This window comes from Flavobacterium sp. GCM10022190 (assembly GCF_042656445.1).
Taxonomy (GTDB): domain Bacteria; phylum Bacteroidota; class Bacteroidia; order Flavobacteriales; family Flavobacteriaceae; genus Flavobacterium; species Flavobacterium nitratireducens.
Genome location: NZ_JBHSOQ010000005.1, coordinates 1 through 115,343, shown reverse-complemented (window position 1 = coordinate 115,343; position 115,343 = coordinate 1). Strand labels below are relative to the sequence as shown.

General features: G+C 33.3%; 121 protein-coding genes, 2 tRNA genes and 1 rRNA gene (1 of these 124 running past the window's edge). 36 read left to right on the top strand and 88 right to left on the bottom strand.

Annotated elements, in window-relative coordinates; all coding sequences use genetic code 11:
• The 23 genes from ACFPTQ_RS14750 to recR all read right to left on the bottom strand — a co-directional run.
• Window positions 1–14: the 5' portion of a glycoside hydrolase family 88 protein gene (locus tag ACFPTQ_RS14750; protein WP_379778453.1), read on the bottom strand. It extends 1,156 nt beyond the left edge of the window; the window shows 14 of its 1,170 coding nt (coding positions 1–14); its start codon is at window positions 12–14; its stop codon lies beyond the left edge, outside the window.
• Window positions 4–564, bottom strand: coding sequence for an acyltransferase (locus tag ACFPTQ_RS14745; RefSeq protein WP_379778451.1), 561 nt, complete (start codon window positions 562–564; stop codon window positions 4–6). Before ACFPTQ_RS14745 ends, ACFPTQ_RS14750 begins: the two co-directional genes overlap by 11 nt.
• Window positions 545–1,609 (bottom strand): acyltransferase family protein, encoded by a 1,065-nt coding sequence (locus ACFPTQ_RS14740; RefSeq protein WP_379778449.1) that lies wholly within the window; start codon window positions 1,607–1,609, stop codon window positions 545–547. Before ACFPTQ_RS14740 ends, ACFPTQ_RS14745 begins: the two co-directional genes overlap by 20 nt.
• A gap of 82 nt (window positions 1,610–1,691) precedes the next feature.
• Window positions 1,692–2,582: a glycosyltransferase family 2 protein gene (locus ACFPTQ_RS14735; RefSeq protein ID WP_379778447.1), complete on the bottom strand. Its 891-nt coding sequence runs from the start codon at window positions 2,580–2,582 to the stop codon at window positions 1,692–1,694.
• Between the two features lies 1 nt (window position 2,583).
• Window positions 2,584–3,786, bottom strand: a complete 1,203-nt coding sequence (locus ACFPTQ_RS14730; protein WP_379778445.1) for a glycosyltransferase — start codon at window positions 3,784–3,786, stop codon at window positions 2,584–2,586.
• On the bottom strand, window positions 3,779–4,978 hold the full coding sequence (locus ACFPTQ_RS14725; RefSeq protein ID WP_379778443.1) for a glycosyltransferase: 1,200 nt from the start codon (window positions 4,976–4,978) through the stop codon (window positions 3,779–3,781). The genes ACFPTQ_RS14730 and ACFPTQ_RS14725 overlap by 8 nt, the downstream gene beginning before the upstream one ends.
• 6 nt (window positions 4,979–4,984) lie before the next feature.
• Entirely contained in the window at window positions 4,985–6,139 is a 1,155-nt protein-coding gene (locus ACFPTQ_RS14720; RefSeq protein WP_379778441.1) for a polysaccharide pyruvyl transferase family protein, read from the bottom strand.
• Window positions 6,140–6,231: 92 nt separating this feature from the next.
• Window positions 6,232–7,230: a glycosyltransferase family 2 protein gene (locus ACFPTQ_RS14715; protein WP_379778439.1), complete on the bottom strand. Its 999-nt coding sequence runs from the start codon at window positions 7,228–7,230 to the stop codon at window positions 6,232–6,234.
• Between the two features lie 20 nt (window positions 7,231–7,250).
• Entirely contained in the window at window positions 7,251–8,243 is a 993-nt protein-coding gene (locus tag ACFPTQ_RS14710) for a glycosyltransferase family 2 protein (protein ID WP_379778437.1), read from the bottom strand.
• 37 nt (window positions 8,244–8,280) lie between these two features.
• Window positions 8,281–9,084: an SP_1767 family glycosyltransferase gene (locus ACFPTQ_RS14705; protein WP_379778435.1), complete on the bottom strand. Its 804-nt coding sequence runs from the start codon at window positions 9,082–9,084 to the stop codon at window positions 8,281–8,283.
• Window positions 9,085–9,164: 80 nt separating this feature from the next.
• Window positions 9,165–10,109: a glycosyltransferase family 2 protein gene (locus tag ACFPTQ_RS14700; RefSeq protein ID WP_379778433.1), complete on the bottom strand. Its 945-nt coding sequence runs from the start codon at window positions 10,107–10,109 to the stop codon at window positions 9,165–9,167.
• Between the two features lie 3 nt (window positions 10,110–10,112).
• The gene (locus ACFPTQ_RS14695) at window positions 10,113–11,168 is read right to left on the bottom strand and encodes an acyltransferase family protein (RefSeq protein WP_379778431.1); all 1,056 of its coding nucleotides are present in this window, start codon (window positions 11,166–11,168) and stop codon (window positions 10,113–10,115) included.
• Between the two features lie 14 nt (window positions 11,169–11,182).
• Complete coding sequence (locus ACFPTQ_RS14690; protein WP_379778429.1) at window positions 11,183–11,791, bottom strand: acyltransferase; 609 nt, start codon at window positions 11,789–11,791, stop codon at window positions 11,183–11,185.
• Window positions 11,792–13,030, bottom strand: a complete 1,239-nt coding sequence (locus ACFPTQ_RS14685) for a polysaccharide ABC transporter ATP-binding protein (RefSeq protein ID WP_379778427.1) — start codon at window positions 13,028–13,030, stop codon at window positions 11,792–11,794.
• Between the two features lie 68 nt (window positions 13,031–13,098).
• A complete protein-coding gene (locus tag ACFPTQ_RS14680; RefSeq protein ID WP_379778425.1) occupies window positions 13,099–13,947 on the bottom strand; it encodes an ABC transporter permease in 849 nt (282 codons plus the stop codon).
• A gap of 17 nt (window positions 13,948–13,964) precedes the next feature.
• A complete protein-coding gene (locus tag ACFPTQ_RS14675; RefSeq protein ID WP_379778423.1) occupies window positions 13,965–14,972 on the bottom strand; it encodes a mannose-1-phosphate guanylyltransferase in 1,008 nt (335 codons plus the stop codon).
• 65 nt (window positions 14,973–15,037) lie between these two features.
• A complete protein-coding gene (locus ACFPTQ_RS14670) occupies window positions 15,038–16,348 on the bottom strand; it encodes a nucleotide sugar dehydrogenase (protein ID WP_379778421.1) in 1,311 nt (436 codons plus the stop codon).
• Window positions 16,349–16,606: 258 nt separating this feature from the next.
• Window positions 16,607–17,071, bottom strand: a complete 465-nt coding sequence (locus ACFPTQ_RS14665; protein ID WP_379778419.1) for a UpxY family transcription antiterminator — start codon at window positions 17,069–17,071, stop codon at window positions 16,607–16,609.
• A 188-nt stretch (window positions 17,072–17,259) separates the two neighbouring features.
• Entirely contained in the window at window positions 17,260–18,651 is a 1,392-nt protein-coding gene (locus tag ACFPTQ_RS14660) for a UDP-glucose 6-dehydrogenase (protein ID WP_379778417.1), read from the bottom strand.
• A gap of 97 nt (window positions 18,652–18,748) precedes the next feature.
• Window positions 18,749–19,732 (bottom strand): SDR family oxidoreductase, encoded by a 984-nt coding sequence (locus ACFPTQ_RS14655; protein ID WP_379778415.1) that lies wholly within the window; start codon window positions 19,730–19,732, stop codon window positions 18,749–18,751.
• Between the two features lie 21 nt (window positions 19,733–19,753).
• On the bottom strand, window positions 19,754–22,207 hold the full coding sequence (locus tag ACFPTQ_RS14650) for a polysaccharide biosynthesis tyrosine autokinase (RefSeq protein WP_379778413.1): 2,454 nt from the start codon (window positions 22,205–22,207) through the stop codon (window positions 19,754–19,756).
• Between the two features lie 16 nt (window positions 22,208–22,223).
• The gene (locus ACFPTQ_RS14645) at window positions 22,224–23,012 is read right to left on the bottom strand and encodes a polysaccharide biosynthesis/export family protein (RefSeq protein ID WP_379778411.1); all 789 of its coding nucleotides are present in this window, start codon (window positions 23,010–23,012) and stop codon (window positions 22,224–22,226) included.
• Between the two features lie 65 nt (window positions 23,013–23,077).
• Window positions 23,078–23,698, bottom strand: a complete 621-nt coding sequence (recR, locus tag ACFPTQ_RS14640) for a recombination mediator RecR (protein WP_278036347.1) — start codon at window positions 23,696–23,698, stop codon at window positions 23,078–23,080.
• 143 nt (window positions 23,699–23,841) lie between these two features.
• Between recR and ACFPTQ_RS14635 the strand changes: the two genes are divergently transcribed.
• On the top strand, window positions 23,842–25,347 hold the full coding sequence (locus ACFPTQ_RS14635) for a sodium:solute symporter (protein ID WP_379778409.1): 1,506 nt from the start codon (window positions 23,842–23,844) through the stop codon (window positions 25,345–25,347).
• Between the two features lie 52 nt (window positions 25,348–25,399).
• Here the strand turns inward: ACFPTQ_RS14635 and ACFPTQ_RS14630 are convergent, their stop codons facing one another.
• The 38 genes from ACFPTQ_RS14630 to rpsL all read right to left on the bottom strand — a co-directional run bounded on the left by ACFPTQ_RS14630 (window position 25,400) and on the right by rpsL (window position 49,178).
• On the bottom strand, window positions 25,400–25,765 hold the full coding sequence (locus ACFPTQ_RS14630) for a CoA-binding protein (RefSeq protein WP_379778407.1): 366 nt from the start codon (window positions 25,763–25,765) through the stop codon (window positions 25,400–25,402).
• 57 nt (window positions 25,766–25,822) lie between these two features.
• Entirely contained in the window at window positions 25,823–26,755 is a 933-nt protein-coding gene (gene ctlX / locus ACFPTQ_RS14625; protein WP_379778405.1) for a citrulline utilization hydrolase CtlX, read from the bottom strand.
• A 22-nt stretch (window positions 26,756–26,777) separates the two neighbouring features.
• Entirely contained in the window at window positions 26,778–27,692 is a 915-nt protein-coding gene (locus ACFPTQ_RS14620; RefSeq protein ID WP_379778403.1) for a dimethylarginine dimethylaminohydrolase family protein, read from the bottom strand.
• Window positions 27,693–27,767: 75 nt separating this feature from the next.
• A complete protein-coding gene (locus ACFPTQ_RS14615; protein ID WP_278036352.1) occupies window positions 27,768–29,045 on the bottom strand; it encodes a citrate synthase in 1,278 nt (425 codons plus the stop codon).
• Between the two features lie 151 nt (window positions 29,046–29,196).
• Window positions 29,197–30,489, bottom strand: a complete 1,293-nt coding sequence (eno, locus tag ACFPTQ_RS14610; RefSeq protein WP_379778401.1) for a phosphopyruvate hydratase — start codon at window positions 30,487–30,489, stop codon at window positions 29,197–29,199.
• Window positions 30,490–30,703: 214 nt separating this feature from the next.
• Window positions 30,704–31,804: a glutamine-hydrolyzing carbamoyl-phosphate synthase small subunit gene (gene carA / locus ACFPTQ_RS14605; RefSeq protein ID WP_379778399.1), complete on the bottom strand. Its 1,101-nt coding sequence runs from the start codon at window positions 31,802–31,804 to the stop codon at window positions 30,704–30,706.
• Window positions 31,805–31,987: 183 nt separating this feature from the next.
• Window positions 31,988–32,482 carry a 50S ribosomal protein L17 gene (rplQ, locus tag ACFPTQ_RS14600; RefSeq protein ID WP_278036355.1) on the bottom strand — a complete coding sequence of 165 codons (495 nt, stop codon included), beginning with the start codon at window positions 32,480–32,482 and terminating at the stop codon, window positions 31,988–31,990.
• Between the two features lie 61 nt (window positions 32,483–32,543).
• The gene (locus tag ACFPTQ_RS14595; protein ID WP_278036356.1) at window positions 32,544–33,536 is read right to left on the bottom strand and encodes a DNA-directed RNA polymerase subunit alpha; all 993 of its coding nucleotides are present in this window, start codon (window positions 33,534–33,536) and stop codon (window positions 32,544–32,546) included.
• 21 nt (window positions 33,537–33,557) lie between these two features.
• Window positions 33,558–34,163: a 30S ribosomal protein S4 gene (gene rpsD, locus ACFPTQ_RS14590; RefSeq protein ID WP_026714628.1), complete on the bottom strand. Its 606-nt coding sequence runs from the start codon at window positions 34,161–34,163 to the stop codon at window positions 33,558–33,560.
• 91 nt (window positions 34,164–34,254) lie between these two features.
• Window positions 34,255–34,638, bottom strand: a complete 384-nt coding sequence (rpsK, locus tag ACFPTQ_RS14585) for a 30S ribosomal protein S11 (protein WP_026714629.1) — start codon at window positions 34,636–34,638, stop codon at window positions 34,255–34,257.
• A gap of 8 nt (window positions 34,639–34,646) precedes the next feature.
• Complete coding sequence (gene rpsM / locus ACFPTQ_RS14580; protein ID WP_278036357.1) at window positions 34,647–35,021, bottom strand: 30S ribosomal protein S13; 375 nt, start codon at window positions 35,019–35,021, stop codon at window positions 34,647–34,649.
• Between the two features lie 2 nt (window positions 35,022–35,023).
• A complete protein-coding gene (ykgO, locus tag ACFPTQ_RS14575; RefSeq protein WP_002987490.1) occupies window positions 35,024–35,140 on the bottom strand; it encodes a type B 50S ribosomal protein L36 in 117 nt (38 codons plus the stop codon).
• A gap of 11 nt (window positions 35,141–35,151) precedes the next feature.
• Window positions 35,152–35,367, bottom strand: a complete 216-nt coding sequence (gene infA, locus ACFPTQ_RS14570; RefSeq protein ID WP_026714631.1) for a translation initiation factor IF-1 — start codon at window positions 35,365–35,367, stop codon at window positions 35,152–35,154.
• Between the two features lie 4 nt (window positions 35,368–35,371).
• A complete protein-coding gene (secY, locus tag ACFPTQ_RS14565) occupies window positions 35,372–36,718 on the bottom strand; it encodes a preprotein translocase subunit SecY (protein ID WP_278036358.1) in 1,347 nt (448 codons plus the stop codon).
• A gap of 13 nt (window positions 36,719–36,731) precedes the next feature.
• A complete protein-coding gene (gene rplO / locus ACFPTQ_RS14560; RefSeq protein ID WP_379778395.1) occupies window positions 36,732–37,184 on the bottom strand; it encodes a 50S ribosomal protein L15 in 453 nt (150 codons plus the stop codon).
• 12 nt (window positions 37,185–37,196) lie between these two features.
• Window positions 37,197–37,379 (bottom strand): 50S ribosomal protein L30, encoded by a 183-nt coding sequence (rpmD, locus tag ACFPTQ_RS14555; RefSeq protein WP_026707002.1) that lies wholly within the window; start codon window positions 37,377–37,379, stop codon window positions 37,197–37,199.
• An 11-nt stretch (window positions 37,380–37,390) separates the two neighbouring features.
• Entirely contained in the window at window positions 37,391–37,915 is a 525-nt protein-coding gene (rpsE, locus tag ACFPTQ_RS14550) for a 30S ribosomal protein S5 (protein WP_085949269.1), read from the bottom strand.
• 3 nt (window positions 37,916–37,918) lie between these two features.
• On the bottom strand, window positions 37,919–38,269 hold the full coding sequence (rplR, locus tag ACFPTQ_RS14545) for a 50S ribosomal protein L18 (protein ID WP_278036360.1): 351 nt from the start codon (window positions 38,267–38,269) through the stop codon (window positions 37,919–37,921).
• Window positions 38,270–38,280: 11 nt separating this feature from the next.
• Window positions 38,281–38,823 (bottom strand): 50S ribosomal protein L6, encoded by a 543-nt coding sequence (rplF, locus tag ACFPTQ_RS14540; RefSeq protein ID WP_278036361.1) that lies wholly within the window; start codon window positions 38,821–38,823, stop codon window positions 38,281–38,283.
• A gap of 19 nt (window positions 38,824–38,842) precedes the next feature.
• Window positions 38,843–39,241, bottom strand: a complete 399-nt coding sequence (rpsH, locus tag ACFPTQ_RS14535) for a 30S ribosomal protein S8 (RefSeq protein ID WP_278036362.1) — start codon at window positions 39,239–39,241, stop codon at window positions 38,843–38,845.
• 73 nt (window positions 39,242–39,314) lie between these two features.
• The gene (rpsN, locus tag ACFPTQ_RS14530) at window positions 39,315–39,584 is read right to left on the bottom strand and encodes a 30S ribosomal protein S14 (protein WP_278036363.1); all 270 of its coding nucleotides are present in this window, start codon (window positions 39,582–39,584) and stop codon (window positions 39,315–39,317) included.
• 3 nt (window positions 39,585–39,587) lie between these two features.
• Window positions 39,588–40,139 carry a 50S ribosomal protein L5 gene (gene rplE / locus ACFPTQ_RS14525; RefSeq protein ID WP_066329356.1) on the bottom strand — a complete coding sequence of 184 codons (552 nt, stop codon included), beginning with the start codon at window positions 40,137–40,139 and terminating at the stop codon, window positions 39,588–39,590.
• Between the two features lie 2 nt (window positions 40,140–40,141).
• Window positions 40,142–40,456, bottom strand: coding sequence for a 50S ribosomal protein L24 (gene rplX / locus ACFPTQ_RS14520; RefSeq protein ID WP_278036364.1), 315 nt, complete (start codon window positions 40,454–40,456; stop codon window positions 40,142–40,144).
• Window positions 40,457–40,467: 11 nt separating this feature from the next.
• A complete protein-coding gene (gene rplN, locus ACFPTQ_RS14515; RefSeq protein WP_026714640.1) occupies window positions 40,468–40,836 on the bottom strand; it encodes a 50S ribosomal protein L14 in 369 nt (122 codons plus the stop codon).
• 2 nt (window positions 40,837–40,838) lie between these two features.
• Window positions 40,839–41,096, bottom strand: a complete 258-nt coding sequence (gene rpsQ, locus ACFPTQ_RS14510) for a 30S ribosomal protein S17 (RefSeq protein WP_024981515.1) — start codon at window positions 41,094–41,096, stop codon at window positions 40,839–40,841.
• 16 nt (window positions 41,097–41,112) lie between these two features.
• Complete coding sequence (gene rpmC, locus ACFPTQ_RS14505) at window positions 41,113–41,304, bottom strand: 50S ribosomal protein L29 (RefSeq protein WP_066329359.1); 192 nt, start codon at window positions 41,302–41,304, stop codon at window positions 41,113–41,115.
• A gap of 12 nt (window positions 41,305–41,316) precedes the next feature.
• Window positions 41,317–41,742, bottom strand: coding sequence for a 50S ribosomal protein L16 (rplP, locus tag ACFPTQ_RS14500; protein ID WP_008464295.1), 426 nt, complete (start codon window positions 41,740–41,742; stop codon window positions 41,317–41,319).
• Window positions 41,743–41,760: 18 nt separating this feature from the next.
• On the bottom strand, window positions 41,761–42,510 hold the full coding sequence (rpsC, locus tag ACFPTQ_RS14495; protein ID WP_278036365.1) for a 30S ribosomal protein S3: 750 nt from the start codon (window positions 42,508–42,510) through the stop codon (window positions 41,761–41,763).
• Between the two features lie 7 nt (window positions 42,511–42,517).
• Window positions 42,518–42,928: a 50S ribosomal protein L22 gene (gene rplV / locus ACFPTQ_RS14490; protein ID WP_278036366.1), complete on the bottom strand. Its 411-nt coding sequence runs from the start codon at window positions 42,926–42,928 to the stop codon at window positions 42,518–42,520.
• 8 nt (window positions 42,929–42,936) lie between these two features.
• Window positions 42,937–43,215: a 30S ribosomal protein S19 gene (rpsS, locus tag ACFPTQ_RS14485; RefSeq protein ID WP_024981511.1), complete on the bottom strand. Its 279-nt coding sequence runs from the start codon at window positions 43,213–43,215 to the stop codon at window positions 42,937–42,939.
• Between the two features lie 7 nt (window positions 43,216–43,222).
• Entirely contained in the window at window positions 43,223–44,047 is an 825-nt protein-coding gene (rplB, locus tag ACFPTQ_RS14480; RefSeq protein ID WP_278036367.1) for a 50S ribosomal protein L2, read from the bottom strand.
• 20 nt (window positions 44,048–44,067) lie between these two features.
• Complete coding sequence (gene rplW / locus ACFPTQ_RS14475; RefSeq protein ID WP_278036368.1) at window positions 44,068–44,358, bottom strand: 50S ribosomal protein L23; 291 nt, start codon at window positions 44,356–44,358, stop codon at window positions 44,068–44,070.
• Window positions 44,359–44,364: 6 nt separating this feature from the next.
• Window positions 44,365–44,994: a 50S ribosomal protein L4 gene (rplD, locus tag ACFPTQ_RS14470; RefSeq protein ID WP_278036369.1), complete on the bottom strand. Its 630-nt coding sequence runs from the start codon at window positions 44,992–44,994 to the stop codon at window positions 44,365–44,367.
• A complete protein-coding gene (rplC, locus tag ACFPTQ_RS14465) occupies window positions 44,994–45,611 on the bottom strand; it encodes a 50S ribosomal protein L3 (RefSeq protein WP_379778388.1) in 618 nt (205 codons plus the stop codon). The genes rplD and rplC overlap by 1 nt, the downstream gene beginning before the upstream one ends.
• 154 nt (window positions 45,612–45,765) lie before the next feature.
• On the bottom strand, window positions 45,766–46,071 hold the full coding sequence (gene rpsJ / locus ACFPTQ_RS14460) for a 30S ribosomal protein S10 (RefSeq protein WP_007803605.1): 306 nt from the start codon (window positions 46,069–46,071) through the stop codon (window positions 45,766–45,768).
• Between the two features lie 11 nt (window positions 46,072–46,082).
• Entirely contained in the window at window positions 46,083–48,239 is a 2,157-nt protein-coding gene (gene fusA / locus ACFPTQ_RS14455; protein ID WP_278036371.1) for an elongation factor G, read from the bottom strand.
• Between the two features lie 11 nt (window positions 48,240–48,250).
• Window positions 48,251–48,727, bottom strand: a complete 477-nt coding sequence (gene rpsG, locus ACFPTQ_RS14450) for a 30S ribosomal protein S7 (RefSeq protein ID WP_026714651.1) — start codon at window positions 48,725–48,727, stop codon at window positions 48,251–48,253.
• Window positions 48,728–48,794: 67 nt separating this feature from the next.
• A complete protein-coding gene (gene rpsL / locus ACFPTQ_RS14445; protein WP_007136570.1) occupies window positions 48,795–49,178 on the bottom strand; it encodes a 30S ribosomal protein S12 in 384 nt (127 codons plus the stop codon).
• A gap of 390 nt (window positions 49,179–49,568) precedes the next feature.
• Between rpsL and ACFPTQ_RS14440 the strand changes: the two genes are divergently transcribed.
• The 3 genes from ACFPTQ_RS14440 to rlmB all read left to right on the top strand — a co-directional run bounded on the left by ACFPTQ_RS14440 (window position 49,569) and on the right by rlmB (window position 54,828).
• Window positions 49,569–52,631: a SusC/RagA family TonB-linked outer membrane protein gene (locus ACFPTQ_RS14440; RefSeq protein ID WP_379778385.1), complete on the top strand. Its 3,063-nt coding sequence runs from the start codon at window positions 49,569–49,571 to the stop codon at window positions 52,629–52,631.
• Window positions 52,632–52,648: 17 nt separating this feature from the next.
• Window positions 52,649–54,028: a SusD/RagB family nutrient-binding outer membrane lipoprotein gene (locus tag ACFPTQ_RS14435; RefSeq protein WP_379778383.1), complete on the top strand. Its 1,380-nt coding sequence runs from the start codon at window positions 52,649–52,651 to the stop codon at window positions 54,026–54,028.
• A 65-nt stretch (window positions 54,029–54,093) separates the two neighbouring features.
• Entirely contained in the window at window positions 54,094–54,828 is a 735-nt protein-coding gene (rlmB, locus tag ACFPTQ_RS14430; RefSeq protein ID WP_379778381.1) for a 23S rRNA (guanosine(2251)-2'-O)-methyltransferase RlmB, read from the top strand.
• A 44-nt stretch (window positions 54,829–54,872) separates the two neighbouring features.
• On the opposite strand, the gene ACFPTQ_RS14425 is transcribed toward rlmB, so the two are convergent.
• Window positions 54,873–55,634 (bottom strand): rhomboid family intramembrane serine protease, encoded by a 762-nt coding sequence (locus ACFPTQ_RS14425; RefSeq protein ID WP_379778379.1) that lies wholly within the window; start codon window positions 55,632–55,634, stop codon window positions 54,873–54,875.
• A 198-nt stretch (window positions 55,635–55,832) separates the two neighbouring features.
• On the opposite strand from ACFPTQ_RS14425, the gene ACFPTQ_RS14420 reads away from it, so the two are divergent.
• Complete coding sequence (locus ACFPTQ_RS14420) at window positions 55,833–57,110, top strand: replication-associated recombination protein A (RefSeq protein WP_379778377.1); 1,278 nt, start codon at window positions 55,833–55,835, stop codon at window positions 57,108–57,110.
• 107 nt (window positions 57,111–57,217) lie between these two features.
• On the opposite strand, the gene ACFPTQ_RS14415 is transcribed toward ACFPTQ_RS14420, so the two are convergent.
• Window positions 57,218–57,970 carry a hypothetical protein gene (locus ACFPTQ_RS14415; protein ID WP_379778375.1) on the bottom strand — a complete coding sequence of 251 codons (753 nt, stop codon included), beginning with the start codon at window positions 57,968–57,970 and terminating at the stop codon, window positions 57,218–57,220.
• A gap of 89 nt (window positions 57,971–58,059) precedes the next feature.
• Complete coding sequence (locus ACFPTQ_RS14410) at window positions 58,060–58,746, bottom strand: YjjG family noncanonical pyrimidine nucleotidase (RefSeq protein ID WP_379778604.1); 687 nt, start codon at window positions 58,744–58,746, stop codon at window positions 58,060–58,062.
• A gap of 266 nt (window positions 58,747–59,012) precedes the next feature.
• On the opposite strand from ACFPTQ_RS14410, the gene pxpB reads away from it, so the two are divergent.
• Genes pxpB through ACFPTQ_RS14390 form a run of 4 tightly spaced genes read left to right on the top strand, consistent with a single transcriptional unit; the run spans window position 59,013 to window position 62,630 of the window.
• Window positions 59,013–59,732, top strand: a complete 720-nt coding sequence (pxpB, locus tag ACFPTQ_RS14405) for a 5-oxoprolinase subunit PxpB (RefSeq protein ID WP_379778373.1) — start codon at window positions 59,013–59,015, stop codon at window positions 59,730–59,732.
• Complete coding sequence (locus ACFPTQ_RS14400) at window positions 59,729–60,706, top strand: biotin-dependent carboxyltransferase family protein (RefSeq protein ID WP_379778371.1); 978 nt, start codon at window positions 59,729–59,731, stop codon at window positions 60,704–60,706. Before pxpB ends, ACFPTQ_RS14400 begins: the two co-directional genes overlap by 4 nt.
• A complete protein-coding gene (locus ACFPTQ_RS14395; protein WP_379778369.1) occupies window positions 60,703–61,449 on the top strand; it encodes a 5-oxoprolinase subunit PxpA in 747 nt (248 codons plus the stop codon). Before ACFPTQ_RS14400 ends, ACFPTQ_RS14395 begins: the two co-directional genes overlap by 4 nt.
• A 2-nt stretch (window positions 61,450–61,451) precedes the next feature.
• On the top strand, window positions 61,452–62,630 hold the full coding sequence (locus ACFPTQ_RS14390; RefSeq protein ID WP_379778367.1) for an NRAMP family divalent metal transporter: 1,179 nt from the start codon (window positions 61,452–61,454) through the stop codon (window positions 62,628–62,630).
• 40 nt (window positions 62,631–62,670) lie between these two features.
• Here the strand turns inward: ACFPTQ_RS14390 and radC are convergent, their stop codons facing one another.
• The 5 genes from radC to ACFPTQ_RS14365 form a co-directional block, all read right to left on the bottom strand.
• Window positions 62,671–63,363 carry a RadC family protein gene (gene radC, locus ACFPTQ_RS14385; RefSeq protein ID WP_379778365.1) on the bottom strand — a complete coding sequence of 231 codons (693 nt, stop codon included), beginning with the start codon at window positions 63,361–63,363 and terminating at the stop codon, window positions 62,671–62,673.
• An 83-nt stretch (window positions 63,364–63,446) separates the two neighbouring features.
• Window positions 63,447–63,761: a GIY-YIG nuclease family protein gene (locus tag ACFPTQ_RS14380; RefSeq protein ID WP_379778363.1), complete on the bottom strand. Its 315-nt coding sequence runs from the start codon at window positions 63,759–63,761 to the stop codon at window positions 63,447–63,449.
• A gap of 149 nt (window positions 63,762–63,910) precedes the next feature.
• Window positions 63,911–65,266 (bottom strand): UDP-N-acetylmuramate--L-alanine ligase, encoded by a 1,356-nt coding sequence (locus ACFPTQ_RS14375; RefSeq protein ID WP_379778361.1) that lies wholly within the window; start codon window positions 65,264–65,266, stop codon window positions 63,911–63,913.
• Window positions 65,267–65,310: 44 nt separating this feature from the next.
• Window positions 65,311–66,009, bottom strand: a complete 699-nt coding sequence (locus ACFPTQ_RS14370; protein ID WP_379778359.1) for a tetratricopeptide repeat protein — start codon at window positions 66,007–66,009, stop codon at window positions 65,311–65,313.
• Window positions 66,010–66,128: 119 nt separating this feature from the next.
• Complete coding sequence (locus ACFPTQ_RS14365) at window positions 66,129–68,273, bottom strand: S46 family peptidase (protein ID WP_379778357.1); 2,145 nt, start codon at window positions 68,271–68,273, stop codon at window positions 66,129–66,131.
• 397 nt (window positions 68,274–68,670) lie between these two features.
• On the opposite strand from ACFPTQ_RS14365, the gene ACFPTQ_RS14360 reads away from it, so the two are divergent.
• Window positions 68,671–69,660, top strand: coding sequence for a glycosyltransferase family protein (locus ACFPTQ_RS14360; protein WP_379778355.1), 990 nt, complete (start codon window positions 68,671–68,673; stop codon window positions 69,658–69,660).
• Window positions 69,661–69,738: 78 nt separating this feature from the next.
• On the opposite strand, the gene obgE is transcribed toward ACFPTQ_RS14360, so the two are convergent.
• The 4 genes from obgE to hpt all read right to left on the bottom strand — a co-directional run bounded on the left by obgE (window position 69,739) and on the right by hpt (window position 73,376).
• A complete protein-coding gene (obgE, locus tag ACFPTQ_RS14355) occupies window positions 69,739–70,740 on the bottom strand; it encodes a GTPase ObgE (protein WP_278036389.1) in 1,002 nt (333 codons plus the stop codon).
• Window positions 70,741–70,893: 153 nt separating this feature from the next.
• Window positions 70,894–72,165: a hemolysin family protein gene (locus ACFPTQ_RS14350; protein ID WP_379778353.1), complete on the bottom strand. Its 1,272-nt coding sequence runs from the start codon at window positions 72,163–72,165 to the stop codon at window positions 70,894–70,896.
• 89 nt (window positions 72,166–72,254) lie between these two features.
• Window positions 72,255–72,827, bottom strand: coding sequence for an adenylate kinase (locus ACFPTQ_RS14345; RefSeq protein ID WP_379778351.1), 573 nt, complete (start codon window positions 72,825–72,827; stop codon window positions 72,255–72,257).
• An 18-nt stretch (window positions 72,828–72,845) separates the two neighbouring features.
• A complete protein-coding gene (hpt, locus tag ACFPTQ_RS14340; protein ID WP_379778349.1) occupies window positions 72,846–73,376 on the bottom strand; it encodes a hypoxanthine phosphoribosyltransferase in 531 nt (176 codons plus the stop codon).
• 101 nt (window positions 73,377–73,477) lie between these two features.
• On the opposite strand from hpt, the gene ACFPTQ_RS14335 reads away from it, so the two are divergent.
• The 10 genes from ACFPTQ_RS14335 to ACFPTQ_RS14290 all read left to right on the top strand — a co-directional run bounded on the left by ACFPTQ_RS14335 (window position 73,478) and on the right by ACFPTQ_RS14290 (window position 81,028).
• Window positions 73,478–74,026: a hypothetical protein gene (locus ACFPTQ_RS14335; RefSeq protein ID WP_379778347.1), complete on the top strand. Its 549-nt coding sequence runs from the start codon at window positions 73,478–73,480 to the stop codon at window positions 74,024–74,026.
• A gap of 55 nt (window positions 74,027–74,081) precedes the next feature.
• The gene (locus tag ACFPTQ_RS14330) at window positions 74,082–75,242 is read left to right on the top strand and encodes a 5-(carboxyamino)imidazole ribonucleotide synthase (RefSeq protein ID WP_379778345.1); all 1,161 of its coding nucleotides are present in this window, start codon (window positions 74,082–74,084) and stop codon (window positions 75,240–75,242) included.
• An 84-nt stretch (window positions 75,243–75,326) separates the two neighbouring features.
• Complete coding sequence (gene purE / locus ACFPTQ_RS14325) at window positions 75,327–75,806, top strand: 5-(carboxyamino)imidazole ribonucleotide mutase (RefSeq protein WP_379778343.1); 480 nt, start codon at window positions 75,327–75,329, stop codon at window positions 75,804–75,806.
• Between the two features lie 86 nt (window positions 75,807–75,892).
• Window positions 75,893–77,920 carry a M3 family metallopeptidase gene (locus ACFPTQ_RS14320; protein ID WP_379778341.1) on the top strand — a complete coding sequence of 676 codons (2,028 nt, stop codon included), beginning with the start codon at window positions 75,893–75,895 and terminating at the stop codon, window positions 77,918–77,920.
• A gap of 133 nt (window positions 77,921–78,053) precedes the next feature.
• A complete protein-coding gene (locus ACFPTQ_RS14315; RefSeq protein ID WP_379778339.1) occupies window positions 78,054–78,557 on the top strand; it encodes a GbsR/MarR family transcriptional regulator in 504 nt (167 codons plus the stop codon).
• 56 nt (window positions 78,558–78,613) lie between these two features.
• Window positions 78,614–78,877, top strand: a complete 264-nt coding sequence (locus tag ACFPTQ_RS14310) for a hypothetical protein (RefSeq protein WP_379778337.1) — start codon at window positions 78,614–78,616, stop codon at window positions 78,875–78,877.
• An 88-nt stretch (window positions 78,878–78,965) separates the two neighbouring features.
• Window positions 78,966–79,313 carry a hypothetical protein gene (locus ACFPTQ_RS14305; RefSeq protein ID WP_379778335.1) on the top strand — a complete coding sequence of 116 codons (348 nt, stop codon included), beginning with the start codon at window positions 78,966–78,968 and terminating at the stop codon, window positions 79,311–79,313.
• 17 nt (window positions 79,314–79,330) lie between these two features.
• A complete protein-coding gene (locus ACFPTQ_RS14300) occupies window positions 79,331–79,690 on the top strand; it encodes a hypothetical protein (RefSeq protein WP_379778333.1) in 360 nt (119 codons plus the stop codon).
• A 31-nt stretch (window positions 79,691–79,721) separates the two neighbouring features.
• The gene (locus ACFPTQ_RS14295) at window positions 79,722–80,627 is read left to right on the top strand and encodes a TIGR01777 family oxidoreductase (protein WP_379778331.1); all 906 of its coding nucleotides are present in this window, start codon (window positions 79,722–79,724) and stop codon (window positions 80,625–80,627) included.
• 2 nt (window positions 80,628–80,629) lie between these two features.
• Window positions 80,630–81,028 carry a hypothetical protein gene (locus ACFPTQ_RS14290; RefSeq protein WP_379778329.1) on the top strand — a complete coding sequence of 133 codons (399 nt, stop codon included), beginning with the start codon at window positions 80,630–80,632 and terminating at the stop codon, window positions 81,026–81,028.
• Between the two features lie 10 nt (window positions 81,029–81,038).
• Here ACFPTQ_RS14290 and ACFPTQ_RS14285 read toward each other — a convergent pair whose 3' ends face one another.
• Entirely contained in the window at window positions 81,039–81,851 is an 813-nt protein-coding gene (locus ACFPTQ_RS14285) for a hypothetical protein (RefSeq protein WP_379778328.1), read from the bottom strand.
• A gap of 129 nt (window positions 81,852–81,980) precedes the next feature.
• Here ACFPTQ_RS14285 and gcvP point away from each other — a divergent pair, with 129 nt between their 5' ends.
• A complete protein-coding gene (gcvP, locus tag ACFPTQ_RS14280; protein WP_379778602.1) occupies window positions 81,981–84,830 on the top strand; it encodes an aminomethyl-transferring glycine dehydrogenase in 2,850 nt (949 codons plus the stop codon).
• Window positions 84,831–85,069: 239 nt separating this feature from the next.
• Window positions 85,070–86,128 carry a 3-oxoacyl-ACP synthase III family protein gene (locus tag ACFPTQ_RS14275; RefSeq protein WP_379778326.1) on the top strand — a complete coding sequence of 353 codons (1,059 nt, stop codon included), beginning with the start codon at window positions 85,070–85,072 and terminating at the stop codon, window positions 86,126–86,128.
• Between the two features lie 79 nt (window positions 86,129–86,207).
• Here ACFPTQ_RS14275 and ACFPTQ_RS14270 read toward each other — a convergent pair whose 3' ends face one another.
• Both ACFPTQ_RS14270 and ACFPTQ_RS14265 read right to left on the bottom strand, forming a co-directional pair.
• Window positions 86,208–87,677, bottom strand: a complete 1,470-nt coding sequence (locus tag ACFPTQ_RS14270) for a polysaccharide biosynthesis C-terminal domain-containing protein (RefSeq protein ID WP_379778324.1) — start codon at window positions 87,675–87,677, stop codon at window positions 86,208–86,210.
• Window positions 87,667–88,581 (bottom strand): glycosyltransferase family 2 protein, encoded by a 915-nt coding sequence (locus ACFPTQ_RS14265; RefSeq protein ID WP_379778322.1) that lies wholly within the window; start codon window positions 88,579–88,581, stop codon window positions 87,667–87,669. The genes ACFPTQ_RS14270 and ACFPTQ_RS14265 overlap by 11 nt, the downstream gene beginning before the upstream one ends.
• Window positions 88,582–88,643: 62 nt before the next feature.
• Here ACFPTQ_RS14265 and ACFPTQ_RS14260 point away from each other — a divergent pair, with 62 nt between their 5' ends.
• From ACFPTQ_RS14260 to ACFPTQ_RS14250, 3 genes are all read left to right on the top strand, one after another.
• The gene (locus ACFPTQ_RS14260) at window positions 88,644–89,495 is read left to right on the top strand and encodes a glycosyltransferase (protein ID WP_379778320.1); all 852 of its coding nucleotides are present in this window, start codon (window positions 88,644–88,646) and stop codon (window positions 89,493–89,495) included.
• A gap of 77 nt (window positions 89,496–89,572) precedes the next feature.
• On the top strand, window positions 89,573–90,322 hold the full coding sequence (locus ACFPTQ_RS14255; RefSeq protein ID WP_278036405.1) for an MlaE family ABC transporter permease: 750 nt from the start codon (window positions 89,573–89,575) through the stop codon (window positions 90,320–90,322).
• The gene (locus ACFPTQ_RS14250) at window positions 90,319–91,083 is read left to right on the top strand and encodes an ABC transporter ATP-binding protein (RefSeq protein ID WP_379778318.1); all 765 of its coding nucleotides are present in this window, start codon (window positions 90,319–90,321) and stop codon (window positions 91,081–91,083) included. The genes ACFPTQ_RS14255 and ACFPTQ_RS14250 overlap by 4 nt, the downstream gene beginning before the upstream one ends.
• Before the next feature lie 72 nt (window positions 91,084–91,155).
• On the opposite strand, the gene ACFPTQ_RS14245 is transcribed toward ACFPTQ_RS14250, so the two are convergent.
• The 3 genes from ACFPTQ_RS14245 to ACFPTQ_RS14235 all read right to left on the bottom strand — a co-directional run bounded on the left by ACFPTQ_RS14245 (window position 91,156) and on the right by ACFPTQ_RS14235 (window position 93,750).
• A complete protein-coding gene (locus ACFPTQ_RS14245; protein WP_379778316.1) occupies window positions 91,156–91,755 on the bottom strand; it encodes a SprT-like domain-containing protein in 600 nt (199 codons plus the stop codon).
• 110 nt (window positions 91,756–91,865) lie between these two features.
• Entirely contained in the window at window positions 91,866–92,543 is a 678-nt protein-coding gene (locus ACFPTQ_RS14240) for an SDR family NAD(P)-dependent oxidoreductase (RefSeq protein WP_379778314.1), read from the bottom strand.
• Between the two features lie 64 nt (window positions 92,544–92,607).
• Window positions 92,608–93,750, bottom strand: coding sequence for an acyl-CoA dehydrogenase (locus ACFPTQ_RS14235; protein ID WP_379778312.1), 1,143 nt, complete (start codon window positions 93,748–93,750; stop codon window positions 92,608–92,610).
• Window positions 93,751–93,935: 185 nt separating this feature from the next.
• Here ACFPTQ_RS14235 and ACFPTQ_RS14230 point away from each other — a divergent pair, with 185 nt between their 5' ends.
• Window positions 93,936–95,003, top strand: coding sequence for an anhydro-N-acetylmuramic acid kinase (locus tag ACFPTQ_RS14230; protein ID WP_379778310.1), 1,068 nt, complete (start codon window positions 93,936–93,938; stop codon window positions 95,001–95,003).
• Window positions 95,004–95,126: 123 nt separating this feature from the next.
• Window positions 95,127–96,032, top strand: coding sequence for an energy transducer TonB (locus tag ACFPTQ_RS14225; protein WP_379778308.1), 906 nt, complete (start codon window positions 95,127–95,129; stop codon window positions 96,030–96,032).
• A gap of 81 nt (window positions 96,033–96,113) precedes the next feature.
• Here the strand turns inward: ACFPTQ_RS14225 and ACFPTQ_RS14220 are convergent, their stop codons facing one another.
• Both ACFPTQ_RS14220 and ACFPTQ_RS14215 read right to left on the bottom strand, forming a co-directional pair.
• Window positions 96,114–96,509, bottom strand: coding sequence for an ExbD/TolR family protein (locus ACFPTQ_RS14220; RefSeq protein WP_379778306.1), 396 nt, complete (start codon window positions 96,507–96,509; stop codon window positions 96,114–96,116).
• Between the two features lie 3 nt (window positions 96,510–96,512).
• Entirely contained in the window at window positions 96,513–97,208 is a 696-nt protein-coding gene (locus ACFPTQ_RS14215; RefSeq protein ID WP_379778304.1) for a MotA/TolQ/ExbB proton channel family protein, read from the bottom strand.
• 133 nt (window positions 97,209–97,341) lie between these two features.
• Here ACFPTQ_RS14215 and ACFPTQ_RS14210 point away from each other — a divergent pair, with 133 nt between their 5' ends.
• On the top strand, window positions 97,342–98,565 hold the full coding sequence (locus ACFPTQ_RS14210) for a bifunctional folylpolyglutamate synthase/dihydrofolate synthase (protein ID WP_379778302.1): 1,224 nt from the start codon (window positions 97,342–97,344) through the stop codon (window positions 98,563–98,565).
• Window positions 98,566–98,911: 346 nt separating this feature from the next.
• Window positions 98,912–98,986 (top strand) — tRNA-Val (locus ACFPTQ_RS14205).
• Between the two features lie 259 nt (window positions 98,987–99,245).
• Here ACFPTQ_RS14205 and ACFPTQ_RS14200 read toward each other — a convergent pair.
• The 4 genes from ACFPTQ_RS14200 to gldJ all read right to left on the bottom strand — a co-directional run bounded on the left by ACFPTQ_RS14200 (window position 99,246) and on the right by gldJ (window position 104,179).
• A tRNA-Ser gene (locus ACFPTQ_RS14200) sits at window positions 99,246–99,330 on the bottom strand.
• Between the two features lie 166 nt (window positions 99,331–99,496).
• Window positions 99,497–101,050: a glycerol-3-phosphate dehydrogenase/oxidase gene (locus ACFPTQ_RS14195; protein WP_379778300.1), complete on the bottom strand. Its 1,554-nt coding sequence runs from the start codon at window positions 101,048–101,050 to the stop codon at window positions 99,497–99,499.
• Window positions 101,051–101,165: 115 nt separating this feature from the next.
• Window positions 101,166–102,452 carry a UDP-N-acetylmuramoyl-tripeptide--D-alanyl-D-alanine ligase gene (locus ACFPTQ_RS14190; protein WP_379778298.1) on the bottom strand — a complete coding sequence of 429 codons (1,287 nt, stop codon included), beginning with the start codon at window positions 102,450–102,452 and terminating at the stop codon, window positions 101,166–101,168.
• Between the two features lie 62 nt (window positions 102,453–102,514).
• Complete coding sequence (gene gldJ, locus ACFPTQ_RS14185) at window positions 102,515–104,179, bottom strand: gliding motility lipoprotein GldJ (protein ID WP_379778296.1); 1,665 nt, start codon at window positions 104,177–104,179, stop codon at window positions 102,515–102,517.
• Between the two features lie 433 nt (window positions 104,180–104,612).
• Between gldJ and porV the strand changes: the two genes are divergently transcribed.
• The 4 genes from porV to ACFPTQ_RS14165 all read left to right on the top strand — a co-directional run bounded on the left by porV (window position 104,613) and on the right by ACFPTQ_RS14165 (window position 109,130).
• The gene (gene porV / locus ACFPTQ_RS14180) at window positions 104,613–105,782 is read left to right on the top strand and encodes a type IX secretion system outer membrane channel protein PorV (protein WP_379778294.1); all 1,170 of its coding nucleotides are present in this window, start codon (window positions 104,613–104,615) and stop codon (window positions 105,780–105,782) included.
• Between the two features lie 75 nt (window positions 105,783–105,857).
• Complete coding sequence (gene cdd / locus ACFPTQ_RS14175; protein ID WP_379778292.1) at window positions 105,858–106,340, top strand: cytidine deaminase; 483 nt, start codon at window positions 105,858–105,860, stop codon at window positions 106,338–106,340.
• A 143-nt stretch (window positions 106,341–106,483) separates the two neighbouring features.
• Window positions 106,484–107,482, top strand: a complete 999-nt coding sequence (pdhA, locus tag ACFPTQ_RS14170; protein WP_278034943.1) for a pyruvate dehydrogenase (acetyl-transferring) E1 component subunit alpha — start codon at window positions 106,484–106,486, stop codon at window positions 107,480–107,482.
• A gap of 7 nt (window positions 107,483–107,489) precedes the next feature.
• Complete coding sequence (locus ACFPTQ_RS14165; RefSeq protein ID WP_379778290.1) at window positions 107,490–109,130, top strand: 2-oxo acid dehydrogenase subunit E2; 1,641 nt, start codon at window positions 107,490–107,492, stop codon at window positions 109,128–109,130.
• 212 nt (window positions 109,131–109,342) lie between these two features.
• Here ACFPTQ_RS14165 and ACFPTQ_RS14160 read toward each other — a convergent pair whose 3' ends face one another.
• Window positions 109,343–109,765: a hypothetical protein gene (locus ACFPTQ_RS14160; protein WP_379778289.1), complete on the bottom strand. Its 423-nt coding sequence runs from the start codon at window positions 109,763–109,765 to the stop codon at window positions 109,343–109,345.
• A gap of 87 nt (window positions 109,766–109,852) precedes the next feature.
• Complete coding sequence (locus ACFPTQ_RS14155; RefSeq protein WP_379778287.1) at window positions 109,853–111,097, bottom strand: glycosyltransferase; 1,245 nt, start codon at window positions 111,095–111,097, stop codon at window positions 109,853–109,855.
• A 108-nt stretch (window positions 111,098–111,205) separates the two neighbouring features.
• Here ACFPTQ_RS14155 and ACFPTQ_RS14150 point away from each other — a divergent pair, with 108 nt between their 5' ends.
• The 3 genes from ACFPTQ_RS14150 (at window position 111,206) to ACFPTQ_RS14140 (ending at window position 114,947) form a co-directional block, all read left to right on the top strand.
• Complete coding sequence (locus ACFPTQ_RS14150) at window positions 111,206–111,787, top strand: tRNA-(ms[2]io[6]A)-hydroxylase (RefSeq protein WP_379778285.1); 582 nt, start codon at window positions 111,206–111,208, stop codon at window positions 111,785–111,787.
• A gap of 45 nt (window positions 111,788–111,832) precedes the next feature.
• Window positions 111,833–114,577: an AsmA-like C-terminal region-containing protein gene (locus ACFPTQ_RS14145; protein ID WP_379778283.1), complete on the top strand. Its 2,745-nt coding sequence runs from the start codon at window positions 111,833–111,835 to the stop codon at window positions 114,575–114,577.
• A 172-nt stretch (window positions 114,578–114,749) separates the two neighbouring features.
• Window positions 114,750–114,947, top strand: a complete 198-nt coding sequence (locus ACFPTQ_RS14140) for a hypothetical protein (protein ID WP_379778281.1) — start codon at window positions 114,750–114,752, stop codon at window positions 114,945–114,947.
• 283 nt (window positions 114,948–115,230) lie between these two features.
• On the opposite strand, the gene rrf is transcribed toward ACFPTQ_RS14140, so the two are convergent.
• Window positions 115,231–115,339: ribosomal RNA gene (gene rrf / locus ACFPTQ_RS14135) — 5S ribosomal RNA — on the bottom strand.
• Window positions 115,340–115,343: the final 4 nt, after the last annotated feature.

Below are 115,343 nucleotides of genomic sequence, written 5' to 3'. Positions count from 1 at the left end.
GTACTAAATGACATAACCCGCCTGATTTTCTAATTCATTAATCATCTGATTCTTCTTTTCATCCGTAATACCGCCTCCCAAAGTATAACTGTAATCGTATTGAGGGGCATTCTCAAAATTATTTTTCAACTTTTCTTCATACTCTGATATGGTTGCTATTACTTTAGCAGGATTCCCTGCTGCCACTACATTGGCAGGAATCGATTTTACCACAACACTGCCTGCCCCAATAATAGAATTTTCACCTATGGTTACCCCTGGCATAATCAAAACTCTGGCTCCAATAAAACAGTTTTTTTCTATTTTAATTTTAGCAATTCTGGTATAACCCAAACTTCTTTTTGTACTGGTATCGTGAGCTAATAAATAAACCTGCGGAGCAAAAATGACCTCATCACCAATTTCTATCAGCCAACAATGTCCATAATCAATCGTACAATTAATTAGACCATAACAGTTTTTCCCTACTTTCAAACCTGCTTTTAGGTTGGCTTCAAGTGTTAACTGTTCGTTAGTTATTCCCCTTAATCTTCTGTTTATTGCTTTAACTAATCTTAAAATCATTCTCTAATAATATTACTTTAGAAAGGTTTCTATATTTTTTCACAAGTGGTTGCTCTATGTAAATTGTAATAAAATAAGATAAGAGCAGTGTAATTGATAAACTAAAAAAACTTGCATACCAAAAGTGCAAGTTTAAAAATTTCATAAAACCTGGAATTAATATTGAAATACCTATAAACTGATGAATTAAATATAAACTATATGAAATTTTACCTATTTTTAAAGTGATTGAATTCACTATAAAGGAAAGCTTATCATATAAAAATAAAAGGAACAATCCATAAACTGCTATTAAAACAATAATATATTCATTAATACCAAAATAATGATTGTTGGGATAACAATTTTCAAAAAGAAGACATTGCACAACCAATGTTAGTAAATACAATAAAAGCCTGAAAACTGTAATTTTATCATATTTCATTTTGTAAATTAAGATCCCTGCAAAAAACAAAGAAAAAAATCTAATAATTGGAAATAACTTTAAAATAAATCGAAAAAAATCATTATTATATATTGATTTAAAACAATACAAAGAGCAAAAAAGCACTAAAACACTTCCTATTTTCTCAATCAATTTAACTTTTCTCTTAACCAAGATAAAAGCAATCAAAATATAAAAAAACAATTCAATATTTAAAGTCCAATAAGGTCCATCAATATTAGAAATCCCCATATAATACTGAAACATAGTTAAGTTGGCAACATATCTTAATAAAAATGATAATGACAGTACATCATTTGTATTCTCTTTAAAAACAAAATAATTTGTAAAAAAAATAGCTATCGTTGTTAATGAAACACAAAACCAATACACAGGATATAATCTTATAAATCTATGCCATAAAAAAACCTTCCAATTATTCGTTTGCTCAATAGACATAAAAATTACAAATCCACTAATTATAAAAAACATATCTACCCCTATACATCCTAAATTGTAACCTAACTCTGCTTGCGATCTTCCCATCGTATAATGAAAAAAAACAACTACTAATGCAGCTATACCTCTAAGAGCATCAAGTTCTAATAATCTAGTTCTCAAAATATAATCTATATTTTTTTTTGAATAAATTAATTAAATACAAGCATTATAATGAATAAAAAAATATTATTCTCAAAATAAATTATATAATAATTTTATTTCTCATTCTCAAAAATGAAAAATAAGCTCTAGGGTAAAAGAACAAATAAATTGCTTTTTTTTGAAATCCCTTAAGTTGCCAAAAATAATTTTCTTTAGTTAACAAAGAGTTTATTGCCAAACAAATGAAATTCCAAATAAATTTATTTGGATACTTTAAAAAAGGGTAAGTGTTATTATCTATTAGGTTATAAAATGAAAATGCCATCGATTTGAGATACCAAAGCTTATAAGAACTATCTGTAATACCATCTTCCAAATACTCTTTCAACTGAATAACTTTATTAAGACATAAAACATCATACTTTTTTGACATTTCATGCCAAACTACAGCTTCAAAAACATACCTTACCCCTTCCTTTTCAGGAAAAGGATACTGTTTCATTATTTCTGTCTTAAAAGCCACAGATTTATCACCATTAAACTTGTACTTTAAATAATAATCAACAAATGGAATTTGCCAATTTTCTTTAAGAAAGGCATCGCCTACTAAATTCCCATTTGTAAATTGAGAAAGTCCAATAATACCTGCAATTTTATCATTATCTTTTATTTTCTGCCAAGCTTCGTATTTTAAAAAAACGGCATTCTCAGTCAAAAAATCATCAGAATCTACAATAAAAAATAAACCACCAACAGCTTTTTGAACACCATAATTAATAGCTGTATGTTTGCCTCCATTAGGTTTATAAAAATACCTTATTGATATTTTTTCCTGATTAATAAATTCCTGAACAATCGTTTTAGTATTATCAGTACTTCCATCATCAACAATAAGCCATTCAAAATCAACATCTTTCTGAATCAACAAACTTTCGTATAACTGTTTCAATAAATATCCACGATTATAGGTTGGTGTAAAAACTGTAATCATATTAACACTTTTCATCATTAATTAAATCATAAAACTTAGAAACTTCCTCTTCAGTACCTTTAACACTATTCTTTAAACTTTCTATTAGTCCCTTTCGTAAATCAATATCATCTATAAGCTGCTCTAATTTAACTGCAATTGAAGCCGGATTCATATCTGCGATTAAACCTGTATAGCCATCTTCTATCTGATCTTTAGCCGAACTAAAATTAGTAACCACAATCGGTTTTGACAATATTTTAGCCTCTTCTAACGAAATTGATTTTCCTTCATAATAAGAAGGCAATAAAAAACAATCAGCTTTTGAAACATAAGGGTGAGGATTGTTCCTTAATCCTAAAAAGAAAATATTTTCTAAAATATCTTTATCAGATGCCTCCTCTAAGAGTTCCTCTTTTTTATTGCCTTCTCCTATTAGATACCATCTTACTTTGCAGCCTTTTTTTATAAGTATATTTAATGCTTCTAATCCTAAAAAAAGTCCTTTTTCCTGAGCTATTCTCCCAACATAAATAATGTTAAAATAATTGGAATCAAAATTCAAGCTTATTTGTTCACTTGCCAATTCAAAAATAACTTTAGAAGATATGATATTTTCAATAGTACAAATTTTATTAGAAAATTGAGGTGTTTTTATTCTTAATCTTTCAGTCAATCCATCAGAAACGGTGACAATATTATCCAATGCATTAAAATAATATTCCTCATTTTTAAAATCAATTTGTAATTTCTCTAAATCAGTATGAATCCATCCCATTTTTCTTTTTGCTTTAACCTTATCAACACAAAAGTAAATTGGATTTTTTTCCTGAAAACCAATGGCAACATCATATTTTTTTCTAATAGACTTAAAACAAAATTGATAATATTTCCAAAAATACTGTTCCGCAATACTTCCGTTTTTATGTCTTTTATAAACATAAACATGCATCATCTTAGCAAAAAAAACTTTAAAATTAAGTTGTCTTATTGCTAAAAATAAAGCCCTTATCGAACTTTGATCAAAAAAACGAGTATTGGTTGGCTCTGGTAAAAGTTTAACTTCTTTTGGAATATCAGCAAAAAAATCTCCTTCATGCTTGAAGAGAAAAAGGTCAACATTATATTTACTGTAATTAATAGATTGTAAAAGAGAAATCAATGCTTTTTCTGCTCCCCCACAGTACAAAGAGGCTGATATAAATAAAAGATTTTTTTTAGGCATTAATCATCAAACAATATAACTTATTAATTTCCTCTTCAGTGCCTAATTTCTCCAGACTTAAATTGGAAACAAAATCCTCTACAACATTTTTATTTTCAATCAGATATTCAACCGCCTTAGCTACTGCCTCAGGATTCATTTCTGTAATTAATCCATTTAGTCCTGAATTGATCTGATCTTTGGCTGTTGTAAAATTGGTTAGAATTATTGGTTTCCCTAAAATCTTAGCCTCATCTACCGCAATGGATTTTCCTTCGTATCTTGAGGGTTGCACGTAAATATCACATTGCTTTAAATAGGGATATGGATTTTCTTTTAATCCCAAAAGAAAAAAAGAATCTTCCAATTCAGATTCTTTAATTTTTTGTTCTAATTGTATTCTTTCTGTTCCTTCACCAATAACAAACCATTTTAAATTTGGATATCTTTTTACTAATTCAAATGTAGTTTCTACTGCCAAATCAATCCCTTTTTCTGGGCTTAATCGTCCGATAGTAAGAAGATTTATATTTTTATCTTCTAATACGTTATCTTTGTCAACTGTGGCCAAATTATTTATTATTTTAGGTGAAATTATATTTTCAATTACTTTAATACGATTTGATAAAGTTGAAAAAAAATGTCTTAATGAAGCAGCACACTCATCTGAAACAGTTACTAAATGATTCAATTTATCAAAATAATAAGTATCGAATTCAGAATCCATCCCAGAAGTCGCATAATTAGTATGTACCCAACCTATCTTGTTTTTAGATTTGACTATATCTATCACAAAGTAAACAGACGATTTTTCTAAAAAACCAATGGCGGCATCATACTCTTTTTCCAAATTAGGAATCGATTTACTAAAATACTTCCAAGATTGCTGTTCGGCAACGGCATTATTTTTATAGCATCTGTTTTTTATAAAAAATTGGAATCTGGAAATAAACAAACCAATTTTTCCCCTACTAAGAAAATACGAGCAAGCATCTATTAAGCCTGAATTAAATTTTTCAAAGGTTTCAGAATGACTAAGAATATTGACTTCTAAAGGCAAAGATTTCATAAACAAGCCTCCTTTCTTAAACAGAAATAAATCGACCTCGTAAGAATCAAAGTCAATTTGATTTAACAAATTGACCAGACTTTTCTCTGCGCCACCGGCATCTAAGCCCGGGATTACAAAAAGTATTTTTTTCTTTACCCTCATTAAATTTTACAAATACGCATTAGCAGACATGGATAATGACTTAATTTCAGGCAACACTTCTTTCAAATGTTCTTTAATCGCATCCTTATCTTTTTGCAATTCATCAAATTTCTGAATCAATAAATCAACATTACATAATTCTGATTTATCAAGAACCAGACGAGGATAACCAAATAAATCTTTAGCTATTCCCAAGGATTTAATACTATATCCCAATACCATTACCGGAACAGCAGTTGAATAGGCCGCAATAGTCGCGTGGGTACGCGCCCCAATAAACATTTCCATTCTGGAAATATAGCCTTTGTATTGGGCAGCAGTTAAATTATCTGGTAATAAAAAAACTCTATTGTGAGCGATAGTACCTAAATCATTAATGAGTCGTTGCATGCACTCATGGTCATCATTTCCGGGCTGTATGACATGGGGGGTAAAAGCAATGGTATAATTGGTCACCGAAAGAATGTGTTGTAATAATTGAATCACTGAAGCCCTGCTTTCGGGTATTTTTTGCTCTACCAATGGACTGTAATTGAAACCTATTGTATTCCCTACCTGCCATTGTTGCGGCAAGGCTAACAATTCTTTATCTAATAAAAATGCGCCATCAGCTACCAAGACCGTATTAGTAAGTCCTGCTGCTTTCAACTGAGATTCAGAAGCCGATTCTCTGAGAATTAAATGGTCAAAGTTTTTTAAATCTTGAATTTTTTCCAGATTCAAATCTTCCTGACCTAAAGAAGCACCCCACAACATTAATTTTTTCCCTTTTGACTTGATTAATCTGTTCAATTCATAATAGTCAGGAATATTACCATAGCAATAATTATCACCACCAATAGAGAGGAAAATATCAAAGTCCTCAATTCTATCAATAATATCCTTGTGAGTCAAACGATAAGATACTGACTGGCTTTTAAGCAACTTTACATTCCAATAATTTTTAAAAAACAAAGGAGAAAATGCTTTAATTTTCCTGTTCTGATTATGAAAAATTATTTCGTCTAAATCATTTATATGGTTATCTGTATCAGGTTTTCCAGAAGCTAAAGCAACATATGCCTTGGGATATTTTTGTTTAATAACCTTGATTGCTGAAACCACTATCGCTTCACAACCTCTGTTTCCACTTCCTCCATGGAAATACATTAATACTTTCATCAGTTTAAATTTTATTATTTTTTTATAAGACAGCCGTCTTTTACTAATCAATATTTCAGCTAGAATCAACTTGCTGTTATGTTTATTAGCTATTATTTAATACCGTTTCTAAAATGACTATAGGTATAAGCCATTTTTAATTTCCAGAATTGTTGTTTAATTAATGCTGCCTGTACAAATTCTTCAAAACGGCTAAGTGTCCTATGCCAAAACATGTTATGAGCAGTTTGCTTATAAATAGTAGAAAACTCTATCATCGATTTTTCAATGAATTGATTTCGTTGTGACTTATCCAAAACTGTATTCGCTCTAAAATATAAAGACAAAGCAGCCATATAAGTTTTCCAAAGCTTCTGCAATTTTGCATCTAGTATTTCAGTTGCTGTTAAGGGGATATTATATTGTTTTTGATGATCCATTTTAAATTCAGAAAACACCCTGTCAAAAACACTATAATCCTTTACAGGTGATTTAGTTGCACTTTCTTGATTTTCCCTATAAAAATAACCTTGATAATCGGAAATTAATGCTACGGTTGTAGTATATTGTAAAAAGTCCATTATGAAATGAGCATCCTCCCCTAAACGTACTCCAACAGGAAATGTCACGCCATTTTTGACAATTATATCTCGTTTAAAAATTTTAAAGCAAACCGAATTGAAGGAATCACTGGCAAGCATGTGTTGATAAAGATGAGTTCTGTTTATGAGCAGCTCGTTCTTACTATTATAAACTATTGAATTTATGGCTATCAAATCCGAACCGGCAAGCTCCAGAAAGCGTTCAAAATAATTCGGATTTATATAATCATCTGCATCTACAAAACCGATATATTCTCCTTGTGCCATTAAAACCCCAGTATTTCGAGCTACACTTACTCCCTGATTTTCCTGATTAATTAGTTTTATTCTGGAATCTTGGATTTGATAGCTTTCAAGAATCGACTGACTTGAATCTACAGAACCATCATTTACAAAAATAAATTCACAAACTGAAAGTGTCTGAGTTAATAATGAATCAATACATTTTTCAAGATACAATTCAGCATTATATACTGGTATGATTATACTAACTTTTGGTGAATTTAACATTAAATAAATTACTGATAATTTTAATTAATAAATCTTCTTTTGACTTTACTTAGTTGCCCGAGTATTTCGAAATATTTTTTAGATGTACTCTGATATAAATAAAATAAAAAATAAGATTTATCGAAAAACTGAAAATCTTTTGCAAGAGACACTTCTAAATATGATAATTGTTGTTTTCTTAGTAATGCTTTCAATTCTAAGAATTTATTTTTATCTAAGTTGGGTAATATATTAAGTTGTAAAATTCTTGTAACAAAAATTGAAATGATGTTATCAAAATATTTTTTTTGCAATTCATTATAATTCGGATAATTAGTATTTCTATAATTTACTAATACCGAAATTGCGTTTAAGAAGCCTAAATAAGCTTTTTCTGAACGACCTTGCTTACTTAACGAATTTAATCTAAAAGTATATTTATAATATGGTATAGATAAATAGCTGCATTTTTGGGCTTTTGCTTGTACCATTGCATTGAAAACCGAGTCTGGTCCTATCAAAATATTACTAGGAAATTGAATCCCATCCATCAGTTCTCTTAAATACAATGTGGCAGGATAAGGTCTTCGCTCATGTTCAAAACCATTTAAAATTATTGATTCAGAACCTAAGTTGGGTAATTCTTCTAACCAATTCTCGCTCTCATCATATAAGTTCATTTTTAGATACAGCATATCTAAAGTGTCAATTTCTGCCCTTTTTATAATAGTTTTTAAAGTGTTTGGCTCAATAGCATCATCAGAATCAACAAATGTAATGTACTTACCACAAGCTATTTGCAAGGCTCTATTACGTGTTGCAGCTTCTCCTTCGTTTTCTTGTGACAGTACTATTAAATTTTCATACCTACTCTCAAAATCTTTAAGTATTTCTAAAGAACCATCTGTAGATCCATCATTTATAGCAATAACTTCATAATCTTTTAAAGCTAAATCTTGACTAAAAACACTCTCTAAGCACCGCTCTAAGTAAGTTTCGGTATTATAAACAGGTATTATTATACTTAATTTCATAATATGAATTATTCCTATTTTTCTTAAATTGAAAATGCTATTGGATAGTATAAATTATACTGTCTAAATAAGCTTGTTTCTCTTCTTGAGGAAGTTCAAAGTCTTTCCCCTCACTTGCTTCTGCAACATACCTGCCTTTTATAGCAATTTTATTTTGTGCTTTTTGAATCATCCACATGTATTCGACATCCACATGACCAATATCAATAGCCCAATGGTTCAATTTTGCTAAATCATAGGCTAAAATAGTGGCTGTTGGTCCCAAAGCAATTAAAATCAATTTATCTTTACCATACTTTTGAGACAGTTCTACTATTTCTTCATACTTTGAATAAGCATCTTTTGATGGACAAATAATTCGCTCTATACTCAATGCATTATTAAATAAATCATTTCCAACTCCCAACCTTGAATACTCTCCTTCTACTATCAAAATATGTTGATTACTCCAAATCTTTTTTAGTTCATTTACAACTTTAGCTGAGTCTTTTTTGCTCAAATAATCAATATAAAATCTTGAAATAAAAGCATTCCCAAAAACATGATTTTTATCGACGATACATTTTGCGATTTTATTACCATAGAGGTTAATAAAATTGAGCCAATGAATTTTTGCATCTCTTTTAAATTCAGTAACTCTAACAAAACTAGAGGGAATAGCTACTAAATGATTGGATAATTTAGAATTTAAAACCTCATTTAATCTGACAGCAATACTATCTGATAAGTTCTGAAAAACGATATCTCGCTCTTTAATAACTAATCGGAACTCCCCATCACCAAAACGACTCAATGACTTTTTATATGTTACAATTTCATCAATTGTTTCATTAATTGACATGATATTGTATTTTGGAAAATGCTTACGTAATTTTTTGCTACGAATAAGCCAATAATAATAGTAAAGCTGCTTTATCATTTTTACAAACTACTCTCTACAAAATTATTTTTTCTAATTAATTTAAAGAATAATGATTTTATCTGTTTATTCGTATAATTAAAACCAAAATAGCGAATAGATAAATAAATTAAATAACTTATATGATTCCATTTAAAATCCTTGTATCTGTATATTAAATTTTCATACAATCCTATAAAAAGTTTTATTTGAGCTTTACTCATCTTTGATTGATAATCGAAAATCAAATCCTTAGTTCCCTCAAGGCGTCCACTTATCTTTTCCTGAATATTGTCTTTTCCTCCTGATATATTCAAATCAGACATTCTTACATATACAATCGAATCAATTGAAAAAACAGATTTGCCATCTGCAAAATCTATTATTGCTCTGTCATCACTACTCCAAGCCATTTTGTAATCTTTAAACTTATATTTTTTATAAGAATCCATTCTAAAAATATGCTCGGATAGGGAACTTCTACTGTCTCCTTTTAACTTTCTACAATAAGAATCTATAGCTTCTTCATTGATTGGATGATAATAGGTTTTTGAAATGACTTCATTCTTTTCATTAATTAAAACACTTGCATTTCTTATGACATTTGATTTATCTCCAAAAGTTGCAATAGCATTATAAAATTTAGCTACCACATCTTCACCCAAATAATCATCATCTCCTAAAATCATAAACCATTCCTCATTATTTGACAATTCAATACAACGCTCCCACTGCTTCGTTAATGATTGCCCTCCTAAATTTGTTTCAAAACGATAATAAATAAAATCAAGTTTGCCATTGTAATTTTCTAAAAGACCAGAACAATTCTCTGGACTGGCATCATCTCCTATATAAACTCTAAATCGCTTATCGGTTTGATTTGCTAACGATTCTAATGTGGTCTCAAAAAAAGTGAGCTTATAGAAAGGTATAACTATTGCTAATTTAATTGATTTTTCGGCTATCATTAATCAATCACTAAAAATTAAATTTCTTTTGAATTTAACTGATTTAATTTTGACTCTCATTGGTTGTTCTACATATAAGTATACCAAACAAGAGATACTAATATGTAGCAATAATTTCATAAAAAAAGTTATTGTTGGATTTACAAAATACAATTCCTTTGAATAATAAAATAAAGGTAACTGTAGTATATAAATACCATAGCTTACTTCACCAAGAAAAACTAAAAATTTATTTTTAAAAATTGTTGTTATCATACCCGTGTTAAACGACAATAATAAAATCAACGGTACAAATAATAAAACCAAAACACCATTATGATAATTTAATCCAATAGGATACTTTAAAACGAAAATTAATAAGGTGAAAATGGCTATTATAAGTAAATCATAATTTTTATTAAATTTATCTTTATTCTTCAAAAAGAATAACCCAGCTAAATTACCAACTAAAAACTCATTAAGATGCATTAGCGGAAAATAAAACAATAATTGGTGACTAACGATATTAGTACTTTGATAAAACCCATTATGAAGAAAATAATGTAGCACAAACTGCGAAAATAACCATACAATAAAAATCAGAACAACAGTAATTTTAAATTTTCTTTTGAATCTATATCCATAATTATAAACAAGGGGAAAAATCATATAAAAAAACATTTCTACTGATAAAGACCATCCCGGAAAATTATATAACATCGCTTTTCCTGGTATCCAAGCTTGAACCATTATAAGAGAATAAAACAAATCGAAGATGTTCACATCTAAAACAAGAAGTGGTTTAATAATCATTGCCAATATTCCTATAAGATATAAAGGATAAATTCGAGCAAATCTATTTTTAATATACTCTAAGTAATCTATATTCTCCTTATTCCCATATGAAATAATCATAATAAACCCAGATAAAATAAAGAAATAACTAACACCAAAATTAGCCTGCAATACAAGGAAATTAATACTTTCATGATAAAAAGGAAAAACCTCCTTTCCAAAATGAAAAATCACAATTGAAATAGCCGCTAAAAATCGTGTAAATGTTAACTGTTCTAATCGCATTAATTTTTTTTACTTCATTGAATTTTTTTAATAACTCTGGCAGGAACACCTGCTACAACAGAATTTGGAGGTACATCTTTAGTAACAACAGCATTGGCTCCAACTATACTATTCTCGCCAATGGTAACGTTAGACATTATTGATACCCCCTCACCAACCCACACATTATTCTTAATAATTACTGGCCCTTTTGAAATTAAAGGTCTTTTGGCTGGTACTATTTGTAACATTTCAGACTCAGTGTCACCATGATAATGATCGGTTATAAAAATCCTACTCGCTAACAAACAATTATCCCATATTTCAACTTTATCTATACAAGCAATATGCACATCTGTTCCAATATTAACCCCTTTTCCTATTTTGATTTCGGGGGTAAATATCTGTTCATTATATGAATCTATGGCTTCTATACGAAATCTGCTTGCTGCTGAAAAATCCTCTCCTATACTGATATATCTTGGATTCTTAATATTGCAGTCTTTACCTAACCAAAAATTTTTACCAGATGCTATAAAATCTTCCTTTATTAATTGAATTTCTTCGAGCTGTTCCTCCTGAAGTTTTGTTCGAATAACAAAGTATATATAGTTAATTAGCTTTTTTTTTAGTTTTGCTATCATCTAAACTAATTTATTATTCCACTTAATACTCTTATTATATACTTTACCTACATTAAAAGTTTCTAAATGTGCAAACTCAGCATTGTTATTTAAAATTGTAAAATCACAACATCTATCCACAACATCATAAGGAGCAATGCCTGGCTTATAGATATAAATACTGAGATGATAAAAACCTTTTACCAGAAATTCTTTTGAAATAGAAAATTTTAATTTCTCAGAAAAATTATTTAATAAACATTGCGATGAAAAAATTGGTTGCTCATCAGCATCCATAATTCTAACTAAGAAATAAACATTTTCCAGATTTAAAATTGAATTTTGTATTTCGAAACTAAAGTTTATATCTTCATTACTATAAAATTCAGTTGATTCATCAATAATTTTAGCTTCCCTTAAATAAATATCTTTATCTTTCAACACAGTATATACATCGCTAACTTCAGTTCCTGATAATCTATATTTTTCAACTACATCATCTATTTCTCCTGAGATTTTAAGTTGACCATTGGCCAATAAAATCCCTTTATTACATAATGCTTTTATAGCTCCCATATTATGACTCACAAAAAGCACCGTTCTACCTTCTCCTTTAGAAACATCCCCCATTTTTCCGAGGCATTTCTTTTGAAACTCAGCATCTCCTACTGCCAACACCTCATCTACAATTAGAATTTCAGATTCTAAATGAGCCGCTACCGCAAAAGCCAAACGTACATACATTCCTGAAGAATAACGCTTTACAGGTGTATCAATATAACGCTCTACTCCGGCAAAGTCCACAATTTCATCAAATTTACGGGTAATTTCGGCACGCCGCATCCCTAAAATGGCACCGTTCAAGTAAATATTTTCACGTCCTGTCATTTCAGGATTAAACCCTGTTCCTACTTCCAAAAGCGAGGCAATGCGTCCGTTAACTTTAAAACTTCCTGTTGTCGGTTTGGTTACCTTACTCAATAATTTGAATAAAGTACTTTTTCCGGCACCATTACGACCAATAATTCCTACTGCATCGCCTTGTTCTATTTCAAAATTGATATCTCGTAGTGACCAAACATAATCACTATCTCCTTTACTGGTTCGGTCATTCGATTCCCCAATTTTTAAATAAGGATCTTCGTTACCTCTTATTTTATGCCAAAATCGGTTCAAATCATGACTAATTGTCCCCGTACCAACCTCACCTAATCGGTATTGTTTAGATATATTTTCAGCTTTTATTGCTAGTTGCTTCATTATTTTTTTAGTCATTAGTACTTAGTACCTAGTCCTTAGATTTTTGTTCTTAACTTAAAATTTCTATTCTACACCGTATCCATAAAACTTTTTTCTACCTTATTGAAAATGACTGTACCTATTATCAATAAAACTGCTATAAACACTGTACTAAACAGCAAACTCATTGGTTGGAAATTTCCTGCTCCCAGATAGCCATATCTAAAACATTCGAAAATCCCCGTCAATGGATTAATTTCAACTAACCATTGGTATTTTTCAGGCATAGCCGACACTGGATACACCACAGGAGTTGCATACATATACAATTGGATTCCAAAAGTTAACAAAAAAGTAAGGTCTTTATATTTTGTAGTCATTGCAGAAAAAATCATTCCTAAGCCTAAGGCAAAAGCAGCCATTAATACGATAAGAAAAGGTGTCGCTAGCACCCAAACATTGGGATGAATTGATTCTTGAACAAAAGTATAATACAATACTATAGCAATAAAAAGCCCAAATTGAATGGCAAACTTTAACAATCCCGAAAAAACAATTGAAAGCGGCATTATTAACCTAGGAAAATACACTTTTCCAAAAATAGAAGCGTTAGTTTGAAAAACCGATGACGTTTTTGTCAAGGAATCTGAAAAATAGTTCCAAATTGTAATTCCTGATAAATAAAAGGCTAATTGAGGTAACCCATCGGTTGATAATTTGGCTACCTGACCAAACAAAACCACGTAAATTAAAGAAGTCAAAATGGGTTGTACAAAAAACCAAATAGGCCCTAAAATCGTTTGCTTATAAAAAGTAATAAAGTCCCTTTTTAATAACATTAAAAGCAAATCGCGGTAATGCCATAATTCTTTAAAATTAATCGAAAAAAGAGAATCTTGGGATTTTATCTCTTCTGTCCATTGTTGTTCTGTTCGCATTGTGTAATTTATCAAAATTATTGTAACAACTCAGGCTTTTCAACCTCTAGTTCGTTATATAAATCTTTCACATCTTGTGAAAACTCTTTTTGAAGTACCAGATTAGCATTCTCTGTAGCTACTAAAATCGTATTTTTCATCCCGATAAAAGCAGTAAAATTTTGAACTCCTATGACCATATTCCCATTTTCGTCCACGGGATGACCTTTAGACAATAAATAATCGTAAACCGATTCAAAAGAACCTAAATCCGACCACAAAAATTGGGACGGAACCACTTTTATTTTTTTTGAACGTTCCATCACCGCATAATCTACACTAATGGAAGGAATATCCAACGAAAGTTCTAAATCTAATTTACCATTATTATTATGTTCCCAAACTTTTTTTGCTTTTTTATATACCTTTGGTTCGAATGTTTTTAATTCTTCTAACAAAACTCCAGCTTTGAAGCAAAACATCCCACTATTCCACAAGAAATTCTTTTTAGCAATGAATTGTTTGGCCGTTACTAAATTAGGTTTTTCTCTAAAAGACAATACATTTTCACCTTTTGCTTCAATATAGCCATAACCCGTTTCCGGTTTGGTAGGATGAATTCCAAAAGTAACAATGTTTCCGTTAGCTGCTTTTTCAATAGCTTCAGTAACTGCCAGATCATACAGCTCTTTCTTTTCTATGATATGATCCATAGGTGTTACAATCAAAATGTCTTCTGGGTCTGCAGCAAAAGCAGCAAAGGCAATTGCAGCAGCTGTATTGCGTGGTGTAGACTCCACAATATCCAAATAAGGAATATTCATCTTGTCTAAAATAACCTTACTCAACTGGCAATTATCGACATTCCCTACAACAATTACTTTATCTGCAATTTCTCTATTTCTTTCAACGGTTAACTCAAATAAAGATTTACCATCAAAAATTTCTAAATATTGTTTAGGACGACTTTTACGTGACAAAGGCCACAAACGACTTCCTATACCTCCAGTAAGGATGACGTGTATGATATTTTGTTTTTTATTCATCTCAGTTATGAGTTATGAGTTATGAGTTGTGGGTTGTGGGTTGTGGGTTAGAATGTTAACAATAATCAAAGTCTACCGTCAACTACTGTACCCAAAACACCTTTTACATCATAAATAATACTATTATCAGATTGGTAATTTGATAAATTCATTCTTAGAAATTCTGCGTGTGCTACTCCTAGAACTATTGCATCAAATTTAATCTCGTTGGTTAATTGTGATTGACAAATCAATCCATATTCTTTCATCACTTCTTCAGGATTTGCGAGCGGATCATATACTGTAACACTTATGCCGTACTCTTTCAAGGCCTTTATTACGTCAATTATTTTAGTATTTCGCACATCTGGACAATTCTCTTTAAACGTAATTCCCAACATTAACAATGAGGCACCATTAACGGAAATTCCTTTTTTAATCATCAATTTGACCACTTGAGCAGCGACATATTCCCCCATACTATCATTCAATCGTCTGCCTGCTAAAATAATTTCTGGATGGTAACCTAATTCCTGTGCTTTTTGTGCCAAATAATAGGGATCAACCCCTATACAATGTCCTCCTACTAAACCCGGTTTAAAAGGAAGAAAATTCCATTTTGTTCCGGCTGCTTCTAATACCGCTTGCGTATCAATATTCATTAAACTAAAAATTTTAGCTAATTCATTTACGAAAGCAATATTGATATCTCTTTGTGAATTTTCAATGACTTTTGCCGCTTCGGCCACTTTGATGGAAGGTGCCAGATGGGTTCCAGCGGTAATAACCGATTGATAAAGAGCATCTACTTTTTGACCTATTCCCGGTGTAGAGCCTGAAGTTACTTTTAAAATTTTATCAACGGTATGCAGTTTATCTCCAGGATTAATTCTTTCAGGGGAATAACCCGCAAAAAAGTCAACATTAAATTGTAAGCCCGAAATGCGTTCTAAAACTGGCACACATTCCTCCTCAGTTACTCCTGGATAAACGGTCGATTCATAAATAATAATATCTCCTTTTTTCAAAACCTTTGCAACAGTCTCACTAGCCTTATACAAAGGGGTTAAATCAGGACGATTATTCTTATCTACGGGTGTAGGAACTGTTACAATATAATAATTACAATCGGCTATATCTTCCAATTGATTGGTACAATAAAGTCCATTTTTTTCTTCTGTCTCGACACCGCTCGACACCAAGGCTGTTTTTCTTAAAACCGCTTTCAAAACAGTTTCTTCAACTTCAAAAGTACTATCGATTCCTAGACGAAGTTCTTCTATTCTCTTTGTATTAATATCAAAACCAACAACACTGTATTTAGTTGCAAATAAACGTGCTAATGGCAAGCCAACATACCCCAGACCAATAACTGCTATTTTACAACTATAATCCATTGATTTTTATATCTATACCTCGTATTTCTTTCATTTTTCCCAACGCTTCGCGGTTCCAACTCACACCAAAGGAGTCAGAATTCAGCATTTTTCGTTCGCAAATATAAACGAGATTAAGCTGAATTCCTATTGATTTTCATTAATTTGAAATAGAATTAACTAACTAAAATAATAAAAAATTGACTAAGAAAAGCTAAACATCAGCCACACAAGCCTATAAGAACTTTCTTTATAATGAAAATAAAACACAAGAGTGTATTAGGCTTTTTTCATTCGCAACACACAACCTATCGATTCTAAAACCAACACACAGCTGTTTTTATTTACGGACTGAACCACGGCCTGCTGCGATTTGAATGGTCCTGATTCTAAAGTTATCTTATCTCCTACCTGAATTGAAGTAACAGAAATTTCATATTGATTCGGAGTGCTTAACCATTTTTTTATGGTATTAATTTCTTCATCACGTACAACAGCTGGTTTTCCTAACCAAAAAAGATAACGAACAGCTCCTGAAGACTGAAACACCAAATTGCGATCATGTTCTGCCAAACGTACAAAAACGTAGGAATTAAATAAAGGAATCTCTACTTTTTTCTTTCGATCCGACCATTGGCGTACTTGAGTGATTAGAGGACAATAACACTCAATCCCTTTTTGAATTAACTGTTCTGCCACTTTTTTTTCCCATTTTGGCTTGGTGTACACTACATACCAATTCATTCTTTTATTTTTTAATGTAATTACTTACATATATTTATTGTTTCGACAAAGGAGAAATCAAACAACTCAATCAACCAGTGAGATTCCTCCTTTGTCGGAATGACAAAATATGAGGCATTTTTTCTCAAATGATATTATAATTCTGGACAGCCTGATAGCAGAAAACTCACAACCCATAACCGACAAGCCTAAGACCCAATCGCCTGATACACAAAACCAATTTTTTCCAACACCGCTTTATCCAATATATTCCTTCCATCGAATACAAAAGCTGGTTTTTGCATGTCATCATAAATTTTTTGCCAATCATAACTAATAAACTCATCCCATTCGGTAAGAATAGCTATTGCGTGAGCTCCCACACAAGCCTCATAGGGATTTTCATATGACAAAATACTTTCGGCGTTTTTAATTGCTGTTCGAGATTGTAAATAATCCAAATCCGCTAAAACTTTTTTTCGTGAAACCTTTGGATCATAAACCGCTAAAGTAGCATTTTCGCTAATTAAATCATCAGCTACATAAATCGCTGCCGATTCTCTGGTATCATTCGTATCTTTTTTGAATGCCCAGCCTAAAAAAGCAATCTTTTTACCAGAAACAGTATTATAAAGTGTTTTTACAATTTTATCAGAAAATCGTCTTTTTTGATGATCATTCATTATAATAACTTGTTCCCAATAATCAGCTACTTCATTCAAGCCATACGATTTAGCGATATAAACCAAATTCAAAATATCTTTTTGAAAACAAGATCCACCAAAACCTACGGAAGCCTTTAAAAATTTAGGTCCTATTCGGCTATCCATTCCTATCGCCCTAGCCAATTCATTAACATCAGCACCTGTTTTTTCACAAAGTTCTGACATGGCATTTATAGAAGAAATTCGTTGCGCCAAAAAAGCATTAGCCGTTAATTTTGACAATTCAGACGACCAAACATTGGTTGTTAAAATCTTATCTACCTCTACCCAATTTGCATACACATCTACCAAGGCCTGAATGGCTTTTTGCCCCTCTTCATTAGTATCTCCCCCAATTAATATTCGATCAGGAAACAACAAATCCTGAACAGCTGTTCCTTCTGCTAAAAATTCAGGGTTGGAAAGAATTTGAAATTTCACTCCATTTCCAGTATTATCTAAAATGCTTTTAATTGCCTCGGCAGTGCGCACCGGCAAAGTCGATTTTTCAACTACAATTTTATTACTTTTAGATACTTTAGCAATTTGTCTGGCACATAATTCAATGTATTTTAAATCGGCCGCCATGCCTTTTCCTTTACCATAGGTTTTTGTTGGCGTATTCACTGAAATAAAAATCATTTCTGCTTCGTCTATAGCTTTATCAACCTCCGTGGAAAAGAATAAATTTCGCCCTCTAGCTTCTTTTACAATTTCAGAAAGTCCTGGTTCATAAATTGGAATTTTATTGACATCTTCATCATTCCAAGCTACAATTCTTTCGATATTCAAATCCACTACAGTCACTTGAATATGTGGGCATTTCTGAGCAATAATTGCCATGGTAGGTCCACCTACATAGCCTGCACCAATGCAACAAATTTTTGTAATTTTCATTTATTTTGTAATATGTTATGTGTTTTGGGTTATTGGTAAAACTATAATCTAAATAAATAACTTCTACCTTCTAACTTCTAATTTCTAACTTCTTTCTTTATTTCAAATTATTCCAGTACCAATCAACCGCTATTTTTAATCCTTCTTGTAAAGAGTATTTTGGATTATAGTCCAATAATTCTTTTGCTTTATCAATACTAGCCAAAGAATGAGGAATATCTCCTAATCGATTAGGACCATGTATCACAGTAACATTAGCAATTGCTGGATCATAAACCTTTAAATAGTCTTTTAAATAAGCCACTAAATCATTTAATGTATTTCTATCTCCAAAGGCGGTATTGTAAACGGTATTCACAGCAGTTAAATTATCAGTAGCCATTGCTAATTCATTCATTTGAACTACATTATCAATATAGGTAAAATCGCGTGAGTAATTTCCATCTCCATTTATCGTTATGCTTTCATGTTTCATCAACTGCATAACAAATTTTGGAATTACCGCTGCATAAGCTCCATTAGGATCTTGTTTTCGACCAAAAACATTAAAATAGCGCAATCCAATGGTTTCTATTCCGTAGGTTTTACTAAAAATTTCCGCGTACAATTCGTTCACATATTTTGTAATTGCATAGGGTGAAAGCGGTTTTCCTATCACCTCTTCTACCTTTGGCAAGCCAACTGAATCTCCATAAGTTGAAGAACTAGCTGCATATACAAATCGCTTCACTTTGGCTTCTGTTGCTGCTTGAAGCATATTTAAAAAACCAGAAACATTGACGTCATTAGTCGTAATTGGATCTTTAATCGAACGAGGTACTGAACCTAAGGCTGCTTGATGCAACACATAATCAACTCCTTGAAGGGCTTTTTGACAATCTTCATAATTTCTGATATCACCTTCAATCAAAGTAAAATTAGAACTAGAGAAACAATCTTTTAAATTATGACGGTGACCTGTAGCAAAATTATCTAAACAGATTACTCGATTCCCTTTGGATAAAAAATATTCACAAAGATTAGAACCAATAAAACCTGCTCCTCCCGTAATTAAAATGGTATAATTTGTTATTTCCTTCATTTACTTAATTCCAATTATCAACTAGCTTTTTCTTATTCTATTTCGTAATTTTTGAAAAAATCCCTTTGGTTTCTCATCTTCATGGTACCCATTAGAATATTCTCCATATCCATAGCCATATCCGTATCCATAAGACGAGCCATATTTAGCTTTATTTTCAAAACCATTCAAGATAATACTTACGTTATGCATCTCTCCTCGTTTGACTCTATTATTCAACAACGGAATCATTTCTTTTTTGGTAATATTTTGTCTAATAATGTACAATGTTACATCTGCATATTGACCTAATTCTAAAGAATCGGAAACCAAACCTACCGGTGGTGTATCCAAAATAATATAATCGTACTCTTTTTTCAATTCGGCTATAAAATCAATCATAGATTCCCCCATAATTAATTCGGAAGGATTAGGCGGAACTGGTCCTGAAAGAATTACATCAAGGAATGGTATTTGAGTATGATTTACAATTTCTTTCAGACTTTTTTGTTTTATCAAATAATTCACAACACCCACATCATTACGAAGATTAAATTCTTCAAATAATTTTGGCTTTCGCAAATCTAGACCCACAATTACTGTTTTCTTTTCGCTTAAAGCAAAAACAGTTGCAATATTTATAGAACAAAACGTTTTGCCCTCTCCACTTATTGAAGAAGTTATCATTAAGGTTTTACCGCCTTCAACCTTTTGCTTTTTGTACAAAAACTGCAACGAAGAACGTATCGCTCGGAAAGATTCAGACATCGCTGATTTCGGTTTTTCAAAAACAGCTAACTCGCCTTTTTCCTTATAAACACCTACTACACCTAACAAAGGAATTTTAGTTCGACCCGTCACATCCTCTGCTTTTTGAATAGAATTATTAATCAAAAAGAGAATAAATATAAATACTAATGGAATTGTAATACCTACAAAAACCGCCAAAACATAGTTTACAGATGTTTTAGGCCCAATCAAACCGCCACCCACATCTTTTGCAGGGTCAATAAAATGAATATCGGATAAATTAGCGGCTTTAACAATATCTGCTTCGCTTCTTTTTTGGAGAAATGTACTGTAAATATTATCGCTTAAATCATACTTCCTCTTTATTTTAATCAACTCTTGTTGGTCATCCGGCAATTGTCTGATATTTCCCTCGGCTTGATTAATTTTACTATTTACCAACCCTAAATCAAATTGCAAAGACGATTTTGCCGAAGCTATATTTTCCAACAAAACATTTTTAATAGCTTCCATCTGACTATCAAACTCCCTGAAAATTTTATCGCTTTTTACTGCATAAGCCATTTCAGAACGTTCTGTAGAAAGTGCTATCAACTTTGAAACATTAGCCACAACATTAGGATCATCTATTCCGGCCACCGATGGAGCAGGTAACTTTGAATAATCTACACTGTTTTTTAAATAGGCTTTTAATGAATTGTAATACGAAATCTTTCTAGCTATAGCATCTTTTTCAACATCATATTGCGAGATTTTTTCCGAAAATTTAGCACCTCCATCTTCTAAATTAACAACATCTTTTCCTTTTTTAAAAGACTTTAATTCATCTCCAGCGGTTTTCAATTGTGATTCCATTGCTACTAGGGTACTATCAATAAAATTAATCGTATTGGTAGCAAATTGATTCTTACTATCTAACTGCCTTTTGATAAGCATATTTACAGTTGCATTAAGATACTCAACTAACCTTGCTTTATTAGTACCTTGCAAACGTAGTGTAAGAAGTGAAGCTCCTTTTTCATCTAATCGTACTCCAACTCCTTTGTATCGGGAAACAGTTCCATTAAAATCATTAAAACGAACAAAATATTCTTTGCCTTTGTAAAATCCTGGATTTTCGCTTATGTACAATTTCCAATGTAAAAAAGGCAAAGAAACCTCTTCACCAACTTTATATTTCCTAATAAAATCGCCAATTACAACATTTGTTGAACCATAAGAATTATCCGCATATTTAATTAATGAAACGGAATTCGTTGTAAAAGGTATTTTAATTTGATATTCGTTTTCTGTTAAAAAAGTAATACTGATTAAATTCCCTGCCAACTGTCCTTTATTTTTATCAATACTTACATGAAAAGGCACAGCTCCATAGGCATCAACCATATTGTACTTTTCTTGTTGCAAATAATCTATGTAAAACTGCAATTTATCAACCACTAATTCGTTATGCGAACGCGATTGTAAAGTGGTAGAAATAGTTTGCATTTGATCAGATACGCCGCCCCAATTAAAAGTCAAACTGGTATTTGAAGTAAACAATGGATTTCTTTCTTCCTTAACCGAAATAAGGGTCTCCATCTCATAAATTTTTTCCTTACGAATATTTACTTGATAGGCAATAGTTAAGGCAATGGTTAAGCTCAATAAAAACCATTTCCAATAGCTTAGAATTTTAAACAACAAGCCTTTAAAATCAAAACTTACATGATTTTCAAATATGGAAAAGTCTTTTATATCTAACATTTTTCGAAATGTATTTTTATCGCTTCAATAATAATAAAACCGTTGTACCCAGCGATAACAATGAAAATATAGTTCCTAGTGATTCTATACCCGTTTTTCCTGTTCCCCAAGTTTTTTGTTTCAAAGGTTTTACGTATATGTAATCGTTAGGTTGCAAATAATAATAAGGTGAATTGACAACATTTCTGTCTGTCAAGTCAATATCATGCATTTCATTACCTGTAGGTGTTTTTCTAATTATAGTAACCGCTTTTCTATTTCCTAAAAGAGTAATATCGCCTGAATTAGCAATTGCTTCCAAAACGTTAACATGCTCTTGAAACAAAGTTTTTGTTCCTGAACTTCCAACTTCGCCAAGGATAGTATAACGAAAACCTGTTAATTTAACGATTACAAAAATATTGGCCTCTTTTTTAAAATATTCTGCCAATAATTGTTTTTCAATACGTTGTCTTACTTCATCAAGGGTGTACCCAATAACATTCAATTCTCCTAAAACAGGAATTCGGATATTACCATGATCGTCTACTGTAAAACCACTAAAATACAAGGCCGATTCCGACTTAGCAGCACCTCCTTCAGTAGTTGTATTAAACATTTCTACTAATTTGGAATCATTTGCCTTAATATTAATACTTAAAACATCATTGATTTGTAAGCGATAAGGTTTAGCTTGAACTGCCGATATAGAAGTTTCAGTAGCAGTTTCATTTTTATTTTGCAAATAAACTAAGTCACGTGTTGAAATACAAGAAGTAAACAACACACTACAACTTAGCAATAAACCCAATAGATATTTACCCATTTTTCTATTTTAGATAACAAATATAGCTTTTCATTTTGATAATAAAAGCATTGTTCAATAACCAATTAATTATTTTTAATTGCCTTTTCAAATGGCAAACGTTGCAAAATACTTCTGCCAAGCGTTACTTCATCTGCATATTCCAATTCGTCCCCTACGGCAATTCCTCTGGCAATTGTTGAAATCAAAATACCAGAATCGGCTATTTGCTTATAAATATAAAAATTAGTAGTATCGCCTTCCATAGTAGAACTCAACGCAAATATAACTTCAGTTAATTTTCCAGTTTTCACTTTTTCGACTAATGTTGCAATTTTTAACTGACTAGGCCCAACTCCGTCAATAGGTGAAATTTTCCCTCCCAGAACATGATACACGCCTTTAAATTGAGCCGTATTTTCAATAGCCATCACATCACGAATATCTTCAACCACACATACTATTTGATGGTTCCTATTTGGATTGCTACAAATTTCACAAATAGCAGTATCCGAAATATTATGACAACTTTCACAAAACTTAATTTCTTCACGCATAGCCACTAGCGCTTGTGTTAAAAATGAAGTTTGTTCTTTGGGCTGTTTTAACAAATGCAAAACCAATCGCAAGGCTGTTCTCTTACCAATTCCAGGCAATTGCGAAATCTCATTTACTGCTTTTTCTAATAATTTTGAAGAAAATTCCATAGTTGCAAATGTAACAATTTGTTTATTGAAATAATGAATAAATCCAACCAGCCTTCGAAAATTATATTCTGTTTCAATTCAAATGACTAGCCTATAAATTGTTGCCTTAAAAATCGTATTTTGGCAATACTAAAATTATCAAAATGACTCCGGCTGCAATACTTTCTCTTATGGTTATTTACTTTGCAATTTTATTTGCAATTGCCTATTTCACAAGTAAAAACAATAACGGAAATGAAGCGTTCTTTTCGGCTAATAAAAATGCTAAATGGTATTTGGTTGCTTTTGGAATGATTGGAACTGCTTTATCTGGAGTCACCTTCATTTCTGTTCCAGGTGAAGTAGGATCCCCTAATGGAGAACAATTCAAATATTTTCAATTTGTCATAGGCAATGCAATAGGCTTTATCTTAGTGGCAAAAGTTCTACTTCCACTGTATTATCGGATGAATTTGACATCAATTTACACTTACATCGAAAATCGATTAGGTTACTACTCCTACAAAACTGCGGCATCTATTTTCTTAATTAGTAGAACCATTGGCTCATCATTCAGATTGTATTTGGTTGTTATTGTTCTACAACGCTTTGTATTCGATTTTTATCAAATACCTTTTACCGTTACAGTACTTATTGCTTTAGCTTTAATATTCTCTTATACGTATCGTGGAGGACTAAAAACCATAATCATAACCGATACTTTACAAACTTTCTTTTTAGTAAGCGCAGTAGTCTTGACTATTTATTTTATTTGCCAAAGCTTAAATCTTAATTTTATTGAAGCATTCGAAACAATAAAAAAGAGTCAATATTCACAAATTTTCTTTTTTAATGATTTCCAAAACTCTAGATTTCATTTTATCAAACAAATTCTCGGTGGAATTTTTGTAACTATTGCAATGGTAGGACTTGACCAAGATTTGATGCAAAAAAACCTGAGTTGTGCCACTATTGGTGAAGCCCAAAAAAACATGTTTACTTTCACTGGAATTTTCGTAATTATCAATCTATTCTTTTTAAGTGTTGGTGCTTTACTTTATATCTATGCCAACAAAAAAGGCATTGAAATTCCAAAAGATTTAATCACCGGCAAACCAAGAACCGATTTATTATTTCCCGAAATTGCCTTTCATCACCTAAGCTTCATTCCTTCCCTAGTGTTCTTATTGGGCATTACGGCAGCCACTTTTGCCACAACAGATTCTGCTTTAACAGCATTAACCACTTCGTTTTGCGTTGATTTTTTAGATATGAAAAAAAAGAAAAGTTCAAATAATGAAGTGCTTATAAAAACCCGACACTTAATTCATTTAGGCTTTTCATTTTTAATGTTTATCACTATTCTTATTTTTAACACTATCAATGATAACTCAGTTGTAGGCATGATTTTCAGAGTTGCTTCATATACCTATGGACCACTTTTAGGATTGTATTGCTTTGGGTTATTTTGGAAATCAAAAACTGTTAAAGATAAGTTTGTACCCTTTGTATGCCTAACCTCACCCGTAATGAGTTACTTTATAAGCGAAAACTCTACGAATTTATTTGGTTATACTTTCGACAATGAACTCATCATTGTAAACGGTTTACTTACCCTACTAGGATTAGTATTAATTTCCAAGAACACGACTAAACCTGTAAATTATTAAACTAAAAAAGTTATTTCTGCAGAAAATGACTTTTGTAATTATGTCTAATCCACTAAAACTGATTCGTAGACAATAAAACTAAAGTACACGCAACTTCAAATTGTATATCATTTAATTTCAATAATTGATAAAATTCAGGATTCTCAGTTCCAGGATTAAAAACCACCCTTCTGGGTTGTGATTCAATAATATAATTGTAATATTCTCGCTGATTTATTGGATTTAAATACAAACTAACGGTATCGATATTTTTTAAGGGAATGGCTTTTTTATGAATTTTAACCCCAGCAACTTCTCCTGCATCATGACCTATAGCGATTACCGAATGTCCCTTTTGAACTAATGACTTTATAGCCATATTTGAATAACGTTGGGGTTTTATGGAGGCTCCAAGAACCAATGTTTTTTTATTTTTCATCTTTTATTTATAATCAAATAATACCATTACCATTTGAATTCGAGTTCCTATTATAAGTTAGTATTCAAAAAAAATCTCTGCCATCATACAACGAGCACTTCCTCCTCCACAAGTTTCAATAGTATGTAAATCTACATTTAAAATCGTTCCGTATTTCTCTAATTGCTTTTTTTGATTTGCATTTAAAGACTCTAAAGCCGCATTACTCATCACGATAAATCTTTTATCATCGGCACTTGAAACTTCTAATAAATTCCCCGCAAACTGATTCACTTGTTTCTCATTAATTAAAATAATTTCCTTACCATCTGCACGAAGATTATCCAAAACCATTTTACGTTCTTTTTTATCTTCAATCATATCTGCACAAATAACAGCAAAGTGTTCACCAATACTCATCATCACATTGGTGTGATATACTAATTCCTTCTTACCATCAACAGTGTGATAAGCTTCAAATATTACAGGAGCACAATCAAAATCTTCACAAAATTCTATAAAAAGTTCTTCATTAGCTCTTGGCGATAAAGCACAATACGCTTTGGCATTAGCTCTGTCCAAAATCATACTTCCTGTTCCTTCCAGAAACATATTTTCTTCTTCTGCCGAAGTAAAATCAACAATATTCTCGATTACAAAACCTTTCTGCTCTATAATATCTAAAACATCCTCACGACGTTCGGCTCTTCGATTTTCGGCAAACATTGGATACAAAACCACATCACCATTTTCATGAAAGGAAACCCAATTATTTGGAAAAATGCTGTCTGGTGTATCCGTTTCCAAAAGATCATCAACAACCACAACATTTACACCAACAGCTCGAAGTTTCTCAACAAATGCATCAAACTCTTGTTGGGCTTTCGCATTTACTGCAGAAGGAAGCATTTCTCTCAACTCCTTTTGAAAATGATTATTCACTATCGTTTGCTCATTCATTCGGAATGCTACAGGACGAATCATTAAAATCGAATTGGCAACTTGTTTCATTTTCTATTTTTATTTTAAGGAATTAATCTCTAATTAATGGCAAAGTGGAGCAACGCAACAATCCTTCCTGTTTAGCGATTTCCGCATAGGGAATCTCTTCTACCACAAACCCATGAGATCGCAACCATTGATTTAATCTTTTGAATTTTCTTTCCGAAACAACAACATTAGTATCAATCGAAAAAACATTAGAATTCATATTATACATCTCCTGTCTTTTAATATGAAATAAATTTTCTTTACCAAATAAATCAACAAGGTATCTATAATCCGCTTCTTCGCGAAATCCTCTTTTATAGATTATCCCTTTATCTTTTCCAACTGGCTGAAAACAACAATCCAAATGCAAAGCATTATCACGAGCCTCCATTTTTGACTTTATCAAATCAAATTCTTTGACTATTTTATTTGGAAACAAATCCTTTATGAACTGTACCCCTACCATATTCGTTCGGGCAGTAATATAATCTTTATAATCACTCCCTTTATAAGTTCCAATAAAAATATGATCATTCCAAAGCATCACATCTCCCCCTTCAATATGTACTTCTTCTGGAGGACGAACCACTTTACTTGGATCAATAGCGTCAATTATATATTGAATTGCGTCCAATTCACCCTCTCTATCCGGTAAAATATTTGATTTTATAAATATATCATTTATTACAAAACCAATATCTCTTGTGAAAATTTGATTGTAATTTTCAATCAATCTCGGTCTATAGACCTTCACATCGTACTTTAAAAGTACTTTTTCAAAAGCATCCATTTCGGCAACCATATCTTCTTCAATGGGATAGGTTCCTGCTAAAATATGTTCTAAAGATTTAGGATCATAGGCTTCTTCAACCGTTGGTGTTGGACCATTACTATTAGCTATCCCCAATACTACTGTCCTTAATCTAGAAGTTTCATTATTTATTTTTAAAGATATCATTTGGTGCATTTATATACATACAAAGATAAAAAAAGCTTCACGGTTAGGTGAAGCTTCTCTGATTTATCATCTTTATTATTCAGGTCTTTTGAATTCTCTCAACGGAGAACCAGTGTAAATTTGTCTTGGTCTACCAATTGGCTCTTTATTTTCACGCATTTCTTTCCATTGCGCAATCCAACCCGGTAATCTTCCAATTGCAAACATTACTGTAAACATGTCAGTTGGAATACCTAAAGCTCTATATATAATTCCAGAATAGAAATCTACGTTAGGATAAAGATTTCTTGCTTTGAAATACTCATCTTCTAAAGCAGCTGCTTCTAATCTTTTTGCGATATCCAAAATAGGATCATCAACACCTAAAGTTGCTAAAACTTCATTAGCTGCTTTTTTGATAATCTTAGCACGTGGATCGAAATTTTTGTAAACTCTATGTCCGAATCCCATTAATCTAAAAGGATCGTTTTTATCTTTAGCTTTCGCTAAATACTTCTCTGTATCACCACCATTTTGATGAATTTCTTCTAACATTTCTAATACCGCTTGGTTAGCTCCTCCATGTAAAGGTCCCCACAAAGCAGAAACACCAGCAGAAATAGAAGCGAATAAACCAGCATGAGATGAACCAACCATTCTTACTGTAGAAGTAGAACAGTTTTGTTCGTGATCAGCGTGTAAAATAAATAATTTATCAAGTGCCTCAGTAACAACTGGGCTTAATTTGTAAGGCTCTGTAGGCAACTCAAACATTAAACGCATAAAGTTCTCCACATATCCTTTTGTATTATCATAATAATTCAATGGATACCCCATACTTTTTCTGTAAGTCCATGTTGCAATTACCAAGAATTTACCCATTGTTTTACAAACAGCTTGGTATAAATCTTTTTCATTATCAACATTAACTGATTTTGGATTGAAAGCTGTCAAAGCACTTGTTAAAGCAGCTAAAACCCCCATTGGATGAGCTGTTCTTGGAAAGCCATCAATGATTCCTTTCATCTCTTCGTTTACTAAAGAGTGTTTTCTGATATCATTTTCAAATTGTTCTAATTGTGCAGCCGTAGGTAGTTCTCCAAAAATTAAAAGATAAGATACTTCTAAAAAATTAGCTTTATCAGCTAACTCTTCAATTGCGTATCCTCGGTAACGTAAAATTCCTAATTCGCCATCTAAGAATGTAATTCCACTAGTGCAAGAACCTGAATTTTTATAACCTGGATCAATGGTGATTGCCCCTGTTAAATCTCTTAATTTGTTAATATTGATAGCTTCTTCGTTTTCGCTCCCTACAAAAATAGGAAACTCATACTTCTTTCCATCAATTTCTAATATTGCTGTTTTTGACATAATAATTTGAAATAAATCTTTACACTTAATAATTTACCAAATCTAAGGATAATAACGGTAATTAAAAAGAGAAAAAACTAAGGATATTGTTAAATTTAAAAAAAAAGCCATTCATAAAATGAATGGCTTTGCATATAATTAAGTTTAAAACTTATTTTACTTTGAACGCTTTTTTTCCAGGGAAATAAGCAGTAGATCCTAATTCTTCTTCAATTCTAATCAATTGATTGTATTTAGCCATACGATCTGAACGAGAAGCAGAACCTGTTTTAATTTGACCGCAGTTTAAAGCTACAGCTAAATCAGCAATAGTATTATCTTCAGTCTCTCCTGAACGGTGAGACATTACAGAAGTATAACCTGCATTCTTAGCCATATTTACAGCTGCGATAGTTTCTGTCAAAGTTCCAATTTGGTTAACTTTAATAAGGATTGAATTAGCGATACCTTTTTCAATTCCTGTAGATAAACGCTCTACATTAGTAACAAATAAATCATCACCTACTAATTGAACTTTATCTCCAATTTTTTCAGTTAATAATTTCCAACCTTCCCAGTCGTTTTCATCCATACCGTCTTCGATAGAGATAATTGGGTATTTAGAAACTAATTCTGCTAAATATTCTGCTTGTTCAGCTGAAGTTCTTACTTTTCCAGTTTCACCTTCAAATTTAGAATAGTCATATTTACCATCAATATAGAATTCTGCAGAAGCACAATCTAATGCAATCATAATTTCGTCACCGAAAGAATAACCCGCTTTTTCAACAGCTAATTTGATAGTATCTAATGCATCTTCAGTACCACCAGCTAAGTTAGGAGCAAAACCCCCTTCATCACCTACTGCAGTAGAAAGACCTCTATCGTGTAATACTTTTTTCAAGTTATGAAAAATCTCTGTCCCCATTTGCATAGAATGAGAAAAAGAAGTTGCTTTAACTGGGAAAATCATAAACTCTTGGAATGCGATAGGTGCATCAGAGTGAGAACCTCCGTTGATGATATTCATCATAGGAACTGGAAGAGTATTTGCAGAAACACCACCTACATATCGGTATAAAGGCATACTTAATTCATTAGCAGCAGCTTTGGCAACAGCTAAAGAAACACCTAAAATAGCATTAGCTCCTAATTTAGATTTGTTAGGAGTACCATCTAAATCTATCATCATTTGATCGATAAGATTTTGCTCAAAAACAGAAGTTCCTACAAGAGCTTCAGCAATTACAGTATTAACATTGTTCACAGCGTTTAAAACTCCTTTTCCTAAAAAAGCTTTTCCTCCATCACGTAATTCAACAGCTTCATGTTCTCCAGTTGATGCACCAGATGGAACTGCTGCTCTACCTAAAACACCATTGTCTGTAATTACATCCACTTCTACCGTAGGATTACCTCTTGAATCAAGAATTTGTCTTGCATGAATTTTGATAATAATACTCATATTACTTTAGTTTTTAATTTTTAGATTACAAATATATTCTAAGTTTTTTAAACATCGTACTATTTTTTTTAATCTTATCAACGAAAACGTTATAAATTACATTTTTTAAACATAATTTAAAACAAAATTTACAAAATAAAAAAAGGAAAAAAATGGAGTAAAAAAAAGGCTAAACACAAAATGTTTAGCCTAAGATTATGATAATAATGAAATCTTATTTCTTTAAGTTTTCTACAAATTGATCAAACAAATAAGATGAATCATGTGGTCCAGGACTAGCTTCTGGATGGTATTGAACAGAGAAACAGTTCTTGTTTTTCATTCTCATACCGGCCACAGTTCCATCGTTAAGATGTAAGTGCGTAATTTCCATTTCAGGATTAGCTTCCAATTCTTCTCTGTTTACAGCAAAACCATGATTCTGAGAAGTAATCTCCCCTTTACCAGTAATAATATTACTTACTGGATGGTTAATTCCGCGGTGTCCATTAAACATTTTATAAGTAGATATTCCATTTGCTAAACCAATCACTTGGTGCCCTAAACATATTCCAAATAAAGGCTTATCGTTTGCTAAAATTTCTTTTGCCACTTGAATTGCTCCGTCTAATGGTTCTGGATCTCCAGGTCCGTTAGACAAAAAGAAACCATCTGGATTAAAAGATGTTAAATCTGCATAAGTAGAATCATAAGGAAACACCTTAATATAACAATCTCTCTTAGCAAAATTGCGAAGGATATTGGTTTTGATTCCTAAATCTAAAGCTGAGATTTTATAAGTTGCATTTTCATCTCCAAAGAAATAAGGTTCTTTTGTAGATACTTTAGAGGCTAATTCCAAACCTTTCATATCAGGAACCTTGGCTAAAGCCGCTTTTAATTCTTCAACAGGAGTCCCATCTGTACAAATAACAGAATTCATGGCTCCATTTTCTCTAATATAACTTACTAAAGCACGAGTATCTACATCAGAAATACAAATTAAATTATGCTTAATAAAATAATCTTCTAAACTTCCTGAAGCTCCTTCTCTAGAATAGTTGAAACTAAAATTTTTACAAACCAAACCAGCAATTTTAATTCCGTTTGATTCAACTTCCTCGTCATTAACACCATAATTTCCAATATGGGGATTTGTAGCCACCATGATTTGTCCATAATAAGACGGATCAGTAAAAATTTCTTGATAACCGGTCATTCCCGTATTAAAACAAACCTCACCAAAAGTGGTTCCGCTGATTCCGATAGATTTTCCGTGGAATATAGTCCCATCACTTAATAATAGGATGGCGCTTTTTCTTGTTGTGTATTTCATTTGTAGATAAATATGGTGCAAATTTAATTCATTAAAGCAGTGAAAGCAACAATTTTAAAAATTATTTTAAAAGAGCACTAACTACACTTTCACTCCTCCATTTTATGTAATAAAAAAACAAAAAAAAAGGATAAACTAAAAAAATAGCTTATCCTTGATTTTATTGAATGATTATATTCATAATTATTCAGTAGCTTCAGCAGTAGTGTCAGTTTCAGCAGCTGGAGCTTCAGTAGCTGGAGCTTCTTCAGCTTTCTTAGCTTTACCACCACGACGGCTTTTTGCCTTTTTAACTTCTTTTTTACCTCCGTTGTAAAGTTCGTTAAAATCTACTAATTCGATCATTGCCATATCAGCATTATCTCCTAAACGATTTCCAACTTTAATGATACGAGTGTATCCTCCTGGACGGTCACCAACTTTAGCAGCTACATCTCTGAATAAATCAGTAACAGCATACTTGCTTCTTAAGTTAGCAAAAACAATACGACGATTGTGAGTCGTATCATTTTTAGATTTTGTTATAAGCGGCTCAACAAATTGTTTAAGTGCTTTAGCTTTAGCAACAGTTGTATTGATACGTTTGTGCTCAATTAGAGAACAAGCCATATTAGCTAACATAGCTTTTCTATGAGCTGTCTGTCTGCTTAAGTGATTGATTTTCTTTCCGTGTCTCATGACGTTGTTTTTTAATCTTCATCTTGCTCAATCCACTTTGGAGAGCAAACTATGAAGTAATTTATTCTTTATCTAATTTGTATTTCGTTAAATCCATCCCGAAAGTCAAATTTTTAACAGCTACAAGTTCATCTAGCTCAGTTAAAGATTTTTTACCGAAGTTACGGAACTTCATTAAGTCATTTTTATTGAATGATACTAAATCACCAAGAGTATCAACTTCAGCCGCTTTCAAACAATTTAAGGCTCTTACAGATAAGTCCATATCAACAAGCTTAGTTTTAAGCAATTGTCTCATATGTAATGATTCTTCATCATATGACTCTGTTTGTGCAATTTCATCAGCCTCAAGTGTAATTCTTTCATCAGAGAACAACATGAAATGGTGGATTAGAACCTTAGCAGCTTCAGTTAGCGCATCTTTTGGATTAATAGAACCATCAGTTTTAATTTCAAAAACTAATTTTTCATAATCTGTTTTTTGCTCAACACGGAAGTTTTCAATAGCATATTTTACATTCTTTACTGGTGTAAAGATAGAATCTGTAAAAATGGTTCCAATTGCAGCATTTTGTTTTTTGTTCTCTTCAGCAGGAACATATCCTCTACCTTTCTCGATTGTCAAATCAAAGTTTAATTTGATTTTTGAATCTAAATTACAGATAACCAATTCTGGATTCAAAACTTGGAAACCTGAAATAAATTTTTGGAAGTCACCAGCTGTTAATTGATCTTTTCCTGAAACAGAAATTGAAACTGACTCATTGTCAATATCTTCAATTTGACGTTTAAAACGTACTTGTTTAAGATTAAGGATAATCTCGGTAACATCCTCAACAACTCCTGAAATAGTAGAAAACTCATGATCTACACCTTCTATGCGAACAGATGTAATTGCATAACCTTCCAATGCTGAAAGCAAAACTCTTCTAAGTGCATTACCAACAGTCAATCCATAACCAGGTTCTAAAGGTCTAAATTCGAATTTACCTTCAAAATCGGTTGAATCGATCATGATAACTTTATCGGGCTTTTGAAAATTAAATATTGCCATAAATTTCGACTAAGTCAATTATTATTTGTTGTACAACTCTACGATTAATTGTTCTTTAATGTTTTCTGGAATTTGAATTCTAGCAGGTACAGCTACGAAAGTACCTTCTTTAGTATCATTGTTCCAAGTAATCCATTCATAAACTTGACTTGAATTAGATAAAGAACGTTCGATAGCTTCTAATGATTTAGATTTTTCACGAACTGCAACTTTATCACCAGGCTTTAGGTGGTAAGAAGGAATATTTACAACTTCACCATTAACAGTAATGTGTCTGTGAGAAACTAATTGTCTAGCACCTCTTCTAGATGGAGCAATTCCCATTCTGAACACAACGTTATCTAATCTTGCTTCACATAATTGTAAAAGAACCTCACCAGTAACACCTTTAGTAGCTGATGCTTTTTTGAATAAACCTCTGAATTGTTTTTCTAAAATTCCATAAGAATATTTAGCTTTTTGCTTCTCCATTAATTGGATAGCGTACTCAGATTTTTTACCTCTTTTTTTAGCCATCCCGTGTTGCCCAGGAGGGTAATTTCTTTTTTCGAAAGCTCTATCGTCTCCGAAAATCGCTTCACCAAATTTACGAGCGATTCTAGTTTTAGGACCAGTATATCTTGCCATTTCTAAATGAATTAATTAAGGTAGAGATTATGAATTCAGGTCAAATCCTTCGATAATCTATTTTCTACCTAGTTATACTTAAATTAAATTATTAAACTCTACGTCTCTTTGGAGGACGACATCCGTTGTGTGGCATTGGAGTAACGTCGATAATTTCAGTTACTTCGATTCCACCGTTATGAATAGAACGGATAGCAGACTCACGTCCGTTACCTGGTCCTTTTACATAAACCTTAACTTTTTTCAATCCAGCTTCAAGAGCTACTTTACTACAATCTTCTGCGGCCATTTGAGCTGCGTATGGAGTGTTCTTTTTAGAACCTCTAAAACCCATTTTACCAGCTGAAGACCAAGAAATAACTTCACCTTTTTTGTTAGTCAAAGAAATGATGATGTTATTGAAGGTAGCAGAAATATGAGCTTCTCCCGTTGATTCAACGATAACTTTACGTTTTTTTGTAGTTGCTTTAGCCATATTACTTATTATTTAGTTGCTTTTTTCTTGTTAGCAACAGTTTTTCTTTTACCTTTTCTAGTTCTAGAGTTATTCTTAGTTCTTTGTCCTCTTAATGGAAGACCAGATCTATGACGGATACCTCTATAACATCCAATATCCATTAAACGTTTGATGTTCAAAGAAATTTCTGAACGCAATTCACCTTCAATTTTGAAAGCTGAAACAGCCTCACGGATTGCTCCAATCTCGTCGTCATTCCAATCTTGAACTTTCTTGTCTTGGCTAACTTGAGCTTTCTCTAAAATCTCTATAGCTCTACTTTTTCCTAATCCGAAGATGTAGGTAAGTGCAATAACACCTCTCTTGTTTTTTGGGATATCTACCCCTGCTATTCTTGCCATAATTATCCTTGTCTTTGTTTAAATCTAGGATTCTTTTTGTTTATTACGTATAATCTTCCTTTTCTACGTACGATAATGCACTCGGCACTTCTCTTTTTTACTGATGCTCTTACTTTCATTGTGAATATCTTTAATATCTATAAGTAATTCTTGCTTTTGACAAATCGTAAGGACTCATTTCTAATTTCACTTTATCACCAGGTAATAATTTGATGTAATGCATACGCATTTTTCCAGAAATATGAGCAATTACAACGTGTCCATTCTCTAATTCTACACGGAACATTGCATTAGATAATGCTTCAATGATTGATCCGTCTTGTTCTATTGCTGATTGTTTTGCCATAATATTAAGCTACTGCTTTTCTATTTTTTCCGCTTTTCATTAAACCATCATAATGTTTATTCAACAAGTATGAATTGATTTGTTGAATTGTGTCAATTGCAACACCTACCATAATAATTAATGAGGTACCTCCAAAAAACATTGCCCAAGATTGTTGAACATCCATAAGACTTACAACTATGGCTGGGAACACAGCTATTAGAGCAAGAAATAAAGAACCTGGAAAAGTTATCAAAGACATCACTTTGTCAAGAAAATCAGAAGTTTCAGCTCCTGGTCTTACACCCGGAATAAAACCACCACTTCTTTTAAGATCATCTGACATCTTATTAGTAGGAACTGTAATTGCAGTATAAAAGTAAGTAAACACAATAATTAATAAAGCGAATACAAAATTATACCAAAAACCGAACATATTACTAAAAGCACCTACAATAGATTGTGAAGCATCGGATTTTGACAATCCTGCCAAAGCAGCAGGTATAAACATAATTGCTTGTGCAAAAATGATAGGCATAACCCCAGAAGCATTAAGCTTTAAAGGAATCCATTGTCTATTTCCACCTAACATATCTTGTTCAAAATCACCAGAAGCAGTACGACGAGCATACTGAACTGGTATTTTTCGAATAGCCATAGTTAGCAATACACATGCAATGATAACTAAAAGCCAAATAATTATTTCAAGTACTAACAACATTGGACCTCCATTGTTGTTTGTAACTCTAGTTGTAAATTCTTGAATAAACGCCTGAGGAAATCTTGCCAAGATACCCACCATAATTAAAAGTGAGATACCATTTCCGATTCCTTTATCAGTTATTTTTTCTCCCAACCACATGGCAAAAATTGTACCTGTAACTAAGATAATTACTGAAGAAAATAAGAATTCAAAAGAATTAAAACCTAATAAAAATGCACTTCCTGGTAGCGTTCTGTAAAGATTATATATATACGTAGGTCCTTGAACTAAAGTAATTACAATAGTCAACCAACGTGTAATTTGGTTAATCTTTTTTCTACCACTTTCTCCATCACTTTGTAATTTTTGCAAATAAGGAATAGCAATTCCCATAAGCTGTACAACGATAGATGCAGAAATATAAGGCATAATCCCTAAAGCAAAAACTGACGCTTTAGAAAAAGCTCCTCCAGTAAACATATCTAAAATAGACCCAATACCTTTTTCGGTTTGGCCAGCTAAACTGTTTAATTGTGTAGCGTCAATTCCTGGAAGAGTAACGTGTGCTCCAAAACGATAAACTAATAAAAGACCTAATGTAATAAGGATTCTATTTTTTAGTTCCTCGATTTTCCAAACATTACTTAATGATTCAAAAAATTTCTTCATACTAATTGAAAAATTATAGTGTTACAGCTTCTCCACCAACAGCTTCGATAGCCGCTTTTGCAGTAGCAGTAAATTTGTGAGCAGATACTTTTAATTTAGCTTTCAATTCTCCTCTTCCTAAAATCTTTACAATCTCGTTTTTAGTAGCCAAACGGTTTTCAACATAAACTGCCATATCAACAGTATCTGTAACAATTCCATTATCAACTAATAATTGAAGCGTATCAAGATTTACACCTTCGTATTCTTTACGATTGATGTTTTTAAAACCAAACTTAGGTACACGTCTTTGAAGAGGCATTTGACCTCCTTCAAAACCAATCTTTTTAGAATATCCAGAACGAGATTTAGCTCCTTTGTGTCCACGTGCAGCAGTACCACCTTTTCCAGAACCTTCTCCTCTACCAACTCTCTTATTTTGATTGTGTGTTGACCCTTCAGCTGGTTGTAAGTTACTTAAATTCATAACAGTTATTTGTTATTTAGCTTCTTCTACAGAAACTAAGTGTTTAACTTTGTTTATCATCCCAAGGATTGCAGGGTTTGAGTCATGCTCTACAACTTGACCCATTTTACGTAGACCTAAAGCCTCTAATCCTCTTTTTTGATCAAGTGGACAGTTGATTTTACTTCTAACTTGTTTTACTAATAATTTAGCCATAATTTCCTTGATTAACCTTTAAAAACTTTTTCTAAAGATACTCCTCTTTGTTTTGCAACGGTGTGAGCACTTCTCATTTGTAATAAAGCATCAAAAGTTGCTTTCACTACGTTGTGAGGATTTGACGATCCTTGAGATTTTGACAATACATCGTGAATACCTACTGATTCAAGAACTGAACGAACAGCTCCACCAGCAATAACTCCTGTACCATGAGAAGCAGGAATTAAAAATACACGTGCACCACCAAATTTACCTTTTTGTTCGTGAGGAACTGATTGACCATTCAAAGGAATTCTAACTAAGTTTTTCTTAGCATCTTCTACTGCTTTCGCAATTGCTTCAGAAACGTCTTTAGATTTTCCTAATCCGTGACCAACTACTCCGTTTTCATCACCTACAACTACAATAGCAGAAAAACCAAAAGCTCTACCTCCTTTTGTAACTTTAGTAACACGATTTACACTTACCAGACGATCTTTAAGTTCAAGACCACTTGGTTTTACTAATTCTACATTTTTGTATTTAGACATAATATATTAGAATTTAAGTCCAGCGGCTCTTGCGCCTTCTGCTAATGATTTTATACGACCGTGGTATAAGTATCCTCCTCTATCGAATTTCACTGTATCTACCCCAGCTTTTAACGCTTTTTCAGCAACCAATTTTCCAACTGCAGCTGCAACTTCAACGTTAGTACCTTTTCCTATTTCTTTCTCTCTTGAAGAAGCAGATAATAATGTAACTCCGTTTACGTCATCAATTAATTGAGCATAAATTTCTTTGTTACTTCTAAATACAGATAATCTTGGGCTAGTAGCAGTACCACTTACCGTTTTTCTGATTCTGAATCTGATTCTCTGTCTTCTTTCAGGTTTTGTTAATGACATAATCTTATTTTTTAAGCTGATTTACCTGCTTTTCTTCTTAATACTTCACCTACAAATTTAACACCTTTTCCTTTATATGGCTCTGGTCTACGGAATCCTCTGATTTTCGCAGCTACAGCTCCTAAAAGTTGTTTATCATAAGATGTTAATTTTACGATTGGGTTCTTACCTTTTTCAGATATAGTTTCAACAATTACTTCTGGAGCAACTTCTAAAACAATATTGTGAGAAAATCCAAGAGCTAAATCTAATTTTTGTCCTTGGTTAGAAGCTCTATAACCTACTCCAACCAATTCTAAAGATTTAGTAAATCCATCAGTTACACCAACAATCATGTTATTGATTAAAGATCTGTACAAACCATGTTTTGCTCTTTGATCTTTGTGATCAGATGATCTTTCTACTAAAACTTGATCACCTTCAACTTTTACAGTTACATCCGAAAACTCCTGTGTTAGTTGACCATTTTTTCCTTTTACTGTAATAATACCGTCTTTAACTTCTACAGTTACTCCAGCAGGGATTACAATTGGGCTTTTTCCTATTCTTGACATCTTAATAAGTCTTTTTAAATTAGTATACGTAGCAAATTACTTCACCACCTACATTTAATTGCTTAGCTTTCTTTCCAGTCATCAAACCTTTTGATGTAGAAACAATAGCAATACCCAATCCGTTAAGGATTCTAGGAATGTTTGCAGAACTTGAATATTTACGCAAACCTGGCTTACTAATTCTTTGGATATCTTTAATAACTGGCTCTTTAGTATCTTTATCGTACTTCAAAGCAATCTTGATAGAACCTTGTACTGTGTTCTGCTCAAATTTGTAACTTAAGATATAACCTTGATCAAATAAAATCTTAGTTATCTCTTTTTTTAGATTAGATGCCGGAATTTCAACAACTTTGTGGTTTGCAGCCACAGCGTTTCTAACTCGCGTTAAATAATCTGCAATAGGATCTGTATTCATATTTATTAATTTGCGGTTATGGTTTTCTCCGAGTCTCTCTCATCGAACCTTTAACCAATTAAAACTCAATTTGTTACCAGCTTGCTTTTTTAACTCCTGGTATCAATCCATTATTAGCCATTTCACGGAAAGTTACACGTGAAATACCGAATTGACGCATGTACCCTCTTGGTCTTCCTGTTAATTTACAACGATTGTGTAAACGAACTGGTGAAGCATTTTTTGGTAATTTTTGCAAACCTACGAAATCCCCAGCTTCTAACAAAGCTTTTCTTTTCTCAGCATACTTTTCTACCGTTTTTTGTCTCTTAACCTCGCGGGCTTTCATTGATTCTTTAGCCATGTCTTAATTCTTTTTAAAAGGTAAACCTAATTCAGCCAATAATGACTTTGCTTCTTTGTCTGTTTGAGCAGTAGTAACAAAAGTGATATCCATTCCTGAAATCTTGTTCACTTTGTCAATATCAATTTCTGGGAAAATGATTTGCTCTAATACTCCAAGATTGTAGTTTCCTCTTCCATCAAAACCTGTAGCTTTGATTCCGTTAAAATCTCTTACACGTGGTAAAGCTGAAGTAATCAATCTATCTAAGAATTCATACATTCTTTCTCCACGCAAAGTAACTTTTGCTCCAATAGGCATTCCTTTTCTCAATTTGAAAGACGCAACGTCTTTCTTAGAGATTGTAGAAACTGCTTTTTGTCCAGTGATCTTTGTTAATTCCTCAACAGCATAGTCGATTAATTTTTTATCAGATACAGCTGCACCAACTCCACGGCTCAAAACGATTTTTTCCAATTTAGGAACTTGCATTACGTTTTTGTAACCGAATTCTTCAGTAAGAGCAGAGATTACTCTACTCTTATATTCTTCTTTTAATCTAGGTATATAAGCCATTACTATAGTACTTGATTAGATTTTTTTGAAAATCTTACTTTCTTATCTCCTTCAACTCTTATACCTACTCTAGTTGTTTCCTTTGTTTTAGGATCAATTAAAGAGATATTAGAAATTTGAATTGGAGCTTCCTTTTTAACGATTCCTCCTTGAGGATTTTTTGCACTTGGTTTAGTGTGTTTAGACACCAAGTTTACACCTTCAACAATCGCTTTGTTTTTCTCACGGTCAACACGTAATACTTTACCTTCAGCACCTTTGTGATCTCCAGCAATTACTCTTACAATGTCACCTGATTTTATTTTTAGCTTTATCATCTTATAACGAATTAAAGCACTTCTGGTGCTAATGATACAATTTTCATGAATTGTTTTTCACGAAGTTCTCTTGCTACCGGACCAAAAACACGAGTTCCTCTCATTTCTCCTGCTGCATTTAATAAAACACAAGCATTGTCATCGAAACGAATGTAAGAACCATCAGCTCTTCTCACTTCTTTTTTGGTACGTACAACAACTGCAGTTGATACAGCTCCTTTTTTCACGTTTCCGTTTGGAGTTGAATCTTTGATAGATACTACAATCTTATCACCAACAGAGGCATATCTTCTTTTAGTACCTCCTAAAACACGGATAGTTAAAACTTCTTTAGCTCCTGTGTTATCTGCTACTTTTAGTCTTGATTCTTGTTGTACCATAATTATTTAGCTCTTTCTAGGATTTCAACTAATCTCCAACATTTTGATTTACTTAAAGGACGCGTTTCGCTAATTCTTACAGTATCTCCAATGTTACAGTCGTTTGTTTCGTCATGTGCAACAAATTTCTTTGTTTTCAATACGAACTTACCGTATAATGGGTGTTTTACTTTAGTTACTTGTGCAACAACAATAGATTTATCCATTTTGTTTGAAGTAACAACCCCGATTCTTTCTTTTCTTAAATTTCTTTTTTCCATCTTTCGCAGATTACAATTATTGCACCTCTCTTTTAGTAAGCTCAGTAGCCAATCTCGCAACTGTTCTTCTTAAACTTCTAATTTGAAGTGGATTTTCAATTGGAGATATTGCGTGAGCCATTTTTAGGTCAGCATATCTTTTCTTAGCTTGGCTAAGATTTTCTTGCAACTGTGCTGCAGAAAGATCTTTTATTTCTGATTGTTTCATAATAATATAAGATTATGCTTCGAAATCTCTAGCAACAACGAATTTAGTTTTAACTGGTAGTTTTTGTGCTGCAAGACGTAAAGCCTCTTTTGCAACTGACAATGGAACACCACCAACTTCAAACATAATTCTTCCAGGTTTAACAACGGCAGCCCAGTATTCTACTGCTCCTTTTCCTTTACCCATACGTACCTCTAGAGGTTTCTTAGTAATTGGCTTGTCTGGAAATATTTTAATCCATAATTGTCCCTCTCTTTTCATGTAACGAGTTGCAGCAATACGCGCAGCTTCGATTTGACGAGAAGTTAAGAACATACCATCTTCATGAACAGATTTAATACCAAACATTCCGTTAGAAAGTTCATGCCCTCTTTGAGAGTTACCTTTCATTCTACCTTTTTGTACCTTACGGTATTTTGTTCTTTTAGGCTGTAACATTTTTCTTTAATTTAAAAATTACTTTCTTTTACGAGCGTCTGATTTTCCACCTTTAGAAAAGTTAGATTTTCCACGAGGAGCATCACCACCTTTACCACTAGATTGTTTTTTGTCCATTCCAGCAAGTGGAGATAATTCTCTCTTTCCGTAAACCTCACCTTTCATGATCCACACTTTAATACCCATTCTACCGTAAGTAGTATGTGCCTCAGCAAGTGCATAATCAATATCAGCTCTGAAAGTTGACAAAGGAATTCTTCCTTCTTTGAAACCTTCTGAACGTGCCATCTCAGCTCCATTCAAACGACCAGAAATCAAAACTTTGATACCTTCAGCGTTCATACGCATAGAAGCAGCAATAGCCATTTTGATTGCACGTCTGTAAGAAATACGGCTTTCGATTTGACGAGCGATGCTTGTTGCAACTAAATAAGCATCTAACTCAGGTCTTTTAATTTCAAAGATGTTGATTTGAACCTCTTTGTCAGTAACTTTCTTAAGTTCTTCTTTCAACTTGTCTACCTCTTGACCTCCTTTACCAATGATGATACCTGGACGAGCCGTAGTGATAGTAACGGTTACAAGTTTTAAAGTTCTCTCGATAATTACTTTAGATACACTAGCTTTTGATAAGCGAGCATGTACATACTTTCTGATTTTGTGATCTTCAGCGATTTTATCACCATAATCATTTCCACCATACCAGTTTGAGTCCCATCCTCTGATGATACCAAGTCTATTTCCAATTGGATTTGTCTTTTGTCCCATCTTGTTATTAATTTGCTTGTGTGTTATTAATAGCTCCTAACACGATTGTTACGTGATTAGAACGTTTTCTAATTCTGTGTGCACGACCTTGCGGAGCTGGACGAAGTCTTTTCAACATCATTCCACCATCTACTCTGATCTCTTTAACAAATAATCCAGCTTCTTCTAAACTAGCTTCACTATTTTTTTGCTCCCAGTTGTTGATTGCAGATAATAATAGTTTTTCTAATTTTCTTGACGCTTCTTTAGAACTGAATCTCAAGATGTTAAGTGCTCTTTCTACCTTCTGACCTCTTACCAAGTCCGCTACTAAGCGCATTTTTCTAGGTGAAGTAGGGCAGTTATTCAATTTTGCGAAAGCAATAGACTTATTAGCCTCTTTTCTCGCATCTGCTGTTTCTCTTTTACGAACTCCCATTGCTTCTTTTATTTTTTACCTTTATTTTTTGCTCCAGCATGACCTCTAAAAGATCTAGTTGGTGAAAATTCTCCTAATTTATGTCCTACCATATTCTCAGTTACGTAAACAGGTACAAATTGACGACCGTTGTGAACTGCGATAGTTTGTCCAACAAAGTCAGGAGTAATCATAGAAGCTCTAGACCAAGTCTTAACCACTCCTTTATTTCCACCTGCGATGTTTTCTTCAACTTTCTTCTCTAATTTATAATGAACGAAAGGTCCTTTTTTTAATGAACGTGCCATATCTTAATTATTTCTTTCTACGTTCTACGATATACTTATTACTCGGATTTTTCGGAGAACGAGTTCTATAACCTTTAGCTGGTACTCCATTTCTTGAACGTGGATGTCCTCCAGAAGAACGACCTTCACCACCTCCCATTGGGTGATCAACAGGGTTCATCGCTACTGGTCTTGTTCTTGGTCTTCTTCCTAACCATCTAGTTCTACCTGCTTTTCCAGATACCACTAATTGATGATCTGAGTTAGAAACTGCTCCAATTGTAGCTGAACAAGTTAACAAGATCAATCTTGTTTCTCCAGAAGGCATTTTAATTGTAGCATATTTTCCATCTCTTGCCATTAATTGAGCAAATGTTCCAGCTGAACGAGCAATTACAGCTCCTTGACCTGGACGTAACTCAATACAAGAGATTACAGTTCCCAAAGGAATTTTACTCAATGGTAAAGTATTACCAATTTCTGGTTGAGCCTCAGCACCAGAAACTAATTTCTGACCAACTTTCAAACCATTTTGAGCAATTACATACGTTTTTTCTCCATCAGCATAAGCTAACAAAGCAATAAAAGCAGTACGATTTGGATCGTATTCAATTGATTTCACTGTAGCTGGAATTCCATCTTTAGTTCTTTTGAAATCAATAATACGGTATCTCTGCTTGTGACCACCACCCGTATAACGCATGGTCATCTTTCCTTGACTATTTCTACCTCCAGAGTTTTTTATCGGCGCTATCAAAGAGCGTTCCGGCTTATCAGTTGTAATGGCGTCATAACCATTCACAACTCTAAATCGCTGACCTGCGGTAATAGGTTTTAATTTTCTTACTGACATTTTTATATCTTATTAATATCTTAGATATTGTTGTAAAAATCAATTGTTTCTCCTTCTTGTACTTGAACAAGTGCTTTTTTGTAAGCATTTGACTTTCCACTGATTAAACCACTTTTAGTGTATTTTGTAGTTCTATCCGGCCTTACGTTGATTGTGTTAACACTAACAACAGTTACTCCATAAGCAGCCTCAACAGCTTTCTTAATTTCAACTTTGTTTGCTTTTTTGTCAACTACAAATCCAAAACGGTTTAAAACTTCACTTTCTTTGGTTACTTTTTCCGTTACTATAGGTTTAATTATGATACTCATATCCTATTATTTACTTAAATTTTCTTCAATTACTCCCAAAGAACTCTCTAAAAGCACTAAATTATTAGCATTCAAAATAGCGTAAGTGCTTAATTCTGAGTTACTTACAACATTAGACGCCTTTAAATTACGTGACGACAAATATACATTTTTATTGGTATCACCCAATACAAATAATGATTTTTTATTTTCTAACTCTAAAGCTTTCAAAACGTTAATGAAATTTTTAGTGCTTGGAGTTTCAAAATTAAAGTCTTCAAGAACGATAATGTTCGATTCTTTAGCTTTTATCGAGAACGCTGATTTTCTAGCTAAACGTTTCAAGTTTTTATTCAATTTGAATGAATAACTTCTTGGTCTAGGTCCAAAAATAGTTCCTCCACCTTTAAATACAGGTGACTTAGCAGATCCTGCACGAGCAGTACCTGTACCTTTTTGCTTTTTAATCTTACGTGTACTACCAGCAACTTCAGCTCTTTCTTTAGCTTTATGAGTTCCTTGTCTTTGATTAGCAAGATATTGCTTCACATCAAGATACACAGCGTGATTATTTGGCTCAATTGCGAATACTGAATCAGAAAGTTGAACTTTTCTTCCAGTATCTTTTCCGTTGAAATCTAATACTTTTACTTCCATTACTTCTGAATGATTACATAAGAGTTATTATGTCCAGGAACACATCCTTTAATAACAAGTAGGTTCTTATCAGCCACTACTTTTAAAACTCTAAGGTTTTGAACTTTTACATTTTCTCCTCCTGTTCTTCCAGCCATACGCATTCCTTTGAATACTCTAGATGGATAAGAAGAAGCTCCTACAGAACCTGGCGCTCTCAAACGGTTATGTTGACCATGTGTAGCTTGTCCAACCCCACCAAATCCGTGACGTTTCACAACACCTTGAAAACCTTTACCTTTAGACACACCTTGTACATCCACAAATTCTCCTTCTTCAAAAATAGAAACATCTATAAGATCTCCTAATTTTTGTTCAGTTGCAAATTCTTTGAATTCAACGACTTTTTTCTTAGCAACAGTTCCAGCCTTTTTAAAGTGACCTAAAGCCGCTTTTGTGGAATGTTTCTCGTTTTTGTCATCGAAACCAAGTTGCAACGCTTCATACCCGTCAACCTCTTTGGTTCTGACTTGGGTAACAACACATGGACCTGCCTCAATAACAGTACAAGGAATATTCTTCCCGTTCTCATCAAAAAGACTAGTCATGCCGATTTTTCTACCAATTAACCCAGACATAAATATTAATTATTAATTATTAAATATAAAAACAGAACACAATCGTTTAAGTGAGCTGTTTTTAAAAGTGGTGCAAAAGTATAACTTATTTACACACAATCCAAAAAAACTTTTCACTTAAACGAAGTGCTCTAATTTACTCTTGAAAAAAAACTTAAACTTTGATTTCTACTTCAACTCCACTAGGTAACTCTAATTTCATCAAAGCATCGATAGTTTTAGATGAAGATGAATAAATATCAATTAATCTCTTATATGACATTACTTCAAATTGCTCTCTAGCTTTTTTATTTACGTGCGGAGAACGCAATACTGTAAATAATTTTTTGTGAGTTGGCAAAGGAATTGGCCCTGTTACCACTGCTCCGGTAGTCTTAACCGTTTTTACAATCTTTTCAGCAGACTTGTCTACCAACATATGATCGTAAGATTTTAATTTTATTCTGATTTTTTGACTCATTTTCTTAAAGATTAAGCGTTTCCTTTTGCTTTTTTAATTACTGCTTCTGAAATATTAGCAGGTGTTTCTGAATAGTGAGAGAATTCCATTGTAGAAGTTGCTCTACCAGAAGACAATGTTCTTAATGTAGTAACATAACCAAACATTTCTGATAACGGCACATCTGCTTTAATAGTTTTTGCTCCATTTCTATCACCCATGTCATTAACCTGACCTCTACGACGGTTAATATCACCAACGATATCTCCCATGTTTTCTTCTGGAGTAATTACTTCCATTTTCATAATTGGCTCAAGAATTACAGCTCCAGCAGCTTTAGCCACCTCTCTATAACCCATTCTAGCAGCTAATTCGAAAGAAAGTGCATCCGAATCCACCGGGTGGAAAGATCCGTCTAACAATGTTACTTTCAAACTATCAACTTGATAACCAGCCAAAGGACCTGTTTTCATAGCTTCTCTGAAACCTTTTTCAACAGCAGGAATATATTCTTTAGGAACGTTACCACCTTTTACTTCATTAACAAACTGTAATCCAACAAATGGTTTACCATCAACTTCATCAGCAGGCTCTACTCTAAATACGATATCACCGAATTTACCACGACCTCCAGATTGTTTCTTATAAACCTCTCTATGTTGAGCAGATTTTGTAAACGCTTCTTTATATTCTACTTGAGGCTCACCTTGGTTTACTTCAACTTTAAATTCACGTTTCATACGATCCACTAAGATATCTAAGTGAAGCTCACCCATACCAGAGATAATTGTCTGACCAGAAGCCTCATCAGTTCTAACTGTAAATGTTGGATCTTCTTCAGCTAATTTAGCTAAAGCCATACCCATTTTATCTACGTCAGCCTTAGTTTTAGGCTCAATAGCAATACCAATTACCGGCGCAGGGAATTTCATAGACTCAAGAATAATTGGGTGTTTTTCATCACACAATGTATCTCCAGTTTTAATATCTTTAAATCCAACAGCCGCTCCAATATCTCCAGCCTCAATATATTCGATTGGATTTTGTTTATTAGCGTGCATTTGATAGATACGAGAAATTCTTTCTTTGTTTCCTGAACGAGTGTTCAAAACATAAGAACCAGCATCTAATCTTCCTGAGTAAGCACGGAAGAAAGCTAAACGACCTACGAATGGGTCAGTAGCAATTTTAAACGCTAAAGCAGCAAAAGGCTCTTTAACATCTGGCTTACGCAAAATTTGAGTTTGATCTTCTTCTAATAATTCAGCATCATCTGGATGAATTCCTTTAATACCTTCTTTATCTAATGGAGATGGCAAGTATTTACATACTGCATCTAACATGAATTGAACCCCTTTGTTTTTGAAAGAAGAACCAGCAATCATAGGAATGATAGCCATATCCATAACAGCAGCTCTTAATGCAGTGTTAATTTCTTCTTCAGTAATAGAGTTCTCATCTTCCATATACTTATCTAAAAGATTCTCGTCATAAGTAGCGATTTCTTCGATAAGGATAGAACGATAATGCTTCACATCATCAATCATATCAGCAGGAATATCAACAATATCAAAAGTAGCCCCTTGAGTAGCATCATGCCATACAATAGCTTGATTTTTCACTAAATCAACAACTCCTTTGAAATCATTTTCTTCTCCGATTGGTAAAGTAATTGCAACAGCATTAGACTTCAACATATCTTTTACTTGTTGACATACAGCCAAAAAGTTAGATCCTTGACGGTCCATTTTGTTCACAAACCCCATACGAGGCACTTTATACTGATCAGCTAATCTCCAGTTAGTTTCTGATTGAGGCTCAACACCATCAACAGCAGAAAACAAGAAAACTAACCCATCTAATACACGTAAAGAACGGTTTACCTCTACAGTAAAGTCAACGTGCCCAGGAGTATCGATAATATTAAAGTGATAAGGCTTAGACTCTGGCAAAATTTTCCCTTGTTCAGTTGGGAAATTCCACTCACAAGTTGTAGCAGCAGAAGTAATTGTAATACCTCTTTCTTGCTCTTGCGCCATCCAGTCCATTGTTGCAGCACCATCGTGCACCTCACCAATTTTATGTGATTTACCTGTATAAAAAAGAATACGCTCAGTTGTTGTTGTTTTACCAGCATCAATGTGAGCCGCAATTCCAATATTTCTTGTATATTTTAAGTCTCTAGCCATTTCTCTATGAATTAAAATCTAAAGTGAGAGAAAGCTTTATTAGCTTCTGCCATTTTGTGAGTATCCATTCTTTTCTTAACAGCTGCTCCTTCTTCTTTAGCCGCAGCCAAACACTCAGAAGCCAATCTTTGAGCCATAGACTTTTCATTCCTTCTTCTAGCATAAAGGATTAACCATTTCATTGCCATAGAAATTTTTCTGTCTGGGCGAATTTGCATTGGAATTTGGAATGTAGCTCCACCAACTCTACGACTACGCACTTCTACGTGAGGCATAACGTTTGTTAAAGCATCTTTCCAGATTTCTAATGAAGTTTTCTCGTCATTTTGCTTTTTTGTTTCAATGATATCAATTGCATCATAAAACACTTTAAAAGCTGTAGATTTTTTACCATCCCACATTAAGTTGTTCACAAAACGTGTTACCAATTGATCATTAAATCTTGGATCTGGTAAAAGAGGTCTTTTTTTAGCCTGTCTTTTTCTCATGTCTTTTTTTTAATAAAACATTAAACACTTATAAGTCATTAGACTTATAAAAGATTAATTTTTTAAATTACTTTTTTGCTTCTTTTGGGCGTTTAGCACCGTACTTAGATCTTCTTTGCGTTCTTCCAGCAACACCTGATGTATCAAGTGCACCACGAACGATGTGATATCTAACTCCTGGTAAATCTTTTACCCTTCCACCCCTAACTAATACTATCGAGTGCTCTTGTAGATTGTGTCCTTCTCCAGGGATGTAAGCATTCACTTCATTACCATTTGTCAAACGCACACGCGCAACTTTACGCATAGCTGAGTTTGGTTTTTTTGGTGTAGTAGTGTAAACACGCGTACAAACCCCTCTTCTTTGAGGACAAGAATCTAAAGCAACCGATTTACTCTTCTTAGTTATCTGGGTTCTTCCAGTTCTTACTAATTGTTGAATTGTTGGCATAATTAATACTAAAAATTATTATGTAAATTGAATTCCCGCTTTTTACGGGGTTGCAAATGTATAAATTATTTTTTACTCTACAAATCTTAATTGATTAATTTTCAACAACATTAATTCCTACCTAAAAACAAAGAAAAGATTAGATTAACAGTGAATTAACTAAAAATTAAAGACAAGAAAAAAATCTAAAGCATTCACAAACAAGGATAATCTGATAAATTTTTAGAGATTTCAAAAAAAAGACCGTAATTTTATTATTTATATAACAATACGATTAAAAATTGTTATAATGTTAAATTTTGTATGCATGCATAAAAAAAACGTAATTTGATTTTGATTATTAACAAATTATTATGAATTTTGAAAATTGTAAACCATAAATCAATAAACATGAAATTAAAGTTCAATGGACTATTAATGCTAACCTTAGCATTGGTTACGCAAGTACTATTTGCGCAAGAAAGAATAGTTTCTGGTACAATTTCCGACAAAGCGGGGCTTCCACTACCAGGAGTAAGTGTACTGGTGAAAGGTACACAAAACGGCACTCAAACCGATTTTGACGGAAAATTCAAAATTAAAGCTTCTGAATCTCAAACACTAGTTTTTAGCTTTATTGGAATGAAAACTCAAGAAAGATCAGCCAGTTCTACAACAATCAATATCACACTTCAGGATGATGCAGTTGAACTAGAAGGTGTTGTTGTTACAGCGTTAGGAATAAAAAGATCTGAAAAATCACTTGGCTATGCCGTTTCAAAAGTTACTTCGGATGAATTAACTAAATCCGGAGAACAAAACGTCATTCAAGCTTTAGCAGGTAAAGCAGCAGGGGTTCAAATTATCGGATCAGGTGGTACACCTGGAACTTCTAGTAAGATAATTATTAGAGGTGTTAACACAATAACTAGAAGTTCAGACCCATTAATTGTTATTGATGGAGTTCCAATAGACAATTCAACTACCCAAACAGAAGCCGGAGACAACCCATTCAACGCTAATCTTTCAGGAATCAACAACTCCAACAGAGCCCTAGATATAAATCCTGAAGACATCGAAAGTGTTTCTGTATTAAAAGGACCAGCCGCTGCAGCCCTATATGGAGAGAGAGCTGGAAATGGAGTTATCATGTATACTACAAAAAAAGGGAAAGCTGGAAAAGGTTTAGGAATAGATATTTCAAATTCATTATCTATTGACAAAGTAAGTCAACTTCCTGAAAAACAATTAAAATACGTTCAAGGAACAAGTGCCACTGCAACGACAGTAAACCAAGGCACCCCTCAAAGCTGGGGACCAACTGCTGCAGCACTAGATATTCCAATGTACGACAACGTTAAAAACTTTTTTAAAGAAGGTATAACGTACTCAAACAATATATCTTTTTATGGAGGAAATGAAAACGCAACATATCGCGCATCATATGGTAATGTAACTCAAACAGGTATGATACCGAACACCAAACTAAACAGAAATACTTTAAGAATTACTGGTGACTTAAAAATGAGTAAGCATTGGAAAACAGGAGGAAGTTTACAGTACACTCACACAACAAACACACTTGTTGTAAATGGAAGTAATACTTCCGGAGTTATGCTATCTTTAATGAGAGCACCCGGAAATTATGATTTGCGAGATTATATAACTGCTGACGGAAAAAATAAAAATTATTTTTCAAGTTACGACAACCCTTACTATACAGTAAAAGAAAATCCTTCAACAAGTGATGTAAATCGAGTATTTGGTAATATGTTCTTAACATATACGCCTGTAGAATGGTTATCCTTAACTACTAAAGGAGGGATAGACACTTATTCAGATTATCGAAAACAAATTTTGGCAATATCTTCAAACAATGCTCCAAGTAAAGCGGGAGAAATTGCCTTAAACAACATAACCAACAAAGAATTCTATGCAGATTTCATAGCTAATGGTTATATACCACTAAATACTGATTGGTTCAAAATTAATTACACCACAGGTTTAAACTTACGTTCAAAACACAATACAGATGTGTATTCAAGAGGAAGATCACTATCTGTACCATTTGTATATAATTTGTCAAATGCTACAGATTTATACACTTCAAATTACGAAGAAAATATTATGTCTCGAGCTTTGTTTGGACAATTAGAGTTTGACATAAAAGACCAATTATTTATAACAGGTTCAGTCCGTAAAGAATGGTCTTCTACATATGGAACTTTTGCAAATAGCGCAACATTTCCAGCAGCTTCAGCTTCATGGATTACAAGCAATACTTTTAAAATGCCAGACGTTATTAATTTCTTAAAATTAACTTATGCATATGGCGAAGTAGGTATCGCCCCAAGCCCATATAGAACCATAAGTACTTATACTCAACCATTCATGACTGATGGATTTACTGATGGACTAAGTTTCCCTTATGATGGAGTTAACGGAATGACAGTATCTGGTTCATTAGGTAATCAAAACTTAAAACCCGAAATCGTTGTTGGACACGAAGTAGGACTAAGCACCAAATTATTAAATAACAGAATTACTTTAGATGCTAATGCATATTACAAAACTTCAAAAGACCTTTTAATCAATCTACCACTTCCTACATCTAGTGGTTTTGAACAGGTTTATCAAAATGCTGCAGAATTAGTAAATAAGGGATTGGAATTAGAATTAGGCGTAGATGTTTTTTCAAAAGAACAACCATTTCAATGGAACATCAATGCAAACTGGTCAAAAAACGAAAACGAAGTCACTGACATTTCTGGAAATTTAAGCGAAATTGAAATCGAAGCTGCTTTTGGTTCTATAGGTTACTATGCCGTAAAAGGGCAGCCGTTAGGGAGTTTTTATGGAACTAAATGGGCGAGAGATGAAAATGGAAATAAAATAATCGGTAGCGATGGAATTCCAATTTTAGCAGATGAAATTGGAAATCTAGGAACTTCTGCACCTAAATGGACAGCTGGTTTAAGAAACGCATTTACATATAAAAGAATAACATTATCTGGATTATTAGATTTTAGATATGGTGGCTCTGTATATAATGGAACACTTGCTAGATTGCACAACTTTGGTGTTTCTGCTGCTTCAGCTGACCGAGAACGTACTTATGTAATTGAAGGTGTAACTGAAGACGGTACTACAAATACTCAAGAAGTTTCTGCAAAAGATTATTACAGATTTTATCTAGGTGATGCAGGAGGAGCTGCTGAACAATTTGTAACTAAGGTAAACTGGGTTAGACTACGCGACATAACACTTAGTTATGATTTTAACGTCAAGAGATTTTCTTCCATCAATTCTGCCCAAATTTCATTTACTGGAAGAAACCTTTGGTTAAACACAAACTACAAAGGGGTAGATCCAGAAACAAGTTTAACTGGTGCGGGATCTAGAATAAATGGTCTTGATTATTTTAACAACCCAGGAAGTAAATCGTTTATAATGACCCTTAAAGTTGGCTTTTAATTTTAAACATGACTAAAATGAGAAAATATATAAAAAATATAATCCTGTCAATATTCAGCATTAGTATGCTAATTAGTTGTCAGAATGAATTGGATACCTTTAATGAGAATCCTAATGACCCTATTACAACAACTCCTTCACTACTTCTTGCAAGTATGCAAGTTTCTACATTTTCAAATCACACCACTGGGTTAGTTAGAACAGCAAATATACTTGATCAGCATTTAGCCGGAACTCTAGTAGGGCAACTTGGAGAAACACAACGTTATATTATTACTGAACAAGATGCCAATAACGAATGGAACACCATATATGGAACAACATTAATGAGCGGCTATTTACTAAACCGTGACTTTGCAACTAAATATCCGTATTACAATGGAATAGGAAAAATTTTAACCGCTTTGAATCTTGCATATGCTTCCGACATGTGGGGAGATGTTCCTTACGATGAAGCTTTTAAAGCTGAAGAAGGCATCAAAGCGCCTAAATACAATACACAGGAAGAAATCTACACAAGATTACAAACTATCCTTGATGAAGCAATCATCGAACTAAAAAAACCATTATCGGCTAATGTTTCTGTTCCTAGTTCTGATGACTTTATCTTTGGAGGAAAGACTGAAAAATGGATTAAAATTGCATACGTACTTAAGGCTCGATATGCATTAAGACTTTCACAGGTTGATACAGGTGCTGCACAAAAAGCACTTGATTACATTACATTGTCTGGCATATCTTCAAATAGTGATGATGCAAACACCTATTTCCCTGGTACATCAAACGGATTAAACCAATGGTATGCTTACGACGTAGATAGAGGAAATTACATGAAAATGGGTGCGTTTTTTGTAGATTACTTAGTTAACACCTCTGACCCAAGACTTGAGTTTTCAGTTGCAGAAAACAGTACAGGAGGTTATTCAGGAAACACTCCTGAAGATATAAATACAACAACTTCTTCTTACATAGGCCCTGCATATGCTAGCCCAACATCTCCAGTTGGCATAGTAACATATGCTGAAGCTAAATTCATTGAAGCTGAAGCTAAATTTAGGCTTGGACAAAATGGAGGTGCTCAAACAGCTTTAGAACAAGCTATTGCTGCTTCAGTATTAAAAATTACAGGAACAGCAGCAACCCCTACTTTCTTAGCACAAGCTACAGCAGGAATTAATTTAAATAAAATTATTACTCAAAAATATTTAGCTTTATTTTTAACACTTGAGCCTTATAATGATTTTAGAAGAACAGGCTTCCCAACATTAGTTGCAAATCAATTATCTTCTACAAAAATAATCCCTGTTCGTCTTCCAACACCTTCGGATGAAAGAAATTACAACCCAAATGCTACAGTAATTAGCAATACATCTACTCCTCTATGGTGGGATAAATAATAAAAAGAAATTGACATCCAATAACCGCTAGCTGACGCTAGCGGTTTTTTTTATATATTTGCGCCATGGAAAAAGAACATCAAATATTCGGGATAAGAGCCATTATTGAAGCAATTCAAGCTGGGACAACAATTGACAAAGTGTACATTCAAAAAGAAGCTTCAGGGGACTTGATGAAAGACTTAATGAAGGTAATGAAACGTGCCAATGTCAATTTCTCTTATGTTCCGGTTGAAAAACTAAATAAATTAACACCAAATAATCACCAAGGTGCAGTTGCTACCATCTCTCCTATTTCATTTTTCGATTTGGAAAATTTGATTGAAACAATAATTGAAAATGGTAAAAAACCACTTTTTTTAGTGTTAGACCAAATTTCAGATGCACGTAATTTTGGAGCCATTATCCGAACTGCCGAATGTACGGGAGTAAACGGAATTATCATTCAAAAATCAGGTTCAGCTCCTGTAAACGGAGATACTGTTAAAACATCAGCGGGTGCCGTTTTTAATATTCCTATTTGTAAAGTAGAACACATTAAAGATGCTATTTTCCTTTTGCAAGCTAATGGAATCAAAACTGTTGCGGCAACTGAAAAAACCGACAATACTATTTACAATATTGATTTTAGTGAATCAGTCGCAATTATTATGGGATCGGAAGACAGAGGAGTAAATCCGTCTGTTTTGAAAATTGTAGATGAAAAAGCTAAACTTCCCATGTTTGGAACAATAGGTTCTTTAAATGTATCGGTTGCTTGTGGTGCCTTTTTATATGAAGTCGTAAGACAGAGAAGCTAAGACATAAGATTATAGAATTTAGATAAAAGAAAAGCGAATTAGATTTAAGAATCTGATTCGTTTTTTCCTTTTTCAATGAAATCGTAATTCACATCATAATTGGATGAAAAGTAAGCACTAATGTCTTCTTCTGGATCTTCTTTTGGTGGATTTACAAAATTACCATTTTCATCAAATCGTTGCATAAATTTATCTTCAGCCGGATTATAATCGGGCATTTCCCATTCGTATTTTGGGACTTTTTTAAATTCGGGAGTTCCATAATACAACGCTAATCCCAAACCCGTAATAAGTCCCGACAAATGCCCCTCCCATGAAATGGTATCATCTACCGCCGGAAAAACATACCAAATCATTCCGCCATACATCATAATAACAGCCAGGGATAATGCTACCAAGCGATAATATTTGGTAAAAATCCCTTTGAAAAAGATAAAAGCAAATAACACATAAATGAGACCGCTGGCACCAATATGATAACTTTCTCTTCCAATACACCATGTTAAAAATCCTGAAAACAAAATTCCATAAACAATCACTCTTAATGATAAATTGGAATAAAAAAACTGTAATGCAGCCAACAATACTAAAAGCGGAATAGAATTATTGTATAGATGCATTAAATCGGCATGAATGAAAGGGCTAAAAATCACACCTTGTAAACCAGAGAAAGAACGAGGATAAATACCATTTTCTACAAAATCAAAGTCAAAACGGATTTGCAGCCAATAGACAAACCAGAGGGAAAACACAAAAAAAAGTGGAAGACCTATAACGACGTTTGTAAATTTAAAATGCTTATCCATTATTTGTTTTTTAAAAAATAAATCAATTATGAAACCAAAAACAATATAATGCTATTTTGTCATAAAGTTAATTCGGTTAAATAAATATTTGTTGATTTGCTTATTCTAATGTCATAAATTTGAATCTTCAAAATCTGATTTCAAAAATATTCTGATTGGTGATTGAAGATTAACGAATTTAGATTTCAGATCAAAAAAATGGAAGCACCTTTAGCAGAACGCATACGCCCGCAAAAATTAGACGAATACATCAGTCAATTACACTTGGTTGGTCCGAATGGCTCTTTGACCCAACAAATTGCCAAAGGAATTATCCCATCCTTAATTTTCTGGGGACCTCCGGGAACGGGAAAAACCACGTTGGCACAAATTATTGCTCAAGAATCGAAACGCCCTTTTTTTGTATTAAGCGCTATTAATTCGGGGGTAAAAGACATTCGTGAAGTGATTGACAAAGCCAAACAAAGTGGCGGACTTTTCACTGCTAAAAACCCTATTTTGTTTATTGATGAGATTCATCGTTTCAGTAAATCGCAACAAGATTCTTTGCTAGCTGCCGTTGAAAAAGGATGGATTACACTCGTAGGTGCAACAACCGAAAACCCAAGTTTTGAGGTAATCCCTGCTCTTCTATCCCGTTGTCAGGTTTATGTTTTAAATGCATTTACAAAAGCCGATTTGATTTCGCTTTTGGAGCGCGCTATGAAAACGGATATATATTTAAAAAACAAAAACATCCAACTCAAAGAAACTGAAGCTTTATTACGTCTTTCAGGAGGTGATGGCCGTAAACTATTAAATATATTCGAATTAGTAGTTAACGCTTCTGCAGGAGATGAAATCATCATAACAAATAATCGCGTTTTAGAATTAGTTCAACAAAATACGGTACTTTATGACAAAACGGGCGAACAACATTATGACATTATTTCGGCTTTCATTAAATCCATACGTGGCAGCGACCCTAATGGAGCCGTTTATTGGTTAGCTCGAATGATTGAAGGTGGCGAAGATGTAAAATTCATTGCCAGACGATTATTGATTTCGGCCAGTGAAGATATTGGGAATGCCAATCCTACAGCTTTAATTATGGCGAATAATACTTTTCAGGCAGTTACCACAATTGGTTACCCAGAAAGTAGAATCTTATTGAGTCAATGTGCTATTTATTTAGCCACTTCACCTAAAAGTAATGCTTCTTATATGGCTATCAATACAGCGCAGCAAATTGTTAAACAAACAGGGGATTTATCAGTACCTATCCATTTACGAAATGCACCTACTAGACTGATGAAAGAATTAGGTTATGGAGAAGAGTACAAATACTCCCATGATTATGCTAATAATTTTGCCGAACAGGAATACTTACCTGAAGAAATAAAAAACACCCCTATTTATGTCCCTGGAGAAAATGCCAGAGAAAAAACAACCAGAGAATTTCTTAAAAATCGCTGGAAAGACAAATATGGATATTAGAAGTTAGAAATTAGAAGTAGATATATAACAAAAACAGATTTCAGATTAGATGATTAACATTCTTAATCTGAAATCTGAAATCTGAAATCTGAAATCTGAAATCTGGACTAAAACTTAACGTTTACTTTTTCAGAAACTAATTGATCATTTTGATAATATTCAAAAAACCATTGGTTGTCTTTTTTAACTAAAACACCTTGCTGATTTCCTTTTTGAGCTAAAAATGAATTAGCATCAGAAGTTTTATAAATTTTCATTATCACTGATGGTTTACTATCAATCAACTGATAATTTCCTCCTGCTAATGGTTGAGCAAAAAGTACTTCATTTGGATCCAATACAACTTTTGTCTCAACATTAGACTGAACAGTATTTTCAATCTTAACAGCTGCAGGCTCTTTTACCATTTCGCTTTTTTGTTCTGTTGCAACGTTTGCACCTCCGTTATATTTATATTCTAGCGCATAAACGGACTCAAAAGCTTTATTCAATGCCTCATGATAGGCTACCTGATATTCTTTTTCTCTACTTGATCCTATTTCAGATTGATAAACAATTTTACCGTAACAATCTTTGAAAGTCAAGAACAATTTTGTAACTAAAAAACCATTTTGTTTTTCAATATTATAATTTAATACTGCACATCTATTGATTTGCTGTGGAATTATTTCGTTTGAATAATAAACTTCAAAACCTACTTTTTCCAAATTAAATTTTGACAAAGTAGACAATCGATATTGGTTTTCTGATTTCAAGAAATCAAATTTCAAAGGAACAACTACTGTTTTATAATCGTTTATAGACTGTGCTATTCCGAAACTAGATACTAGTAATAAAAGTAATAAAAACTGTTTTTTCATATTAATTTAATTTGAATATATTGGTTGTATTATAGAGTGTGATTTCTAAAAAAGTTGCTTGTAAAGCTAGTTTAAAAATTTTTATTTTTTTACAAATACTTTTTAAGTTCTAATAAATGATTTACTTGTTTGATGTTGCTGTTTACAGCTTCCTTATTTTCATTGAAATATATCGCATCAATCCCGGCATCCAAAGCTCCAAATACATCTGCTTCTATAGAATCCCCTATCATAATACTGGATTCTTTTTTGGCTTTCGCCAAATTAAGAGCGTATTCAAAAATAATAGGATTAGGCTTTTTAACCCCTGCCATTTCCGAATTAGTAATAGTAGAAAAATAGCAGCTCAAATTAGCGTTTTTGAGCTTTTTTTGTTGAACATGTGCAAAACCATTAGTTATGACATGAAGCTTATATTTCCCATTTAAATAATCCAAAATTTCATACGCACCATCAAAAAGATGGTTATTATCGGTCAACAAATCAATATATTCCTGAGAAATCAACTCTATATCATTGTCTGAAATTGAATAACCAATTGCATCAAAAGACAATTTCAATCGATCATAGCGCAATTGTTGATGCGTTATTTTATCGTATTGATACAGTTTCCAGCAGGATTGATTAATTGGAATGTATTGTTTTATAAAATCTTCAATTTGTACTTCCGGATGATTCCTGCTAAAAATAGTTTCAAAAGTAATTTTTGAATTTTTATCAAAATCCCAAAGCGTATGATCTAAATCAAAAAACACATCTTTAATATCCAAATTTATCATGTTTTACTCCCAATAAAATCTATTTTAACCATTTTTTCACTCTAAATAACTTCCTTGTATTAATTTATAAGCAAAAAACACCACTTCTTTTCAGTTCATCAATTTTTTTAACTTATTAAAACTCGTTCTTAGACTTCATCATAGCAATAAGTAATCAAATATAACAAATCCAAATCCGTACACAATATTGTGAAGGTAAATTAACAATTCACGAAATGAAGTATTTTTAAAAAACTTATATTTGTTGAAAACCTATTTGCATTTTGAATCAGGAATTTCAAATTTATTCATTGGGAGAGCAATCCCTAACTATTGAGTTAGGAAAAAAGATTGACTTAAATATTTATCAAAAAGTAACTGCTTTACAAGGGCTGATTAAATCCTTAGCTATACAAGGAATCACAGAAATGGTTCCCAGCTATTGTACGCTAACCATTCATTACGATCCTTATACAGTAAAAAACTATCTTCCTATTTCACCGGAAAGTATTTCACAACGCTTTAGCAATTATCTTCAACAAATTATAGGCAATTGGAATCCTGAAATTCTGGAAAACACAACTTCAGACTTGATTGAAATTCCGGTGTGCTATGACCCAAAATACGGTTTAGATTTGGAAGAAATGGCTTTATACCACAATACAACTGTTTCTAAAATAATAGAACTACACACGGCAACAATTTACAGCGTGTTTATGGTTGGATTTTTACCCGGTTTTCCATACTTGGGAATCCTTCCGGAATCGTTAGCTACTCCTAGAAAAAAACAACCGCGACTGAAAATGCCAGCAGGTGCGGTTGCTATTGGTGGAAATCAAACCGGAATTTACCCGATAGAAAGTCCAGGTGGCTGGAATATTATTGGACAGACTCCATTAAAAATTTTTGATAAAAAACGTTCAAATCCTTTCCTATTACAAGCTGGAAATCAAGTAAAGTTCGTTCCCATTAGTGTAGAAGAATTTGAAAATTACAAGCCATGATACAAGTATTACAATCCGGTATCCAAACCAGCATTCAGGATTTAGGTCGTTGGGGCTTTCAGTCTTTCGGGATTGCTGTGGGGGGAAGTTTGTGTCAATATTCTACTTCCATCGCTAATGTTTTGGTAGGAAATGAAACTGGGACTCCTGTTTTAGAAATCGTCCAATCACCACACCAATTTTTATTTGAAAAAGAAGCTTTAATTAGTTTTTCGGGTGGCGGACTAATTCCAAAAGTGAATGGAAACGAAATTCCATTGAACCAACCCTATTACATCAAATCTGGTTCTTTACTTGAAATTAAAAAGCCAAGTGATGGTTTCCGTCTTTATATGGCAATAGCCGGTGGATTTCAAGCCGATGAATTCCTAAACAGTTATGCGACTCATTTCGCAACAAAAAAAGGAGGTTTTCAGGGACGTGCTATTCAAAAAGGAGACAATCTGAGTATTTTGAAAGAACCAAGTCCAATTGCTCAAAATATTATACAAAGTTTAAAACAAGGAGCGTATTTCAAAATTAACGGAGCGGCTTTTGCCTTGCCCATTTCAAATGAAATTAGAGTTACAACAGGAGTTGATTTTGATTTACTTACCAATAAATCACAACAAACTTTAATTAAGAAACCATTCTCCATTTCTAATAATTCCAATCGAATGGGTTATCGCCTTGACGGAACAGCTTTAGAAACAAAAGAAAATATTGAGATGATTTCTTCGGCTGTAGCCAAAGGAACCATTCAATTACTTCCCGATGGTCAATTGATTGCTTTGATGCCTGATTGTCAAACCGTAGGAGGTTATCCAAAAATTGCACATATTATCACAACTGATATTTCTAAATGTGCCCAATTAAAACCTAGTGAATCTATTTTCTTTTCGATTGTTTCTTTGGCGGAAGCCGAAAAATTACTAGAAAAACAAAACCAACAAATTAAACTTTTAGAAACCCTTATTCTGCAACATTTTTCATGAAAAAATTTATAGACATCAATTGTGATTTAGGGGAAGGAATTGGTAACGAAAAAGAGCTCCTTCCTTTTATCAGTTCTGCCAATATTGCCTGCGGTTACCATGCCGGTGATGAAGATACTATGAAAAAAACTATTGAACTTTGCTTGGAATATGGTATTGCGATTGGCGCGCATCCTTCTTTTCCCGACAGAGCCAATTTTGGAAGAACTAATATGAATCTTCCTGCCGAAGAGCTACACAAAATAATGCTGGATCAAATTCATACTATCTCTAATATTGCAGCCAGTTTTGGAACAAAGTTACAACATGTAAAACCTCATGGGGCTTTGTATAATATGGCCGCAAAAGATTTTGAACTAGCTTACACGCTTACCCAATCTGTAAAAGAAATAGATACTCAATTAAGTTTTTTTGGTTTACCAAATTCTGAAATGGAAAAAGCAAGTAACAAATCGGGGATTCAATTTATCGGAGAAGCATTTGCCGACCGAACTTACCAAAACGACGGAACTCTGACACCAAGAACTAATTCTAATGCACTAATAGAATCGGAAACGGAAGCTATCGAGCAAGTACTTCAAATAATACAAACCGGAACTGTAACTAGTGTTTTAGGCAACAAAATTCCTTTGCGAGCCGAAACCATTTGCATACATGGCGATGGAAAACATGCGGTGCTTTTTGCCGAATCACTTTATAAGAAACTCAATCAAAACCATATTCAAATTAAACCATTACGATAAGCATGAAAAAAACATTTGATAAAAAAGCATTACTAGGTGCGGCTTTCCTAATGGCTACATCAGCGATTGGTCCGGGCTTTTTAACACAAACCACTAATTATACCAAAGAATTTTTAGCTAGTTGCGGGGCTATTATTTTGATTTCTGTACTCATTGATATTTTCACTCAATTAAACATTTGGAGAATCATTACTGTTAGTGGTAAAAAAGCATCCGAAATTGCTAATGAAATGCAATCAGGAATGGGGCATTTCCTGACGGTTTTAGTGGTTCTGGGAGGATTAGCCTTTAACATAGGAAACATTGCCGGAGCAGGATTAGGACTGAATGTTCTTTTTGGCATTAGCGTGCAACAAGGAGCTGCCATAAGTGCTTTAATAGCTGTTTTTATTTTCCTGATGAAAGAAGCTTCAAAAGCTATGGATTGGTTCGTAAAAATCCTCGGAATTACCATGATTGGAATTACTTGCTACATTGCCTTCATTACAAATCCTCCTATCAAAGAAGTCATCATTCGTTCGGTTTTACCTGAAAAATTAAGCTGGACTGCCATTGTAACCCTCGTGGGTGGTACGGTGGGTGGTTATATTACTTTTGCGGGAGCGCACCGATTATTAGATTCAGGGATTACAGGCATTGACAATCAAAAAGAAGTAAGCAGAAGTTCAGTAACCGCTATTTTATTAGCATCGGTAATGCGTGTAATGCTTTTCCTTGCTGCATTAGGTGTAATTATAAAAGGAGCTACGCTTAGCGCTGATAATCCTGCCGCTTCGGTATATGAATTTGCAGCCGGAAAAATAGGCTATAAAATTTTCGGATTGGTTATTTGGGCGGCATCAATTACATCAGTTGTAGGTTCAGCGTATACTTCTATTTCTTTTTTCAAAACCTTAAAACCTTCATTGGAAAAGAAAAGTAATATTCATATTGTGGTGTTCATTTTGATTTCTACCTTCATTTTTGTGTTGTGGGGTAAACCGATTGTTATCTTAATTTGGGCAGGAACTATTAATGGATTTATTCTCCCAATTTCATTAGGATTAATGCTTTTAGCAGTGAAAAAGAAAAGCATTTTTGGAGAATACAAACACCCTTTGTGGCTAACCATTACAGGCTGGTTTGTAGTAGCTATTATGAGCTATATGAGTGTAACCACTTTGATAGAACAATTAGCATAAAAATAAAAAACGCTCAACTAATCCATGATTATTTGGGCGTTTAAAATATTCCTTCATCTACAAAACTATAGTATTTTGTTTCAGTTACAATCAAATGATCCAATACTTTTATTTCTAAACTATCACCAGCCATTTTTAACTTCTTAGTAATTTGTTTATCGGCATCACTAGGAATTAAAGTTCCTGATGGATGATTATGGCATAATATCAAAGCGGTAGCTCCTTTTTCGAGAGCCATTTTAAAAACCAATCGTACATCCACTAAAGTACCCGTGATTCCGCCAACACTCAACTGCACTTTTGAAATTACTTTATTGGAATTATTCAAATATAAAATCCAAAATTCTTCGTGTGGCAATTCGCCAATTATAGGCTGCATCATTTCAAATACTGATTTGCTGGAAGTAATTTTAGTCAATTCGACGGCTTCCTCTGCCCTTCTTCTTCTTCCGAGTTCCATAGCAGCCATAATCGAAATAGCTTTGGCTTCGCCTATTCCTTTGAAATTCATCAACTGAGACATCGATAATTTTCCTAACGCATTCAAATTATTGGCTACACTGGATAAAATCCTTTTGCTTAAATCCACAGCCGATTCGTTCCTGCTTCCTGAGCCAATCAAAATCGCAATTAATTCGGCATCACTTAGTGCGCTTTTGCCTTTGAGCATTAATTTTTCTCTCGGCTTATCGTCTTCCGACCAATTTCTAATGGGGAAATGACTGTTTTCCATAGTAAAAGATTTAGTTTATATAATCTTAATTTGTAAATATAATACTAAAACCTTTACGCACAATCTTGTCATTCCGTAGGAATCTATAATCCAAAATGATTATTCCAAAACTCTAAGTTTGGATTTATTTCTTTAATCAAATTTAATTTCTTTTCTCTGGAAAGATTCTTTATTTCTTTTTCTCGCCCAATAGCTAATTGAATCCAACTGAATTTTTCAAAATAAATTAAAAAATGAACATTGTATTTAGCTGTAAAACTATTTGGATTTAACTTAGTTTCATGTTGCTGAAGTCTTAATTTTAAATTATTAGTAACACCAGTATATAAAACTGTTCTGTTTTTATTAGTTAAAATATAAACGTAATAAGTATAAATTCCTTCGGTGTACTCAATCATAACATTCAACTATTAAAATAAAAAAAGAGATTCCTACGGAATGACAAGATTGTGGATGTTTTTTTTTACACAAACTATAACCGTCCAGTTTGTCATTCCGTAGGAATCTCTGCTTAAAAATGAGTATTCCAAAAAAACAATCGAAAGGCTTATTGAATCAATCCTTTCACCTCATCAAAATTCAAACCTCCGTAATTTCCGGAACTCATCAATAACAAAGCCGAATTGTCTAAATTCATACTGAATAAATAATCTTTAAATTCTTTTGGATTCGTATAAATTATTAAATCCTGACGATTGAATGCTTTAGCGATTTGGTCATAAGTCACTTCTTCCAATTGCTTAATTTTTACTGCATCTGGCGAATAGAAAACCACAGCCACATCGGCATTATCCAAAGCCCCTTCATATTCTTTTAAAAACTCAGCATTCAAGCTACTGTAAGTATGCAATTCTAAACATGCTACTAAAGTCCTGTTTGGATATTGCTCTTTTACTGCTTTAGTTGTTGCTGCCACTTTACTTGGTGAATGGGCAAAATCTTTATAGGCAACTTTCCCTTTTCCTTCGGCAATTTTTTCTAAACGTTTAGAAGCCCCTTTAAAACTTGCTATAGCTTCATAAAAATCGGCTTCATCAACCCCCATATTTTGGCAAATCCATTTGGCACCAGCCAAATTATTCAAATTATGCGCTCCAAAAACTTCAATAGGCATTGCTCCTTCTGGTGTTTCCAATAGAGTTACACCATCGCTTACACTGTATTCAGGCGTATGATAGGCTAATTTTCGAATAGGACTTGTCGCTGCTTCTGCCACACGCTTTACTTCTGGATCATTTTCATTGTACACTAAAATTCCACCATTGGTAATTTTGCTTATAAAAATCTCAAACTGTTCTACATAGTTTTCATAAGTAGGGAATACATTGATATGATCCCAGGCAATTCCCGAAATCAAAGCAATATTTGGTTGGTACAAATGAAACTTTGGTCTTCTGTCAATTGGCGAGGACAAGTACTCGTCTCCTTCCAAAACCATAAAATCATTTTCTTCGGTGAGATGAACCATCGTATCAAAACCTTCCAATTGTGCACCCACCATATAATCTACTTCAATTCCATGATAATGCATTACGTGTAAAATCATGGAAGTAATTGTTGTTTTTCCGTGTGAACCTCCAATTACTACGCGGGTTTTATTTTTAGATTGTTCGTATAAAAATTCTGGATACGAATAGATTTTCAAACCCAATTCCTGTGCTTTCAACAATTCAGGATTATCCGCTTTAGCATGCATCCCTAAAATGATTGCATCAATATCCGCAGTAATTTTTTCTGGAAACCACCCTAGTTCGGCTGGCAGAATTCCTTTTTTTTCCAAACGTGATTTAGACGGCTCAAAGATAGCATCATCACTACCTGTAACCTGATATCCTTTATTATGTAAGGCTAAGGCCAAATTGTGCATAGCACTTCCACCAATAGCTATAAAATGTGTTTTCATATGAATAATTGATATTCGCTTAAGCGTAAATTGTATTTTTAAATTTAATTATCGTATCTCTTTTTATATTCTTCCAAAATCGATTTTGCCTTATCAGGAGATTTCATTTTATTGGCATATAAATTAGCCAGTTTTTGATAAGTCTTTTTTGAATTCCCTATTGAAATGGCTTTTTTGTATTGTTGTTCTGCCTTAGAATATCGATTAAAATGTTCCTCAATATGACCTCTTGACAAATAACCATCAACAGGAGAAATTTGCATTAATTCATTGGAATATTGAAGTGCTTTTTTTTCGCTTCCACCCAAAATACCTGGCAACTTTAAGTTTAATTCTATTAATGCCCACCTAGCTTCAATGTGTTTGGGATTTAGTTGTATCGCCTTTTCAAAATTAGACCGAACCTCATCAATCATCCCCAAGGCTTTGAATTTATTAACTTCGAGCGCCTTCATTCCTAAAGCACCACCGTATTTAAAACAATAATCAGCATCATTGGGCTTTATTCGTTTTAACTTACCATAATACTGTAAGGCGTCGTCCCATGATTTTTGATATCCAGCAATATCCCCTAAATATTCCAAAACCTTAACATTAGAAGGATTGGTTTGTACTATTTTTTCAAAAAGAACTTTAGAAGGCTCCCATTTTCCTTCTTTAAACAATTGTTGAGCTCTCTCAAAATCAGATTGAGAAAAAACCATAAGAGGAACCACCAAAAAAAGTAACCAAATTCTTTTCATGTTTCAAAAATAAGGAAATATAAATGGCAATTAACTTTTTAAAACTAAATTTATTTAAAACAAAAAAGAAACCCGACAAACTTATAACTTGTCGGGTTCCATTTAAATATGACCATCAATTATTTAGTGATCGTTAACTCATCAATGATGTTTTTGGCACCAGCGTATTTGTCTATAATCCAAAGTACATAACGAATATCTACACAAATAGTACGTTGTAAATTTTTGTCAAATATTACATCTCCTGCCATAGCTTCGATATTTCCGTCAAACGCAACTCCTACTAATTCTCCTTTTCCATTCATTACAGGAGAACCCGAATTTCCACCAGTTATGTCATTATCGGTCAAAAAGTTTACCGGCATATAACCCGCTTTATCTGCATATTGACCAAAATCTTTAGCTTTATTTAATTCTAATAAACGAGAAGGCAAATCAAATTCTGCATCAGCTGCTTTGTATTTTTTAACCATACTAGTCATATCCGTATAGTTGTTAATCGTAGCATCGTTTCGAGGGTCTTTTGGTAAAGCACGTACTTTTCCGTAAGTCAAACGTAAAGTAGAATTAGCATCCGGGTATTTCACAGTATTTAATCCTGAAACTCTCAACCCTTCAACTAATTTACGATACGCTTTTTCGAATGCATCCTCGGCTAAAATTTGCTTTTCTGATTTCTCTCTGTATTTAGTTAGTAAATCATTTGAAATCATAAACAAAGGATCATTTGCAATTTTAGAAGCATCAGGATTATTCATAAATGCTTCGATAGATGCCTTTGAAGTAAAAATACTTGAAGCAACCGCCTTAGCGACATCATTTGTAAAATCGCCATTATTGGCTTTACTCATATTAGCAATTACTGGCGATAATCCGTATTCAGAAGCTTTGGCAGCGTATAAATTCAATTGAGCCGTTAACACTTCCTTTTCTAGGGCTTCATTGATCGTTCCGTAAGTTGATTCTATAAAAGCTTTTAACTTTGGTAACATTTCTGTTCGTTTCGCCTCATTTTCTTTGTAATATTGAATTAATCCTGCACCAATATTTGCCGTTGCAGCAGCATATGTAGACGTACGAAGTGTTTGCATTAAATAACTATCATGACGCGCTTTCAAATTAGTCGCAGCATAAAAATCATTAATTACTGAAATTACATTTCCGTAAGTTTCTTTGTTCGCCTTTTTATTAGCCCATTTGTCAAATTTATCTTCTTGGATCGCTTTTATTTTAGCAGTTTGAGCTTTCGTCAGCGATTCAATCATTCCCTGACGGTTTTTCCAGTAATTAGCTGTTGATGCATATTTCCCAGCATAAGCTAAACGAACCGACACATCCTTATCCATGTATTTCTTCATTTGATCCATGCCCGTTTTAGCTCCTTCAACCCAAGCAGGATAAGCATACTTTACATTTTGCTCAATTCCACCAGCAGGCATCCATCTATTAGTACGTCCAGGATAGCCCAAAATCATTGCAAAATCATTTTCCTGAACTCCTTTTAAACTAATTGGCAAATGGTGTTTCGGTTGCAAAGGCACATTCTCTTTAGAATATTCTGCTGGATTTCCATTTTTATCAGCATAAATACGGAACATCGAAAAATCGCCAGTTTGTCGAGGCCACTCCCAATTGTCAGTATCTCCTCCAAATTTACCAACACTTTCCGGTGGAGTACCCACTAAACGAACGTCGGTATAATCTTGGTATACAAAATAATAGTATTCATTCCCTTGAAAGAAAGGACGAACAGAAACGACATATTTACCATTTTCATTATTTTCACGCTCAATCAAACTCATTTCTTTTTGAATGATGACATTGCGTTCCGCTTCGGTCATTTTATCATTTACTTTTGATAAAATACGTTTGGTACAATCGTCCATTCTTACAAAAAAACGAACATATAAGGATTTCGGTTTCATTTCTTGGCTACGATCTTTAGCCCAGAATCCATCACGTAAATAGTTTTGTTCTTGTGAAGAAAGTTCGGCAATGACATTATAACCACAGTGGTGATTAGTAAGCAACAAACCTGTATTCGATACAATTTCGGCTGTACAACCTCCGTTGAACTGAACAATCGCATCTTTCAAACTATGATGATTAATACTATAGATTTCTTCGGCTGTTAGCTGCAAACCCATTTTTTCCATATCTCTATGGTTCAATCTTTCAATAAACATTAAGAACCACATTCCTTCATCGGCTCTAACAGGTAAAGCCAAGAGGCAAGTCGTTAAGAATAAGATAATTTTTTTCATTTTATAATTGAATTTATAATGCGAATATAACTGATTTTCAATAGCAAAATCAATGCTTCAAATGAATAAAGAAAGCCAAAATTTAACTGTTAAATAAAAACGAAATACCTTCTTTTTTTAGATTTTAATTGCGATTTCAACGTATTTATTAACCTAAAATTAAAAACTTCATAAACTACAAAATCTAGCAAAATGAAATAACACCATACTGCTAACAAAAAACGTAGCGACACAAACACTTTAATCTTTAAAAGTTGATATTCTATTCTATGATAATTAATAACATAAAACAAACATTACCATAACATTATCCCTATATTTTTGTAAAAAAATAATGAGAAAAAGTCTATCATCAAATTTTCTAAATGAAGATACTTTTCTATAAAATAGCTAAAAAGTGAAAATATTTTACGCCATCCAAGCCACTGGAAACGGACACATCAGTAGAGCTACCCAATTGTATCCTTATCTACAAAAATTTGGTGAAGTTGACTTTTTTCTGAGCGGAAGCAATGCGAGTTTAGACATTAAATTACCCATTCAATATAAAAGTAAAGGTTGTAGTTTGCATTATAGCAAATGTGGCGGTTTAAATTATTGGGAAATAACCAAAAATATCCGTCCGCGCCAAATTTACAAAGATGCCGATGCGCTGCCTTTAAAAAAATATGATATAATCATTAACGATTTTGATTCAATTACTTCATTGGCTTGTAAAATGCAAAAAGTACATTCGGTACAACTAGGACATCAGGCAAGTTTTATTTCACAAGCAACACCTCGACCTGAAAAAAAGAGTTTAATGGGCGAAATGATTTTAAAACATTATGCTACTGCTCCAAAAAACATAGGGTTACATTTTGAAAAATATGATTCCTTTATTCTTCCTCCGATTATCAAAGATGAAATTGTACAAGCAACGCCTACTAATTTAAAACACATCACCGTTTACCTACCTTCATTTGATAAAGATTGTCTAGAAAAAGCCTTTAATAAAGTTTCGGACGTACATTTTCACTGGTTTTTGCAAGGTATTGAATTTAAACATACTATTGGAAATATTACTTATTTCCCTGTGAATCAAAAGAAATTCAATGAGAGTTTAATTTCGTGCGAAGGGATTATTACAGGTGGAGGATTTGAAACACCTGCCGAAGCCTTGTATCTAGGTAAAAAAATCCTTTCTATACCAATTAAAAGTCATTACGAACAAGAATGTAATGCCGCAGCGCTAAAAAAAATGGGAGTACCAGTTGTATATGAAGTAGGGAAAAATTTCAACGAAATAATTGAAAACTGGCTCAATCTTACAATTGATTATCCTAAAATGCAAGCCAATAACATTCCGGAAACTTTGCAATATATGTTTGATACGTATAGGGAGTAAAAACAATCTTTCTAAAAACAAAAAAACCACTAACGAATCAAACTCATTAGTGGTTTTTATTCTTTTTAAAGAATGAAATTACTCATTTAACATTTTCCAAAGTTTATCTTTCAATTCTGTTAATCCTTGTTGAGCAACCGAAGAAATAAACAAATAAGGTACATCTTTGAAAGCTTCATCTAATTCTACTTTCAATTCAGCTCTTAATTCATCATCCAGCATATCACATTTAGTAATAATCAACAAACGTTCTTTGTCTAACATCTCAGGATTGTATTTGGTCAATTCATTAACCAAAATATCATATTCTGCTTTGATGTCAGGTGTATCAACTGGTACCATGAAAAGCAAAGTTGAATTTCGCTCAATATGACGCAAGAAATAATGTCCTAAGCCTTTTCCTTCGGCAGCACCTTCAATAATTCCAGGAATATCTGCAATTACAAAAGATTGAAAATCTCTATAGGCAACAATTCCTAAATTTGGTTTTAAAGTCGTAAATGGATAATCGGCAATTTTAGGTTTTGCAGAAGTCAATACAGATAGCAAAGTTGATTTTCCTGCATTAGGAAAACCTACTAAACCAACATCTGCCAAAACTTTCAATTCTAAAATCACGTCCATTTCAACACCTGGTAATCCAGGCTGGGCGTAACGAGGGGTTTGATTAGTAGAACTTCTAAAATGCCAGTTTCCTAATCCTCCTTTTCCGCCTTTAGCTAAAATTTTACGTTCTCCGTCCTCAGTAATTTCAAATAAAACCTCTCCGGTTTCTTTATCTTTCACAACCGTTCCTAATGGCACTTCGATATATTTATCATCTCCATCTGCACCTGTACTTCGGTCTCCTCCTCCATCACCGCCGTGACCCGCTTTAATGTGACGGGCAAATTTCAAGTGGAATAAAGTCCAAAGACCTTTATTACCCACAATATAAATATGACCTCCACGACCACCATCACCACCATCTGGCCCCCCTTTTTCAATAAATTTTTCTCTATGTAAATGCGTAGAACCTTTTCCTCCTTTTCCGGAAGAAACAAATATTTTTACGTAATCTACAAAATTCCCCTCTGTCATGTTTTTAAGTGTTCAGTCATCAGTATTTAAGTGTTCAATTTCAGATTACTCCTAATTAACACTAAATCTTTCGACAATTTAATTCTTTTTTTCAATGTTCCTTTTTTTAATTGCAAAATAACCGCCAACTAAAAGCCTGAACATTGTGTACTTTTATTTAATTGCTTTTATTAAAACCTTATCGATTTTTACACCATCCATATCGATAACTTCAAATTCAAATTTATGCCAAATAAACTTTTCTCCTTGTTTAGGTATATGTGACAATTCGGTCATAATTAATCCACTCACAGTCGTTACCTCATAATCACTCAACAATTCGTCCAAATCAAAATAGGTCAAGAAATCATGTAAGGAATAATGTCCATCGACTAACCAACTTCCATCCTCTCTTTCAATTAATTGAAAATCCTCTTTATAAAAATCCGAGGCATTCCCTACTAAAGCCTCTAAAATATCATTCAAGGTAATTATTCCTTGAAAAACACCATATTCATCAGCTATTACAGCATAATGAACACCCGTTTTCTTGAAGTTTTCCAAGGCATTATAGGCCGTAGTATGCTCCATCATATAAGGTGCTTCAGTCAAAATAGCTTCCAGATTGAAGTTCTTTTTTTCAATATTGGCAAATATATTTTTCAAACTCACTACTCCCACAATTTCATCAATATTATCCTTATAGACGGGATAAAAGGAATGCAATTCCTGGAGCATAAATTCTTTAACCTGTTTTTTATCAGCTTCTAACGGCAATAACACTACCGATTTTCTATGCGTCATTAAAGAGTTCACTTTTCGGTCTCCAATGTGAAATACACGCTCCACAATATCTTGTTCTATTTCTTGAACTTCACCTACTTCTGTTCCTTCTTTGATAATTGCTTTGATTTCTTCTTCCGTTACTTTACCATCCGCTGTTGGTTTAATTTGTAGCACATTCAATAAAAATTCTGTTGAATGTGTTAACAACCAAATAAATGGTGCTGTAATAATAGAAACAATTTTCATTGGCATTGCTACCGATTTAGCAATGGATTCTGGATAATTTAAGCCGATTCTTTTAGGTAATAATTCTCCTAAAACCAAAGAGAAAAAAGTTAAAACCACTACAACAATACCTACTGCTATCGAATGTGCATAGGGCTTTAAAATTTCAAAACTTAAAACAAATGTTTCAACATCTGCTGTAATTTTATCACCACTAAAAATACCCGTCAAGATGCCTATAAGTGTAATTCCTATTTGAACCGTCGATAAAAATTTATTAGGCGAATTGGCCAAATCTAGCGCTATTTGCGCACTACTATTTCCTTTTTTTGCTGAAGTTTCCAGTCTTGATTTTCTAGCCGAAATCAAAGCGATTTCCGACATCGAAAAAAGCCCGTTAAGGATAATCAAAAAAAGAATAATTAATAGTTCCATTATTTTTGTTTCATTTTAAAAAAATTTAAAGTTTAAGGTTGCTAAAAATACGCTAGCAACTTTAAACTTTAAACAGCAAACAATTTGTATTATAAATTGTCAATTACATTACTTAAACGCTCGGTAATTTCAGCAATTGAACCAATACCGTTTACAGCGTGAAATTTATTTTGTTCTTTGTAAAAACCAATAAGTGGAGCTGTTTTTTCATTGTATTCTTGGTATCTGTTACGAATTTTCTCTTCGTCTTGGTCATCTGCTCTTCCAGAAGTTTTTCCTCTCTCTAACAAACGAGCGACAAGAACCTCATCATCAGCCTCTAAAGCAACAGTAGCTGTAATTATTTCATTTTTTGTAGCTAAGAAAGCATCTAAAGCCTTAGCTTGAGCAATTGTTCTAGGAAAACCATCAAATAAGAATCCTGAAGAATCTGGATTAGCTTCAACTTCACTTTGCAACATTTTTATGGTCACTTCATCAGGAACTAATTCACCATTGTTGATATACGTTTGTGCTAGTTTACCTAATTCTGTTTCATTTTTGATATTAAATCTAAAAATATCACCTGTTGAAAGATGTGTCAAGTTGTATTTTTCTTTTAAAAACTCAGCTTGAGTTCCTTTTCCAGCTCCTGGTTTCCCAAATAAAACAATGTTAGTCATTTTTAATCTTTTTAGTTTTTAATCTTTTAGTTGATATACTTCTGGCAAATTTCGACCTAAACCGTCATAGTCTAAACCAAAACCTACTATAAATTTGTTAGGAATTTGAATCCCTATATAATCAATTTTCACCTCCTTTTTATAAGCCTCAGGTTTAAAAAAAAGAGTCGCTATTTTAAAATGTTTTGGATTTTGTTTTTTAAATAATGCTTTCAATTCGACAATAGTATGTCCTGTATCAACAATATCTTCAATAACAATTACGGTTCGCCCCGTTAAATCCTGATTCAAACCGATTAATTCCTTTACTTGATTGGTAGAGTTCATTCCCTCATAAGAAGCCATTTTTACAAAACTCACTTCGCAGGGTTTTGAATACTTTTTTACAAAGTCGGAAACCACCATAAAAGAACCATTCAAAACTCCAACAAAAACAGGGATTTCATCTGCAAAATCGTCTTCAATTTGATCCACCATTTTTTGAATAGCAAAATCTATTTCCTCAGCAGAAATAAACGGCACAAATTCTTTATCGTGAAGCTGAATCATTATTTTTATTTTTTAAAATAATGGGCAAAGATAGGGATTTCGAAATTCAGTTTCGCAATTGATTCTTAATTTGTATTTTTAAAGCCTATACCTACAAATTTATGAGCGAATTAAATTGCATTATTACACAAACCACAGGGTATAAAAATAGCCGACAAACGACTGCTAATTTCATACTATCAAGCCCTGAATTGATGGAAGATTTTATGCAAATTTGTTTCGACAACAAGAATCCCGACCACTACAAAGCCTGCTGGGTCATGGAATTAATAGCTCTTGAAAAACTAAATTGCCTTCAAAACGATCTTCAACTAATTTGTTCCAAAAGCAAAAATCTGAGCAATGAAAGTGCCATTCGTCCTTTGTCTAAAGTCATTTATTTATTGATCGAAGCTCATTATAAAATAGAAAAACCAGAAATTCATTTTACCGAAAACCAACTTCAGGAACTAATCGAAATCAATTTTGACTGGCTTATTGGCGATACAAAAGTAGCTTCCAAAGTATACGCAATGCGAAGTTTACTCCTTTTAGGTAAAGATTTCAACTGGATTCTTCCCGAATTACAAAACATACTAACCAAGGATTTCAGCTCCCATACTGCTGCTTACAAAGCGGTTTCTAAGCATATTTTGAAGAAAATAAAATAGCATTTTTCAAATCCATCATTAAAAAGTATCTTTGCGCCATTAAACTTTCGACACAATGAATTATTTTTCTTCTGATTTTAAATTAGGAATTCTAGGAGGCGGACAATTAGGAAAAATGCTCTTATTTGACACTAGAAAATTTGACATACAAACTTACGTTCTGGATCCAAGCGAAGAAGCACCTTGCCGAATAGCTTGCAACCATTTTTTTCAAGGTGACTTAATGGATTTTGACACCGTTTATGAATTTGGAAAAAAAGTAGATGTCTTGACTTTCGAAATCGAATTGGTGAACCTTGAAGCTTTAGAAAAATTAGAAAGTGAAGGTTTAAAGGTATATCCTTCTCCAAAAACATTGAGAAGTATTCAAAACAAAGGAAGACAGAAAGATTTTTATACTCAAAATAATATTCCAACTGCTCCTTACAAACGTTTTAACGATTTAGAAAATCTAAAATCAGAAATCGTTAATCAACAATCAACAATCCAACTGCCATTCGTTTGGAAATGTACTGAATTTGGTTACGATGGAAATGGTGTTAAAATCATCCGTCAAGTTGTTGATTTAGACAGTTTGCCAAATGTAGAATGTATTGCAGAGGAAATGATTCCTTTCAAAAATGAATTAGCGGTTATTGTTTGTCGCAATCCTTCTGGAGAAATCAAAACGTATCCTGTGGTAGAAATGGAATTCCATCCGGAAGCCAATCAGGTAGAATATGTGATTTGCCCGGCTCGTATTGACGATGCAGTTGCCGAAAAAGCCAGAGCAATTGCGCTGAATGTTTCTCAAAATTTCAATCATGTAGGTCTTTTAGCTGTGGAAATGTTCCAAACTGAGGACGACGAAGTAATTGTTAACGAAGTGGCTCCTCGCCCACATAACTCAGGTCATTATTCTATTGAAGCGAGTTATACTTCGCAATTTGAAAATCATTTGCGTGCTATTTTGGATTTACCATTAGGTGATACTGACAGCAAAGTTGCCGGAATTATGGTGAATTTAGTAGGTGAAGAAGGTTACTCAGGAAATGTGGTTTACCAAAATATCGAGAAAATATTAGGTTGGAATGGTGTTACGCCACATATTTATGGTAAAAAACAAACGCGTCCGTTTAGAAAAATGGGACACGTAACCATTGTCAACGAAAACATGACCGAAGCTAGAAAAATTGCCGAGGATGTTAAGAATACGATTAGAGTGATTAGTGAATAATTAAAAAATTTAAAGATTGAAAAATTTAAATATTCCAAGCTATTTTTAAATCATTCAATCATTTAATCTTTAAATATAAAATAAATGAAAGTAGCCGTTATCATGGGAAGCATCTCTGACATGCCAGTGATGCAAGATGCCATCAACATATTAAAAGAATTTGGAATCGACACAGAAGTAGATATTGTTTCGGCTCACAGAACACCGGAAAAATTATTTGATTTCAGCAACAACGCTCATAAAAGAGGAATTGCTGTAATTATCGCTGGTGCTGGTGGAGCAGCGCATTTACCTGGAATGGTTGCTTCGATGTCGCCACTTCCTGTAATTGGAGTTCCTGTAAAATCAAGCAACTCTATCGATGGTTGGGATTCAGTTTTATCCATTTTACAAATGCCGGGTGGAGTTCCTGTAGCAACAGTGGCTTTAAACGGTGCTAAAAACGCTGGAATCCTAGCCGCACAAATCATCGGAAGCGCGAATGCTGATGTATTAAACAAAATTGTTGCTTACAAACTAAGCTTAAAAGAAGCGGTTATCAAAGCTTCTGAAAGTCTTAAATAAAAATAGTATTCAGTAATCCGTTTTTAGTAGTCAGTCCCAATCTGAACACTAAAAACGGCGCACTGACCACTTTAAATACTACCAAAATGAGTATTCTTACTAAACATTTCGATACTAAACACAATACCGCTCCATTTTCACAAATAAAAAACGAAGATTATTTCCCGGCTTTTCAGGAAGGAATTGCTTTAGCCAAAGCTGAAATCGAGGCAATTGTAAACAATCCAGAAGCTCCTACTTTTGAAAACACGATTGAAGCCATGGATTATTCTGGTGAAGTTCTAGATCGTTTATCAAGTATCTTCTTCAATTTGAATTCGGCAGAAACCAATGAGGAAATGCAAAAAATCGCTCAGGAAGTTTCGCCTTTGTTATCGGAATTCAGCAATGATATTACTTTAAATCCGGAACTTTTTGCTCGAATCAAAAGCGTTTATGAGCAAAAAGAAAACTTAAATTTAACTCCGGAACAAAGTACTTTATTAGATAAAAAATACAAAAGTTTTTCACGTAATGGAGCGAATCTGGCCGAAGAACAAAAAAATCAATTGCGCGAAATCGACAAAGAATTATCAAAGTTGAGTTTGCAATTTGGCGAAAATGTTTTGGCTGAAACCAATGCGTTCCAAATGCATTTAACGGATGAAAAAGATTTAGCGGGTTTACCGGAAGGCACTATTGAAGCGGCTCGTTCTTTGGCAAAAGCCCAAGAAAAAGAAGGATGGATTTTCACCTTAGACCATCCAAGTTACCTTCCTTTTATGACCTATGCCGACAATAGAGAATTGCGTAAAAAAATGGCAATTGCTTTTGGCTCTAAAGGTTTTCAGAACAACGAATTCAACAACGAGGAAATCGTTCTAAAAATAGTAAAACTGCGTCACCAAAGAGCTAATTTATTGGGATATGCTACGCATGCCCATTTTGTTTTAGAAGAAAGAATGGCCGAAAGTCCTGAAAAAGTAATGGCTTTCGAAAATGATTTATTAACTAAAGCTAAACCAGCTGCGCTAAAAGAATTTGAACAATTATCCACTTTCGCAAAAGAAATGCATGGAATCGAGCAATTGGAAAAATGGGATGGCGCATATTATTCAGAAAAACTAAAACAACAATTGTTTAATCTGGATGATGAAAAACTAAAGCCTTATTTCCAATTAGAAAAAGTTTTAAACGGTGCTTTTACCATTGCCGGAAAATTATTCAGATTAACTTTTACCGAAGTATTTGACATTGACAAATACCACGAAGAAGTGATGACGTATGAAGTTACCGATGCTAATAATGATTTGGTTGCTATTTTCTACGCCGACTTTTTCCCAAGAAAAGGAAAACGCAACGGTGCTTGGATGACCTCTTTCAAATCACAATATGTAAAAAATGGCGTAAACGAAAGACCGCATATTTCTAACGTTTGTAACTTTACAAAACCAACTGAAACCAAACCATCCTTATTAACATTTAATGAAGTAACGACTTTGTTCCATGAATTTGGACACGGTTTACACGGTATGTTGGCCAACACAATCTATCCAAGTTTATCCGGAACTTCGGTGTATTGGGATTTTGTAGAATTGCCTTCACAGGTAATGGAAAACTGGTGTTACGAACCGGAAGCCTTAGCTTTATTTGCAACACATTATCAAACTGGCGAAGTAATTCCGCAGGAATATGTAGAAAAAATCAAAGAAAGTGCTAGTTTCCAAGAAGGTTTAGCTACTTTACGTCAATTGAGTTTTGGACTTTTAGATATGGCTTGGCACGGACAGGACCCTACAAATATTAGTGACTTAAAAGCTTTCGAAACAGAACAATTTAAAAACACCCAATTGTATCCTGATGTAGCCGAAAATGCAATGAGTACCGCTTTCTCTCATATTTTCCAAGGAGGTTATTCTTCGGGATATTACAGCTACAAATGGGCGGAAGTTCTGGATGCTGATGCTTTTGAATACTTTAAAGAAAACGGTATTTTCAACAAAGAAATCGCCGATAAATTCAAAGACAACGTTCTTTCTAAAGGAGGAACGGAACACCCAATGACTTTGTACAAACGCTTTAGAGGTCAGGAACCAAAACCGGATGCTTTGTTGAGAAGAGCAGGACTTTTATAGATTACAGTCCCGAAGCCTCGGGACAGATTTCAGAATGCAGATATAAACCGAAGTAGTGATGCTTCGGTTTTTCATTTTAAATAAACTTTCATTTTTTTTTGAAAGTTTAAAAACTTTTACTTACTTTTACACTATGGAATTCAAAGAAGCAAAAAATAAGTTCGTACAAACCTGGGGAGCATTAGGTTCTCAATGGGGCATTAATAAAACCATGGCGCAAATTCATGCTTTATTAATGGTTTCGCCTGAAGCTGTTTCTATGGAAGACATTATGGAAGAATTACAAATTTCCCGCGGTAATGCAAGCATGAATTTAAGAGCATTAATGGATTGGGGAATTGTATATAAAGAATACAAAGCCGGAGAAAGAAGGGAATTTTTTACAGCCGAAAAAGATTTGGACGAATTAGCCGTAAAAATTTCCAGAGAGCGAAGCAAAAGAGAAATTAAGCCTGCTCTTAAAATTCTAAAAGAAGTCTCGACAATTGAAGCAAATAATTCAGCTGAAGAAAAGCATTTTATTGACCAAACAACCAAACTCTATGATTTTGTTTTAAAAGCCGATAATGTTTTGGACAAAATCACTGAATACAAAGACAATTGGTTAACCAAATTAGTAGTTAAAATAATGAAATAAAAAAAATTAAACATAACTTTCATTTTTTTCTGAAAGTTTAAAAACAAAAAATAATCATGAAAAATATAAATTACTTAAATTACTTTTTTGTTGGAATTCCAGTAGTACTCATCTTATTCGGTTATCTAACAAGCCAAAGTTCAGGGAATCTTATTGGTTGCGGATTATTGTTTACGATACTTACAGGATTATTTCAAATTGTTATTGGTGCCAAAATGCTAATTGATGAACCAAATGATAAAATGCTTCAAACCTACATTATATCAGTAATTCTTTTTTTTTACGATATTGGTTTTCAATGGTTTAATTCTTTACAGTGATATTTTATATTTTATATTTTATCCTATTATTTATACCTCCCATGCTAGCAATATATCTTACAATAATAATTCATAAAAAAGCAAACAAATGAACCTTAACATCATTGCATATACAATCTATCTCTGTATTACAATTTTTATCATTCTAAAAGTTGGAAAAATATGCTATAAAAATGGAAATATTTTTGTTTCTGAATTGATTCCGAATCATTCGGATATCTGTCAAAAAATCAATCAGGTTTTACTTTTAGGTTATTATCTGCTGAATATTGGCTACTGCGCTATGAAACTAATTTCCTGGCAAAAAATTTTATCATTCGCCCAGCTAATTGAAACCTTAGGAACCAAAACAGCAATTATCATCTTTATCATTTCGCTATTACATTATTTCAACATCATCATCTTAACCAAATACATTAATAAATTAATTCAATAATTCTTAAAACTAATATCATGGAAACTACAAAAATTTTAATCGGTTACAGTATTTATTTACCAATTGCATTATTCCTTACTTATTATGTTTCTAAAACTTTATTTAAAAACAGCAAAGTTTATATGATGGACATTTTTAGAGGACGTGAAGAAATTGCTCAAGCAACAAATAAACTTTTCGAAACTGGATTCTACTTACTTAATTTGGGTTTTGCTTTGATGATTTTAAAAATGAATCTATACAACAACAGCTATCAATTACTTATTGAAACATTGAGTTATAAAATTGGTGGATTCACTATTTATTTAGGAATAATGCTTTTTCTAAACTTATATTTCTTTTTTAGAGGAAAAAGAAAAGCTAAAGAAAATCAATAATAAAATATTTTCGAAATCTAAATCTACAATAATGACAAAACTAATCATAGCAGCTGGAACAGGATTTTTAGGTCAGGTTTTAGTAAATCATTTCAAAGACAAGTTTGACGAAATTGTAATTCTGACACGAGGAAAATCAAAAACAACTGACGGAATTAAATATGTAAACTGGAACGCCAGAACATTTTCCGGTTGGGAAAAAGAATTAGAAAATGCCACTGTTTTAATTAATCTTACAGGTAAATCTGTAGATTGTCGCTATACAAAAGAAAACAAAAAGGCTATTTTATTATCTCGAATTGACAGTACCAAAATTCTAAATAAAGCAGTTTTACATTGTCAAAATCCGCCAAAACACTGGCTTAATTCATCAACTGCAACTATTTATCGTTTTTCATTAGACAAGCAAATGGATGAAATTGATGGCGAAATTGGAAATGATTTTTCTATAAACGTAGCACTTTCATGGGAGAAAGCATTTTTTAAAACAGAAACTTCTAAAACCATGAAAACCGCATTGCGAACTTCAATCGTATTAGGAAAAAATGGCGGTGCTTTTATTCCGTTAAAGACCTTGGCTAAAATAGCTTTTGGAGGAAAACAAGGAAAAGGAAATCAGTTTGTAAGTTGGATTCACGAAGAAGATTTTGCTCGTGCAATCGATTTTGTTATCCAAAAACAAATCACCGGTGTAATCAATATTGTAGCTCCAGAGCCAATTCGTAACAATGATTTCATGAAAAAACTTCGAAAAGCAGTTGGCTTTCCATTCGGAATTCCGTTGAGCAAATTCTTTCTGGAGATTGGCTCTTTTTTTATTCGAACAGAAACAGAATTAGTTTTAAAAAGCAGAAATGTGATTCCGAAACGTCTTTTAGAAAATGGATTTCAGTTTAAGTTTAGTAATATTGATAAGACTTTTAAAAATTTATTATGAACATGAATTTTGCAACAAAACATTATTTCCTAACAATACTATTTGGACCATTAATTTTTATTATAAAAAGCTGTATCTATGATTTTTCACTACTTAATTTATTTGATATAGCTCATCTGTATTTCATTATATTGTTTATGGGATTAATTTTTTCTATCCCTACTTATATCATTTACAATTTTGTTTTTATTATAATTAAAAATAAAGCTATTAATGAATTTTATTCAAAAATTACTTTAACTCTAATTATTGTCGTAGGAATCTGGGTAACAACTGCTATCATCAGTGGTACTATTTGGCTTGAAATTGCTATATCTTATTCAATTCCGCCAATCATTACGGGATTAATTTTTAAGTCTTACTTTAAAGAAACTGTAAAAACATCAAAAAAAATAAATTGAAAAATCATTTCTACATAAAAACCACCATTAACCACCAAAGAATAGGAATACTTTCGACCCAAAAAGAAGAATAATATTTCGAGCGATTTTCATTTGAAAACAGCAAAAACGCAGCAAGCATAACCACTAAAATTAAGTTTACCAACAACTGTTTCTCGACAAAATTATTTTTTAAAAATTCTAAAAAATAAAAGGGAATTAGCAACAATAATCCTAACTGCTTAGTTCGCTTCACTCCTATTTGTTGCGGAACTGTTTTAAGATGAGGATCATCAGCATTCAAATCGATGATTTCAAAAACCAAAATCAAATCGAAAACCAAGATAAAACGTTGTATGCATTTGATGAAAAAATCAGAATCTAAATCATGATGCGCATTCACTAAAGGCAACATCAACGTCACGCCCACCCAACACAAGGCTACAATATAAATTTTAACCCCAGCCCAGTTTCTGGCATTCTTTCTATTTGGAAAAAAAGGAAGTGTGTACAACAGCGTTAAGAGTAAAACAACAACTGCAATAACTTGGGTAATTCGTTCCAATTGAAAAAAATAATAACCCACTGCCATGAAAGAAATGAAGCTCAACAAAGCAATCATTTTTAACTCATTTCGCATCATTCTTTTCTTAGCTCTTGCCAACGCATCATATTTTACAAAATTATATCCTACAATGGTTCCGAAAAAAGCAAAATAAGCGATGTTTTCATCGTATGAAATGGCAAACATATATTGTGTCATTCGCACCAAAGCATAAACTGATAAAGCCACATGAATGCTTGATTTTAGATAAAAATCGAAAAGAGATTGAATACGAATCATCTAACAAATGTAACCATTTAAGGATGAAAATTATAAATTCTTCATAAAACAAATAAAATCAATTCTAAAAAAATGATTAGAAAGAGAAATATACTTATTTTTGCACCTCAAAAAATTACAAAATCTTTCATGAAAACAGATGCTTTTGCTTTAAGACACATCGGGCCAAGAGAAACTGACCTAGAACACATGTTCAAAACAATTGGTGTTACTAATATGGACCAATTACTTTATGAGACTTTTCCAGACAATATTCGTTTGAAAAATGATTTAACACTTGATCCGGCAATGACTGAATACGAATATGCTAATCATATTCAGGAATTAGGCAAAAAAAATAAAGTTTTCAAATCGTATATCGGTTTAGGATACCACCCAACCATTGTTCCTGCTCCAATTCAAAGAAATATTTTTGAAAATCCAGGATGGTACACTGCTTACACACCTTATCAAGCAGAAATTGCTCAAGGTCGTCTAGAAGCAATTCTGAACTTCCAAACGGTAGTTACTGAACTTTCAGGAATGGAAATCGCTAATGCTTCTCTTCTTGACGAAGGTACAGCTGCAGCAGAAGCAATGTCTTTATTATTTGACGTTCGTACTCGTGACCAAAAGAAAAATAATGTTTGCAAATTCTTCGTTTCAGAGGAAATTTTACCTCAAACTTTATCAGTTTTACAAACTCGTTCTACTCCAATAGGAATTGAATTAGTTGTGGGTAATCATGAAACTTTTGATTTTTCTAACGAATTTTTCGGAGCTATTCTTCAATACCCTGGTAAATATGGACAGGTAAACGATTATTCAGCGTTTATCGCTAAAGCAAAAGATAACGAAATCAAAGTTGCCGTTGCTGCAGATATTTTATCATTGGCTACCTTAACCTCTCCAGGAGAAATGGGAGCTGCTGTTGTAGTAGGTACTACACAACGATTTGGTATCCCAATGGGTTACGGTGGACCTCACGCTGCTTACTTTGCTACTAAAGAAGAATACAAACGTTCAATGCCAGGACGTATCATCGGTGTGTCTATCGATACTAACGGAAACCGTGCATTACGTATGGCTTTAGGAACTCGTGAGCAACACATCAAACGTGAAAAAGCAACTTCAAACATCTGTACTGCTCAGGTATTATTAGCTGTAATGGCTGGTATGTATGCGGTTTATCATGGTCCTAAAGGATTACAATATATTGCAAATAAAGTTCACGCTTCGGCAGTAACTACTGCAGACGCTTTAAATAAATTAGGTGTTTACCAAACTAACTCGGCTTACTTTGACACCATCTTAGTAAAAGCTAATGCTCAAAAAGTAAAAGCAATCGCTGAGAAAAACGAAGTAAACTTCTTTTACGTTGATGCGGATACCATTTCTATCTCATTGAACGAAACTACTTCTATCAACGACATCAACCAAATCATTGCTATTTTTGCTGAAGCTACAGGAAAAGAAGCTTTCGCAGTTACTGAATTGTCAACTGCGAGTCAATTACCAGCTTCTTTAGAAAGAACATCTTCTTTCTTAACTCACGAAGTTTTCAACACTTACCGTTCTGAAAGCCAATTGATGCGTTACATCAAAAAATTAGAGCGCAAAGATTTATCATTGAACCACTCTATGATTTCTCTAGGTTCTTGTACTATGAAATTGAACGCAGCTTCAGAAATGTTACCTTTATCGATGCCTAACTGGAACAGCATTCACCCATTTGCACCAGTAGAACAAGCAGAAGGTTACATCACGATGCTTAAAAAATTAGAAAATCAATTAAGTGTTATCACTGGATTTGCCGGAACGACTTTACAACCCAACTCTGGTGCTCAAGGAGAATATGCTGGTTTAATGGCTATTCGTGCCTATCACTTATCTCGCAATGAAGGTCACCGTAACGTATGTTTAATCCCATCATCAGCTCATGGAACTAATCCAGCTTCTGCTGCTATGGCGGGAATGAAAATCGTAGTTACAAAAACAACTCCAGAAGGAAATATTGACGTAGAAGATTTAAGAGAAAAAGCAATCGAGCACAAAGATGATTTATCATGCTTAATGGTTACTTACCCTTCTACTCACGGAGTTTACGAGTCTACTATTATTGAAATCACACAATTAATCCACGATAACGGAGGATTGGTATATATGGATGGCGCAAACATGAATGCACAAGTAGGTTTAACAAATCCTGCTACTATTGGAGCTGATGTATGTCACCTAAACTTACACAAAACTTTTGCTATCCCTCATGGTGGTGGTGGACCTGGTGTAGGACCAATTTGTGTAAACGAAAAATTACTTCCATTTTTACCTACTAACCCTGTATTAAACGTGGGCGGAGAACAAGCAATCACTGCCATTTCTTCTGCTCCTTACGGTTCGGCTTTAGTATGTTTGATTTCTTATGGATACATCACCATGTTAGGTGCTGAAGGATTAAGAAGCGCTACAGAATATGCTATTCTTAATGCTAATTATATGAAAGCTCGTTTTGAAGGACACTACCCAATTCTTTACACAGGAGAATGTGGTAGAGCAGCTCACGAAATGATCTTAGACTGTCGTGCATTTAAAGAAAACGGAATTGAAGTAGGTGATATCGCTAAGCGTTTAATGGACTACGGTTTCCACGCACCAACAGTTTCTTTCCCAGTTGCAGGAACATTAATGATTGAACCAACTGAATCTGAAGATTTAGCAGAGTTAGACCGTTTTTGTGATGCAATGATTGCTATCAGAAAAGAAATTGAAGCAGCTACAGCTGAGGATAAAAACAATGTATTGAAAAACGCCCCTCACACTTTAGCTATGTTAACTGCTGATACTTGGAATTTCCCATACTCGAGAGAAACGGCAGCTTTCCCATTGGATTATATTGCAGATAACAAATTCTGGCCATCTGTTCGTCGTGTTGACGATGCTTATGGTGACAGAAACCTAGTTTGTTCTTGCGCTCCTATAGAAGCTTACATCGAGAATTAATCGCTCTAAATGATATTGATAAGGCCTCGTTTTTCACGAGGCCTTTTTGTTTCTAAACCATATCAAAAGCAGTAAATAATTAATATTCAACTACCTATTTAAATTCTTCAATTAAAAGCAGAGGGTTTTTTAAATTCTTAAAAAAATATCAGTAATTTTGCCAATTACTTAGCGTTTAGTATTTTTCTAAACTTTAAAATAATACAATTGCTATTTCGTTTTTAATAGAAAACATTCAAATGAATATAAAAATAACTGGAACAGGAAGTTACATTCCTGAACGCATCATCTCCGACAAATACTTTGAACTTCATCAATTTCTCAATGATGATGGCACCCCTATCAAACAATCGAATGAAGTAATTATCAAAAAATTCAAAGCCATTACTGGAATTGAAGAAAGAAGATATGCCGAATCACATCATAACACTTCAGATCTTGCCTTTTTAGCTTCTCAAAAAGCAATAACAAATGCAGGAATAGATGCCGAAACCCTTGATTATATCATTTTTGCTCACAACTTTGGTGATGTAAAATTTGGAAGCAATCAATCGGATATGATTCCGAGTTTAGCGAGTCGTGTGAAACACAAATTAGGTATTAAAAATCCCAAATGTGTAGCTTACGACCTTATTTTTGGATGTCCAGGATGGGTTGAAGGTGTTTTACAAGCTAATGCATATATCAAGTCGGGAATGGCTAAAAAATGCCTAGTTATTGGTGCTGAAACATTATCCAGAGTTGTTGACGATCACGACCGCGATTCTATGATTTATTCAGATGGCGCTGGTGCAACTATCATTGAAGCTTCTGATAATGAAACAGGAATGCTTTCTCATGAAACAGCTTCATTTACAGAAGAAGAAGTTGGTTTTTTATTCAATGGAAAATCATACCACCCAGGTTTAGACCAAAACATTAATTATATCAAAATGTATGGTCGAAAAATCTATGAATTTGCATTAACTAATGTTCCTCTAGCGATGAAAAGCTGTTTAGACAAAAGTGGCCTTTCGATAAATGATGTTAAAAAAATCCTGATTCATCAAGCCAATGAAAAAATGGACGAAGCCATCGTTAACCGTTTTTACAAACTATACGACAAAGAAGCTCCTGCCGACATTATGCCTATGAGTATTCACGACCTAGGAAATAGCAGTGTAGCAACCGTTCCAACTTTGTACGATTTAATCTTAAACGGACAAATTGAAAATCACGAAATCAACAAAGGGGACATCTTAATTTTTGCTTCTGTTGGAGCAGGAATGAATATCAACGCATTTGTTTATCGTTATTAAATCCCTTTAAATTCAAATAAAAAAACCACAATTGATTAATTCGATTGTGGTTTTTCTTTTATAGCAATTACTTCAAAATTTATCTGGATTTGATTTTAAGCAACATCTTATCTACCCAAAAATGATACGAGTACACTAATTTCATTTTATAAATAATACCCAAATTCATCAACAACGAAAATCCTGTTTTATAGATTAAATTAAGATAATTATTTTCCAAAGTTGGTAAAAAATAACAAACTAACAACACTGTTACAAACACCAAAACCAACTTTAAATACGACAGATCAAAAGGAAAAAGTTTGAACTTTTGGTAAATAAAAATCAGTTTCGAAAGATTGAAAAGCACCATCGCGATCAAGGAAGCATAAGCCACTCCTTCAATTCCCAAACGGAATACTTTGATAAAAATAATATTCAAAGAAACATTCAAAACTATCAGGACAAGAATAGCTATAAGGTTAAATCGGTAATATTTAGAATAGGTAATAATTTCCCCATTGAAACCCGTTCCCATATTAACCAAAACATTAAATCCTAAAATTAAGATCACCGAAACCGACGCCATTAAATTATCATGTGTAGGCAACAAAAGGAATAAATTTTCAATTCCTAAAAAGATACAACTATAAAGAAGCGCACCAATAAAAAACAACAATTTAGAAATTTCTTTATACTTTACATTCAACTCTTCCATCGCATTATTTTTGATATAATTCGAGATAATAGGCGCATACAAAGTAAATACTCCAGTTGCCGGAATTGCTAATGCCGAAGCCAAAGTAACTCCAATACTAAAGGAACCATTAGCTTCCATCGAAATGAATTTAGGAATCATAATCGCATCGATTCGAAACGCAAAAACAGAACCCAAACTTCCTGCAAAAGCATACAACGAAAATCGATACATTTCCTTTTTATCTATTTGCGAAAACAGCGATTTATAATCAAACTTAAATTCGGGTTTGAAATAACAAAACAAATAAATAGCCACAAACAAAGCTATCAATCCATAGGAAACAATATAGAAAATCAAGGATTCCTCTGAAGAAATATAGTGATGTAAAACCAATATAAAAATTAGCGGCAAAGCAATTTTAGGAACAATATTATCAAAAAAAGCAGGAACCGAAATCTTTTGGACAATAGTGGCTTGCTTCTTAAACAAATCGATAAACGCCATAAAAAAACCCATCACAAATGCCAGATAGATATAATCCATTTTTTTAAATATGGAAAAAAGAGAAAATCCACCCAGAGCTAACAAAACCAAAACACTCATAAAAAGAATGGACAAAACACTGTAATTAAACAATTGTTTTTCCTGATGATCATTCAACTTGGGACCAAATTTGATCAAAACCTGAGAAACACCTAAAAGCATTATGGGAAATAAAATCTGTGCTAAAGATTCGATATACCTAAAAACACCAAGCATTTCTTTGTTTTTAGGATACACAAAAAGCGTAGAAAAAATTCCAATCAAAATCCCCACATAATTAATGAGGGTAAAGAAAAAAGCCTGACGATGATCTGCTTTATTTTGCATAGCGCTGTATATCCGTTCCGTTGATCCCTTTTTGAGAATTATTTCGGATGGTTTTAATGTTTTTCAAATCCATCAACAGACCAAAATAATAAAAAAGAAGCTTATAAAAAAGAGAAAGCGACTTAGCTACACCTTCCGCTTTGGCATGAAACTTTGGCAAACCAACAACTGATTTCAAAGCTAACAAACCTGCCGAAACTAATGAATGATTACAATCAATCATTTGATTCAAAACTAAATATTTCGATTGCAACTCAATTTTACCACTGCTTAATTTTACAATTCTGTCATGGCAAATTGCCGATTTTTTTGCCACCGCAATTTTAAATTTGTGAAATAATACTCGGGTGCAAAAATTTCGATCCTCACCATAATGACTAAAAAGTGGCTCAAAATAACCTACTTTTTGAAAACACTCTTTAGAAACTAACCAAGCTGCCGCATTGATAAAAGGTACAATTCGTACACTTTCAGAATCCTCTTCTTTTTTAAATCTCGAATAATAGGTTTTAAAACTACTATCTAATGTTACTTCATCAGGCGAAAGATGCAACGGACTTACAATTCCAAAATTAGGATTAGCAAAAAGAACTTCGGCCATTTCAGTTACCGTATTTTCATAAATCCAGGTGTCTTGATTTAATAAAAAAACGGCATCTGCTCCATTTTTAAGCGCATAATCAATTCCGATATTATTAGCTTTACCAAAGCCTAAATTGACTTTACTTTCAATTAAATGAACATTTTTATATTCTCTCAAAAGGTAAACCGATTGGTCAGTCGAAGCGTTGTCTACTACAATAATATCAACTGGATAACTGGATTGCAGCAAAGAATCAATGTTCTTTTTTATCCAAGCTTGTCCATTATAGGTTACAACAACAACAGCAATTTTTTTTTCCAATCGAAAGTATATTTTTTAATCCCTGCAAAAATAATGATATTTGCACTAGACTTTGAAAAAAAATGAAATATTACCTTGTTATTCCGGCTCACAACGAAGAAGAATTTATTTCGTTGACCTTAGCATCTTTAATCACTCAAACCCTTTTACCCAAGAAAGTAGTTATTGTCAATGACAACTCGACGGATAGAACTGCCGAAATTGTTCAGGCTTTCGCCAAAGAGCATCCGTATATTTCATTGGTAGAAAAAACTTCGAGTGCGATTCATTTGCCAGGAAGCAAAGTAATTCAAGCTTTTCAAACGGGTTACGAAACTTTAGATGACGATTATGATGTAATCGTAAAACTAGACGCCGACTTAATTTTCCCGCTCAATTATTTCGAAACCATCACAAAGCATTTTCAATCGGATGAAAAAATTGGAATGGTTGGAGGATTTTGCTATATCGAAAAAAATGGCGAATGGGTTTTAGAAAATCTAACCGACAAAGACCATATTCGTGGGGCTCTAAAAGCCTATCGCAAGGAAACTTTCAAACAAATTGGCGGTTTACGACCTCAAATGGGTTGGGACACCGTTGACGAATTACTTTGTAAATTCTACAATTGGAAAGTCGTTACAGATGAATCTTTAAAAGTAAAACACTTAAAACCTACAGGGGCCAATTATAACAAGACAGCCCGTTACAAACAGGGTGAAGCTTTTTATACCCTAGGCTACGGATTTTGGATTACAGCTATTGCCTCGGCTAAACTGGCAATGATGAAAAAGAAACCGCTGTTATTTTTTGATTACATCCAAGGTTTTCTAAAAGCAAAATCAGAAAAAAAACTGTTGTTAGTCAATGAAGAACAGGCTAAATTTATTCGCCAGTATCGTTTAAAAAAGATGAAAGAGAAGTTATTTCGTTAATTAGACATTTCGAAAAAGCGTATCGTTATCATTCATAACTCACAACTTATAACTATTTTTGACCATATTCGAAAATTATGATGCTCATTAGATACTTATCACATATAGGGAGATACTTCCTAATGCTCAAAGAGATTTTTAGCAAACAGACAAAATGGTCTATGATGCGTAACCTAATCTTTAAAGAAATCGACGATTTAATTATTGGTTCTCTTGGAATTGTTGCCTTCATCTCCTTCTTCGTGGGTGGAGTTGTATCCATTCAAACGGCTTTAAACTTAACGAATCCTCTTATCCCAAAATACTTAATTGGATTTGCCACACGTCAATCGGTAATTTTGGAATTTGCACCTACTTTTATTTCGGTGATTATGGCTGGAAAAATGGGATCTTTTATTACCTCCAGCATTGGAACCATGCGTGTTACCGAACAAATTGACGCTCTAGAAGTAATGGGTGTTAACTCCTTAAATTATTTGGTTTTCCCTAAAATTATTGCTTTGCTTTTATATCCTTTCGTTATTGGTATCAGTATGTTTTTAGGCATTTTAGGAGGATGGATTGCTGGTGTTTATGGAGGTTTTACAACCAGTACCGATTTCGTTTCCGGAGCTCAAATGCAATTTATTCCGTTTCATATTACTTATGCCTTTATCAAAACATTCATTTTTGCGATGCTATTGGCTACAATTCCTTCCTTTCACGGTTACTACATGAAAGGTGGAGCTTTAGAAGTAGGTAAAGCCAGTACAACATCCTTTGTTTGGACCTCGGTTTCCATCATTCTTTTCAATTATATATTAACACAGTTATTATTAGGATCATGATAGAAGTTAAAGACGTTGAAAAATCATTTGGAGAGAGTAAAATCCTAAAAGGAATCACTACTACTTTTGAAACGGGTAAAACCAATTTAATTATCGGTCAAAGTGGTTCTGGAAAAACGGTTTTATTAAAAAGTTTATTAGGTATTCACCATCCTGAAGTTGGAACAATTTCGTTTGATGGCCGAATATACTCCAATCTTGAACCTGAAGAAAAAAGGGATTTACGTACCGAAATCGGAATGGTATTTCAAGGAAGTGCTTTATTTGACTCTATGACAGTAGCCGAAAATGTAGCTTTTCCTCTAAAAATGTTCTCCAATAAAAACAAATCGGAAATTAACGATCGTGTTGATTTTGTTTTAAAAAGAGTAAATCTTATTGATGCTCACCATAAATTACCTTCAGAAATTTCAGGAGGAATGCAAAAACGTGTTGCGATTGCTCGAGCGATTGTAAACAATCCAAAATACTTATTTTGTGACGAACCCAACTCAGGTCTAGACCCAAATACCTCAATTTTGATTGATAACCTCATCAAAGAAATCACCGAAGAATACAACATTACCACTGTAATCAATACGCACGATATGAACTCGGTGATGGAAATAGGTGAAAAAATCCTATTCCTGAAAAATGGTCTAAAAGCTTGGGAAGGTAATAAAGAAGAAATATTTAGAACGGATAATGAAGCCGTAGTTGCTTTTGTCTATTCTTCTAATTTATTTAAAAAAGTTAGAGAAGCTTATCTGAAAGGATATTAATCCCAAAACCAACAAAAAGAAATCCCAAATTCCAATTTTGCATTATAACGGAATTTGGGATTTTTTTATCACTTAATTTCTAATTAATTCCACCTCAGCATTTGGATTAAAAAGATACAAACGACCGGAACTGATTTCTAAGCATTCAAAACGTTTGGTTCGCACAGCTATTTTTTTGAAAACCTTTCCGTTTTTAATTCGAAAAACACTTCCATAAGGAATTTCGAAAATATAATTTTTATCATTTGCTTTATCATACTGCTTCAAAGCGAGTGACAAAGTTGTATCGGTATCGCTACTGGCTGATGGATTTCTAAAATGCCTAGCTAATAAAGGTAATAAATGATTAGGAAAAATTTCAGGTCGGATATAGGGAACCATCAATTGCTGAAAAACATATTTCCATTCGTTTCCATGTGGCTTGATGTTACGACCAAATTTTTCAAAAGCTACTAAATGCGCAATTTCGTGAATAAGCGTAATTAAAAAACGGTATTTATTCAAACTCCCATTTACTGTAATTTCGTGTTTACCGTTCATAGCCTTGCGATAATCACCATGACGAGTTGCACGTTCATTAACAATTTTTAAATGCACCCTGTTTTCTACAATCAACTCAAAAGCGGGTTTGACTGCATGCTCAGGAAGATATTTTGCTAAAGTATCGCTCAATTTTTCTTTAAGTTATTGGTTGTGGGTTATGAGTTATGAGTTAAGTCAAGATTTTAAGAAAAGTAAAACTCTAGACTTCTAATTTCTAACTTCTAACCTCAAACTTTATTTTACGGATTTGTCGTTGAAACCTGCAACAGTTTCCCATTAAAATATTTATTACCATTTAATGTAAAATCAAAAATATAGGTTGCCATTCCTTCAGCTGAAATGGGTGCCTGATAACCTGGGAAAGCTTCTTGCAACATTTCTGTTTGTACCGCTCCAAGAGCTAGCACATTAAAAGAAATTCCTCTTTCTTTATATTCTTCCGCTAGTAATTCTGAAAGTGTAATGACTGCTCCTTTACTGGAACTATAAGCTGCCAGTCCGGCAAATTTTAAACTACCTTGTACACCTCCCATCGAACTGATAGTAACCACATGGCTTCCTTTTTGAAGATAAGGAATACAAATTCGGGTCAAATTGGCTACTCCGAAAACATTTACTTTATACACATTCTCAAAATCAGTCTGAGTTAAGGTTTCGAAAGGCTTGCAAATTAAGCTTCCTGCATTATGAATAACTGCATCAACATTCTTCCAAGTAGTAGCAAGAAAATGTTCTACCTTTTCTAAATCCGATTCATTAGCTAAATCAACTGATAAACAACTGATATTTTCATTATCAATTAATTCCTGAGGTGTTTTTCTCGAAATAGCCAAAACCTGATGTCCAGCTTTAGCAAACATAAGTGCTAATTCAAACCCTATTCCTCTACTAGTCCCTGTGATAATTATATTCTTCATGTCACAAAAATAAACAAAAGCTTTAAATTGTCATTAGCACATTGAAACATTGACAAATAAACTATTAATTCGAAGCTAAAGTTCTAGAAATTACGATTTTTTGTATTTCGGATGTCCCTTCATAAATCTGGGTAATTTTTGCATCGCGCATCATACGCTCCACATGATATTCGGAAACATAGCCATTTCCACCGTGAATTTGTACGGCTTCAATAGTAACATCCATAGCGGTTTGAGAAGCAAACAACTTAGCCATCGCCCCTGATTGCGTAATATCCATTCCGGCATCTTTTTCAGAGGCAGCCTTTAAGCATAACATTTTTGCAGCCATAATTTGTGTAGCCATATCGGCTAATTTGAAAGCAATTGCCTGATGTTGAAAAATTTCTTTACCAAAGGATTGACGAACATGCGCATATTGCAAAGCCAATTCATAAGCTCCAGTAGCAATACCCAAAGCTTGAGAAGCAATCCCAATTCGTCCGCCATTTAACACATTCATCGCAAAATTAAATCCAAATCCATCTTCCCCTATTCTATTTTCTTTGGGCACTTTAACATCATTAAACAGCAAAGAATGTGTATCAGAACCACGAATTCCCATTTTTTTCTCTTTAGGACCAACCTCAAAACCTTCCCAGCCTTTTTCGACAATAAAAGCATTTATCCCTTTATGTCCTTTTTCAGGATTGGTTTGCGCCATAACAATATAAGTCGAAGCCGAAGAACCATTAGTAATCCAATTTTTAGTTCCATTCAACAAATAATAATCTCCTTTATCAATAGCGGTTGTTTTTTGCGAAGTAGCATCAGAACCCGCATTAGGTTCTGATAAGCAAAAGGCCCCCAATACATCTCCTTTTGCCAATGGAACTAAATACTTTTGTTTTTGTTCTTCGTTGCAATATCTTTCTAATCCAGCACACACCAATGAATTATTGACCGACATAATCACAGCTGTCGATGCATCTACTTTAGCGATTTCGGTCATTGCCAACACATAAGCTACATTATCCAAACCTGAACCGCCGTACTTGGGATCGACTACCATTCCCAAAAAACCCAATTCAGCCATTTTCTTTACCTGCTCGGTCGGAAATTGAGACAATTCATCTCTTTCTATGACTCCAGGCAACAATTCGGTTTGGGCAAAATCCCTAGCTGCCTGTTGAATCATTTTTTGTTCTTCGGTTAAGTTAAAATCCATAACAATGCTATTTAAATCATTAGTTGTAATAAAAAACGAACAATCAATTGATAATTCAAAAATTATTTTACCATTTAAGAATCTATCTTTCGTTTATTGATTTTGTGTTTTCTAAATTTACTTACTTTTATTCAAAAAATACAATCTAAGTTTTTACTATTTTAAACGTATTCTATTCTTTATTCATGAAAAAAGATTTCTATAACGTAATTGGTGTAATGTCAGGAACTTCACTTGATGGTGTTGATTTGGCTCATGTCCAATTTGAGATAAAAAACGAACAATGGAGTTTTGAAATTTTGGAAATCGAAACAGTAGCTTATAGCGAAGACTGGGTTAACCAATTGAAATTGGCAGTAGATTTTTCTAAAGAACAACTCGAAACATTGAATAAAGAGTACACCCAATTACTTGCTGAAATCATTTCTAATTTTATTAATAAATACCAAATTAGCAATCTGGATGCGGTTTGTTCCCATGGCCATACTATTTTGCATCAACCCCAAAATGGTTTCACACTTCAAATAGGCAACCTCCCGGAAATAGCTTCGCTAACCAATCAAAAGGTGGTTTGTGATTTCAGAGTTCAGGATGTACAATTGGGTGGACAAGGCGCTCCTCTAGTCCCTATAGGCGACAGCATTCTATTTTCAGAATATGATTATTGCATGAATTTAGGAGGATTTTCTAATGTTTCTTTTGAAGAAAATAACAAAAGGATTGCCTTTGATATTTCGCCAGTAAACACTGTTTTGAATTTCTATGCAGACCAGTTAGGTCTAAATTATGACGACAAAGGCAAAATTTCAAGTACAGGAAAAATCCACACAGAATTACTTGACAAACTCAACAATCTGAACTTTTATCAGGAACAACATCCTAAATCTTTAGGTATTGAATTTGTTAAAGAAAAAATCTTGCCGCTTATGGAAAGCTATAAAATCTCTATCGAAAATAAACTAAGAACTTTTACCGAACATATTGCCATACAAACGGCTCTTGCTTTACCCCAAAAACAAGGTCGCTTATTCATTACTGGCGGAGGTGCTTACAATGATTTTTTAATTTTTTGCATTCAAAAGCAACTACCAAAATTGACCATTGTTATACCTGAAAAGAAAATCCTAGAATTCAAAGAAGCTTTGATTTTTGCTTTGCTAGGTGTTCTAAAATTAAGAAACGAAACTAACGTTTTGAGTTCAGTTACTGGCGCAGAAAAAGATCATAGTGCGGGAAATATTTACTTACTTTAGTAGATTTCCCTTCAAACGTTACGAAAATTGACTCATTATTAATTCTGACTTGAGTTTTATACTCTTAACAATTTTTAGTAATTTTCGACGTTTTTAATAAAGCATTAAATTTTAAAAATCCCAATGAGTTCAACTGTATCATCAGATCAAAAAAAATCACTAGCAATTTCTACTCTTCTGTATGCAACACTACTATTGATTTTATTCTTTATCCGTTTTTGGCCTCCTGCAAACTTGGATGAACTCGCTGGCGGTGGCGGTGGTGGTGGCGTTACTGTTAATTTTGGCGATAGTGATTTAGGTTCTGGATCAAATTACAAAAGCGAAGTTTTAGAAGTTAAAAATTACAGTAAACAAGCACCTGCAAAATCAACACCAGAAGAAGCTATATTATCACAAGAAAATAGTACGGAAGAAAGTGTCGTTATACCAACAAAAGAAAAACCTAAAAAACCTACAGTAGTTGTAAAAAAAGAAGAACCTAAGCCTATAGTTCCAGAAAAACCTAAGGTTTCAAACAGCACAAATGCCGCTTTAGCCAGCATCATGAAAGGTTCTAACAGAGGCGGAGATGGCGATGACAAAACGGCTGGAAACAAAGGTAGACCAAACGGCAATCTAAACTCAAACGGTTATTACGGAACTGGCGGTTCTGGTGGCGGAACAGGAGGCGGAAATGGTACTGGAAATGGAACAGGGTCAGGACCAGGCAGCGGAAGCGGCTCTGGTGGAGGCTCAGGAAGTGGTTCTGGCGGCGGAATAGGCTATTCCTTAGGGAATAGAAAAGCTATTTCTAAACCCGTTCCTAAATATATTTGCAACGAAGAAGGTAAAGTGGTTGTTGAAGTTTCTGTCGATAGAAATGGAAGAACTATAAATGCTGTTGCTGGTGTAAAAGGAACAACTAATACTGCCAGTTGCTTATTAGAGCAAGCTAAAATTGCAGCCATGAACACCCGATGGGATGCTAGCAGTAATGCTCCCGAAAAACAAGTAGGCAAAATTACTTATAACTTCAACTTGAATTAACCATCAAATATTTAGTTTAATCCCAAAAAAAAGCCTTAGTTTTTAAAAACTAAGGCTTTTTTTTGGGGCTATTATTGAAAATTATTTTGGACTGGTTGCAATTACAAATTTCAAATTATTTTTTACTCCAATTTGTAAGACATCAACTAAGTCTTGAACTTGTAAATTAAATGGAATTCGAACAATTACAGTTTGGTCTTTCTCAGAATCCATTTTAGCCATGAGTGTCGATTCTAATTCTTCGAAAACAACAGCCTGTTTATCAATATAAAATTTTTTATCCTCCGTAACTGATAGACTGATGTATTGTTTATTTGTTTTTTCGTTACTCTTGGCTTTTGGCAAAGTCATCTTTATCACATTGGGATTTGCCAAAGTAGAAATAATCAAGAAAAACAATAACAAGAAAAACATAATATCACTCAATGACGAAGTGGCTACTTCGGCATGAAATCTTCTTTTTCTCTTAATTGACATAATTTAAGATTTTTGAATAATATTTACAAACTCTAAGATTTGCTTTTGAATTTTCAAAGCAAAATGATCAATTTTACCATTTAATAAGTGATAACCACTGTAGGCAATAATCCCCACAATTAGACCAGCCCCACTACTAATCATTTTTTCATACAAACCACCTGAAATATTTCCAATACTGATATTTTCAGTTACCGAAATACTATAAAAAATCTTAATTACACCCGAAATAGTCCCAATAAAACCTAATGTAGGCGCTATACCTGCAATAAGTCCTAATTGCCCTAAGTGTTTTTCCATCTCTCCTATTTCAATATCAGCCGCACGATCCATATTTGATTCAATTTCAGCTATAGGTCTTCCTATAACTTGAATTCCTTCCTTAAGAATATTTCCTGAAGCCGAATTACTTCTTTCAGCAATTGAAAGTGCCATATTCAAATTACCCGAAACAAGATTAACACTAACATCTTTTAATAAATGAGCATCTATTTTAGAGGCCTTAACGATGTATAAATAACGTTCAATAATCAAATAAAAAGTATAAAACAATAATATCGCAATCGGTATTAGAAAAAAACCTCCTTTGAAAACAAACTCTAAAACTGAAATTTCATTGTTTGAAGCTACCTGTTCAACAACAACATTCGAAGCAGCATTGGCAATAGTATCGGCCTGTAATTGTATAAAACTAAACATATATTATTTTTTTATTTTACGCATTAATTATAAAAAATACCCCAATTTTGCATCAAAGTAATTTTTAGTTGCAATATTAAACTAAAAAAATCGAAATTTATTTCAGACTACAACTAAATTTATCAAAAAATAAATGAATTATCAAGAAACTACAGCTTGGATGTTCAATCAACTTCCAATGTATCAACAACAAGGCGCTTCGGCTTATAAAAAAGATTTAACCAATACTTTAGCGTTAATAAAACACCTTGATAATCCACATCAAAATTTAAAATTTATCCATGTTGCTGGCACTAATGGCAAAGGTTCTACATCACATATGTTGGCTTCAATTCTTCAAGAAGCGGGTTACAAAGTAGGACTTTATACTTCTCCCCATCTAAAAGATTACAGAGAAAGAATTAAAATCAACGGAGAAGAAATTAGCGAAGCATTTGTTTGCGAATTCATCAATTCCAATAAAGCATTTTTTGAAGCCAATGACATCAGTTTTTTCGAAATGAGTGTAGGCTTAGCCTTTGCTTATTTTGCCAAAGAAAAAGTGGATATTGCGGTTATCGAAGTCGGTATGGGCGGAAGATTAGATGCTACCAATATTATTACTCCCCTTGTTTCTGTTATAACTAATATTGGTCTAGATCATACACAGTTTTTAGGAAACACACTCGAAGCTATAGCTGGCGAAAAGGCGGGAATCATCAAACCGAATATTCCGGTAGTAATTGGAGAATACACAACTGAAACCCAAGCTGTTTTTTTGGCAAAAGCCAAAGAAAACAATGCAGAAATCTTTTTTGCTTCTGATTTAATTACCACAAATTATCCATCGGATTTAATTGGCGATTACCAATTACACAATAAGAAAACCGTTTTACAAACGATTGCTATTTTAAACGAACAAACGGATTTCAATATCAATCAAAATAATATGAAATCTGGTTTATTAAACGTAGTAAAAAACACTAATCTACTGGGGCGATGGCAACAATTAGGTGCAATGCCTAAAATCATTTGTGATACGGCTCACAATAAAAACGGACTAGAAATTGTTCTGAACCAAATTCAAAAAGAGCAATTTGACCAACTTCATATTGTATTAGGAGTGGTTAACGACAAAGATTTAGACGAAGTATTACCTTTATTTCCTAAAAATGCCATCTATTATTTTTGCAAGCCCAACCTTCCTCGTGGACTTGATGCAAGCATTTTACAACAAAAAGCGGCTGATTTTAATCTAAAAGGTGATATTTATAATTCAGTTGCTAATGCCTACCAAGTTGCTAAAAATTCAGCCTCTGCAAAGGATTTTATTTATGTAGGGGGGAGTACTTTCGTGGTGGCAGAAGTACTTAATTAACAACCCAAAAAATAAGACCATAAATTGATTAAAAAATCGTCCAAATAAAAAACTCGAAAAGTTTTTTAGATGGTTTTAAAAAACATGCACAAGAATTCATGCCGATTACATCTACCTATCCATACCTTCTCTAACTAAATAAAGGTATAAAATAGCCTTAACCGTTATAAAAAAGGATTATCAAATGTTTAAGGCTATTTTTAATTCAAACACAATCTACTAAATGTCAACTATATAAAACAAAAACTAAAAAAAACATTAAAAATAATACGAAATAAATTTTGCAGAACTCGAAAAACAGTATATATTTGCACTCGCAATCAGGAAATGATAGCAAAACAAAATAGGGCGATTAGCTCAGCTGGTTCAGAGCACCTCGTTTACACCGAGGGGGTCGGGGGTTCGAACCCCTCATCGCCCACAAAAAACTCCTTAAGCAATTAAGGAGTTTTTTTTTATTCCTAAACACAACAAAACCCTCGAAACAAAATTTCTTTTAATTCTTCAAAAAGGAACAACTAAACACTTGCGCAAAAAAACACATTGAAATTCCATTATGTAAAATTAAATTTCAGTAAACAAAAGAATAATAATAACGAAATCATTCTGAAGAAGCACAAAAAAGAACGACTGACAAATATAAAAATAAAAAAACCCGAAACTTTCGTTTCGGGTTTTTGCGGAGAAAGAGGGATTCGAACCCCCGGACCTGTTACAGTCAACAGTTTTCAAGACTGCCGCATTCGACCGCTCTGCCATTTCTCCAATAAAGAACAATCGTTTTGCGATTGCGAGTGCAAATATAGAATGTTTTTCCCGATAAAAAAACATTTTAGAGAAACTAAAACGAAAAAAAAATCAACTAAAAAAACAAAAAGCCGAACACCAAAACACAAACAACTGAATGTAAAATATTTACACATTTAAAATATTAAGCTAATAAATAATTTTTAGCTATATTTTTAAAAAATAATAGCTGTTCTTCCTCCCAAATTGCATCTTTTCCTAATTCAAAAGCTAAAATTCGAGCTACCATTGGTGCAGCTTCTATTGCTGCTCTGGCATCTAAAAACAATAAACGTACTCTCCTTGCCAATACATCTTCTACAGTCATAGCCATTTCCTTTCGAACAGCCCAAACCACCTCAGCTTTCGTATAGGGATATTTAGGATGTATTTTTTCAGACATCGAAACATCATCAGCTATCATATTTTCAATCGCAATTGCATCAGCACCGTAGATGACTAAATGAGAAATAGATTTTGCATTAGCGTAACCATGAATCTTTAGATGACGTGTATTTGAACGAACAAAATCCAAACCCGAAAGCAGTATCGCTTTGTTTATCGTTTGTTCAGCCATTGTTCTATAAGTAGTCCACTTTCCTCCCATGATAGTCAACAAACCAGATGGAAACAACTTAAGCAAATGCTCTCTAGACAAAATAGCAGTGTTTTTTACAGAAGCTGTTTTCACCAATGGCCTCAAACCTACAAATACACTATCTACATCACTTCTTTGAATCGTCCTTAGCGCATATTTATTAAAATGATTAATGATGAAATTTATTTCTTCTTCAAATGCTTTTGGCTCCAATGCGACATTTTTTACTGGTGTATCAGTCGTACCCAATAATAATTTATTATGCCAAGGAATTAAGAATAAAACCCTGCCATCTGAGGTTTTCGGAATTAACATTGCCGATGAACTATGAAAAAAGGATTTATCCACAACTAAATGTATGCCTTGAGATGGAGCTACGATAGGTTCTAAATTCTCTTCTGATTTTTGCAAAACAGTATCCGAAAAAACTCCAGTTGCATTAATTACCACCTTAGATTTAACTAAAAAATCCGCATTAGTCAATTCATCTTGAAGATGGACTCCAATAATTTTTCCATTTTCTTTTATAAATTTTGAAACGCCGCAATAATTCAATACTAAAGCACCTTTCTCCGATGCTGTTTGAGCTAAATTAATAGCCAACCTGCTATCATCAAATTGACCATCATAATATAGAATACCGCCTTTTAATTGAGTCGCATCTAAATCAGGCAGATGTTCTAAGGTTTCTTCTTTTGAAAGTAATTTGGTTTTACCCAAACTAAATTTTGCGGATAAAAAATCATATATCCACAAACCAAAACCATAATAGAATTTATCCCAATAACTATAGACTGGAACTACAAATCCCAAAGCATGACAAACATGTGGCGCATTACACAACATTCGACCACGTTCCAACAAGGCTTCTCGAACAAGATGAATATTTCCCTGAGCCAAATACCTTACCCCTCCATGAACCAACTTGGTTGATCGACTTGAAGTCCCTTTAGCAAAGTCATATTTCTCTACAAGCAATGTTTTATAACCTCGACTAGCCGCATCCACAGCACACCCTAAACCTGTTGCCCCTCCCCCAATTATTATAAAATCAAATCCAGAAGTAGTACGAAGCTGATTAAACTTTTCATTTCTATCCATCAAAATAAAAAAACTTTAGACTTGGAGCTGTTTCAACAACTCAAATCTAAAGTTAACTTTTTATATTGGAAAACAGTTATAATTCTATTTCAAAATTAAACTCGCTTTCCTTAAATTATTTGATAAAATCCAAAGTACGTTCCAAAGCCATTCCTCTAGAACCTTTAATTAAAATAGTATTATTTGCAAAAGCAACTGAAGGTAAAGCTGCAGAAAACAATTCGAATGTTTCATAAAAATGAAAATTTGCTTTTTCTTTAGCACATTCGTTAAAAGCTTTACCCACAAAATAACATTGCACCGTATCTTCATTTTTTAAAGAATCGACTAATGCTTCATGTTCTTTACGGCTCTCTTCTCCAAGTTCAAACATATCACCTAAAACCATGATTTTATTAGGCTTTTCAAGCTGTAAAAAATTAGTAATAGCCACCGCCATACTACTAGGATTAGCATTATAAGCATCTAATATAATTTCGTTAGTCCCTTTTTGCAGAATCTGTGATCGATTATTTGCAGGCACATAACTTTCCAATGCTTCTTTAATCGCTACAGTATCTATTTCGAAAAACCTTCCAATAGTTAGAGCCGCATTAATATTATTCGCATTATACAAACCAATCAAATGCGTTTTTATATCCAAACCATCAAAACTAATTTCAACAAAAGGATTAGCTCTAATTCCAGCTATTTGCACATCTGCTTCCTCTTTATTAACTCCAAAAGAGTAATGATTTAAAACTTTGGTTTTTTCAACCTGAATAGCATCATCAAGATTAATAAAAGCCAATTTATCATTTTTTGAAATATAATGATACATCTCGCTCTTTCCTTTTATAACGCCTTGAACACCACCAAAACCCTCTAAATGCGCTTTACCAAAATTAGTTATATACCCATAATCTGGCTGAGCAATTTCGCAAAGAAATTCAATTTCTTTTTGATGATTAGCACCCATTTCAACAATACCCATTTCAGTATTTTCATCAAAAGACAATAAAGTCAAAGGCACACCAATATGATTATTTAAATTACCAACAGTTGACTTAGTCTTGAATTTTTTAGACAAAACAACATTAATCAATTCTTTTGTTGTTGTCTTACCATTACTCCCTGTTAATGCAACAATAGGAACTTTTAAATAATTTCTATGAAACTTAGCTAATTCTTGTAGCGCAAGCAAACTATCTTCAACTAAAACTGTTCGCTCATCAATATAATAATTTTGATTGTCAATTAGCACAAAAGAAGCACCTTTTTCTAGGGCCTCTTTAGCAAAAGTATTAGCATCAAAACGCTCGCCTTTAATAGCAACAAACATTGATCCTTTTTCAATTTTACGAGTATCTATAGATACTCCAGTAGATTTTAAAAATAAATTATGAATGTAATTGATATCCATATTAAAATGATTAAAAAACAAAAGCCCTAATCAAAGGGCTTTTAGTTATTATGTTTTAGAAATTAATTTCTTGGTGATTTTCTTTTATCTGATTTAGATCCTACTCTTGACATAGCGCATCTAAATCCTATATAATCAGTTGCCATGTCTTGAGGAAAATACCTCCTTTGAGCTGGATCTAACCAATAGGCTCTATCTCTCCAAGAACCACCTTTGTACACTCTAATTTTATCATTGATTAAAGTAGTTCTCTTGCTTGATTTATCGTACCTTCTTACCATATTCCCTAAACTATCTGTTGTAACATTATGTTTAGGTGAGTTATACATTGTTGCAATCTCTTTTTCTTTAGCGTTATCAGCTTCAGATGAACCAAAGTTATAATATCTTGAAGATTGTTTATCTCCATCTCTATAACTGATGTTATTACTCTTATCGAAATTTTGTCTTAAGTAAGTTTCCTTTTCATCAACTGGAACCTGTGCAATTTGACCTGGGAAACTTCTAGCTATAACTTTACCATTACTTAAGGTGTCATATTTCATATTTTCTTTAGTCACCACTTCAATTTTTCCATCAGCACCAATTTTATTTTTATAATAAACGTTACCTCTAAAATAATTGAAATCATTCATTTCGTTATCTACAATAGGACGGTAAACATCAGCAACCCATTCAGCAACGTTACCTGCCATATCGTATAATCCAAAATCATTAGGCGCATAAGATTTCACTGCGTTTGTAATATCCGCACCATCATCAGACCAACCAGCAATTCCACCATAATCTCCATTTCCTTGCTTAAAGTTTGCTAATTGATCCCCTTTACTTTGTCTTTTTCCAGAACGTGTATATTCACCTGACCAAGGATATTTCTTTTGACCTTTATAAATATTATACTCTCTTTGACCTACATCGGCAGCTGCAGCATATTCCCATTCAGCCTCTGTTGGAAGTCTATATTCTGGCATAATAATTCCTGAAGAACGTTGTGCGTACACATTTTTTTGACCTGAAGTACTTCCATCTTTACCTTTTACAGCTCTTCCTTTTGTTTTTTGCAATACAATTTCTGAACTACCACCACGAGCAGTTGATGGCGACATCAAATAAGCTTCCGTATTAAAAGCATTCTCAGCTGTAACATCTTCTGTTTTTGCATTCTTTTTCAAATAACCATTTTGTTCCAAAACAGCCTCATTAACACGATCTGTTCTCCATTTAGCAAAATCAACTGCTTGAATCCAATTAACACCTACTACAGGATATTCTGCATAAGCAGGATGTCTTAAATAGTTATTTGTCATCGTTTCATTATATCCTAATCGATTTCTCCAAACTAATGTATCTGGTACCGCACCATCATAAACCTCTTTGTATTCATCTGGTGGAAATACTAACTTTACCCAATCCAAATATTCTAAATACATAAAATTAGTAACCTCAGTTTCATCCATATAAAAGGATTGAACATGTTGCTGAGTGGCAGTATTATTCCAATCATGCATTACATCGTCCTGTACTTTACCCATGGTAAATGTTCCTCCTTCAACAAAAACTAAACCTGGACCAGCTTCTTGTTTTTTAGCAGCTGTTTTATTGTCCACATTCCAACCTGTAGCTCTAGAAGAACCTTTAGAACTAGATTTTTTACTACAACTAGCAAAACCTAAAGTTACTATCACTGACAACAGTAATCGAAAAACTATAATTTTATTTACTTTCATACTCTTTTCAAGGTGTCTTTAAAGGGGTGCAATATAATAATTAACGATTAACCAACAAGTACACTGTAAATTATTATATCAAAATTTTAAATTTAACGCAAATTTATACTTTTTATTATTCAAACGCATACTTAATACCTTTTTTTTAGAATTTTGGTTTTTTTAATAAAAATGCCTTTATACAATCCGATTATCTACAATTATTATTTCATTAATTATTGATTTTTAAAAAAAACAGCAACCATCAATATCTTTGCAACACCTATACAATATAAATTAGTTTTTGCAGTTATAGAGAAAACATTCACTAGGAAACAACCAATCTATCTAACCATCAAAACAATGTATACTTTAAAGAAAGAAGCATTCAAAATAAAAAACTTGCCTCTTTTTAATAAAGTACTATATTTGTTTTAAAATTTTTTATTCGTCGATGAAAAAAACAATACTTTTAACCCTCTCTTTGTTATCTGTCTCACTAATTAAAGCGCAAGAACAAAGACCAATAACGACAGCTGTACCATTTTTATCTGTAAGTGCCGATGCCCGATCAGCAGGTATGGCAGATGTAGGTGTAGCGACTTCATCAGATGTGTTTTCACAACAATGGAACCCTGCAAAGTATGCTTTTGCAATAGATAAACAAGGTTTTAGCGTGAGCTACACCCCCTACTTAACTGGTCTTGCTAATGATATTTCGCTAGGTCAAGCAACTTATTACAACAAAATTTCAGACCGAAGTGCATTTGGCGCTAGTATTCGCTATTTTGGTTTTGGAGATATTGAATTAAGACAGTCAGCTGAACAGACCAACCCTCCAATAGTTGCCCCAAATGAATTTGCAATAGACGGATCTTATTCTCTTAAACTAAGCGAGAAATTCTCAATGGCAGTGGGAGCTAGATTCATCCGTTCAAATTTAAAAGTAGCTGTTGATAATAATGATGCCACAGCAGCAAGTTCGTTCGCAATTGATGTAGCTGGTTTTTACCAATCGGAAGAAATCGCCTACAACAGCTTTAACGGAAGATGGAGAGCTGGTTTTAATTTTCAAAATTTAGGCCCAAAACTAAGTTATGATAACGATGAAATTAGCGCAAATTTTCTTCCAGCTAACTTAAAGTTCGGAACTGGATTTGATTTCATTCTTGACGATTACAACAAATTTGGATTAAACTTAGAACTTAATAAATTATTAGTTCCTACCCCTCAAAATCCAGATTTAGATGGAGATGGAACAATTACAAGTGAAGAAAGAAGTAAAAATCTAAATGATTACCGCTCTATAGGATGGGTTTCTGGAATTTTTAAATCATTTGGTGATGCACCTGATGGCTTCAAGGAAGAACTCAAAGAGGTAATTTATTCTTTAGGTGCTGAATACTCTTATCAAGATGCATTTGCAATGCGTTTAGGATACCACCACGAGAACGTTAGCAAAAGTGGTTTACGATATTTCTCTTTAGGAGCAGGCTTTAAATACACCTCCGTAAAAGTTGATGTATCGTATTTATTCTCTGCTTCAAAAATCCCAAATCCATTAGAAAACACTTTACGTTTTTCATTGACATTTAATTTTGGAGACAAATACGAACAATATTAATTTCAAATTACCAACAAAATATAAAATCCAAATTTCCTCTTTCCGAAATTTGGATTTTTTTTACCCTAAAACAAAATGGAAGAAATCATTATCACAAACAGATTCTTCACTTATGATACTATTGAAGAATTACCTAGTAACATCCAAAATCTTTTCAAAAGAGCTACATCAGTACAAAAAAATGCTTATGCGCCTTATTCGAAATTTAGAGTTGGAGCAGCTATCGAACTAGATAATGGAGAAATTATTTTGGGGACCAACCAAGAAAACGCCGCTTTTCCATCAGGACTTTGCGCCGAGAGAGTAGCATTATACCAGGCTGTTTCCAATTTTCCTGATGCAAAAATTGTATCCATCATCATTACGGCATCTCCAGAATCTACAGGATTATCTGTCCCAATAACACCTTGCGGTTCTTGCAGACAATCTATTGCTGAATACGAATCAAAACAAGATAGTTCAATTGCAATCTATTTTAAAGGAGAATCAGGCAAAATATACAAATCAGCATCTTTAAACAATCTACTCCCCTTAATATTTAACAAAAAACTGCTCTAACAAAACTAAAAATTAGCTTTATAATTTTAGTACTTAGTTGGAATGTTCTATTTTTGCATTTCGCAAATTCGACCTAAATTGAAGAATTTGCAAAAAATACTAATTTACAACACAATAAAAACTTTAGTAAAAGAACACTTGAGATGAAAGAAGTTACAAAAGAAGTATATTTAAAGTGGTATGAAGACATGCTACTTTGGAGAAAGTTTGAGGATAAACTAGCTGCGTTATACATCCAACAAAAAATTAGAGGTTTTCTACATTTATATAATGGTCAGGAAGCTGTACTTGCAGGAGCATTGCACGCAATGGATTTAACCAAAGACAAAATGATTACTGCTTACAGAAACCACGTTCAGCCAATTGGAATGGGAACTGACCCAAGAAGAGTTATGGCGGAATTACTAGGTAAAGCAACTGGAACTTCTAAGGGAATGGGTGGTTCAATGCACATCTTTTCAAAAGAGCACGGTTTTTATGGTGGTCACGGAATTGTGGGTGCACAAATCCCAGTAGGAGCTGGAATCGCTTTTGGAGATAAATACAACAATACAGGAGGAGTTACCTTAACTTATTTTGGTGATGGTGCTGCTCGTCAAGGTTCTTTACACGAAGCTTTCAACATGGCTATGTTATGGAAATTACCAGTAGTATTTATTGTTGAAAACAATGGATATGCAATGGGAACTTCTGTAGAAAGAACAGCTAACCATACTGATATTTGGAAATTAGGTTTAGGATACGAAATGCCTTGTGGACCTGTAGACGGAATGAACCCTGTAAAAGTTGCTGAAGCAATGACGGAAGCTATCGAAAGAGCACGTCGTGGTGACGGACCAACTTTCTTAGAAATGAAAACATACCGTTATAGAGGTCACTCTATGTCGGATGCTCAATTGTATCGTACTAAAGAAGAAGTTGAAGAATACAAAAAGATAGATCCAATCACTCAGGTTTTGGATATTATCAAAGAAAAAAAATACGCTACAGATGCTGAAATCGAAGCTATCGATGAAAGAGTAAAAGATTTAGTTCAAGAATGTGTTGATTTTGCCGAATCATCTCCATATCCTGAATTAGAGCAATTATACGATGTAGTATACGCACAAGAAGATTATCCATTTACACCTCATAAACTATAATATCAATATGGCAACAATTATTACAATGCCTCGTTTGAGCGATACAATGACGGAAGGAACGGTAGCGACTTGGCTAAAAAAAGTAGGAGACAAAATAAACGAAGGAGATATCCTTGCAGAAATTGAAACTGACAAAGCTACTATGGAATTTGAGTCTTTCAACGAAGGAACTCTTTTACACATTGGTATTCCTGAAGGAGAAACTGCTCCAGTTGACTCATTATTAGCAATCATAGGAAACGAAGGTGAAGATATCTCAGCTCTATTAGCCGGAGGTGCTGCACCAGCAGCTGCTGCTCCTGCTGTAGCTGAAACTAAAAAAGAAGAAGCAGCTGCTCCAGCTGCCACTAAACCAGCTGCTGCATTACCAGCTGGAGTAATCGTGGTTACAATGCCTCGTTTGAGCGACACCATGACTGAAGGAACTGTAGCTACCTGGTTGAAAAAAGTAGGTGACTCAGTTGCTGAAGGAGACATTCTTGCTGAAATCGAAACCGATAAAGCAACAATGGAATTCGAATCTTTCAACGAAGGAACATTATTATACATTGGAATCCAAGAAGGAAACACAGCTCCAGTTGATAGCCTTTTAGCTATTATCGGACCTGCTGGAACTGACATCAGCGGAATTGCTGACGGTTTCGTTGCTGGTGCTGCTCCTCAAGCGGCTGCTCCTGCAGAAGAAACTAAAGCTGCTGCTCCAGCTGCTGCTGCAGAACCAGTTGTTCAGGAAGCTGCTGCTGACGGAAAAAGAATCCTTGCTTCTCCATTGGCTAAAAAAATTGCTTCCGACAAAGGAATCCAATTAAACCAAGTAAAAGGTTCTGGAGAAAACGGACGTATTGTAAAAAGCGATATCGAAAACTTTACTCCTGCTGCTGCTGCTCCACAAGCTGCTGCTGCAACATCTGCTGCTCCTGCTAAAGCAGAAGCTGCTGCTCCAAAAGTATTCGTACCTGCCGGAGAAGTTTACACAGAAGAAATCAAAAATTCGCAAATGCGTAAAATCATTGCGAAACGTTTATCTGAATCTTTATTCACTGCACCTCACTACAACTTAGTGATCGAGGTAAGCATGGACGAAGCAATGAAATCAAGAGCTACTATCAATACCGTTCCGGATACAAAAGTATCTTTCAACGATATGGTAATTAAAGCTTGTGCATTAGCATTGAAAAAACACCCAAAAATCAACTCTACTTGGAAAGAAGATGCTATCATCATCAATCACCACGTAAATATTGGAGTTGCTGTAGCGGTTGAAGACGGATTAGTGGTACCTGTATTACGATTTACTGACGCTATGAGTTTATCTCAAATTGGTGCTAGTGTAAGAGACTTAGCAGGTAGAGCTAAAAACAAAAAATTAGGACCACAGGAAATGGAAGGAAGCACATTTACAGTTTCTAACCTTGGAATGTTTGGAATCACTGAATTCAACTCTATCATTAACCAACCTAACTCAGCTATCCTTTCTGTAGGAGCTATCGTTGAGAAACCGGTTGTTAAAAATGGACAAATCGTTGTTGGAAACACCATGATGTTATCTCTTGCTTGTGACCACCGTACTATCGATGGAGCAACTGGAGCTCAGTTCTTACAAACATTAAAACAATACATTGAAAGCCCAGTGACTATGCTTGCATAATTACTGATTCAATATATAAAACAGAACCCGTCTTGTGTAAAACTTGACGGGTTTTTTATTTGGGCATGCAATCAAACTTTTTCTACATTGTTCATTCTTCTCCTCAATCCACGTAGACATATACTTCGTACTTTTTAAAATACAATCAACAACTCCAAGCTTTCACTATAATTATGACAATACTATATCAATCTTTCATTTTATTCCATTTATTATTTTTGGTCAAAATAAGCGTAAATTTCTACTAATAACAATCCTCCAAGAGTAAAACCAATTTGAGTATTACTCATTTCCAACAAACTAAAGCACAAATAGATTGATAAAAACGGGTATACAAAAATTAATATATCAATAAAAATTTTATTTTTAACCGATTCAAATTCTTCTATTATTATTTTATATTTATCGTTCTTCAAAAAGTAAAACAGATTAAAAGCCAAAATCACTGTTACGATTAAATATATACCATTAAGACCAATATTCTCAATAGAAGCATCCATCAAAAGTAAAATTGAAGCTATATTTAAAAAAAACATTGCAGATAAAAAAATAACTACTGCAACCTCTGGATATAAATTATTCACTCTTGCTGTTGACTTATACATCCTGTAAAACACATAATTAAGTATATTCATATTTACACTAATTTTAAAAGTTCAATATCACAATACTAATCCAAAATAAAAAGTTAATCTCAAATACTAATTAACTTTTTACAAAATCTAATCCTTATTCTTCTCCTCAATCCATTTCGACATGTACTTCGTACTACGTAAAGTATGATGCTGCAACAACTCACCCATAAAATTATTCAAGCGATGTTGTTTTAAATTCGCAACAAAAAAATCAATTTGCTTAGCAAATTCTTCTTCAAACGATTCTCTCAAATAACGTTGTTTTATAATTGCAATTCCGTTTACTTGAGCCTGTAACCATAGATTTTTATCCTGATATAATTGTACGGCTTTTTTAGCAAAAATTTCAGGAACATCTTCTACAAAGCCATTCCATTCTAAATCAGCCTGCATGGATTCGGCTCCAATTACTGTAGTCACACTTGGAGTTCCGCATTGCATGGCTTCGAGTAATTTTCCTTTTATTCCTGCGCCAAAGCGCAAAGGAGCTAAAACCACTCTGGTATTTTGAACTACTTCAAAAGCACTTTCGGCACGCCCATGAATTAAAAAACCTTCTTTTAGATTATGCAATTGCAGTACTTTTTGAGTAGGATAAGCACCATAAACATTCAAAACAGCTTCCGGCAATTGCTTTTTAATTAATGGCCAAATCGTTTCTTTTAAATACTGCACCGCATTCCAATTGGGTTCATGATAAAAATTACCAATTATAACAAAGTCATTTCGTTCTTCATAAGAAGGCGATTTATATAACTCCGGAACAGCATTCGATTCTAATAAAAGCGGTAAATAATACAACAAAGAACTATCAATCTTAAAAACGTTCGACAATAATTCCATTTCATATTCCGAAATCATCAGAGACAAATCACAACGCAAAATACTGGCAATTTCTCTTTTGGCAACTTCTTCAACTAATAAATCAGCAATTTGAAAGTCACGTTTTGCTTTAAAAGCTTTTTGTCTTGCTGTACGTAAACAATGTAAATCTTCGGTATCTAAAATTCGCAGTGCATCCGGGCAATTTTCGGCCACACGCCAGCCAAACTGCTCTTCAACCATAAATCGGTCAAACAAAACTACATCGGGATTTAATTCTTTTGCGAAAGCATCAAAACTGGAACAATTTAAAGCAATGTCTTTCTTCGTCACATTAAAGTCACTTAAATCCACCATAAACTCAGAATCCTGAGCCGGACTCGCAAAAGTAATTGCAAATCCCTGATTTTGAAACAACGAGATTAACTGCATCATCCTTCCACCTGCTGCGGAAGAATTGGGTTCTGGCCAAACCGATCCAATAATTAAAAGCCTTCGATTATCATCCATAGTATCACAAAATTACAGTCACAAAATAATGCTAAATTTCTTAAAAAAGAGATTCAAGAAGAATAAACCTTTAAAATAAAGATTAATTTTGCATAAAATTAGAAAGATATGTTGGGATTAAAATTAGCCACTGACCCACGATGGGTAAATATAGTAGAATCTAATATCGAAGAAATTTTGACCGATCACGCTTGGTGCGAACAAAAAGCAGCCTCCAACGCTATTAGTCTTATCACTCAAAACTCTGAAAAACAAGAACTAGTTGACGAACTAATTCTAATTGCCCAGGAAGAAATGGAGCATTTCAAAATGGTTTATGACTTAATCAAAGAAAGAGGTTTGACTTTTGGTCGCGAACGCAAAGACAGCTACGTAAACGAACTCTTCAAATTTATGAAAAAGGACGGAAGCCGTAATGATGCTTTGTGTGAGCGATTATTGTTTTCAGCCATGATTGAGGCCAGAAGTTGTGAACGATTTAAAGTCCTATCAGAAAACATTAAAGACCCTGAATTATCCAAATTTTATCGCGATTTGATGATTAGTGAAGCGGGACATTATACTACTTTTTTAAAATTTGCAAAGAAATATGCTGATAATGTTGATGTAGACAAACGCTGGGCAGCGTGGATTGAATATGAAACAACTATCATTACCAATTATGGTAAAAGCGAAACCGTTCACGGATAGCGATAAAAACCATCATAAAATACACTCAATACAACTTCATTAATTATGTCTACAACAAAAGTGATTTTTATTAAAATCGGTAAATATATTGGTATCACAATAATTGCATTATTGGCCTTCATGTGTATAGCACCACTAATTTTTGAAGATAAATTAAATGAAGAAATAAAAAAAGTAGCCAATCAAAAACTAAATGCAAAATTGGATTACTCTAAATCTAACATTTCGTTTTTCACACATTTCCCATCATTAACTGTAAGTTTAGAAAACTTTAGTCTTAATGGATCTAAACCATTTGATAATGAAAAATTAATTACGGCTAAAGAAGTTGCTTTTGGAATTAATGTTTATAGTTTAATTTTTGGAAAATCAATTAATATTGATAAAATCTACCTATCGAATGCCGACATCAATGTTAAGGTAAACAAAGAAGGATTTGCTAACTACAATGTTTACAAATCCAGCAAAACTCAAACCGAAGAAAAGGAATCAGACAATTCATTAAAACTGGAAAGTATTGAAATAAATAACAGTAAAATTGTGTATGATGATTTATCTACAAAATTACACTTTGACATTTTTGGTTTCGACTATTTGGGCAAAGGCGATTTAAGCAAGGCTATCTTTGACTTATCATCTAAGGCAAAAATTACCAAACTCAATCTGTTATATGATAATGAACCTTATTTGATGAATAAAAAAGTGAATGCAGACCTTATCACAAAGGTCAATGTGAATTCGCTATCTTTTATTTTTCAGCAGAATGATTTAAAAATCAACAATCTTATTGTTGACTTTAAGGGAAAATTTGACTTCCTAAAAGAAGGTTACAACATGGATTTTATCCTAAAAACAACTAATAGTAATCTTCATGATTTCTTTACTGCTTTTCCTCCAAAATTCATTACTTGGCTCGATAAAACCCAATTAACTGGGAAAACCGACTTTAATTTGACCTTAAAAGGGAATTATATCGCCTCAAAAAATATTGCACCTAATCTTGAATTCGATTTTAAAATTAAAGAGGGTAGCGTAAATTATAATCAAAGTCCAGCCACAATAAGCAATTTAAATATGGATTTTGATACCCAATTGCCATCTTTAAATCCTGATTCGTTAATTATAGACCTCAGAAACCTTTCGTTTTCGATAGGAAAAGAAACACTTCAAGCCAAATTATACAGCACTGGAACAGAAGTTTTAGATATCAATGCAGCACTTAAAGCAAAATTAGATTTAGAAAAATTAAATCGTGCTATTGGAATTCCTGATTTAGAATTGAAAGGAATGCTTATTGCAGATGGAACTGCTAAAGGAAAATTCGACAAGAAAAAAGGAACATTCCCTATCACTAATGCGGTTATTAATCTACAAAATGGGTATATTAAAACACCGTATTATCCAAATCCAATAAGTAATATCGAAATAGTTTCGACCATTTCTAATCCAAAAGGTACGTTTGAAGATTTAAAAGTAGTCTTACAACCTGCTCAATTTACTTTTGAAGAAAACCCAGTTTTTGTAAAAGCCAATTTAAGCAACTTTGACAATCTTATTTATGATATCAATGCAAAGGGAACTTTAGATATTGGTAAAATATACAAAGTTTTTTCTCACAAAGGGCTTGGTGTAAATGGATTTATCAAAGCGGATTTGGCATTGAAAGGAAAACAAAGTGATGCTGAAAGAGGCAATTATACGAAGCTTAGAAATTCTGGAACTCTGGAGATTAGAAATATTCAATTAACTTCAGAATATTTGCCAAAAAAATTCCTGATTAAAGAAGGTGTTTTCAAATTCAACAATGACAAGATGCGTTTCAATACTTTCTTAGCATCTTATGGACAATCTGATTTTAAACTAAATGGTTACTTACGAAATGTATTTAACTACATTACTTCAAAAGACGGTGTTTTAAAAGGATCTTTTACCATGAGTTCTAAATTCATCAATGCTGATGAATTCATGTCACAAACAACGGTAAACACAAACGAAACAAAATCCAAAACTGCCCCTGCATATACAGCCAAAACAGAAATGGGAGTAATTGTAATTCCGCCTAATTTAGATTTACAATTTATAGCCAATGCTCAAAATGTAAACTTTAACGGTTTGACATTGAAAAATGCTAAAGGAAGTTTACAAATGAAAAACGGTTTACTAAGCATGAATAACACCGGATTTGATTTAATTGGCTGTAATGTTACTATGGATGCTACTTACAAAAGTGTTTCTCCTAAAAATGCTCAATTTAGCTACCACATTAAAGCCAACGAATTTGATATCAAACGTGCTTATAATGAAGTTAAAATTTTTAGAGAAATGGCTAGCGCAGCCGAAAAAGCTCAAGGAATTATCTCTTTAGATTATAAGCTAAAAGGACGATTGAACGAAAATATGGAGCCTGTGTTTCCATCCTTAACAGGAAATGGAGTGATTTCAGTAAAAAATGTCAAAATGTACGGCATGAAAATGTTTAGCAGTGTTGCTAAGAAAACAGATAAAGAAAGTATTAAAAATCCAGAATTAAACAAGGTTGATATTAAAACTTCTATCAAAAACAACATCATCACTGTAGAACGTTTTAAATTTAAATTTGCCGGATTCAGACCAAGAATTGAAGGAACAAGTAGTCTAGACGGAAGATTAAATCTTAAAATGAGACTTGGTTTACCTCCATTAGGAATACTGGGAATTCCACTAACTATTACAGGAAATAAAGACAATCCGAAAATAAAATTAGGAAGACAATCCGAAGATTTAGAAGAAACTAAAGATTCCATTCAATAATCTATATAAAAGAAAAACCATCTCAATGAGATGGCTTTACTGTTTAATGAAATTTCATTTAAACTAGATCATAATAAAAAATCCTCCATAAAGCCGTTATTAAGCTGTATTTATAACAAATAAATCGAAAGCAGTAAATAGTTGTTTTTTTAAAAATTTTGCATTTTTGGTAATGGATGGCTGGGATTTTTTAAACGCCTTTAACAGTTCTAAATATTCTGAAGTTAGTACCAAAGTAGTAGTCTTATCGTCTACTATAGACCCAGAAGACCATCAGAAATCAAAAAAATCCCCAATGGTAATTGATTTTTTATCAAAACCTATTACAACTGAAATGTTAAGTTATTTACAAGCTAAATTTGAAGAATAAAAGCTACAAGAAATTTTTTATCACATAAAAAGAGGACTAGCCATATGGTTAGTTCTCTTTTTTTTTTTTAACAGATACAATACTAGCAATTGTAAACAAATTAAAAATTCCTCACAACACTAAAAATAACTAATTAACCTCATGTAAAAATCACTCTTTTAAACTAAAACATTTCAAAAGGAGATAAAACAAAAACCCCTAAGAATAGGGGTTTGAAAGAATCTGAACAAAACAAATATAAATAAAACAAAAAACCCTATCCAAATTGGATAGGGTTTTCAAAGAAAGGCGACGACATACTCTCCCACAAAATGCAGTACCATCTGCGCAGGCGGGCTTAACTTCTCTGTTCGGGATGGGAAGAGGTGAGCCCCGCCGCAATAACCACCTTAAGGT

What these genes read in the sequence shown, in the direction of transcription:
- ACFPTQ_RS14425 (WP_379778379.1), bottom strand. Translation starts at nt 55,634, where the DNA reads ATGGATAAGCATTTTAAATTTACAAACGTCGTTATAGGTCTTCCACTT.
- ACFPTQ_RS14350 (WP_379778353.1), bottom strand. Translation starts at nt 72,165, where the DNA reads ATGGAACTATTAATTATTCTTTTTTTGATTATCCTTAACGGGCTTTTT.
- ACFPTQ_RS14190 (WP_379778298.1), bottom strand. Translation starts at nt 102,452, where the DNA reads ATGGATATCAATTACATTCATAATTTATTTTTAAAATCTACTGGAGTA.
- ACFPTQ_RS14365 (WP_379778357.1), bottom strand. Translation starts at nt 68,273, where the DNA reads ATGAAAAAAATTATCTTATTCTTAACGACTTGCCTCTTGGCTTTACCT.
- hpt (WP_379778349.1), bottom strand. Translation starts at nt 73,376, where the DNA reads ATGATTCAGCTTCACGATAAAGAATTTGTGCCGTTTATTTCTGCTGAG.
- rplN (WP_026714640.1), bottom strand. Translation starts at nt 40,836, where the DNA reads ATGGTACAACAAGAATCAAGACTAAAAGTAGCAGATAACACAGGAGCT.
- rplC (WP_379778388.1), bottom strand. Translation starts at nt 45,611, where the DNA reads ATGTCTGGGTTAATTGGTAGAAAAATCGGCATGACTAGTCTTTTTGAT.
- ACFPTQ_RS14295 (WP_379778331.1), top strand. Translation starts at nt 79,722, where the DNA reads ATGACAAAACTAATCATAGCAGCTGGAACAGGATTTTTAGGTCAGGTT.
- ykgO (WP_002987490.1), bottom strand. Translation starts at nt 35,140, where the DNA reads ATGAAAGTAAGAGCATCAGTAAAAAAGAGAAGTGCCGAGTGCATTATC.
- ACFPTQ_RS14275 (WP_379778326.1), top strand. Translation starts at nt 85,070, where the DNA reads ATGAATATAAAAATAACTGGAACAGGAAGTTACATTCCTGAACGCATC.
- ACFPTQ_RS14680 (WP_379778425.1), bottom strand. Translation starts at nt 13,947, where the DNA reads ATGCGAACAGAACAACAATGGACAGAAGAGATAAAATCCCAAGATTCT.
- ACFPTQ_RS14215 (WP_379778304.1), bottom strand. Translation starts at nt 97,208, where the DNA reads ATGTTTAGTTTTATACAATTACAGGCCGATACTATTGCCAATGCTGCT.
- ACFPTQ_RS14165 (WP_379778290.1), top strand. Translation starts at nt 107,490, where the DNA reads ATGGCAACAATTATTACAATGCCTCGTTTGAGCGATACAATGACGGAA.
- ACFPTQ_RS14320 (WP_379778341.1), top strand. Translation starts at nt 75,893, where the DNA reads ATGAGTATTCTTACTAAACATTTCGATACTAAACACAATACCGCTCCA.
- ACFPTQ_RS14240 (WP_379778314.1), bottom strand. Translation starts at nt 92,543, where the DNA reads ATGAAGAATATAATTATCACAGGGACTAGTAGAGGAATAGGGTTTGAA.
- ACFPTQ_RS14420 (WP_379778377.1), top strand. Translation starts at nt 55,833, where the DNA reads ATGGAAGCACCTTTAGCAGAACGCATACGCCCGCAAAAATTAGACGAA.
- gcvP (WP_379778602.1), top strand. Translation starts at nt 81,981, where the DNA reads ATGAAAACAGATGCTTTTGCTTTAAGACACATCGGGCCAAGAGAAACT.
- rpsJ (WP_007803605.1), bottom strand. Translation starts at nt 46,071, where the DNA reads ATGAGTCAAAAAATCAGAATAAAATTAAAATCTTACGATCATATGTTG.
- ACFPTQ_RS14695 (WP_379778431.1), bottom strand. Translation starts at nt 11,168, where the DNA reads ATGCGATTAGAACAGTTAACATTTACACGATTTTTAGCGGCTATTTCA.
- secY (WP_278036358.1), bottom strand. Translation starts at nt 36,718, where the DNA reads ATGAAGAAATTTTTTGAATCATTAAGTAATGTTTGGAAAATCGAGGAA.
- ACFPTQ_RS14745 (WP_379778451.1), bottom strand. Translation starts at nt 564, where the DNA reads ATGATTTTAAGATTAGTTAAAGCAATAAACAGAAGATTAAGGGGAATA.
- ACFPTQ_RS14235 (WP_379778312.1), bottom strand. Translation starts at nt 93,750, where the DNA reads ATGGATTTTAACTTAACCGAAGAACAAAAAATGATTCAACAGGCAGCT.
- ACFPTQ_RS14390 (WP_379778367.1), top strand. Translation starts at nt 61,452, where the DNA reads ATGAAAAAAACATTTGATAAAAAAGCATTACTAGGTGCGGCTTTCCTA.
- ACFPTQ_RS14630 (WP_379778407.1), bottom strand. Translation starts at nt 25,765, where the DNA reads ATGAAAAATAAAAAAACATTGGTTCTTGGAGCCTCCATAAAACCCCAA.
- ACFPTQ_RS14720 (WP_379778441.1), bottom strand. Translation starts at nt 6,139, where the DNA reads ATGAAAGTATTAATGTATTTCCATGGAGGAAGTGGAAACAGAGGTTGT.
- recR (WP_278036347.1), bottom strand. Translation starts at nt 23,698, where the DNA reads ATGGAATTTTCTTCAAAATTATTAGAAAAAGCAGTAAATGAGATTTCG.
- infA (WP_026714631.1), bottom strand. Translation starts at nt 35,367, where the DNA reads ATGGCAAAACAATCAGCAATAGAACAAGACGGATCAATCATTGAAGCA.
- porV (WP_379778294.1), top strand. Translation starts at nt 104,613, where the DNA reads ATGAAAAAAACAATACTTTTAACCCTCTCTTTGTTATCTGTCTCACTA.
- rpsN (WP_278036363.1), bottom strand. Translation starts at nt 39,584, where the DNA reads ATGGCTAAAGAATCAATGAAAGCCCGCGAGGTTAAGAGACAAAAAACG.
- rpsK (WP_026714629.1), bottom strand. Translation starts at nt 34,638, where the DNA reads ATGGCTAAAGCAACTACAAAAAAACGTAAAGTTATCGTTGAATCAACG.
- ACFPTQ_RS14735 (WP_379778447.1), bottom strand. Translation starts at nt 2,582, where the DNA reads ATGATTACAGTTTTTACACCAACCTATAATCGTGGATATTTATTGAAA.
- ACFPTQ_RS14730 (WP_379778445.1), bottom strand. Translation starts at nt 3,786, where the DNA reads ATGCCTAAAAAAAATCTTTTATTTATATCAGCCTCTTTGTACTGTGGG.
- ACFPTQ_RS14665 (WP_379778419.1), bottom strand. Translation starts at nt 17,071, where the DNA reads ATGAATTGGTATGTAGTGTACACCAAGCCAAAATGGGAAAAAAAAGTG.
- ACFPTQ_RS14415 (WP_379778375.1), bottom strand. Translation starts at nt 57,970, where the DNA reads ATGAAAAAACAGTTTTTATTACTTTTATTACTAGTATCTAGTTTCGGA.
- ACFPTQ_RS14705 (WP_379778435.1), bottom strand. Translation starts at nt 9,084, where the DNA reads ATGTCAATTAATGAAACAATTGATGAAATTGTAACATATAAAAAGTCA.
- rpsD (WP_026714628.1), bottom strand. Translation starts at nt 34,163, where the DNA reads ATGGCAAGATATACTGGTCCTAAAACTAGAATCGCTCGTAAATTTGGT.
- ACFPTQ_RS14220 (WP_379778306.1), bottom strand. Translation starts at nt 96,509, where the DNA reads ATGTCAATTAAGAGAAAAAGAAGATTTCATGCCGAAGTAGCCACTTCG.
- ACFPTQ_RS14375 (WP_379778361.1), bottom strand. Translation starts at nt 65,266, where the DNA reads ATGAAAACACATTTTATAGCTATTGGTGGAAGTGCTATGCACAATTTG.
- ACFPTQ_RS14145 (WP_379778283.1), top strand. Translation starts at nt 111,833, where the DNA reads ATGTCTACAACAAAAGTGATTTTTATTAAAATCGGTAAATATATTGGT.
- ACFPTQ_RS14655 (WP_379778415.1), bottom strand. Translation starts at nt 19,732, where the DNA reads ATGAAGGAAATAACAAATTATACCATTTTAATTACGGGAGGAGCAGGT.
- rpsL (WP_007136570.1), bottom strand. Translation starts at nt 49,178, where the DNA reads ATGCCAACAATTCAACAATTAGTAAGAACTGGAAGAACCCAGATAACT.
- ACFPTQ_RS14225 (WP_379778308.1), top strand. Translation starts at nt 95,127, where the DNA reads ATGAGTTCAACTGTATCATCAGATCAAAAAAAATCACTAGCAATTTCT.
- obgE (WP_278036389.1), bottom strand. Translation starts at nt 70,740, where the DNA reads ATGACAGAGGGGAATTTTGTAGATTACGTAAAAATATTTGTTTCTTCC.
- carA (WP_379778399.1), bottom strand. Translation starts at nt 31,804, where the DNA reads ATGAAATACACAACAAGAAAAAGCGCCATCCTATTATTAAGTGATGGG.
- ACFPTQ_RS14250 (WP_379778318.1), top strand. Translation starts at nt 90,319, where the DNA reads ATGATAGAAGTTAAAGACGTTGAAAAATCATTTGGAGAGAGTAAAATC.
- rplE (WP_066329356.1), bottom strand. Translation starts at nt 40,139, where the DNA reads ATGGCTTATATACCTAGATTAAAAGAAGAATATAAGAGTAGAGTAATC.
- ACFPTQ_RS14150 (WP_379778285.1), top strand. Translation starts at nt 111,206, where the DNA reads ATGTTGGGATTAAAATTAGCCACTGACCCACGATGGGTAAATATAGTA.
- ACFPTQ_RS14675 (WP_379778423.1), bottom strand. Translation starts at nt 14,972, where the DNA reads ATGAATAAAAAACAAAATATCATACACGTCATCCTTACTGGAGGTATA.
- ACFPTQ_RS14715 (WP_379778439.1), bottom strand. Translation starts at nt 7,230, where the DNA reads ATGTTAAATTCACCAAAAGTTAGTATAATCATACCAGTATATAATGCT.
- rplV (WP_278036366.1), bottom strand. Translation starts at nt 42,928, where the DNA reads ATGGGAGTTCGTAAAAGAGAAACAGCAGATGCGAGAAAAGAGGCTAAT.
- rpmD (WP_026707002.1), bottom strand. Translation starts at nt 37,379, where the DNA reads ATGGCTAAATTATTAGTAAAACAAGTTAGAAGTAAAATCAACTGTCCA.
- gldJ (WP_379778296.1), bottom strand. Translation starts at nt 104,179, where the DNA reads ATGAAAGTAAATAAAATTATAGTTTTTCGATTACTGTTGTCAGTGATA.
- ACFPTQ_RS14380 (WP_379778363.1), bottom strand. Translation starts at nt 63,761, where the DNA reads ATGATTGAGTACACCGAAGGAATTTATACTTATTACGTTTATATTTTA.
- rpsC (WP_278036365.1), bottom strand. Translation starts at nt 42,510, where the DNA reads ATGGGACAAAAGACAAATCCAATTGGAAATAGACTTGGTATCATCAGA.
- rplQ (WP_278036355.1), bottom strand. Translation starts at nt 32,482, where the DNA reads ATGAGACACGGAAAGAAAATCAATCACTTAAGCAGACAGACAGCTCAT.
- ACFPTQ_RS14255 (WP_278036405.1), top strand. Translation starts at nt 89,573, where the DNA reads ATGATGCTCATTAGATACTTATCACATATAGGGAGATACTTCCTAATG.
- ACFPTQ_RS14685 (WP_379778427.1), bottom strand. Translation starts at nt 13,030, where the DNA reads ATGAAGCAACTAGCAATAAAAGCTGAAAATATATCTAAACAATACCGA.
- cdd (WP_379778292.1), top strand. Translation starts at nt 105,858, where the DNA reads ATGGAAGAAATCATTATCACAAACAGATTCTTCACTTATGATACTATT.
- rplD (WP_278036369.1), bottom strand. Translation starts at nt 44,994, where the DNA reads ATGGAAGTAAAAGTATTAGATTTCAACGGAAAAGATACTGGAAGAAAA.
- ACFPTQ_RS14310 (WP_379778337.1), top strand. Translation starts at nt 78,614, where the DNA reads ATGAAAAATATAAATTACTTAAATTACTTTTTTGTTGGAATTCCAGTA.
- ACFPTQ_RS14595 (WP_278036356.1), bottom strand. Translation starts at nt 33,536, where the DNA reads ATGGCAATATTTAATTTTCAAAAGCCCGATAAAGTTATCATGATCGAT.
- ACFPTQ_RS14615 (WP_278036352.1), bottom strand. Translation starts at nt 29,045, where the DNA reads ATGTCAAAAACAGCAATATTAGAAATTGATGGAAAGAAGTATGAGTTT.
- ACFPTQ_RS14305 (WP_379778335.1), top strand. Translation starts at nt 78,966, where the DNA reads ATGAACCTTAACATCATTGCATATACAATCTATCTCTGTATTACAATT.
- ACFPTQ_RS14650 (WP_379778413.1), bottom strand. Translation starts at nt 22,207, where the DNA reads ATGTTAGATATAAAAGACTTTTCCATATTTGAAAATCATGTAAGTTTT.
- ACFPTQ_RS14210 (WP_379778302.1), top strand. Translation starts at nt 97,342, where the DNA reads ATGAATTATCAAGAAACTACAGCTTGGATGTTCAATCAACTTCCAATG.
- ACFPTQ_RS14345 (WP_379778351.1), bottom strand. Translation starts at nt 72,827, where the DNA reads ATGACTAACATTGTTTTATTTGGGAAACCAGGAGCTGGAAAAGGAACT.
- ACFPTQ_RS14670 (WP_379778421.1), bottom strand. Translation starts at nt 16,348, where the DNA reads ATGGATTATAGTTGTAAAATAGCAGTTATTGGTCTGGGGTATGTTGGC.
- ACFPTQ_RS14155 (WP_379778287.1), bottom strand. Translation starts at nt 111,097, where the DNA reads ATGGATGATAATCGAAGGCTTTTAATTATTGGATCGGTTTGGCCAGAA.
- ACFPTQ_RS14690 (WP_379778429.1), bottom strand. Translation starts at nt 11,791, where the DNA reads ATGATAGCAAAACTAAAAAAAAAGCTAATTAACTATATATACTTTGTT.
- ACFPTQ_RS14370 (WP_379778359.1), bottom strand. Translation starts at nt 66,009, where the DNA reads ATGAAAAGAATTTGGTTACTTTTTTTGGTGGTTCCTCTTATGGTTTTT.
- fusA (WP_278036371.1), bottom strand. Translation starts at nt 48,239, where the DNA reads ATGGCTAGAGACTTAAAATATACAAGAAATATTGGAATTGCGGCTCAC.
- rplO (WP_379778395.1), bottom strand. Translation starts at nt 37,184, where the DNA reads ATGAATTTAAGTAACTTACAACCAGCTGAAGGGTCAACACACAATCAA.
- ACFPTQ_RS14710 (WP_379778437.1), bottom strand. Translation starts at nt 8,243, where the DNA reads ATGAAATTAAGTATAATAATACCTGTTTATAATACCGAAACTTACTTA.
- rplB (WP_278036367.1), bottom strand. Translation starts at nt 44,047, where the DNA reads ATGTCAGTAAGAAAATTAAAACCTATTACCGCAGGTCAGCGATTTAGA.
- rpsQ (WP_024981515.1), bottom strand. Translation starts at nt 41,096, where the DNA reads ATGGAAAAAAGAAATTTAAGAAAAGAAAGAATCGGGGTTGTTACTTCA.
- rplF (WP_278036361.1), bottom strand. Translation starts at nt 38,823, where the DNA reads ATGTCAAGAATAGGAAAAAGCCCAATTGTAATCCCTGCTGGAGTAACT.
- ACFPTQ_RS14395 (WP_379778369.1), top strand. Translation starts at nt 60,703, where the DNA reads ATGAAAAAATTTATAGACATCAATTGTGATTTAGGGGAAGGAATTGGT.
- ctlX (WP_379778405.1), bottom strand. Translation starts at nt 26,755, where the DNA reads ATGAAACAAGTTGCCAATTCGATTTTAATGATTCGTCCTGTAGCATTC.
- ACFPTQ_RS14725 (WP_379778443.1), bottom strand. Translation starts at nt 4,978, where the DNA reads ATGAGGGTAAAGAAAAAAATACTTTTTGTAATCCCGGGCTTAGATGCC.
- rpsG (WP_026714651.1), bottom strand. Translation starts at nt 48,727, where the DNA reads ATGAGAAAAAGACAGGCTAAAAAAAGACCTCTTTTACCAGATCCAAGA.
- rpmC (WP_066329359.1), bottom strand. Translation starts at nt 41,304, where the DNA reads ATGAAACAATCAGAAATAAAAGATCTTTCTGCAGCACAGTTGCAAGAA.
- ACFPTQ_RS14645 (WP_379778411.1), bottom strand. Translation starts at nt 23,012, where the DNA reads ATGGGTAAATATCTATTGGGTTTATTGCTAAGTTGTAGTGTGTTGTTT.
- ACFPTQ_RS14260 (WP_379778320.1), top strand. Translation starts at nt 88,644, where the DNA reads ATGAAATATTACCTTGTTATTCCGGCTCACAACGAAGAAGAATTTATT.
- ACFPTQ_RS14140 (WP_379778281.1), top strand. Translation starts at nt 114,750, where the DNA reads ATGGATGGCTGGGATTTTTTAAACGCCTTTAACAGTTCTAAATATTCT.
- ACFPTQ_RS14435 (WP_379778383.1), top strand. Translation starts at nt 52,649, where the DNA reads ATGAGAAAATATATAAAAAATATAATCCTGTCAATATTCAGCATTAGT.
- ACFPTQ_RS14400 (WP_379778371.1), top strand. Translation starts at nt 59,729, where the DNA reads ATGATACAAGTATTACAATCCGGTATCCAAACCAGCATTCAGGATTTA.
- ACFPTQ_RS14335 (WP_379778347.1), top strand. Translation starts at nt 73,478, where the DNA reads ATGAGCGAATTAAATTGCATTATTACACAAACCACAGGGTATAAAAAT.
- ACFPTQ_RS14195 (WP_379778300.1), bottom strand. Translation starts at nt 101,050, where the DNA reads ATGGATAGAAATGAAAAGTTTAATCAGCTTCGTACTACTTCTGGATTT.
- ACFPTQ_RS14230 (WP_379778310.1), top strand. Translation starts at nt 93,936, where the DNA reads ATGAAAAAAGATTTCTATAACGTAATTGGTGTAATGTCAGGAACTTCA.
- rplX (WP_278036364.1), bottom strand. Translation starts at nt 40,456, where the DNA reads ATGATAAAGCTAAAAATAAAATCAGGTGACATTGTAAGAGTAATTGCT.
- eno (WP_379778401.1), bottom strand. Translation starts at nt 30,489, where the DNA reads ATGAGTATTATTATCAAAATTCATGCAAGACAAATTCTTGATTCAAGA.
- radC (WP_379778365.1), bottom strand. Translation starts at nt 63,363, where the DNA reads ATGGAAAACAGTCATTTCCCCATTAGAAATTGGTCGGAAGACGATAAG.
- rplP (WP_008464295.1), bottom strand. Translation starts at nt 41,742, where the DNA reads ATGTTACAGCCTAAAAGAACAAAATACCGTAAGGTACAAAAAGGTAGA.
- rplW (WP_278036368.1), bottom strand. Translation starts at nt 44,358, where the DNA reads ATGAGTATCATAATTAAACCTATAGTAACGGAAAAAGTAACCAAAGAA.
- purE (WP_379778343.1), top strand. Translation starts at nt 75,327, where the DNA reads ATGAAAGTAGCCGTTATCATGGGAAGCATCTCTGACATGCCAGTGATG.
- ACFPTQ_RS14620 (WP_379778403.1), bottom strand. Translation starts at nt 27,692, where the DNA reads ATGATATCTTTAAAAATAAATAATGAAACTTCTAGATTAAGGACAGTA.
- rpsH (WP_278036362.1), bottom strand. Translation starts at nt 39,241, where the DNA reads ATGAATACAGATCCTATTGCAGATTATTTAACGCGAGTTAGAAACGCT.
- ACFPTQ_RS14635 (WP_379778409.1), top strand. Translation starts at nt 23,842, where the DNA reads ATGACTCCGGCTGCAATACTTTCTCTTATGGTTATTTACTTTGCAATT.
- rlmB (WP_379778381.1), top strand. Translation starts at nt 54,094, where the DNA reads ATGGAAAAAGAACATCAAATATTCGGGATAAGAGCCATTATTGAAGCA.
- ACFPTQ_RS14660 (WP_379778417.1), bottom strand. Translation starts at nt 18,651, where the DNA reads ATGAAAATTACAAAAATTTGTTGCATTGGTGCAGGCTATGTAGGTGGA.
- ACFPTQ_RS14290 (WP_379778329.1), top strand. Translation starts at nt 80,630, where the DNA reads ATGAATTTTGCAACAAAACATTATTTCCTAACAATACTATTTGGACCA.
- rpsM (WP_278036357.1), bottom strand. Translation starts at nt 35,021, where the DNA reads ATGGCAAGAATAGCAGGGGTAGATATCCCAAAAAACAAGAGAGGTGTT.
- ACFPTQ_RS14285 (WP_379778328.1), bottom strand. Translation starts at nt 81,851, where the DNA reads ATGATTCGTATTCAATCTCTTTTCGATTTTTATCTAAAATCAAGCATT.
- ACFPTQ_RS14330 (WP_379778345.1), top strand. Translation starts at nt 74,082, where the DNA reads ATGAATTATTTTTCTTCTGATTTTAAATTAGGAATTCTAGGAGGCGGA.
- rpsS (WP_024981511.1), bottom strand. Translation starts at nt 43,215, where the DNA reads ATGGCACGTTCATTAAAAAAAGGACCTTTCGTTCATTATAAATTAGAG.
- ACFPTQ_RS14440 (WP_379778385.1), top strand. Translation starts at nt 49,569, where the DNA reads ATGAAATTAAAGTTCAATGGACTATTAATGCTAACCTTAGCATTGGTT.
- ACFPTQ_RS14315 (WP_379778339.1), top strand. Translation starts at nt 78,054, where the DNA reads ATGGAATTCAAAGAAGCAAAAAATAAGTTCGTACAAACCTGGGGAGCA.
- rplR (WP_278036360.1), bottom strand. Translation starts at nt 38,269, where the DNA reads ATGTCATTAACAAAACCTGAAAGAAGACAGAGAATCAGATTCAGAATC.
- ACFPTQ_RS14300 (WP_379778333.1), top strand. Translation starts at nt 79,331, where the DNA reads ATGGAAACTACAAAAATTTTAATCGGTTACAGTATTTATTTACCAATT.
- ACFPTQ_RS14700 (WP_379778433.1), bottom strand. Translation starts at nt 10,109, where the DNA reads ATGATAGCCGAAAAATCAATTAAATTAGCAATAGTTATACCTTTCTAT.
- ACFPTQ_RS14270 (WP_379778324.1), bottom strand. Translation starts at nt 87,677, where the DNA reads ATGCAAAATAAAGCAGATCATCGTCAGGCTTTTTTCTTTACCCTCATT.
- pdhA (WP_278034943.1), top strand. Translation starts at nt 106,484, where the DNA reads ATGAAAGAAGTTACAAAAGAAGTATATTTAAAGTGGTATGAAGACATG.
- ACFPTQ_RS14160 (WP_379778289.1), bottom strand. Translation starts at nt 109,765, where the DNA reads ATGAATATACTTAATTATGTGTTTTACAGGATGTATAAGTCAACAGCA.